112 protein-coding genes and 14 pseudogenes (1 of these 126 only partly in view) are annotated in these 111354 nt (G+C 67.8%); 75 read left to right on the top strand and 51 right to left on the bottom strand.

The genetic code is table 11. The features are described 5' to 3' along the window. From ACIQM4_RS28225 to ACIQM4_RS28210, 4 genes and pseudogenes are all read left to right on the top strand, one after another. Window positions 1-48: the final stretch of a hypothetical protein gene (locus tag ACIQM4_RS28225; protein WP_401597166.1), read on the top strand. It extends 444 nt beyond the left edge of the window; the window shows 48 of its 492 coding nt (coding positions 445-492); the start codon falls outside the window, past its left edge; its stop codon occupies window positions 46-48. A gap of 533 nt (window positions 49-581) precedes the next feature. Beyond that, a complete protein-coding gene (locus ACIQM4_RS28220) occupies window positions 582-1046 on the top strand; it encodes an EamA family transporter (protein ID WP_401597163.1) in 465 nt (154 codons plus the stop codon). A gap of 182 nt (window positions 1047-1228) precedes the next feature. Next, window positions 1229-1321 carry a LysR family transcriptional regulator gene (locus tag ACIQM4_RS28215; RefSeq protein WP_401597160.1) on the top strand — a complete coding sequence of 31 codons (93 nt, stop codon included), beginning with the start codon at window positions 1229-1231 and terminating at the stop codon, window positions 1319-1321. Between the two features lie 85 nt (window positions 1322-1406). Next, window positions 1407-2111 (top strand): annotated as a pseudogene (locus ACIQM4_RS28210) (LysR substrate-binding domain-containing protein). On the opposite strand, the gene ACIQM4_RS28205 reads toward ACIQM4_RS28210, so the two are convergent. Further along, complete coding sequence (locus ACIQM4_RS28205; protein WP_401597158.1) at window positions 2104-2571, bottom strand: flavin reductase family protein; 468 nt, start codon at window positions 2569-2571, stop codon at window positions 2104-2106. The pseudogene ACIQM4_RS28210 and the gene ACIQM4_RS28205 sit on opposite strands and share 8 nt — an antisense overlap. Window positions 2572-2591: 20 nt before the next feature. On the opposite strand from ACIQM4_RS28205, the gene ACIQM4_RS28200 reads away from it, so the two are divergent. Genes ACIQM4_RS28200 through ACIQM4_RS28190 form a run of 3 tightly spaced genes read left to right on the top strand, consistent with a single transcriptional unit; the run spans window position 2592 to window position 6562 of the window. After that, window positions 2592-2933, top strand: coding sequence for a Tn3 family transposase (locus ACIQM4_RS28200; protein ID WP_401597484.1), 342 nt, complete (start codon window positions 2592-2594; stop codon window positions 2931-2933). A gap of 54 nt (window positions 2934-2987) precedes the next feature. Then, window positions 2988-3317, top strand: a complete 330-nt coding sequence (locus tag ACIQM4_RS28195) for a trypco2 family protein (protein WP_401597155.1) — start codon at window positions 2988-2990, stop codon at window positions 3315-3317. 50 nt (window positions 3318-3367) lie between these two features. Further along, window positions 3368-6562, top strand: coding sequence for a tetratricopeptide repeat protein (locus ACIQM4_RS28190; RefSeq protein WP_401597152.1), 3195 nt, complete (start codon window positions 3368-3370; stop codon window positions 6560-6562). Between the two features lie 301 nt (window positions 6563-6863). Here the strand turns inward: ACIQM4_RS28190 and ACIQM4_RS28185 are convergent. Then, window positions 6864-7141, bottom strand: a pseudogene (locus ACIQM4_RS28185) (IS481 family transposase); the annotation flags it as partial. Window positions 7142-7594: 453 nt separating this feature from the next. On the opposite strand from ACIQM4_RS28185, the gene ACIQM4_RS28180 reads away from it, so the two are divergent. After that, window positions 7595-7984, top strand: a complete 390-nt coding sequence (locus ACIQM4_RS28180) for a hypothetical protein (protein ID WP_401597149.1) — start codon at window positions 7595-7597, stop codon at window positions 7982-7984. Window positions 7985-8193: 209 nt separating this feature from the next. Here the strand turns inward: ACIQM4_RS28180 and ACIQM4_RS28175 are convergent, their stop codons facing one another. From ACIQM4_RS28175 to ACIQM4_RS28165, 3 genes are all read right to left on the bottom strand, one after another. Next, complete coding sequence (locus ACIQM4_RS28175; protein ID WP_401597146.1) at window positions 8194-8457, bottom strand: helicase associated domain-containing protein; 264 nt, start codon at window positions 8455-8457, stop codon at window positions 8194-8196. A 7-nt stretch (window positions 8458-8464) separates the two neighbouring features. Then, on the bottom strand, window positions 8465-8671 hold the full coding sequence (locus ACIQM4_RS28170; RefSeq protein WP_401597143.1) for a hypothetical protein: 207 nt from the start codon (window positions 8669-8671) through the stop codon (window positions 8465-8467). Window positions 8672-8775: 104 nt separating this feature from the next. Further along, complete coding sequence (locus ACIQM4_RS28165) at window positions 8776-9186, bottom strand: RidA family protein (RefSeq protein ID WP_401597140.1); 411 nt, start codon at window positions 9184-9186, stop codon at window positions 8776-8778. Window positions 9187-9504: 318 nt separating this feature from the next. Here ACIQM4_RS28165 and ACIQM4_RS28160 point away from each other — a divergent pair, with 318 nt between their 5' ends. The 4 genes from ACIQM4_RS28160 (at window position 9505) to ACIQM4_RS28145 (ending at window position 12472) form a co-directional block, all read left to right on the top strand. Beyond that, window positions 9505-10041 carry a VOC family protein gene (locus ACIQM4_RS28160; protein ID WP_401597137.1) on the top strand — a complete coding sequence of 179 codons (537 nt, stop codon included), beginning with the start codon at window positions 9505-9507 and terminating at the stop codon, window positions 10039-10041. Then, window positions 10034-10855 carry a MerR family transcriptional regulator gene (locus ACIQM4_RS28155; RefSeq protein ID WP_401597134.1) on the top strand — a complete coding sequence of 274 codons (822 nt, stop codon included), beginning with the start codon at window positions 10034-10036 and terminating at the stop codon, window positions 10853-10855. Before ACIQM4_RS28160 ends, ACIQM4_RS28155 begins: the two co-directional genes overlap by 8 nt. Before the next feature lie 25 nt (window positions 10856-10880). Further along, a complete protein-coding gene (locus ACIQM4_RS28150; protein ID WP_401597132.1) occupies window positions 10881-11042 on the top strand; it encodes a type II toxin-antitoxin system RelE/ParE family toxin in 162 nt (53 codons plus the stop codon). A 317-nt stretch (window positions 11043-11359) separates the two neighbouring features. Beyond that, window positions 11360-12472 (top strand): protein-L-isoaspartate O-methyltransferase, encoded by a 1113-nt coding sequence (locus ACIQM4_RS28145; RefSeq protein ID WP_401597129.1) that lies wholly within the window; start codon window positions 11360-11362, stop codon window positions 12470-12472. A 171-nt stretch (window positions 12473-12643) separates the two neighbouring features. Here the strand turns inward: ACIQM4_RS28145 and ACIQM4_RS28140 are convergent, their stop codons facing one another. Next, window positions 12644-13231, bottom strand: coding sequence for a CGNR zinc finger domain-containing protein (locus tag ACIQM4_RS28140; protein ID WP_401597126.1), 588 nt, complete (start codon window positions 13229-13231; stop codon window positions 12644-12646). 125 nt (window positions 13232-13356) lie between these two features. Between ACIQM4_RS28140 and ACIQM4_RS28135 the strand changes: the two genes are divergently transcribed. From ACIQM4_RS28135 to ACIQM4_RS28125, 3 genes are all read left to right on the top strand, one after another. Then, window positions 13357-14166, top strand: a complete 810-nt coding sequence (locus tag ACIQM4_RS28135) for an AzlC family ABC transporter permease (protein WP_401597124.1) — start codon at window positions 13357-13359, stop codon at window positions 14164-14166. Beyond that, complete coding sequence (locus ACIQM4_RS28130) at window positions 14163-14474, top strand: AzlD domain-containing protein (RefSeq protein ID WP_401597121.1); 312 nt, start codon at window positions 14163-14165, stop codon at window positions 14472-14474. Before ACIQM4_RS28135 ends, ACIQM4_RS28130 begins: the two co-directional genes overlap by 4 nt. 442 nt (window positions 14475-14916) lie before the next feature. Continuing rightward, a complete protein-coding gene (locus ACIQM4_RS28125; RefSeq protein ID WP_401597118.1) occupies window positions 14917-15660 on the top strand; it encodes a hypothetical protein in 744 nt (247 codons plus the stop codon). A gap of 482 nt (window positions 15661-16142) precedes the next feature. Here the strand turns inward: ACIQM4_RS28125 and ACIQM4_RS28120 are convergent, their stop codons facing one another. Beyond that, window positions 16143-16583, bottom strand: coding sequence for a hypothetical protein (locus ACIQM4_RS28120; RefSeq protein ID WP_401597115.1), 441 nt, complete (start codon window positions 16581-16583; stop codon window positions 16143-16145). 151 nt (window positions 16584-16734) lie between these two features. On the opposite strand from ACIQM4_RS28120, the gene ACIQM4_RS28115 reads away from it, so the two are divergent. The 5 genes from ACIQM4_RS28115 to ACIQM4_RS28095 all read left to right on the top strand — a co-directional run bounded on the left by ACIQM4_RS28115 (window position 16735) and on the right by ACIQM4_RS28095 (window position 21302). After that, window positions 16735-17991: a sensor histidine kinase gene (locus tag ACIQM4_RS28115; RefSeq protein WP_401597112.1), complete on the top strand. Its 1257-nt coding sequence runs from the start codon at window positions 16735-16737 to the stop codon at window positions 17989-17991. After that, a complete protein-coding gene (locus tag ACIQM4_RS28110) occupies window positions 17979-18626 on the top strand; it encodes a LuxR C-terminal-related transcriptional regulator (protein ID WP_401597110.1) in 648 nt (215 codons plus the stop codon). Before ACIQM4_RS28115 ends, ACIQM4_RS28110 begins: the two co-directional genes overlap by 13 nt. Window positions 18627-18932: 306 nt before the next feature. Beyond that, the gene (locus ACIQM4_RS28105) at window positions 18933-19646 is read left to right on the top strand and encodes a recombinase family protein (protein ID WP_401597107.1); all 714 of its coding nucleotides are present in this window, start codon (window positions 18933-18935) and stop codon (window positions 19644-19646) included. A 70-nt stretch (window positions 19647-19716) separates the two neighbouring features. Then, complete coding sequence (locus ACIQM4_RS28100) at window positions 19717-20211, top strand: hypothetical protein (RefSeq protein WP_401597105.1); 495 nt, start codon at window positions 19717-19719, stop codon at window positions 20209-20211. 614 nt (window positions 20212-20825) lie between these two features. Next, window positions 20826-21302: a terpene synthase family protein gene (locus ACIQM4_RS28095; protein WP_401597102.1), complete on the top strand. Its 477-nt coding sequence runs from the start codon at window positions 20826-20828 to the stop codon at window positions 21300-21302. 426 nt (window positions 21303-21728) lie between these two features. On the opposite strand, the gene ACIQM4_RS28090 is transcribed toward ACIQM4_RS28095, so the two are convergent. From ACIQM4_RS28090 to ACIQM4_RS28075, 4 genes are all read right to left on the bottom strand, one after another. Further along, complete coding sequence (locus ACIQM4_RS28090; RefSeq protein ID WP_401597099.1) at window positions 21729-22172, bottom strand: SRPBCC family protein; 444 nt, start codon at window positions 22170-22172, stop codon at window positions 21729-21731. A 16-nt stretch (window positions 22173-22188) separates the two neighbouring features. Then, window positions 22189-23310: a Rieske 2Fe-2S domain-containing protein gene (locus ACIQM4_RS28085; protein ID WP_401597096.1), complete on the bottom strand. Its 1122-nt coding sequence runs from the start codon at window positions 23308-23310 to the stop codon at window positions 22189-22191. Between the two features lie 251 nt (window positions 23311-23561). Continuing rightward, entirely contained in the window at window positions 23562-23945 is a 384-nt protein-coding gene (locus tag ACIQM4_RS28080) for a SpoIIE family protein phosphatase (protein WP_401597094.1), read from the bottom strand. Between the two features lie 99 nt (window positions 23946-24044). Continuing rightward, window positions 24045-24554 (bottom strand): ATP-binding protein, encoded by a 510-nt coding sequence (locus ACIQM4_RS28075; protein WP_401597482.1) that lies wholly within the window; start codon window positions 24552-24554, stop codon window positions 24045-24047. A 1038-nt stretch (window positions 24555-25592) separates the two neighbouring features. Between ACIQM4_RS28075 and ACIQM4_RS28070 the strand changes: the two genes are divergently transcribed. Continuing rightward, window positions 25593-25883: a MerR family transcriptional regulator gene (locus ACIQM4_RS28070; protein WP_401597479.1), complete on the top strand. Its 291-nt coding sequence runs from the start codon at window positions 25593-25595 to the stop codon at window positions 25881-25883. Between the two features lie 90 nt (window positions 25884-25973). Here ACIQM4_RS28070 and ACIQM4_RS28065 read toward each other — a convergent pair whose 3' ends face one another. Together ACIQM4_RS28065 and ACIQM4_RS28060 are read right to left on the bottom strand one after the other, a co-directional pair. After that, on the bottom strand, window positions 25974-27206 hold the full coding sequence (locus ACIQM4_RS28065) for a PP2C family protein-serine/threonine phosphatase (protein ID WP_401597091.1): 1233 nt from the start codon (window positions 27204-27206) through the stop codon (window positions 25974-25976). Window positions 27207-28046: 840 nt separating this feature from the next. Next, window positions 28047-29276: an amidohydrolase family protein gene (locus ACIQM4_RS28060; protein ID WP_401597088.1), complete on the bottom strand. Its 1230-nt coding sequence runs from the start codon at window positions 29274-29276 to the stop codon at window positions 28047-28049. A 125-nt stretch (window positions 29277-29401) separates the two neighbouring features. Between ACIQM4_RS28060 and ACIQM4_RS28055 the strand changes: the two genes are divergently transcribed. Continuing rightward, the gene (locus tag ACIQM4_RS28055; RefSeq protein ID WP_401597085.1) at window positions 29402-29878 is read left to right on the top strand and encodes a MarR family winged helix-turn-helix transcriptional regulator; all 477 of its coding nucleotides are present in this window, start codon (window positions 29402-29404) and stop codon (window positions 29876-29878) included. Window positions 29879-29998: 120 nt separating this feature from the next. On the opposite strand, the gene ACIQM4_RS28050 is transcribed toward ACIQM4_RS28055, so the two are convergent. Continuing rightward, window positions 29999-30469 (bottom strand): MarR family winged helix-turn-helix transcriptional regulator, encoded by a 471-nt coding sequence (locus ACIQM4_RS28050; protein WP_401597082.1) that lies wholly within the window; start codon window positions 30467-30469, stop codon window positions 29999-30001. A 79-nt stretch (window positions 30470-30548) separates the two neighbouring features. On the opposite strand from ACIQM4_RS28050, the gene ACIQM4_RS28045 reads away from it, so the two are divergent. Beyond that, entirely contained in the window at window positions 30549-31844 is a 1296-nt protein-coding gene (locus ACIQM4_RS28045) for an amidohydrolase family protein (protein ID WP_401597079.1), read from the top strand. 463 nt (window positions 31845-32307) lie between these two features. On the opposite strand, the gene ACIQM4_RS28040 is transcribed toward ACIQM4_RS28045, so the two are convergent. Continuing rightward, entirely contained in the window at window positions 32308-32688 is a 381-nt protein-coding gene (locus ACIQM4_RS28040; RefSeq protein ID WP_401597076.1) for a hypothetical protein, read from the bottom strand. A 552-nt stretch (window positions 32689-33240) separates the two neighbouring features. Between ACIQM4_RS28040 and ACIQM4_RS28035 the strand changes: the two genes are divergently transcribed. The 9 genes and pseudogenes from ACIQM4_RS28035 (at window position 33241) to ACIQM4_RS27995 (ending at window position 41755) form a co-directional block, all read left to right on the top strand. Then, window positions 33241-34041: a MerR family transcriptional regulator gene (locus ACIQM4_RS28035; RefSeq protein ID WP_401597073.1), complete on the top strand. Its 801-nt coding sequence runs from the start codon at window positions 33241-33243 to the stop codon at window positions 34039-34041. Then, window positions 34038-35252 (top strand): glycosyltransferase, encoded by a 1215-nt coding sequence (locus ACIQM4_RS28030; protein ID WP_401597071.1) that lies wholly within the window; start codon window positions 34038-34040, stop codon window positions 35250-35252. The genes ACIQM4_RS28035 and ACIQM4_RS28030 overlap by 4 nt, the downstream gene beginning before the upstream one ends. Window positions 35253-35396: 144 nt before the next feature. Further along, window positions 35397-35730: pseudogene (locus tag ACIQM4_RS28025) on the top strand (transposase family protein); the annotation flags it as partial. Window positions 35731-35747: 17 nt separating this feature from the next. Then, window positions 35748-35882 (top strand): annotated as a pseudogene (locus ACIQM4_RS28020) (transposase); the annotation flags it as partial. A 101-nt stretch (window positions 35883-35983) separates the two neighbouring features. Continuing rightward, window positions 35984-36754 carry a transposase family protein gene (locus ACIQM4_RS28015; RefSeq protein WP_401597069.1) on the top strand — a complete coding sequence of 257 codons (771 nt, stop codon included), beginning with the start codon at window positions 35984-35986 and terminating at the stop codon, window positions 36752-36754. A gap of 466 nt (window positions 36755-37220) precedes the next feature. Next, window positions 37221-38180 carry an NAD-dependent epimerase/dehydratase family protein gene (locus tag ACIQM4_RS28010; RefSeq protein WP_401597066.1) on the top strand — a complete coding sequence of 320 codons (960 nt, stop codon included), beginning with the start codon at window positions 37221-37223 and terminating at the stop codon, window positions 38178-38180. 142 nt (window positions 38181-38322) lie between these two features. After that, window positions 38323-39027: a TetR/AcrR family transcriptional regulator gene (locus tag ACIQM4_RS28005; protein WP_401597064.1), complete on the top strand. Its 705-nt coding sequence runs from the start codon at window positions 38323-38325 to the stop codon at window positions 39025-39027. A 238-nt stretch (window positions 39028-39265) separates the two neighbouring features. Next, a complete protein-coding gene (locus ACIQM4_RS28000; protein ID WP_401597061.1) occupies window positions 39266-40171 on the top strand; it encodes an alpha/beta fold hydrolase in 906 nt (301 codons plus the stop codon). Window positions 40172-40264: 93 nt separating this feature from the next. Continuing rightward, window positions 40265-41755, top strand: a complete 1491-nt coding sequence (locus tag ACIQM4_RS27995; RefSeq protein WP_401597059.1) for an MFS transporter — start codon at window positions 40265-40267, stop codon at window positions 41753-41755. A 76-nt stretch (window positions 41756-41831) separates the two neighbouring features. Here ACIQM4_RS27995 and ACIQM4_RS27990 read toward each other — a convergent pair whose 3' ends face one another. Further along, entirely contained in the window at window positions 41832-42335 is a 504-nt protein-coding gene (locus ACIQM4_RS27990) for a MarR family winged helix-turn-helix transcriptional regulator (RefSeq protein WP_401597056.1), read from the bottom strand. Window positions 42336-42421: 86 nt separating this feature from the next. On the opposite strand from ACIQM4_RS27990, the gene ACIQM4_RS27985 reads away from it, so the two are divergent. Next, complete coding sequence (locus tag ACIQM4_RS27985) at window positions 42422-43324, top strand: NAD-dependent epimerase/dehydratase family protein (RefSeq protein WP_401597054.1); 903 nt, start codon at window positions 42422-42424, stop codon at window positions 43322-43324. A gap of 446 nt (window positions 43325-43770) precedes the next feature. Here ACIQM4_RS27985 and ACIQM4_RS27980 read toward each other — a convergent pair whose 3' ends face one another. The 3 genes and pseudogenes from ACIQM4_RS27980 to ACIQM4_RS27970 form a co-directional block, all read right to left on the bottom strand. Next, complete coding sequence (locus ACIQM4_RS27980) at window positions 43771-44313, bottom strand: NmrA family NAD(P)-binding protein (protein WP_401597051.1); 543 nt, start codon at window positions 44311-44313, stop codon at window positions 43771-43773. An 85-nt stretch (window positions 44314-44398) separates the two neighbouring features. Then, a pseudogene (locus ACIQM4_RS27975) lies at window positions 44399-44758 on the bottom strand (nitroreductase/quinone reductase family protein); the annotation flags it as partial. Window positions 44759-44909: 151 nt separating this feature from the next. Continuing rightward, window positions 44910-45587: a TetR/AcrR family transcriptional regulator C-terminal ligand-binding domain-containing protein gene (locus ACIQM4_RS27970; protein WP_401597048.1), complete on the bottom strand. Its 678-nt coding sequence runs from the start codon at window positions 45585-45587 to the stop codon at window positions 44910-44912. Window positions 45588-45751: 164 nt separating this feature from the next. On the opposite strand from ACIQM4_RS27970, the gene ACIQM4_RS27965 reads away from it, so the two are divergent. Continuing rightward, on the top strand, window positions 45752-46825 hold the full coding sequence (locus ACIQM4_RS27965) for an alkene reductase (protein ID WP_401597045.1): 1074 nt from the start codon (window positions 45752-45754) through the stop codon (window positions 46823-46825). Window positions 46826-46991: 166 nt separating this feature from the next. Here the strand turns inward: ACIQM4_RS27965 and ACIQM4_RS27960 are convergent, their stop codons facing one another. Continuing rightward, window positions 46992-47591 (bottom strand): TetR/AcrR family transcriptional regulator, encoded by a 600-nt coding sequence (locus tag ACIQM4_RS27960; protein ID WP_401597042.1) that lies wholly within the window; start codon window positions 47589-47591, stop codon window positions 46992-46994. Next, entirely contained in the window at window positions 47588-48550 is a 963-nt protein-coding gene (locus ACIQM4_RS27955) for a quinone oxidoreductase family protein (protein ID WP_401597039.1), read from the bottom strand. Before ACIQM4_RS27955 ends, ACIQM4_RS27960 begins: the two co-directional genes overlap by 4 nt. A 776-nt stretch (window positions 48551-49326) precedes the next feature. Here ACIQM4_RS27955 and ACIQM4_RS27950 point away from each other — a divergent pair. Next, complete coding sequence (locus ACIQM4_RS27950; RefSeq protein ID WP_401597038.1) at window positions 49327-49965, top strand: hypothetical protein; 639 nt, start codon at window positions 49327-49329, stop codon at window positions 49963-49965. 305 nt (window positions 49966-50270) lie between these two features. Here the strand turns inward: ACIQM4_RS27950 and ACIQM4_RS27945 are convergent, their stop codons facing one another. From ACIQM4_RS27945 to ACIQM4_RS27925, 5 genes and pseudogenes are all read right to left on the bottom strand, one after another. Continuing rightward, the gene (locus ACIQM4_RS27945) at window positions 50271-50474 is read right to left on the bottom strand and encodes a hypothetical protein (protein WP_401597035.1); all 204 of its coding nucleotides are present in this window, start codon (window positions 50472-50474) and stop codon (window positions 50271-50273) included. A 113-nt stretch (window positions 50475-50587) separates the two neighbouring features. Next, window positions 50588-50893, bottom strand: coding sequence for a hypothetical protein (locus ACIQM4_RS27940; RefSeq protein WP_401597032.1), 306 nt, complete (start codon window positions 50891-50893; stop codon window positions 50588-50590). Next, complete coding sequence (locus ACIQM4_RS27935) at window positions 50890-51303, bottom strand: hypothetical protein (RefSeq protein ID WP_401597030.1); 414 nt, start codon at window positions 51301-51303, stop codon at window positions 50890-50892. Before ACIQM4_RS27935 ends, ACIQM4_RS27940 begins: the two co-directional genes overlap by 4 nt. 489 nt (window positions 51304-51792) lie before the next feature. Next, window positions 51793-52177: pseudogene (locus tag ACIQM4_RS27930) on the bottom strand (MFS transporter); the annotation flags it as partial. Between the two features lie 68 nt (window positions 52178-52245). Next, window positions 52246-53610, bottom strand: a complete 1365-nt coding sequence (locus ACIQM4_RS27925) for an NAD(P)-binding domain-containing protein (protein WP_401597027.1) — start codon at window positions 53608-53610, stop codon at window positions 52246-52248. Window positions 53611-53730: 120 nt separating this feature from the next. On the opposite strand from ACIQM4_RS27925, the gene ACIQM4_RS27920 reads away from it, so the two are divergent. The 4 genes and pseudogenes from ACIQM4_RS27920 to ACIQM4_RS27905 all read left to right on the top strand — a co-directional run. After that, a complete protein-coding gene (locus ACIQM4_RS27920; RefSeq protein ID WP_401597025.1) occupies window positions 53731-54462 on the top strand; it encodes a hypothetical protein in 732 nt (243 codons plus the stop codon). 79 nt (window positions 54463-54541) lie between these two features. After that, window positions 54542-54901, top strand: a complete 360-nt coding sequence (locus ACIQM4_RS27915) for an ArsR/SmtB family transcription factor (RefSeq protein ID WP_401597023.1) — start codon at window positions 54542-54544, stop codon at window positions 54899-54901. 23 nt (window positions 54902-54924) lie between these two features. Further along, window positions 54925-55458, top strand: coding sequence for a GNAT family N-acetyltransferase (locus ACIQM4_RS27910; RefSeq protein WP_401597021.1), 534 nt, complete (start codon window positions 54925-54927; stop codon window positions 55456-55458). A gap of 181 nt (window positions 55459-55639) precedes the next feature. Beyond that, window positions 55640-55987: pseudogene (locus ACIQM4_RS27905) on the top strand (TIGR02391 family protein); the annotation flags it as partial. Here the strand turns inward: ACIQM4_RS27905 and ACIQM4_RS27900 are convergent. The 4 genes and pseudogenes from ACIQM4_RS27900 to istA all read right to left on the bottom strand — a co-directional run bounded on the left by ACIQM4_RS27900 (window position 55959) and on the right by istA (window position 60291). Beyond that, entirely contained in the window at window positions 55959-57122 is a 1164-nt protein-coding gene (locus tag ACIQM4_RS27900) for an ISL3 family transposase (protein WP_401597477.1), read from the bottom strand. The pseudogene ACIQM4_RS27905 and the gene ACIQM4_RS27900 sit on opposite strands and share 29 nt — an antisense overlap. A 159-nt stretch (window positions 57123-57281) precedes the next feature. Then, window positions 57282-57815 (bottom strand): hypothetical protein, encoded by a 534-nt coding sequence (locus ACIQM4_RS27895; RefSeq protein WP_401597019.1) that lies wholly within the window; start codon window positions 57813-57815, stop codon window positions 57282-57284. Window positions 57816-57866: 51 nt separating this feature from the next. Continuing rightward, a complete protein-coding gene (gene istB, locus ACIQM4_RS27890; protein WP_401597017.1) occupies window positions 57867-58661 on the bottom strand; it encodes an IS21-like element helper ATPase IstB in 795 nt (264 codons plus the stop codon). Then, a pseudogene (gene istA, locus ACIQM4_RS27885) lies at window positions 58658-60291 on the bottom strand (IS21 family transposase). The gene istB and the pseudogene istA overlap by 4 nt, the downstream one beginning before the upstream one ends. 178 nt (window positions 60292-60469) lie before the next feature. On the opposite strand from istA, the gene ACIQM4_RS27880 reads away from it, so the two are divergent. After that, the gene (locus ACIQM4_RS27880) at window positions 60470-60967 is read left to right on the top strand and encodes a hypothetical protein (protein WP_401597014.1); all 498 of its coding nucleotides are present in this window, start codon (window positions 60470-60472) and stop codon (window positions 60965-60967) included. An 8-nt stretch (window positions 60968-60975) separates the two neighbouring features. On the opposite strand, the gene ACIQM4_RS27875 is transcribed toward ACIQM4_RS27880, so the two are convergent. The 5 genes from ACIQM4_RS27875 to ACIQM4_RS27855 form a co-directional block, all read right to left on the bottom strand. After that, window positions 60976-62505, bottom strand: a complete 1530-nt coding sequence (locus tag ACIQM4_RS27875) for an ISL3 family transposase (RefSeq protein ID WP_401597475.1) — start codon at window positions 62503-62505, stop codon at window positions 60976-60978. A 553-nt stretch (window positions 62506-63058) separates the two neighbouring features. Next, window positions 63059-63925, bottom strand: coding sequence for a serine hydrolase domain-containing protein (locus ACIQM4_RS27870; RefSeq protein WP_401597012.1), 867 nt, complete (start codon window positions 63923-63925; stop codon window positions 63059-63061). Between the two features lie 11 nt (window positions 63926-63936). After that, window positions 63937-64347 (bottom strand): thiol-disulfide oxidoreductase DCC family protein, encoded by a 411-nt coding sequence (locus ACIQM4_RS27865; RefSeq protein ID WP_401597009.1) that lies wholly within the window; start codon window positions 64345-64347, stop codon window positions 63937-63939. Window positions 64348-64434: 87 nt separating this feature from the next. Then, complete coding sequence (locus ACIQM4_RS27860) at window positions 64435-64974, bottom strand: hypothetical protein (protein WP_401597007.1); 540 nt, start codon at window positions 64972-64974, stop codon at window positions 64435-64437. Between the two features lie 360 nt (window positions 64975-65334). Further along, window positions 65335-65841, bottom strand: coding sequence for an HTTM domain-containing protein (locus tag ACIQM4_RS27855; RefSeq protein ID WP_401597004.1), 507 nt, complete (start codon window positions 65839-65841; stop codon window positions 65335-65337). Window positions 65842-65957: 116 nt separating this feature from the next. Here ACIQM4_RS27855 and ACIQM4_RS27850 point away from each other — a divergent pair, with 116 nt between their 5' ends. Next, window positions 65958-66449 carry a GNAT family N-acetyltransferase gene (locus ACIQM4_RS27850; protein ID WP_401597001.1) on the top strand — a complete coding sequence of 164 codons (492 nt, stop codon included), beginning with the start codon at window positions 65958-65960 and terminating at the stop codon, window positions 66447-66449. Window positions 66450-66807: 358 nt separating this feature from the next. Here ACIQM4_RS27850 and ACIQM4_RS27845 read toward each other — a convergent pair whose 3' ends face one another. The 3 genes from ACIQM4_RS27845 to ACIQM4_RS27835 form a co-directional block, all read right to left on the bottom strand. Further along, complete coding sequence (locus ACIQM4_RS27845; RefSeq protein ID WP_401597504.1) at window positions 66808-66948, bottom strand: hypothetical protein; 141 nt, start codon at window positions 66946-66948, stop codon at window positions 66808-66810. A 79-nt stretch (window positions 66949-67027) separates the two neighbouring features. After that, window positions 67028-67435 (bottom strand): hypothetical protein, encoded by a 408-nt coding sequence (locus ACIQM4_RS27840; protein WP_401596998.1) that lies wholly within the window; start codon window positions 67433-67435, stop codon window positions 67028-67030. 922 nt (window positions 67436-68357) lie between these two features. Further along, a complete protein-coding gene (locus tag ACIQM4_RS27835; protein ID WP_401597502.1) occupies window positions 68358-68849 on the bottom strand; it encodes a hypothetical protein in 492 nt (163 codons plus the stop codon). Between ACIQM4_RS27835 and ACIQM4_RS27830 the strand changes: the two are divergent. Further along, window positions 68815-71782: pseudogene (locus tag ACIQM4_RS27830) on the top strand (RHS repeat-associated core domain-containing protein). The gene ACIQM4_RS27835 and the pseudogene ACIQM4_RS27830 sit on opposite strands and share 35 nt — an antisense overlap. Window positions 71783-72402: 620 nt before the next feature. Continuing rightward, window positions 72403-72576 (top strand): DUF805 domain-containing protein, encoded by a 174-nt coding sequence (locus ACIQM4_RS27825; RefSeq protein WP_401596996.1) that lies wholly within the window; start codon window positions 72403-72405, stop codon window positions 72574-72576. Window positions 72577-72746: 170 nt separating this feature from the next. Here the strand turns inward: ACIQM4_RS27825 and ACIQM4_RS27820 are convergent, their stop codons facing one another. Next, entirely contained in the window at window positions 72747-74822 is a 2076-nt protein-coding gene (locus tag ACIQM4_RS27820; protein WP_401596993.1) for a tetratricopeptide repeat protein, read from the bottom strand. Window positions 74823-74905: 83 nt separating this feature from the next. Between ACIQM4_RS27820 and ACIQM4_RS27815 the strand changes: the two genes are divergently transcribed. The 3 genes from ACIQM4_RS27815 to ACIQM4_RS27805 all read left to right on the top strand — a co-directional run bounded on the left by ACIQM4_RS27815 (window position 74906) and on the right by ACIQM4_RS27805 (window position 76900). Then, window positions 74906-75970 (top strand): hypothetical protein, encoded by a 1065-nt coding sequence (locus tag ACIQM4_RS27815; RefSeq protein ID WP_401596991.1) that lies wholly within the window; start codon window positions 74906-74908, stop codon window positions 75968-75970. 172 nt (window positions 75971-76142) lie between these two features. Next, window positions 76143-76412, top strand: coding sequence for a hypothetical protein (locus tag ACIQM4_RS27810; RefSeq protein WP_401596988.1), 270 nt, complete (start codon window positions 76143-76145; stop codon window positions 76410-76412). Then, complete coding sequence (locus ACIQM4_RS27805) at window positions 76409-76900, top strand: kinase (protein ID WP_401596985.1); 492 nt, start codon at window positions 76409-76411, stop codon at window positions 76898-76900. Before ACIQM4_RS27810 ends, ACIQM4_RS27805 begins: the two co-directional genes overlap by 4 nt. A gap of 58 nt (window positions 76901-76958) precedes the next feature. On the opposite strand, the gene ACIQM4_RS27800 is transcribed toward ACIQM4_RS27805, so the two are convergent. After that, window positions 76959-78332, bottom strand: coding sequence for a hypothetical protein (locus ACIQM4_RS27800; protein WP_401596982.1), 1374 nt, complete (start codon window positions 78330-78332; stop codon window positions 76959-76961). 198 nt (window positions 78333-78530) lie between these two features. On the opposite strand from ACIQM4_RS27800, the gene ACIQM4_RS27795 reads away from it, so the two are divergent. The 3 genes from ACIQM4_RS27795 (at window position 78531) to ACIQM4_RS27785 (ending at window position 81086) form a co-directional block, all read left to right on the top strand. Next, window positions 78531-78662, top strand: coding sequence for a hypothetical protein (locus tag ACIQM4_RS27795; protein WP_401596979.1), 132 nt, complete (start codon window positions 78531-78533; stop codon window positions 78660-78662). An 82-nt stretch (window positions 78663-78744) separates the two neighbouring features. Next, a complete protein-coding gene (locus ACIQM4_RS27790) occupies window positions 78745-80217 on the top strand; it encodes an MBL fold metallo-hydrolase (protein ID WP_401596976.1) in 1473 nt (490 codons plus the stop codon). Beyond that, a complete protein-coding gene (locus ACIQM4_RS27785; RefSeq protein ID WP_401596973.1) occupies window positions 80214-81086 on the top strand; it encodes a hypothetical protein in 873 nt (290 codons plus the stop codon). The genes ACIQM4_RS27790 and ACIQM4_RS27785 overlap by 4 nt, the downstream gene beginning before the upstream one ends. A 59-nt stretch (window positions 81087-81145) precedes the next feature. Here ACIQM4_RS27785 and ACIQM4_RS27780 read toward each other — a convergent pair whose 3' ends face one another. After that, entirely contained in the window at window positions 81146-81508 is a 363-nt protein-coding gene (locus tag ACIQM4_RS27780) for a VOC family protein (protein WP_401596971.1), read from the bottom strand. A gap of 111 nt (window positions 81509-81619) precedes the next feature. Here ACIQM4_RS27780 and ACIQM4_RS27775 point away from each other — a divergent pair, with 111 nt between their 5' ends. From ACIQM4_RS27775 to ACIQM4_RS27755, 5 genes and pseudogenes are all read left to right on the top strand, one after another. Next, entirely contained in the window at window positions 81620-82108 is a 489-nt protein-coding gene (locus tag ACIQM4_RS27775; protein WP_401596968.1) for a GNAT family N-acetyltransferase, read from the top strand. Between the two features lie 243 nt (window positions 82109-82351). Continuing rightward, complete coding sequence (locus tag ACIQM4_RS27770) at window positions 82352-82861, top strand: PLAT/LH2 domain-containing protein (protein WP_401597473.1); 510 nt, start codon at window positions 82352-82354, stop codon at window positions 82859-82861. A 220-nt stretch (window positions 82862-83081) separates the two neighbouring features. Further along, window positions 83082-83402, top strand: a pseudogene (locus ACIQM4_RS27765) (transposase); the annotation flags it as partial. Between the two features lie 316 nt (window positions 83403-83718). After that, entirely contained in the window at window positions 83719-83988 is a 270-nt protein-coding gene (locus ACIQM4_RS27760) for a hypothetical protein (protein ID WP_401596965.1), read from the top strand. Window positions 83989-84399: 411 nt separating this feature from the next. Next, window positions 84400-85695, top strand: a complete 1296-nt coding sequence (locus ACIQM4_RS27755) for a DUF4241 domain-containing protein (protein WP_401596964.1) — start codon at window positions 84400-84402, stop codon at window positions 85693-85695. Between the two features lie 282 nt (window positions 85696-85977). Here ACIQM4_RS27755 and ACIQM4_RS27750 read toward each other — a convergent pair whose 3' ends face one another. Continuing rightward, window positions 85978-86913: a hypothetical protein gene (locus ACIQM4_RS27750; RefSeq protein ID WP_401596962.1), complete on the bottom strand. Its 936-nt coding sequence runs from the start codon at window positions 86911-86913 to the stop codon at window positions 85978-85980. Window positions 86914-87158: 245 nt separating this feature from the next. Between ACIQM4_RS27750 and ACIQM4_RS27745 the strand changes: the two genes are divergently transcribed. The 5 genes from ACIQM4_RS27745 to ACIQM4_RS27725 all read left to right on the top strand — a co-directional run bounded on the left by ACIQM4_RS27745 (window position 87159) and on the right by ACIQM4_RS27725 (window position 91234). Continuing rightward, the gene (locus tag ACIQM4_RS27745) at window positions 87159-88229 is read left to right on the top strand and encodes a tyrosine-type recombinase/integrase (RefSeq protein ID WP_401596959.1); all 1071 of its coding nucleotides are present in this window, start codon (window positions 87159-87161) and stop codon (window positions 88227-88229) included. Beyond that, window positions 88226-88804, top strand: coding sequence for a hypothetical protein (locus ACIQM4_RS27740; RefSeq protein WP_401596956.1), 579 nt, complete (start codon window positions 88226-88228; stop codon window positions 88802-88804). The genes ACIQM4_RS27745 and ACIQM4_RS27740 overlap by 4 nt, the downstream gene beginning before the upstream one ends. 227 nt (window positions 88805-89031) lie before the next feature. Continuing rightward, entirely contained in the window at window positions 89032-89949 is a 918-nt protein-coding gene (locus tag ACIQM4_RS27735) for a DUF6192 family protein (RefSeq protein ID WP_401596953.1), read from the top strand. Window positions 89950-89951: 2 nt separating this feature from the next. Further along, window positions 89952-90362: a RacP protein gene (locus ACIQM4_RS27730; RefSeq protein ID WP_401596950.1), complete on the top strand. Its 411-nt coding sequence runs from the start codon at window positions 89952-89954 to the stop codon at window positions 90360-90362. A gap of 14 nt (window positions 90363-90376) precedes the next feature. Then, on the top strand, window positions 90377-91234 hold the full coding sequence (locus tag ACIQM4_RS27725; RefSeq protein WP_401596947.1) for an IS5 family transposase: 858 nt from the start codon (window positions 90377-90379) through the stop codon (window positions 91232-91234). 1190 nt (window positions 91235-92424) lie between these two features. On the opposite strand, the gene ACIQM4_RS27720 is transcribed toward ACIQM4_RS27725, so the two are convergent. The 4 genes from ACIQM4_RS27720 to ACIQM4_RS27705 form a co-directional block, all read right to left on the bottom strand. Further along, entirely contained in the window at window positions 92425-92838 is a 414-nt protein-coding gene (locus tag ACIQM4_RS27720; protein WP_401596944.1) for a peptidase inhibitor family I36 protein, read from the bottom strand. A 56-nt stretch (window positions 92839-92894) separates the two neighbouring features. Further along, window positions 92895-93281, bottom strand: coding sequence for a peptidase inhibitor family I36 protein (locus ACIQM4_RS27715; protein WP_401596941.1), 387 nt, complete (start codon window positions 93279-93281; stop codon window positions 92895-92897). A 201-nt stretch (window positions 93282-93482) separates the two neighbouring features. Continuing rightward, the gene (locus ACIQM4_RS27710; protein ID WP_401596938.1) at window positions 93483-94361 is read right to left on the bottom strand and encodes a hypothetical protein; all 879 of its coding nucleotides are present in this window, start codon (window positions 94359-94361) and stop codon (window positions 93483-93485) included. Between the two features lie 356 nt (window positions 94362-94717). Next, on the bottom strand, window positions 94718-94957 hold the full coding sequence (locus ACIQM4_RS27705; RefSeq protein WP_401596937.1) for a hypothetical protein: 240 nt from the start codon (window positions 94955-94957) through the stop codon (window positions 94718-94720). A gap of 58 nt (window positions 94958-95015) precedes the next feature. On the opposite strand from ACIQM4_RS27705, the gene ACIQM4_RS27700 reads away from it, so the two are divergent. Further along, entirely contained in the window at window positions 95016-95723 is a 708-nt protein-coding gene (locus tag ACIQM4_RS27700; protein ID WP_401596934.1) for a hypothetical protein, read from the top strand. Continuing rightward, entirely contained in the window at window positions 95639-96634 is a 996-nt protein-coding gene (locus tag ACIQM4_RS27695; RefSeq protein WP_401596932.1) for a tyrosine-type recombinase/integrase, read from the top strand. Before ACIQM4_RS27700 ends, ACIQM4_RS27695 begins: the two co-directional genes overlap by 85 nt. Here ACIQM4_RS27695 and ACIQM4_RS27690 read toward each other — a convergent pair. After that, a pseudogene (locus ACIQM4_RS27690) lies at window positions 96586-97513 on the bottom strand (transposase family protein). The gene ACIQM4_RS27695 and the pseudogene ACIQM4_RS27690 sit on opposite strands and share 49 nt — an antisense overlap. A gap of 80 nt (window positions 97514-97593) precedes the next feature. Continuing rightward, complete coding sequence (locus ACIQM4_RS27685; protein WP_401596929.1) at window positions 97594-97992, bottom strand: hypothetical protein; 399 nt, start codon at window positions 97990-97992, stop codon at window positions 97594-97596. Between the two features lie 435 nt (window positions 97993-98427). On the opposite strand from ACIQM4_RS27685, the gene ACIQM4_RS27680 reads away from it, so the two are divergent. The 3 genes from ACIQM4_RS27680 to ACIQM4_RS27670 are packed head-to-tail and all read left to right on the top strand — an operon-like array spanning window position 98428 to window position 99502. Further along, window positions 98428-98631, top strand: a complete 204-nt coding sequence (locus ACIQM4_RS27680; protein WP_401596927.1) for a hypothetical protein — start codon at window positions 98428-98430, stop codon at window positions 98629-98631. 44 nt (window positions 98632-98675) lie between these two features. Then, window positions 98676-99167 (top strand): hypothetical protein, encoded by a 492-nt coding sequence (locus ACIQM4_RS27675; protein ID WP_401596925.1) that lies wholly within the window; start codon window positions 98676-98678, stop codon window positions 99165-99167. Continuing rightward, window positions 99164-99502, top strand: a complete 339-nt coding sequence (locus ACIQM4_RS27670; protein WP_401596923.1) for a hypothetical protein — start codon at window positions 99164-99166, stop codon at window positions 99500-99502. Before ACIQM4_RS27675 ends, ACIQM4_RS27670 begins: the two co-directional genes overlap by 4 nt. A gap of 14 nt (window positions 99503-99516) precedes the next feature. Here the strand turns inward: ACIQM4_RS27670 and ACIQM4_RS27665 are convergent. Both ACIQM4_RS27665 and ACIQM4_RS27660 read right to left on the bottom strand, forming a co-directional pair. Next, window positions 99517-100095, bottom strand: a pseudogene (locus ACIQM4_RS27665) (hypothetical protein); the annotation flags it as partial. Further along, entirely contained in the window at window positions 99984-100682 is a 699-nt protein-coding gene (locus tag ACIQM4_RS27660) for a transposase family protein (protein WP_401596920.1), read from the bottom strand. The gene ACIQM4_RS27660 and the pseudogene ACIQM4_RS27665, both read right to left, overlap by 112 nt. A gap of 1273 nt (window positions 100683-101955) precedes the next feature. Here ACIQM4_RS27660 and ACIQM4_RS27655 point away from each other — a divergent pair. From ACIQM4_RS27655 to ACIQM4_RS27620, 8 genes are all read left to right on the top strand, one after another. Then, window positions 101956-103473, top strand: coding sequence for a hypothetical protein (locus ACIQM4_RS27655; RefSeq protein ID WP_401596918.1), 1518 nt, complete (start codon window positions 101956-101958; stop codon window positions 103471-103473). A 106-nt stretch (window positions 103474-103579) separates the two neighbouring features. After that, a complete protein-coding gene (locus tag ACIQM4_RS27650; RefSeq protein WP_401596915.1) occupies window positions 103580-103831 on the top strand; it encodes a hypothetical protein in 252 nt (83 codons plus the stop codon). 303 nt (window positions 103832-104134) lie between these two features. Beyond that, on the top strand, window positions 104135-104788 hold the full coding sequence (locus ACIQM4_RS27645) for a DNA alkylation repair protein (protein WP_401597471.1): 654 nt from the start codon (window positions 104135-104137) through the stop codon (window positions 104786-104788). A 658-nt stretch (window positions 104789-105446) separates the two neighbouring features. Continuing rightward, complete coding sequence (locus ACIQM4_RS27640; protein ID WP_401597499.1) at window positions 105447-105749, top strand: hypothetical protein; 303 nt, start codon at window positions 105447-105449, stop codon at window positions 105747-105749. Beyond that, the gene (locus ACIQM4_RS27635) at window positions 105632-105961 is read left to right on the top strand and encodes a GNAT family N-acetyltransferase (RefSeq protein WP_401596913.1); all 330 of its coding nucleotides are present in this window, start codon (window positions 105632-105634) and stop codon (window positions 105959-105961) included. Before ACIQM4_RS27640 ends, ACIQM4_RS27635 begins: the two co-directional genes overlap by 118 nt. Before the next feature lie 113 nt (window positions 105962-106074). After that, window positions 106075-106236, top strand: a complete 162-nt coding sequence (locus tag ACIQM4_RS27630; protein WP_401596910.1) for a hypothetical protein — start codon at window positions 106075-106077, stop codon at window positions 106234-106236. Window positions 106237-106271: 35 nt separating this feature from the next. Continuing rightward, window positions 106272-106550: a hypothetical protein gene (locus tag ACIQM4_RS27625; protein ID WP_401596908.1), complete on the top strand. Its 279-nt coding sequence runs from the start codon at window positions 106272-106274 to the stop codon at window positions 106548-106550. 574 nt (window positions 106551-107124) lie between these two features. Further along, entirely contained in the window at window positions 107125-107946 is an 822-nt protein-coding gene (locus ACIQM4_RS27620; RefSeq protein ID WP_401596905.1) for a MerR family transcriptional regulator, read from the top strand. A gap of 51 nt (window positions 107947-107997) precedes the next feature. On the opposite strand, the pseudogene ACIQM4_RS27615 reads toward ACIQM4_RS27620, so the two are convergent. Continuing rightward, window positions 107998-108210, bottom strand: a pseudogene (locus ACIQM4_RS27615) (transposase); the annotation flags it as partial. A 315-nt stretch (window positions 108211-108525) separates the two neighbouring features. Between ACIQM4_RS27615 and ACIQM4_RS27610 the strand changes: the two are divergent. The 3 genes and pseudogenes from ACIQM4_RS27610 to ACIQM4_RS27600 all read left to right on the top strand — a co-directional run bounded on the left by ACIQM4_RS27610 (window position 108526) and on the right by ACIQM4_RS27600 (window position 111308). After that, on the top strand, window positions 108526-108867 hold the full coding sequence (locus ACIQM4_RS27610; RefSeq protein WP_401596902.1) for a hypothetical protein: 342 nt from the start codon (window positions 108526-108528) through the stop codon (window positions 108865-108867). Between the two features lie 220 nt (window positions 108868-109087). Then, window positions 109088-110442, top strand: a pseudogene (locus tag ACIQM4_RS27605) (transposase). A gap of 470 nt (window positions 110443-110912) precedes the next feature. Then, complete coding sequence (locus tag ACIQM4_RS27600; protein WP_401596900.1) at window positions 110913-111308, top strand: hypothetical protein; 396 nt, start codon at window positions 110913-110915, stop codon at window positions 111306-111308. Window positions 111309-111354 lie beyond the last annotated feature (46 nt).

Below are 111354 nucleotides of genomic sequence, written 5' to 3'. Positions count from 1 at the left end.
CACCGTGATCGGCACTACCTCGACGTGATTCACAAGCACACGGCTTGACACTGCTGATTCCACAGAATGATGCGGTTGACGTGTCCTTCGACGACGCCGGAGTTCCATGGTTGCGTGAGGCTCGCGGTGACGGCGTCGAGGTCTCGTTCGAGGTGCTGGGCGAACCTGCTCGTTGTTCGGGGCCGTCGGCGCATCCGGCGCGGTCACTTTGGGGCTGGTCTTGGCGGCCGCCGTGCTCCTGGTTCTGTGGAGGCCCCGGCTCCCGCGCAGCTGGCGGTAGCGCGGCCTGATCATGGCCCTGGGGACGACGGCATCGCGGGGATGAACGTGGTCTACCTGGCTCTGGAGCGGCTTCCTGTGGGGGTGTCGACCACGCTGCAGCTGCTGGGACCTCTGGTGCTGGTGCTGGCGGGATCTCGCCGGCTGCTGGACCTGGTGTGGGCGGCGCTGGCATGGGCCGGGGTGTTGTTGTTCTGGAATCCGCTCGGCTCGGGCGGGGATCTGTCGGTCACAGGGGTGGTGCTGGGGCTGATCTCGGGGGTGGCGATGGCCGTGTACGTACTTCTCAATAAGAGGCGGGTGTGGTCAGTACGGACGGCACGTTCCTCGCTTACGCGGTGCTGTGGGCGGCGGTGCTGTCACTGCCTTTCGGTGTCGCGCAGGCCGGTGGGCGGCTGCTTGAGCCGAGGGTCCTTGCGGCCGGGTTCGGCATCGCGCTGTTGTCCGCCGTGCTTCCCTACACCCTCGACATGGCTGCCCTGCGGCGTCTGCCGTCGCGAATCGTGGCGGTGCTGGAGAGCCTGGAGCCGGCGGTGGGTGGCTTGGCCGCTGTGGCCCTTCTCGAGGAACTCCTCACCGGGCTGCAGTGGGGCGGGGTCGCCTGTGTCGTCATTGCGTCCATCGGAACGTTCCTGGTGCCCGCACGGTCTGCAAAGGGCAAGGCACATAGCGCACCGCACCGTCGGCAGGAACCGGAACCAAAACCGGATCGAGGCGAGGGAATCGTCCACGCCGCAGAGTCCGGAGCACGCGCCGTGCGCCGCTGAGACGACTGCCTGGTGTTTTCCCCGGCGAATCCGTACCACGACCTGTGCCCCTGCCAAAGCCGGCAGGGGCACAGGTCGTGGCTAGGGTGAGGTACTTCGCCCGACCTCCGAGCGGGGCCGGGCAGGCTGAGGAGCAAGGACAGAGAACAACGATCGATGATCGGCGTCTGCGAATCCTTCAGATGGTGCACCAGCACGGTTCGATGTCCGCCGCGGCCGAGGCACTTCACCTCACCCCGGCAGCGGTCTCAGCAAGTCCATTCCCTGGCACGTGACCTGGACGTGAACCTGGTCGAACGACGAGGACGGGGAGCGCAACTTACCTCGGCAGCCTATGCGTTGTTGCGCCATGCGGACGTGATGTACGCCCAGTGGGAGAGCGCCCGCGCGGAGCTGGCGGCCTTCCAGAGTGACGCCGCCGGCCTCCTGAGGATCACTGCCTTTCCGACAGCCCTGGTGGGCCTGGTGGTCCCCGCAGCCCAGGAACTGCGGCACACAGCCCCCGATCTGCGCCTGGAGCTGGCCGAGGCGGAAGCCTCGGACTCCTTCGACCTGCTCGCCGCCGGCGCCACCGACGTCGCGGTCGTCGTGCCGCTACCGGCCAACCCCTCGGCGTCGGACCACCGCTTCTACCAACAGCCACTGGCCGATGACCGTCAGGAACTCCTTGTCCCGAGCGGTCATCGGTTGGCTGTCGCCCAGCGAGTGTCGCTCGCCGAGGCCGCAGCGGAGGTTTTCGTCGCCGCGCCGGACAGCATCGACCAGCACCAGCTCATCCTTGCTGCCTGCCAGGCTGCCGGCTTCGTCCCGCGCATCGAGCACCGGGCCCAGTAGTGGAACGCCATCATCACCCTGGTCGGTGGCGGCTTCGGTGTCAGTCTCATCCCTCGTTGGGCGCCTCTGCCCCCAGGGGCACCGGTGGCCCGGATTCCCTTGGTGGGAGATCCTGCCCCCCGGCGCCGCCTCTTGACGTGCGTACGCCGCGGCAGCGACGCCCAGCCCGCAATCGCTCAAGGGCTGGCGGCGCTGCGCGCGGCTGCCGCCCGCAGTGAGGTCTTCAACTGACGGCCCCGTCCGCGGCCGGGACGGGGTGCTGGTGGTGGCGGTGGTAGATGACGGGAGTCTGTTCGGGGGTGTGCGTGGACTCCACGACTTGCCCCACGAGCAGCACGTGGTCGCCTTCCTCATGGACCGACTTTACGGAGCAGACGACGTCGGCGCTGGTTCCTGGCAGGACGGGCTGACCGCGTTTGGAGTTGTAGGGGACCCCGTCGAAGCGCTGGTGCGGCTCACCAACGGCGAAGTGCCGCATGAGGTCGCGCTGTTCCCAGCTCAGCACATTCACGGCGAAGGCCTGTTGGTGCTGAATGCCGCGGGCCGTGCGGCTGGTGCGGGACAGGGAGACGACCCGTGTGGGCGTCTCGGCGGACAGGTTCTTGAGTGTCGTCCCGTCCAGGTCGGCGTTCGTGAGTGTCGCCTCGACCAGGTCGGCGTGAGTGAGTGTCACCGTCTCGGACGTCGTCATGCAGAACACGTTAGGAGCGGCTGCTGTGGCACACCCGCTACCTCGACGCCGTGGTCACCGTTCTGCACGAGGCCGGCACGGAGGTGCAGGACGAGTACCTGGCCCGGCTGTCCCCGCTGAAGGCCAGACACCTCAACGTCCTGGGCCGGTACAGCTTCCTGCCGGCCCTCCCCAACGGTGGGATGTTGAGCCCCCCCTGCGCGACCCGGCCGCCGCCGCGGCGGAGACGGAGAACACCGTGTAGGAACAGATGCTCGCCCCCTGGGCCTCGGCGGCGTCGGGCCGGGAGCGTGTCAGGTTTTCGGAAGTTACGACGATCTAGGGATGGCTTCCGCTGGTTCGTGCCGGGAGGATTGACGTAGCTGGATACGCCTGTTGCCGTACGGCAGGAGGCATGGGAGATGAGGGGGATTGTGGTGGGTAACGCAAGCGGTTCGGAGCAGGAGTGGATGGATCTGGCGGACGCGATCACGCTGCTGCGGGATCAGGTCGCCGAGGCACAGGACCGGATTGCTCGTCCTTCGGGTTCAGGCCACCGGGGGGTGTTGTTCACGATGGGGGAGATCACTCTGGACCTCGGGCTGGAGCTGACCGGTACCAAGGGTGTCAACGGCGGGCTGCGGTGGAGCGTGATCAGCCTGGGCGGGAAGAAGGAGAGCGGCAGCAAAGCAACCCACACGGTGAGCGTGAAGCTGACCCCGCACCGGCCCGGTGGTGGCGACATCGACGTCAGCGACGAGGAGTAGACCCTCCAGGCACGTGCCGAAGGCGGCGGCAAGGAAGCGGGGGAGCACTGGTGGAGTTCGACCGGCGGGTGCAGATCCGGGTGGACCGGCTGAAGGACGGGGAGAGGAAGAAGGGGTTCGGCTCGGGGTACCTGGTGGGGCCGCGGCTGGTGCTGACCGCCGCCCACGTCCTCGACCAAGTGGACCCCGGCTCCGACAGCCCGGTGACGGTAAGTCTGCCCGACACCGGCGAACGGGAGTTCCCTGCGGTGGTGCGATGGCAGCGCACGGACGACACCGTGGACGCCGCGTTGATCGAGATTACCGACGGCCACGGTTGGAAGGTGCCGCAGTCCCTCGGCGACCTGCTCACCCGGCCGCCCCAGCGTTACGGCCTCATCATCGGGACGCAACCCCACCCAGTCACCGCGAGCGGCTTTCCCCGCTTGCAGAAGGACGTCACAGACGGCCGACGGTTGGATGAGCAGTTCACGGGACGTATCGCCCCGGGTACCGGATCCCTGGCAGGCCGCTACGAACTCACCAGTACCGATCCCACCCCCGCCGCCGCAACAGACACTCCCGGTGGGAGCCGCTGGTCGGGCATGTCCGGCGCCGCCGTACTCACCGACGACGGCTACGGCTCAGACCTGCTGTGCGGAATCATGCGTCGCGACCGCAAGGCCGACGACGGCACCCGCCTGACCGCCACCCCCGCCACCCATCTCCTCGCCGACGGCGCCCTCCGCGCCCTCATCACCGAACACACCGGCTGGGAACCCGTCCTTGAACCGGTCGAACCCGCCGCCCTGCTCACCCCAGCCGCCGTCGACCGCAACCTCCGCTCCCCGGCCGCTCTCCTGCGCGCCGACGCCGAAGCCGTCGCCTTCCACGGCCGCGAAAGCGAACTCGCCGACCTGCACGCATGGTGCGAGAACGGCCCGCCCGCCATTCAGGTGCGCGTGCTGACCGGCCCAGGAGGACAGGGAAAGACCCGCCTCGCCCGCCGGCTCACCGATTCCCTCGGCTGGCGCGGCTGGGTCACCGGACACCTGAACTCGGACCTCACCGACGACCCCGCCCCGCCCGACCTCACCACTCTGACCACCTCTCTGCCCCTGCTGCTGGTCGTCGACTACGCCGAGACCCGTCCCCGCCTGCTCCGCCGTCTCCTCACCCACCTGCACCGCTCCCGTCACCGGGTGCGCGTGCTGCTGCTCGCCCGCTCCGACGGGCAATGGCGCACCGGCTCCCTCCAGGCCATCGCCGGTGTACGAGACCTCCTCGAAGAAGCCCCGGTCACCCCACTCGCCCCGCTCATCCCCACCAGCCAGGCCGTCCAGGGTCGGTGCGACGCCTTCCACCGCGCCGCCCGTGACCTCGCCCTCCTGCTGCCGTTGCTTCCCGGCCTGCCCGCACACGAGTGGACATCCCTGGCAGCCTCGCTCCGGCCCCCCGCAGATCTCCACGAAAACCGCTACGGCAACGTCCTCACCCTGCAGATGACCGCCCTGGTCGGTCTCCTGCAGCACGGACCGCGACCCGTCGACGCGGACCCGAGTACCCCACCAGAGAGCACCCTCCTCAAACACGAGGACCGTTTCTGGGAAGCCAGTGCGAGATCGCCCACCTACAGACTCGACCTGTCCGCCGCCACCTTGGGCGCCGCTGTGGCGGTGGCCGCCCTGTGCGGCGCCGGCACGAAGGACGAGGCCCTACGGGTCATTACGACCCTGCCCAGCTTGCCTGCTCACCAGAGGGCACCCGCCGCCGCGTGGCTGGCCTCCCTGTACCCGGCCGACGGCGACCACTACTGGGGCTCCCTTCAACCCGACCGCATCGCCGAATACCACAGCTCCCGCACCCTCATCGAAGGCGACATCCCGCTGAGCTCCCTGCTCGGCGTGGCAGCGCCTGCACAGCAGGCCCAGCTCATCACCGTCCTGGCCCGTGCCGCCGTCGCTCACTACAACACCGGGCGCACCACCGCCAGCGAACACATCCTCCACACCATGAGCGCGGCCCTGGACACCGCCCCCCTGACCTACCAAGGCGCCCAGACCGCAACCAACGCACTCCCCTACCCATCCCGCGTCATCGCCCCCCTCGCTCTCCGCCTCACCACCGCCCTCACCCACGCCCACCGGCAATTCGCCGTGAGCAACCCGGCCGCTTACAAACCCGCCCTCGCGCATTCGCTGTCCAACCTCGGCATCCAGTTGGCGGAGGCAGGCCGGCGGGGCGAGGCCCTGACTGTTGCGGCGGAGGCGGTGGAGATCTATCGGCGGCTGGTCGCGGGCAACCCGGCCGCCTACGAACCCGACCTCGCGGGCTCGCTGTCCAACCTCGGCATCCGGCTGGCGGAGGCCGGTCGATGGGGCGAGGCCCTGACCATTTCCGCGGAGGCGGTGGAGATTTACCGGCGGCTGGGCACGGGGAACCTGGCTGCCTTCGAGCCCGCCCTTGCTGACTCGCTGTCCAACCTCGGCGTCCGGCTGGCGCAGGCTGGCCGGTGGGGCGAGGCCCTGACCGCCGAGCAGGAGGCGGTGGGAATCCGGCGGCGGCTGGCCGTGGGCAACCCGGCCGCCTACGAACCCGACCTTGCTGACTCGCTGTCCAACCTCGGCATCCAGCTGGCGGAGGCTGGCCGGTGGGGCGAGGCCCTGACCGCCGAGCAGGAGGCGGTGGGAATCCGGCGGCGGTTGGCCGTGGGCAACCCGGCCGCTTACGAACCCCCTCTCGCGCGCTCGCTGTCCAACCTCGGCGTCCGGCTGGCGCAGGCGGGTCGGCGGGGCGAGGCCCTGACCGTTGCCGCGGAGGCGGTGGATATCTCTCGGCGGCTGGCGGCGGGCAACCCGGCCGCCTTCGAACCCGCCCTCGCCGCCTCGCTGTTCAACTTCGGCATCCAGCTGACGGAGGCGGGTCGGCGGGGCGAGGCCCTGACCGTTGCCGCGGAGGCGGTGGAGGTCTATCGGCGGCTGGCCGCGGGCAACCCGGCCGCCTACGAACCCGACCTTGCCGACTCACTCGCCACCATCGCGATGATCCTGGCAGCGGAAGATGACCTGTCTGCCGGGCTACGCGCCACAAGGGAGGCTGTGGAGCTCTACCGCAGGCACGTTGCCAAGGCGCCCTACGTGCTTGCCCGACTCCACACCGCGCTGGAACTACAGGCGAATCTATGTGAAGGGCTCGGGCGCGAGGAAGAGGCGGAGGCAGTCCGTCGTCGGATCAAGCGGAATCCGCTGTCGCCCGGATTCTCATAATTGACCCTTTGCACGAGCAGGATCAAAAACAGTCGGGCGCAGACCCCGGCCTCAACCAGACGGGCGACCCCGACTGTCGCTACCGGGTCGGCTCACCCCTCGAAGCAGTTGACCCTGCCACCATCAAGCTGGCGGCCCAGGACGTAAGGCACCCCGCTCGCAAGCCGCCCCGACAGGCAGCGAGATGGTGGCATAACTACCGGTCGTTGCAAGGCGGAGGGCTCTCACCTCCTCCATCCCGTGCGTGACCGCGGTCGAAGGCGAACATCGGTCACTGCGGCTGACGGGACGGCTGAACGCCCCGCCTGTGGTGGTCAATGGCGGAATGGACGTAGTCGAAACCATGCGGCTGCGGGTGGCCCGGCCGGCCTGGCGGCCCAGGGTCCTGTGCCCGCCGCCGTCGGGGATCCGGCCGAGCTTCTTCACGTCGACGTGGATCAGTTCGCCGGGGCGTTCACGCTCGTGGCGGCGGATCACGGCGCCGGTCGGACGATCGAGCCAGGACAGGCGGTTGAGCCCGTGCCGGGTCAGAACGCAGTGAACGGTCGAGGCGGGCAGCCCCAGGACCCGCCCGGATCGGCCCCGATGCGCCCGACCGGGCACACTGCTGGTCGCCGGAGCAGTGCTGGGTGATACCCATGAACCGTGGCTTCCCCGCCGCGCGGAGACGTGCGGGCATCCCTCGCAGGGCGGTGTCTCCGTCACACCGTGCGGACGCTGTGCGCGATGACGGCCTGCCTGCTGGCCGTCACGTCCTGCGGGCCATGGGGACCCGGGGGCGCCGGACCGTCCCGGGCGCCCCGGCCGCAGCCGTTGACCGAGGCTGACCTGCGGTCCGTCCTGCCGACTGGCGAGTCCCTCCCGGGTTACGTCGCCGAACCGCAGGTACCGTCCACGACGGAAAGCCCCACGGCCGGTGGCGCGTCCGCGAGCTCACCGCTTTACCCCGACAGCCCCAAGGCCTGCAGGCCCCTCGTCGACTTCGAGATGGACGGGGTATTGCACCGACCCGTCGCGCACGTCTGGGCAAGAATGACGCCGAGAGACCGCAAGGGCCAGAAGATCGACTTCTCAAAGCTCAACTCGGTCAGGCTGAAAAGCTACTCCGTCGAAGAGGCCTCGGCGGTGATGGACTCGCTGAAGCAGGCCCTGCCGGCGTGCGGCGGGTTCCTCGTCTACACGCTGAACTACGGCGATCAGGACGCTCAGATCGACATCGGGCCGTGGTCCGCCCCGGATGCCGGGGACGATGCGGTTGCCTTCACCTGGACGGTGCCGCACATCGCGATGAACCAGACCGTGCCCATCACCGTCGTACGCACCGGCGGCGTCCTCACCACCTACTTGGGAGCAGTCCCCGCCGACATCCCCCAGCAGCAGCACGAGAAGATACGGACCCTCCTCACCGGCAGCACGGGATGACACCGCCCACGCCAACGGCCCTCGGCGACGCGCGTCATGCTTCTTGCACCGGGGTGCGCCACCTGTTTGCACTGCTGTGCGCCCGTGGCAGGCAGGGTTGTTGACGAGAGGGGCATCGATGCGTCGGTGAAAAGTGCTGTTGTTTCCCGGGTAAAACCGGTGGCACGCGTGTAGGCACGGCGCGGACGGTGGCCCCGGCGGACGCCGAGTCACGTCGTGGCCCTCTTCGCTGTCTTCCATCGCATCCCCAACGCGTCCAGCTCAGCCCGGCGTTCCTCGGGGAGCTTGTCGGCGCGTTTGCGGATGTTGTCCAGGACCATCCCCAGTTTCACGTCCACCACCTGGGGGCCGTCAGCGTCGCTCCGAGCGCCTCCCGACCCGTCGTGTGGCTCCACGGACTCCACATGCTTCCTCGGCACCGTCAGGTGTCCCTCGCGGGCATGGAACGCCTTCGCGGCCGCGAGGTTGAGCATCCACTTGTCATCCTGGGTGCGCTTTTACCGGCCGCTCCGACTCCTCCGCCGGTTCGATACCCAAGGCGTTCTCCAGGAGCCACTGCTGCGCGGGCAACAAGGCGTCCCATTCGAAACGGCAGCCCTGCACCCACCCTCCGAGGTTTTCGCCCCGGACGACGACCCCACCGGCCACCATCGGCAGGCTGCCGCCGTTCTCCAAGTGGTTCTGCACCAGTCGCAGGCGCGCTGCCGTCCGGCGTCCCGTGCCGGGCACCAGCCGGGATCGATCCAGTCCAGGTCCTCCCGGCGCCTCCAGGACAGCTCCGGAAAAAGGTCTCAGGAATCGAGCACGGCGGCGACGGCCTCGATCTCGACGAGTTGGTCCTTGTATCCGAGCACGGTGACACCCATCAACGTGCTGGGGACGTCATGGTCGGCGAACGCGTCCCGCACTACCTGCCAGGCGGCCACCAGGTCCTCCTGCCGGGCCGACGCGACGAGAACCCGTGTGCTGATGACGTCCTGGAGTGACGCGCCTGATGCAGTAAGGGCGGCCTGCATGTTCTCGATGGCTTTCGCTGCCTGGCCCGCGTAGTCCCCGATCGCTGCCGTGGAGCCGTCATCGTTCAGCGGACACGCCCCTGCGAGGAAGATGAGGCGTGACTCGGCGGGTGCCGTTGCCGCGTAGGCGTACTCAGCGACGTCGGACAGGGCGGTGGAGCGGATCAAAGTGATGGCACGAGACACGATCGTGGGGTCCTTTCCCCTCGGGTGTGCAGCGCGGACATCCTGCCAACGGCCAGTCGGCTTCCGCCTCCCCTTTTCTCGCCGCCCCGCAAGAACGCCGTCAATTCTGCTCGACATTCACGAACCGCATGACCACCGACTGACTCCGGAACCGCTCGCCAACTGCTGTGCCTAGCTAGGTGTACCCGGCCCCCACTCGACAACCGCGGTGCCTAGCTAGGTGTACCCGGCCGCCACGTTGGTCGCATCGTTGGGGTAGGGCGCGATTCACGGAGCCGGCTTGACCCTCACGTTGCGTGAGGCTGGAGGGTGGGGTGCATGAGTGACTACTACGACGCGTTTGAGATGAGTCCCGTGCCGGCTCCCGGCCCGGATGCGGTTCCGCCGGAGCCGTTCCGTGGCATCTATGGAATGCCCGCGTTCGTGACGATCCCCACGAGTGATTTGGCGGCGTCGGTGGACTTCTGGATTCGTGGGCTCGGGTTCTTCGAGCTGTTCAGCGTCCCCGGCACGCTTGTGCATCTGCGCCGGTGGGCGTTCCAGGACGTACTCCTCGTCTCGGCGGCGAGCGTTCCGGAGCAGCCACCAGCGATGAGCTTCAGTTTCGCGGGCGTGCTCAGCCAGGTCGATTCCCTTGCCGAGGCCTGTCTTGCGTTGCGCCCCAACTCGGTCGACGGTCCACGGGACACTCCCTGGAACACCCGCGATGTGGAGGTGATCACCCCCGAGAACGCACGGATCGTCTTCACTGCGGCGAAGCCCTTTGATCCGGCCAGTCAGGAGGCACGGAACCTTGAAGCCATCGGGATCACCCCGCCGGACGTCGGCCGCGGCGACAATGGGGAGCATGCCTGACGCCACTGACGCCACTGACGCCACTGATGCCGATGGTCTGACTGTCGGTCAGGTCTCGACCCGTCTGGGCGTGACAGTCCGCGCGCTGCACCACTGGGATGAGATCGGTCTGGCGCGACCGTCGCTGCGCACGGCCGCCGGATACCGGCTCTACACCGCCGGTGATCTGGAACGCCTACACCGCATCGTCGTCTACCGTGAGCTCGGTCTCGGCCTGGACAGGATTCAGGCCATCTTGGACGGCTCGACCGCAGACGTACCCGGCGCATTGCGCGCGCAGCGCAAACAGGTTGCTGAACGAATCGACCGCCTCCAGCAGCTCAGCGCCGGACTGGATCGGATGGTCGACGCCCACGAGCGCGGCCTGCTGCTGACCAGCGAGCAGCAGGCTGCGGTCTTCGGCCCCCAGTGGAACCCGGACTGGCCCGCCCAAGCCCGTCAGCGCTACGGAGACACGACGCAATGGCTGCAGTACGCCGAAGGCTCAGCCTCTCGCGGTCCGGAGGAATGGCAGGACATCTCCGACGCCGTTGCCGACTTCGACCGCGCCCTCGGGGATGCGATCGACACCGGCGTCACACCTGGTAGCCCAGAAGCGAATCAACTCGTCGAGAGGCACCGTGAAGTTTTTGCTTCGTACTTTCCCCTCACCAGGCAGATGCAGGTCTGTCTCGGCCGCAAGTATGAGGCCGATCCGGGATTTGCTGCCCACTACGACGGCATCCGCGCCGGCCTTGCCACGTGGTTCCGTCGAATCATCGACGCCAGCGCGCGCGCCCACGGCATCGACCCCGACACCGCGACCTGGCAGTAGAGCGCGGGCCCGGAAGCCTGCACCCGTGGGGGCGTCCGACGACACTCGTACGGGATTGCGGCCAGGCCGCTCCTTCCCCTACGGGGTCAACATCCGCCGCATCCACGCGGGGCGCTACCGGGTGATGTACGAGATCGAGGACGGCCGCCTGACGATCATCGTGTTCCACCTCGGACGCACCCGGTAGGAGCGCTGGGGACGGCGACCGTACTCCCGGCGCCGAACCCGCGGGTCCTCCGCCGGGTGGGGGCGCCGTGCTCAGCCGCCGTGCCACCTCAGCGGCACGGGCGAGAGGGCCCGCGAGGCGTACTGGTGCAACTGACCACCGGGCGTGCACCATTCAAGGGGAAGGGCACGCCCGCCAGAGAGGGAGGCCACTGTGGGGGAGCACCGCAAGCCCGATCCGGATCCCGGGCAGGGCAAGCCGCCGCCCGGGAACGCGGACGGGAAGGCCCCGGACCCGCCTCCTCCGTCGGGCACCCGCAGAAAGTAGGCATCCGTCCCATGCCTCTCGACGACCGCCGCCGCGCCCTGGCCCACGCACTCGACGTACAGGGCTGGCCCGCCGATTCCCCGTGGCTGCGCGAGGCCGTCCTCCAAGCCGTCCCGCGCCACCTCTTCGCTCCGGACCGGCTGTGGGAGTGGGACGGCCACCACCACGTTCCCGTCGACCGCGCCCAGCACCCGGACCGGTGGGCATCACTGGCCTACGCGGGCCCCGATGAGCCGACCCTGACGCAAATCACCGACGGGCTGCCCTCCTCCAGCCTGTCGGCGCCCTCGATCGTCATCGACATGCTCGACTCCCTCATGCCCGAGCCAGACCACCACGTCCTGGAACTGGGCACCGGCTACGGCTGGAACGCAGCCCTGCTCACCCACCGCGCAGGCGCCGGCAAGGTGGTGAGCGTGGAGACGGACCCCCACCTGGCCGCCGCCGCCCACCACCGGCTCACCGAGCACGGCTTCAACGCCGAGGTACTCACCGGGGACGGAGAGCTCGGCGCCCCCGGCCGTCGACCGTTCGACCGGGTGATTTCCACCTATGCGGTCGATGAGGTGCCCTGGGCGTGGGTTCAGCAGTGCGCATCCGGTGCCCGCATCGTCACCCCCTGGGGACGGCTGGGCCACGTCGCCCTGACCGTCGCCGACGACTCCCGCACGGCGACGGGCTGGATCCAGGGGCTCGCCACCTTCATGCCCCGCCGCGGCACCGACCAAGGACACGACTTCCACGACCTCCGCACCACCATCCCCACCGCCGGCACGTCCACAGCCCCCGCACTGGGCGTGCGCGCGCTGCGGGACGCGAGCCTCATCTTCAGCCTGCGCGTCACCCACCCCGACATCCGCATCACCACCACCCTCACCTCCGACGGCCAGGTCACCGCCCACGCCCACGACGGACATACCTCCTGGGCCGCCGCCACCACCCGATCCGACGGTCAGGCCATGGTCGTCCAGGGCGGCCCCCGCTCCTTGATGGCCGAGATCAGCCAGGGGCGCCAGCATTGGCAGGACCGTGGGGCGCCGTCCCTGTGGGACTTCGGTATGACTGTCGAAGCCAATCGCCAGTACATCTGGTGCAAGAACCCACAGGAACCGTGGAGTTCCTGACAGAGCACGGAGGCGGCGGCACAGGGTCCACAAAGCTTGATTTTCGGACGGCTCACCGGACTTCGGCGCCTGGCCGTCTCGCTCCTCGCTGGCGCCCGCGTGGGCTCGGCCGAGGCGCTCCGCGGAGGTAGGGACTGGAGCGACGGTTGTCCGGCGGTGGATGCTCTCGGGTTATCCGTGTTGGCGGGTGCGGGTGTAGTGGCGTTTGGCGCGGTCCCGGTTGCCGCAGTCCGTCGAGCTGCACCAGCGTCGGGTCCCGCTCCGGGAGCGGTCGAGGAAGAACCAGCCGCATCCGGGGCCTGCGCAGCGCCGGATGCGGCTCAAGCGGTCGTCGCTCAGCAGGTCCTCCGTGCGTAGTGCGAGCGCGTGGCGGAGGTCGTCCAGGCGGTCCGTGCCGGGTTGCCATTGCAGGGGGAAACCCGGCGGCAGTGTGGCGTCCGCGCGTGCCAGCACCAGAGCCTGGCGCAGTGCCTCCCACGCGCCGGCGGGAGGCTTTTCATCGTCGACGAGGGCGTCCAGAACTGACGAGAGGGTAGCGCGCAGGCCCACGAGTGCTTCGGTCGCGGCCTCGGTCGTGGAGTCCGCCGTTTCGGCCCGGAGCAGCGCCTCGGCGCGGTCGGCGGTGAGCATTCCGGTGGCGGCCGCCCAGTGCACCCATTCCTGGGGGCCCTGGACGCGGTCGGCTGTGCGGGCGGGGTCCAGGCGCCAGGCGACGGTGTTGACGAAGTCAAGTACCGGGTGACCGCCCACGAATGGCATGCCGGCGTCGTGAGGAGGTCCCGATGCGGCAGGGACTCGGAGAACCGGTTGCTTGCTCGTCATGCCTTCATCGTACGCACCCTTCTAACAACCATAGAGGCTTTTGACTGTTAGACTCTTGGGGCATGGACAGTCTCCGATCAGCGAAAGCCGCCGTCTCCCCGCGAGCGAGCTTCTTCTCCGGAATCAGGACCGGGTCCGGACTGGCGGCCGCTTCCTTCCTCCTCGCCGTGAGCTTCGGCGCGATCAGCACCTCACAGGGCTGGGGGTACCTCGCGCCCGTGATCTGTTCCATGGCCGTGTTCTCGGGCTCGGCCCAGTTCGCCCTGCTGGCGACACTGGGCTCCGGTGGCGGCCTCGTCGGCGCCGTCACCTCCGCGGCACTGATCAACAGCCGTTTCATACCCATGGGCATCGCCGTCGCCTCGGACCTGCGCGGCGGCCGGTTCCGCCGCGCACTCGAAGGCCAGGCAGTGGTCGACGGATCATGGGCGGCCGCCCATCTCGGCGGCGGAAGGTTCGACCGGTACCTGCTCTTCGGCGCCACCGCGGTCCAGTGGCCCGCCTGGGTCGCGGGCACCGTCCTGGGAGTCATGGCATCCCCCCACCCCGACCTCCTGCACCGGCTCGGCCTGGACGTCCTCACCCCCGCGCTCTTCGTCGCGCTCCTCTTCGACGAGGTCCGCCAGGAACGGATCACCCGGCTGCCGGCCCTGCTCGGTGCCGTCCTCGCAGCCGGCCTCATCCTCTTCCTGCCCGCCGGACCCGCCCTCGTGGGCGCGGCGCTCGCCGCACTCATCGCCCTCTTCAGGGCACCCGCCCCGCCGACCACCCGAACCGAAGAGACCGAAAGGACAGACAAGGACGAAGAGGAAGACAGGGCCGAAAAACCTGACGGACAGTCCGCCCACCATGACGAAGAGGCCACACGATGACTCTCTGGCTCGCCATCGGCGCCCTCGCCGTCCTCAGCTTCACCTGCAAGGCCCTCGGCCCCGCCCTGTTCGGCGGACGCACCATGCCCCCACGAACCCAGGCCGTCATCGCCCTCACCGCACCCGCCCTACTCGCCGGCTTCGTCACCGTGGACGTACTGGGCCCCCACTGGAACACCCTGGACCTCACCGCGACCGCCGGACTCGCAGCCGTACCGCTACTCCTCTGGTGCCGTGCCCCGCTCCCTGTCGCGTTGATCGCCGCGGTCGCTGTCACGGCCCTCCTGCGCCTCGTCCTGAGCCGCTGATTCGCACGTAGTAGGCTGCGGCACTTTGCGAAGCTGGCGGCGGCGCTGCGGCGCGAAGGCGCCGAGCACGCGCGGCGCGGCCGGCCCTGGGAAGCTGCCTCCGGAGACCGGGTACTGCTTCGCGCTTAAGACCCAGTACCGTCAGTGCAGGTGTGCGGAGGGAATGTGGGTGCCATGCCCACCAGCGCTCCGGCACATCGCCCGCCCACGCCCTCCAGGGGGCTCCACGGGCAGCGACGTAGCAGCCTTGCCGCGCGAGGCAGTCAACCTCGCTCGAAGAGCCTGAGGCTCGAAGCCGTTCCCCCCTGAAGGGACGCCGCCTCCACCTCTGCCCTCCCGTAGGGGTGGGGCCGGGGCGGAGGTGTCTGTGCTGCGCGCTGTGTATGAGTAGCATCCGGCTAACCACGCGCCCCCCTTTTTCTGAGAGCGAGCGACGATGTCGTTGAGTACCACCCCCATCCAGGACCAGTACATGCAGCAGCTGGCGGACGACCTGGCAAGGAACGCTGAGGAGCAGGAGAAGGCCCGCGCGCAGGTGGAGCAGGCGCAGAAACGTCTCGCCGTCCTGGCACAGGAGTACACCTGGCTCGAGACCATGCGCGCCCAGGCCGCAGCCGCCCACGCCACCCCGGCCGGTGGAGTTCCGGCCGCCGACAACGCCCCCGCGGCTCCCGCCACCGAGCAGGCCACGGCCCCGACACCGGTGAAGGCCAGGCGGGCCCGGAGGAAGACCTCGCAGCCGCAGACCCGTACCGCCGCTACGGAGGTAGCGGCATCTGCGGATGCCCCCGCGGAGAACTCCGGGCCGAACGCCGCCGAGGCGACCGAGACGGCATCCGCGGACGCGCCCAAGCAGCGGGCCGTAAGGAAGCCGGCGGCGAAAAGGGTTCCCGGCCAGCGGGCCACCACAGCGAAAACAGCTCCCGCCGGGCGGACCAAGCGGGGCCCGTCGCTGACCGACCTGGTCGCCCCGCTGCTCAGCGCGGACACCCCGCGCTCGACGAAGGAAGTCCTCGCCGCGCTCAGGGAGCACCACCCCGAGCGCGCCACCAGCGACCAGCTGGTCCGCAACGCCCTCAACACCCTGATCAGCCGGGGCAAGGCACAGCGGCTCCAGCAGCAGAACTCGGTTTTCTACACCACTACCCCGCCTCAGGACGCGGGCGTGCAGCCGGCCGCACGGTAAAAGGACAACCGGCCCGGCACCGCGGCTGAGCGGAGAAGTTGTCAGCTGCGAGTGTGCTCTTCCTCGGCGAGGATTTCCCTGTGCACGCGCAGTGCCGCCCTCGCGCACTCCAACCACTTCTCCCCGCCTTGAAGTCCCCCCGGCCCCTCAGGCAGCGCCAGCAGCCGTTCATCGCCAGTGGTGAGCTCGCCCGGCAGGAGCGTCGCGGTCAGGCCGTGGGCACGGTCCCGCGTTTTCCGGCAGTCCTCGGCTCCTCACCGCCCGCGCGGCAGCAGCTGCACTCGGTCAGGCTGCGGGGGCTTCTGGACCGTCAGCGCGATCTCGGTCACGACGTCCTGACCCGCCTGCAGATGAAGAACGAACCTGCCTTCCTCTGCCCCCCGGAGTGCAGTGCGGGCAGCACCACCGTGCCGTCCGCTCCGGTGGGGAGAAGAGCCACTTGGTGCAGTTCGAGCTCAGGAAGCACGCAGAAGCTGAGGGGGTCAGCGTGACTTGGGGAAGGAGGCGCGCAGTGCGGAGCCGCGGGTGATGAACGCGACTCGGATGACGGGCAGCATGCAGATGGCCTGCATCACGGCGTACCACGGCGGGCAGACACCCGGGATCAGGTCGACGCCGATGATCGCGATCGGCATGATGACGGCGAGGGCGCTCACGCGCTCGCAGGTCCGCCGAGATCCCCGGGACGCGGAGACGGTCATCCGGTAGATCAGCACGGCGACTACAGGCAGCAGGGCTGCCCGGACCCACATGAACGTGTTCACCATATGACCGCTGCTCGACACCGCGATGACCGCCAGGAGGGCGACGGCGCTGAGTGCGCCATAGACCCTGACGCTGTTCTTCGCCGTGTCGAAAGCTTCTTGGGCGCGGGAGCTGTTGAGGAGTGCCGGCTCGGTCGTGGTGTGCTTGTTGGTTTCCATGCTCACCGACGCTACGAGGCGCTCGGACGACACGGTATCCGTCTGGACGCACGTGTGGGTGGGGCTAGCCCCACTCCTCGGCTGACCAGGACGGTAGCGGGTTCCGCGCGGTGCACAGTGGGAGCACCGAACGGAGGGCGAAGGAAGAATCATGAGACAGCTGGGTTCGTGGCTGGCGCGCGCCGGCGTGGGGTTCGTACGGGCATGCGTCGTGGCGGTCATCAGCATGCTGGTCCCGGCCGTGTGGGCCGCAGCCGTGGCGCTGGGGATCAGGTGGGGGGCGGGAAACCCTTGGTCGTGGGTTGCGCCGGTCGTGCTGGTGTGCGGGGGCACGCTCGCCCTGTCCCGCCCGGTCTGCCGGATGGTCCGCTTCCTCGTCGCGAAGTGGACGGCCACCGTCATCCCCGCCGGGTACCGGCAGGCCGGGCCGGTGACGCGGATGTCCACCGGGTACTGGTGGAACGGCTTCAGCTACGAACGCACCCGCCGCGACGCCCTCTTGGATCAGAAGTGGCGGGTCCGGTGGAGCGACCCCGCCAACTGGCGCGACCTAAGGTTCACGGCGATCGCGCCACTCACCGCGGGCGTGGTCGCGTCCCTCCCGTCGGCCGGGGTGGCCGTGGCGATCCTCGGGCTCGGCCAGCCGGAGCCCGCCGCGCGCGTCGTCGGGACGCTCGGCCTGGTCGTGGCCGTCGCTAGCGCCCCGTACGCCTGGCGGTGTGTCGAACCAGTGGCCGTCCATTTCCTACGCCCGTCACCCGCCATGGCGCTGGCGGACCGTGTGGACGAACTGACCGCCCAGCGCGCGGATGCGACGGTCGCCCAGGCCGCCGAGATCCGCCGGATCGAGCGGGACCTGCACGACGGGGCGCAGGCCCGCCTGGTCGGGCTCGGGCTCTCTTTGGCGACTGCGGAGAAGCTAATGGAAACCGACCCTGACCAGGCCAGGACGCTGATGCGGGAAGCGCGGGCCGGTGCCACCGCGTCACTGACCGAACTCCGCGAACTGGTCCAGGGAATCAACCCGCCCGTGCTGAACGACCGCGGGCTCATCGATGCCGTCCGCGCTCTTGCCCTGGACAGCCCGCTCGAAGCGGCTGTCAGCGCAGACCTTCAACTCAGCCTGGACCCGCCGATCGAGACCGCCCTGTACTTCGCCATCGCCGAACTGCTGACCAACTCGGTCAAGCATGCCCGTGCGACCCAGGCCCGGATCTCCGTCACCCAGGACGACACCGGCATCGTCATCGATGTCGAGGACAACGGCCGCGGCGGAGCCGGCTTGCGAGCCGACGGCGGACTTGCGGGGCTGCGTCGCCGCCTCGCGGTCTTCGACGGCACCCTGGAGATCACCAGCCCGGCAGGCGGCCCGACCCGGGTGAGGATGATGGTGCCATGCGAATCGTAGTAGCCGAAGACCTCTACCTCCTGCGTGACGGAATGGTCCGCCTCATCGAGGCGTGCGGGCACCAGGTGGTGGCGACGGCAGCAACCGGACCCGAGACGCTCGATGCACTGCTGACGTGGCGGCCGGACGTTGCCGTCATCGACGTCCGCATGCCGCCGGCCCAGTCGGATGAGGGCCTGCGTGCCGCTCTTGCCGCCCGCAGCGAACTGCCCGGACTGCCGGTCCTCATCCTTTCCCAGTACGTCGAGCAGCTGTACGCCCGCGAACTCCTGGCCGACGGCGCCGGTGGCATCGGCTACTTCCTCAAAGAGAGCGTCTTCGACGCCGATCAGTTCATCGATGCCCTGGAACGCGTCGCCGGTGGCGGGACCGCCATGGACCCAGCCGTCATCGCCAAATTGCTGTCCAGCGGGTCCTCGAACCGGCGACTCGAACGGCTCACCGAACGCGAACACTCCGTGCTCAGCCTCATGGCCGAAGGATTGTCCAATCAGGCCATCGGCCAGCGGCTCTTCCTCAGCGTGAGCGCCATCAGCAAATACACGACCTCCTTGTTCGGCAAACTCGGCATCACCAATGACGACAACAACAACCGCCGCGTCCTCGCCGTCCTCACCTACCTGAACAAACCCTGATGAGCCTCGGCCCCCCCCTCGCAGTCGACGTTTCATAAGTGGTCGCTCGTGAAACACCCTGACGCCCGGAGGTCCACCTGGGGCGATCATGTTTCATGAGTTGTTGCAAACGACTGGACGTCTGAAACACCCTCATGAAACGGTCTGGGGCGTGAGCGACGACTTCAAGCGCGTGGAATCGCACGCCTGCCCGATGTCCACCTGCGCCGTCCCCGCGGGCTCGCCGTGCCGGACCGGGAAGGGCAAGGTGGCCATCCAGTACCACACCGCGCGCCTCGTGCCCCAACTCGCCAAGGCGCGCTCAGCGTGCCGACCCCCGCCGTGCGCAAGCCCGGCTCGGTCTGGACCGAACTGCCCCGGCCCGCGAGCGTCGACACCGAGCCGGTCGGACACGTCCGTTTCAGGTACGCCCGTGCCTCGACCGCCCGGCAGTCCCTCGACGCGCAGCGCGATTCCCTCGCCGATGCCGGGGTCACCCGCATCTTCTCGGAGAAGATCTCCACCCGTGCCACCAAGCGCCCCGAGTTGGAGGCCGCCGTCAAACTCGCCGGGGAGATCCGCTCCTCCGGCGTGCGCGTCACCCTCGTCGTCCACGAACACAAGCGGCTCGGCCGCGGCATCGAACTCACCATGCTCGCCGAGGAGCTGAAAGCCGGCGACGTCGGCCTGGAGTTCCTCACCGGGGAGCTGAAGGGCTCGCACGATCCCTCCGGCATCGTGTTCACCGTGCTGGCGGCCATGTCCGGCATGGAACGCGAGTACATCCGCGTCCGCACCCTCGAAGGCCACGAATCCGCCCGCAAACGCGGCAAGACCATCGGCGGCGCCGGCGTCACCGAAGAGGACATGCTGTCCATGGCCCTCCACCTGCGCGACCAAGAACTGAGCCTGCGCGACATCGCCAAGAAGCTCGTCACCACCACCGGCACGAAGAAGCGCCAACACACCTCACCTGCGACCGTCATGCGCATGCTGCGCGAACACGACGAGCAGACGGCCTTGACGGAACCCGTACGCTGACCTGCGACTCAGCCCTTGGCGTTGTTTTTTCGGACGTGACCGCGTGACCCCGCCGCCGCTTGGAGGGACCGTGCCCGCACGACTGATCTGGGCCACCAACCGCGAGAACCCGGCAGGCGTCACGCTCGTCGGGACCGGCTACTCGGATCCCCTTGACCTGAGCGAGGTGGACACGCTCTTCTTCTCCGTCGTCGTCGGCGACCCGCCCGAGGACATGCAGCCGGACCACAACACGCCGATGGCCGCCAAACTGATCGTGAGCCTCCAGGTACAGGACGCCGGCGGCACCTGGCTCCCCGTCGCCTTCCTGCACCCCTACTACCGCCAGGTACTCCTGCCCGAGGACCAGCGGGAAACAGCCCTGCCCAGCAGCCACGTGTCCGTAGGACTGTTCCTGCCAGCCGTCGGCCAGAACATTCAGTTTCCCACCGTGCCGATGGTCCTCCCCCCAACCGCGCGAATCCGCTGGGACGCCCATCGCCCCGGCCCCGGTCCCCCTCGCGGTAGAAGTAGCTGGCAACCCGCTTCGTTCGGCCGGACCGTGATCTCCCTGTTCGGGCGCTGAACCATCGCCATACCTGTCCGCGCACCACGCAGACAGCGCAGGACTGCTCAGAGGCTGGGTCACCTCGACGTGCTGCCCGGAAACGTTGTCCTGATCCGGGCGCCCCCCCCCGCAGGTCCCAAACCACGACCGGCGCTGAGCACGCGTGGCTCAGAGTTCACTCGCCAGGGCGATGACCACAGGTGTTGCAATGGCAAGGCTTCCTTCCAGCGTCGCTGAGCTGCATCGCCCGAACTGGTCGTCCCCGCGACAGCCTCCGACCCCCAGAGAACATGGAGCCTCCACGGCAAGGTCCCCGAAGGCGGGGGAGGGTGACGATCCGGCCGGACCGTGCCTGGCAGATCACGCTGTCCGCCGTACGGAAAGGACCAGCCGGTGGCCGACGTTCTCCGGACTTCGCGGTGTCTCATGAGACACCGCAGATCTACGGGGAACCGATCATGGGGTCGTCCTGAGGAAGTGCTTCCGGTGATTCTGCTGGCCTTCGGGTCTCGGAACCGGGTCGGTTGACGGTGTCGCCAGCGTGTGTTTGTGGAGTGGTGCAGGGGTAGTGCCAGTGCGTGTTGGGCGGCCGGGACGCACAACGAGCGCCGGTCGCGCGCCCCGTGTGGGGGGTGCGCGGCGGGGGGACCATCCGGTGTACGTCCATCCGAGCATGTTGGCCCTGCATCATCATCAACGACCTCGTCAGCCTCGCCAAGGAGAAACTCCAGGGCCAGGCCGCACTCAACATCGTCGGCACCGTCGCCCACCAGGAACACCTGAACCCCGTCGAAGCACTCGCCCACGTCTGGGAACTCTACGAGCGCACCATCTGCCTCATGCAACGCCTCCAGAGGCAACTCCTCGACGACCCCCGCCCAGCCGTCGCCCGCTACGCGTCCGAACTCCCCTACTGGCTCCCCTCCACCATCAACTTCACCGCCACCAGCACCCGCTACCTCCAACTCCCCGCTGCCGAGGGACGGCCACCGCAACGCATCACCGCCCCGACCATCTCCACGACGGACACCCCCGTCCTGTGGGACCCCGACGACCTGACCCCACCACCCCACCCCGCCATCGCATGGTGGTGGGACCAGCTCACCTGAGCCGGACGCAGACACCATGTCGGTCGGCCACCACCCGGCCGGATGCCGACACCGTCCGCTGAGCGGCCGCCCGCGCCACCACGACGAGGCCGTCCCCACGGGTGCTCGTGGCGCGTACGAACCTCTGGTGGATCATGGTGTGCCGCTCGGGCCGATCCTCGCGCGCGCCGACCGGCGGCGGCAGTCCAGTACCTGCTGGAGGTTCCGCCCGGCACGCGCCCGTCCACGCGGACAGAGCCACCGTCCTGATCTCTGACCTGCCGGGCCGGCGAGGGGTGGCACGGACGCGCGGGCGGAGCAGCTGGAGCCGGTCTGCCCTGATCAAGGCCATCGACCGCTTCGACCTGTCCCGCGAGGTCGAGTTCACCTCCTTCGCCGATGCCGTTCTGCCGGACGGCATCGCGTGCGTCGGCGTCGACCGCGGATCTACCGCGCTTCTTCCGTCCATTTCGCGAGCTTGGTCAGCGTCTTTTCGATGTTCCGGAGGTTCCTTTGGGGTACGCGGGCGGCCGCGAAGAGGTTGGGGGTCAGGGTGGTGGAGTAGTCGAACGTCTCGGTAACCAGGCAGCTTTCCGGGCCACGAGGGTCGAGTGTCCACCGCCAGGTGTGCCCGGCGTAGTGTTTCCAGGCGATCGCGTGGTTCTCCTCGAAATGGACCACCTCGTTGGTGATCCAGTAGGGGATCACCATGTGGACACGCATGCGGAAGACCGCCCCGTGGGACAGTCGCTCCGGATTTCCGGGGTGTGCGTCCCTCACCGACCCGTCGCCGCTGAGGCGAGCATGATTCCTCGGGTCGGCGAGTACGTCGAAGATGCGGGGTGCGGGGGCTTGCAGGAGTTTCTGGGCGTACACCTTGCGTTCCGGCATGTCAGATTCCTCCCGGTCAGATTTCTGCAGCACCCGGAGGGGACCCGTACCGAAGACTGCGCATGAGGGAGTTCTCCGGGTAGAGATGGGCCTTTTCGCTCTGGTACTGGGCGAACATTCCTCGCATGGCCATGACTGTCGGCTCGAACCTCGTCTCCTTCAGTTCGTCGTCCTCCAGATGGACGGCCTCCGCCAGGAGCAGTCCGTCTTCGACGCCGAGGTGCTGTTCCGCGAAATCTGCGACTGTCTTCCTGAGGAATTTCCGCCGGCCGATCCCTCGCTTCTCGGCCTGCACGGCGGCTCCCCAGAAGTAGTCCAGCTCCCCGCCGCCCGTGGGGTTGATGGAGGTCCAGCCGGTGACCTTGACCCCCAGTGCCCCCAGCGAGATATGGCTCACTTGGCACACGGGAGTCGCCAGGTCGGCCACCACCTCCAGATGGAACGGATCCTTCCGGCCGAAAGGCTTGCGTGCCTTGCGCAGCGCCAAGGACGTTGCGGACATCAGCCCCATCTTCCAGTCGTACGAGACAGGCCGCTGCTTCTCGGCCCGGAAGACCATGTCGACGGCTCCGGTAACCGGGAAAAGACTTTGCGGGGTGATGCGGATATTCATCGACTCAAGTTCTGCCGCCTGCTCAGGATTTCCCCAGTAGGCGGTCTCCGCGTGCGTCCAGAGGCAGTGGGGGATGTCTAGGAAATGGTCCATCCAGATCCGGATATCACCTTCTACCTTGAATTGTCCGCATGCGTAGAAGTCGCCACCCTCCAGATGGCGCTGATCGACGGGGAAGGGTGCGTCCGGGTCATTCTCAACAGATATCCAGACGAGTCCGAGTACTTCCCGCGTGTAGTAACTGCGAACAGTGCAACGGGCCTTGAACTCCTCATTCGCTCCGAACTCTTTGGGGATGTCGACACAACGGCCCGCACCGTCGAACCGGAAGTGATGGAAGTCGCATCGCAGGGTGTCGCCTTTTACGGTTCCACGCGACAACGGGATACCACGGTGACTGCACTTATCCTCTAATGCGCGGACCTGTCCGTTGGCATCACGGAAAACAGCCACGGGTGATCCCCAGTAGAATACGCGCTCGGGAGTCTTCCCGAGATCCTCTGACTTCAGAACAGGAACCCACACAATGACTCCTCACCTCAGCCCGCAGGATCGAAGGGTGAATTTTCGCACCCTTCTTGTTGCATAGGCTAGAAATTCCCTCCCGGGGTGCACTAAAACCCTGTATCCACGAGTACCTCGGTACTCGGTATCGAGCTTTCGGCACTCTGGTGCAATTTATTCCCATCTCAAGAGGGCGCCCAGGCGGCGTGTTGGCGAGGCGTGCGGAACTGGACCAAGGAGAAGTTAACTGCCAGAAGCCGGCGCCGGTGTTTTCACCACAGGCCCCTGGCCACGGTGACTGAGGCGTCGTCGTGGTATTTGCCTGCGCTGTGCAGGAGGTGTGCGGCGATCACCGTGGGGGAGTGGCGCAGGAGTGCGGGAAGAGTGTCGGAGGTCCACCGTGTGGAGATGCCGTCGGAGTGGAGGACCAGGGCGCTGCCGGGCGGCAGCGGGTAGGTGAAGGTGCGCAGCCTGTACATCTTGTGTCCGGCGGTCCCGGGCATGGAAAGCAGGCTGTTCTTGGTGGTGGCGGTCGCGATCGCGGCACTCTTGTTGCCGACCCCGCAGAACAGCACCCGGTGCATGTCGGGTTCGATACGCGCCACGGCCACCGCGGCACCCCTCGTGTCGCGCAGGGCCTGGTGGATCTCCTGCACGATCTCCTCGGGCGTGCGGCCGCCACCCGTCCGCAAGGCGTGCAGCGGCCTGACTTGCCTTGCGTGCCAGGGACCCGTGACCGAGACCGTCGCACAGCATCACCAGCAGCGCCCGTCCTTCGTCCGTCGAGGATGCTGCCGTCCGGGTGGTGGGTCCGGCGTCGTCCCAGCGGGCTGCCATCCGTCCCCGCATTCACGCTCTGTGCCGATGGGCCGGGTTACTCCGCCGCCCGCCGGCTGCGCGTCAACGCCGTCCGGTGCTGCGGGCCGGCCGGGAACGGTCCGTGGCCAGAACTGTGCCATCAGCACTGTTCCGTGCCCGGGAGCGGTGTGGAGGTCAAAGGTATCGGCGAGCCGGGCGATCATTCTCCGGCCTATGCCAAAGGTTCCGGTGGTCGAGAGGCCGTCGCGCATCGAGGCGGCGGTGTCCGCGATGCCCGGTCCGCGGTCGACGGCGAGGAACTCGACGCCGGCATGTTCGGCGGTCCGCACGATGCGCAGCAGGAGCGCCCCGTCGACGGCGTGCTTCTGCAGGTTCGAGGCGGCTTCGGCGAGCGCCGCACGGACTTCTCCGGCGCGGTGCTCACTGAGCCCGACCCGCCGGGCCAGCCGGGAGGCGGCCCCGGGGGCGGCGGTGAAATCGTCACGGAACCCACGCCACGTCCTCGTATGCCCGCCCGCCGTACTGATGGCATCAGGGTGCCCTCGACTCCGGCGTTCACCCTGCCACCGGGTACCTCAGGAGGTGGTTGCCAGGCTCAGGGCACCAATGGAGACGGGCACAGTTTGCCTCCCTTCCGGACAAGCGGAAATCTCTCCTCACGGCAGTAGACATTGTGGGTTGGGTGTGGTTATGGTTTCTCTCGTAGCCCAGAGAGACAGCAGGGCCTGGCAGAGACGAACTGCCGGGCAGCAGTACCGCAGTTGAAGTACGCATGACGGTGCGGTGGTGGAGTTGCGAAGCCGGTCAGTGGCAGATGGCGACGGAACTGACCACCGGACCCGGTGGCCCGCAGTGATCAGGGGCCACCACCCGGTAGAGCCCGCGGTGCACGCGGGAGCAGTACCCGCAGGTGCAGTACCCAGCAGTGCAAGTGCAGTACCCCTGGTGAAGGCGCCGACTGCGGGCGCGCGCACCAGGAAGTCCGGCAGTGGGGTTCTGAGCCAGAGCAGACGCAGGACGGGCGACGGGGCTGGCTGCCGGAGATGAGGTGACGCTTGCCCAGGTCACCGGCGCGGTGCTTTTCCAGGCCGCGAGCAGTACGCAACACCGCATCACCCGCAGTGCGCAGTACCAGCAGTTCAGTTGAGTGATCCCAGAGGGATGAACGGAGGAGTGCACGCATCATCAGGATCGCCCGGACGTGTGTGCGTTGAGTCCGGGTACCGCAGGACATCGAGAAATTGAGGTGGTCTGAGGTCAAGCAGCCGCGATCCCCGCAACCCCGACCGTCACACGGTCGGACAGGCGGAAACAGAGGGCCGGTGCAGTACCAGGGCCGGCAGATGGTGTAGCAGTTCCTTCGGGGCCCGGTGCCACATGGCACCGGGCCCCTCCGACATACCCCGAGCCCCGAAGAGGTGGCAGTGACAGCAGAGACGACCGTGCACGACAGATTCAAGGACGAGGACTACCCCGCCTACACCATGGGCCGCGCCGCCGAGATGATCGGCGTCACCCAGAACTTCCTGCGCGCCCTGGGTGAGACCCGCCTGATCACCCCGCTGCGCTCCGCAGGCGGCCACCGCCGCTACTCCCGCTGCCAGTTGCGTATCGCCGCGCGTGCCCGTGAGCTCGTCGACCAGGGCACCCCTCTTGAGGCCGCCTGCCGGATCGTGACCCTTGAGGATCAGCTCGACGAGGCGCAGCGGATCAACACGGAGTACCTCCGCATCACCGGCCCCGACGACACTCTTGGTGAGACGACCGCGGCCTGAACGACCGGCCGGGGGCCGGAGCGGGAGAGCCAGGAGGGCGCAGGCCACGCCCGTTTCACCCTGCCACGGCCGCCCGAGGAGCGTTGCTTCTCATTGTCCGCGTTCGGTGGGTTTCGTGGCGGCGGAGGCGTTGGTGAGGTTGGCGCCGGTGTCGGCGTCCCGGCGGGAGTCGCCGATGCCGTGCCAGTCGAGGCACATGACGGTCGCGTCGTCCTGGAGGTGACCCCCGTTGACGTCGACGACGGCCGCGATCAGGGTGCGGGCGGCTTCCCGGGGGTGCAGTGCACGGGTACGGATGATCAGGCCCGCGAGGTCGAGGCGGTCCGCGTGGCACTCCAGCATGCCGTCGGTGAGCATCACGAGCCGGTCACCCGCTCGCAGGTCCAGCGACTGCACCCGGTAGGAGTGGGTGACGTCGAGGCCGAACGGCAGGTCGACCTGCGGGGTGACCTCCCGGACCTCGCCGTCGCGCATCAACAGGGGCCAGGGGTGTCCGGCGTTGATGAACTCGCTCGTGCCGTCGATCAGACTGATGCGCAGGAGCTGACCGCTCACGTAGCTCTGACGGCCGTGCTTGCGCACGGCCTCGTCGGCCTGGCGGGCCTGTTCGGCGAGGTCGGCACCGGCCCGCCGGGCCCGGCGCAGCGCCCCGACCAGAAGCGTGGCCAGCAGTGCTGCGTCGACGTCGTGCCCCATGGCATCGGTGACGGAGAGCTGCACGGTGTTCCGGTCGATGACGTAGTCGAAGGTGTCGCCCCCGACGTGGTCGGCCGGCTCCAGCGACCCGGCGACGGCGAACTGCGCGGCCTCGCACGCCAGTGACGCCGGGAGCAGCCGGTGCTGGATCTCCGCTGCCAGGGTCAGCGGGGAGGTACGGCGCCCCCACTGGTAGACGTCGGTGAAGGACCGGTTCGCGATGACGATGTAGGCGAGGGCGTGCGCGGCCTCGCCGATCTCCCGCATCACGTTCTCGGAAGGGGCCTCGGGCAGGGACAGCTCCAGGAGCCCGATGGCGTCCCCGCGGTTGGTCACCGGGGCGACGACCCACACCCCCTGGCCCTGCCTGAGTTCCACCACGCTCGGCCGCTGAGTGCGGATCACGTCGTCGTACACGGTGCCCGCCAGGCGGATGCGCCGAACCGGCTCACCGGTTTCGACGCTGCCCGCAGCCCCGAGCCGCACAACGGAACTGCCGGTGAAGTCGGTGATCAGAAACGACACCGATGCCGCCCCGAGATGCTCTCGGAGCATGCGCGCGACCACATCGAGCGATTCCACCGGCGCCGCGCTCTCGGCCGCAGCCAGCGCTCCTGCCAGCGTCAACGCCGTGCCAGTGCTGCCCCCGCGCTCACTGCCTGCACGGCGCGACCCACGTTCATGTCGGGCCCCGTCGCCGTCACGGGCTCTTCTTGCTGGCCGCTGCTGATGGGGGGCTCCGTCCCAGGGTAGGAAAGGGAAAGCATAGGAGCCCTCACCTACCCGGACGAATCCGCGGCGTGTTGTGCAGCGCCGTGGGATCACCGTTCCCCACGACCTGGATTTCTTCGCTCCCACGCGTGGGAGCCGGCCTCGCACGCCCACCTGCGAGGGCCGACAGCGGGTCCGCGAGCGGGTCGAGGATGAGCTGGTGTTCGGCCGCAGCCGTGGCTGGGCCGTTGACCGAGGAGGCCCGCGCCGCGCCCACCGGGCCCGTGGTTGGGATGGGGCCGGGCCGTCGACCTGATGAAGGGTCGGAGCCCGGAGGTCTGCCGGGCCCGGTACGACCCGGACGTGCTGGCTCAGGCCTCGTTGGGCAGACGGATCGAGGCGAGTTTCGGGGTTGACGAGGGTGTGGATGGTGGTGATCCGGCCTTCGGCGACGCTGAAGGCGATGAGGGACAGAGAGGTCCCGTGTGCCCTGAAACCACTCGTGAGGCAGAGCGGCTTCGACGAGTTTGCGTGCAGGAGTTCGTGCGGTTGGTCCCGGTCCTGGTGTTCCGCTGCAAGAGCGACACGCAAGGTCCGGTGGCCGGACTTCTCCACCATTTGGTTCTACCCGGTGGTTGCTGTCGATGGTCACTACGTCGAGGTAGCAGATTCCGTGGGTGAAACAGGGCAGACAGGGGCTTTCGTCAGGAGACTGCGCTCGTGACGGGATCGGTGTCGCCCGAGGGCACTTCGGGGTCAGCCATCGAGCCGGGCGCCGCGGCGCCATACGGCCCGGGTGTTGAGGGTGTCGCTGATGGTGGTGGTGGGGTCGCCGTCGACCAGGAGCAGGTCGGCGCGCAGGCCTTCGGCGATACGGCCGCGGTCGGTCAGGCCGAAGCGCCGGGCGGTGGTGGAGGTGGCCGCGCGCAGGGCCTGTACGGGGGTGAGACCGGCCCGTACGAGGTACTGAAGCTCGTGGTGGACGCTGGCGCCGTGGGCGAGTCCGCCCAGGAACGGCATCGCCATGGACACATCGGTACCGGCCAGGATGTCGACACCGGCGTCGTGCAGCGCGCGCACGGACCCCAGCACGTCGGTGATCTTCCCCTGCGGGTAGTGGTTGAAGCTGCTGCGCAGCGTCTTCGTCCAGGCCTCGTCCAGCCGGGACGCCACCCGCGGGTCGTCGGCCAGCTCGTCACCGCTGATGCCCATCATCGAGGCGTCCAGCACGACGCAGGGCACGACGAAGGCGCCCGAGTCCCGGATCAGCGTGATGATCTCGTCGGTGTGCGGGCCGTCCATGAACAAGTGGACCAAACCGTCGATGCCGGCCTCGATCGCCATGCGGGTGGCGTCGATCGTCAGTGTGTGGGCGACGGTGAGCATGCCGAGCCGTTTGGCCTCGGCTACCCCTGCGTTAAGGGTGGCCCGGTCGAGCATCGGCAGGCCGGGGTGGCCTTCGACCGAGCCGTCGTCGACCATGAACTTGATGTAGTCCGAGCCGCGTTCGATCAGCTGCGGAATGAACCCGACGGCCTGCTTGGGGGTGGTCGAGAACGGCATCAGCGGCGCCGGCCCGGCGGGCCGGGCCGTACCCGGCGGTGGGCCGGGGCGGAAACCCTCGGGGAACAGCTCGCTGGGGTGGCCGCCGGGCGGGGTGATGCCGAACCCGGAGGAGCGCACGTCCGCCACGGCATCGTTGCCGGTGATGTGCGCACGGTTGTCGGCGGTGTTCGTCCCCTGCATCTCCAGCTCGGTCGTCACCCCGAACCGCAATGCCAGCGCGAGGGACTCCGCATTGGTGTGCACGTGGGCGTCGACCAGGCCTGGCAGCAGCGTTCCGCCCTGCGCGTCCACGATCTCTGCTCCCGCGGGTGCCAGCCCGCCGACCGCGAGGATCCCGGTGTCGTCGAGGACGACGGTAGTCGCCTGAAGTGTCCGGTCGCCGTCGAAGACGCGTGCGTTGACGATGGCCGTTGTGCGCATGGCTGTTTCCTGTCGTTGTCGTTCCGGAGCGGTCGCCGGTTTCCGGCCCCACCAGTCCTCTGCGAAATGCAGATGTGTGCATTGTTGCACGTAATTGTATTTCGCAGCGATCTGGAGCTACGCTGTTGGGTGTGACCAGAGGAGACGAGACCCAGGACGACGCACTGCTGGACGCGGTCGGCGCCGCGTTCGCCCGCATGCGCCGCCGCACTGCCCTGGTGGACGTCGATCCACCCGTCACGCGCAAGGACTTGGCCCGCAATCAGGTCATCAACATCGTCGACGAGGCCGACGGTGAGATGACCGTCGGCGGCATCGCCTACCAGCTCACCGTCGACTCCTCCGTGGCCAGCCGGATGGTGAGTGACTGCATCGACGCAGGACTTCTCGTCCGAGCCGCCTCCCAGCGCGACGGCCGCCGCACCGTGCTCCTCCTCACCCCTGCCGGCGCCGCCCTGCGCGACCGCTTCAGCAGCCAGCACCGCCAGGCCTTCGAGCACATCACCCGCGACTGGCCACAGGCCAAACGCCTCGAATTCGCCAGGCTGCTCGTCGAATACGCCCACGCCGCCGCCGAGCTCGGTACCCGCACTGCACCCTGACCGGCGACGGACGGGCCTGCGGGAGTCCCCCCTCAGGTCCAGCCGTGGGCACCGTCACCTCCGCGCGGCCCGCCGTGACGGTCCCGCCCGAGCCTGCGGCAACGAGAGCGGGGGATGAGGTCAGGCGTCCCCGTCGTCCTCTCCCGTGTCACCGGCGAGGTCTGCCTCCAGGTTCGCGAGCAGTCTGTCCAACAGGCCCTGCAGGGCGTCGACCTCTTGCTCGCTGAAGCCCCTCAGCGCACGGCTGTTGGTCTCGAACAGTGCCGACCGCACCCGGGGGAGCGCCGCCCTTCCGGTCGCGGTCAGGGAGACCATGCTGACCCGTCGGTCCTGTTCGGACGGCGTGCGCAGGACCAGGCCGTCACGTTCCATGCGGGCGAGCAGTTGCGCCATCGATGGCTGCTCGATCCTGGCCAGCTTCACGAGCTCCTTCTGCGGGAGCGCTTCCGCCTGGCCGAGTGCGGCGAGGACGGGGACCTGCCCGAAGGCCAGGCCCAACGGCCGTAGCCGGCGGTCGTTCAGCCGGGCCAGCACGCGCGAGGCGATGTTGATCGAGGCGGCAGGCGTGGCGTGGGTGGGAGGGTGCTTCATATCCGTAAGCGTATAGGACCCTATGGAAAAATTGCATAGGGTCCTATACGGTTTTTGTATCCGCTCTGAGAGGCAGCAAATGATCATTCGCAATGTCACCGTCATCGACGGCACCGGAGCCGCCCCGATCACCGGTGCGGAGGTGGTCGTGACCGACGGACGGTTCAGCGCCGTCCGCCGCGCTACATCAGGAGTGCGGGCGGACGGCGACGGCCCCGTGATCGACGGGCGTGGCGGCCACCTGATCCCGGGCCTGTGGGAGAGCCACACCCACCTGAGCGGTCCTGCCCTCAGCAAGCCCGAGCACGAGCGCGTCGGGCACATCACGCAGCTGCTGGAGGACTTCCTGGCCGTTGGGGTGACCAGCGTCGTCAACCTCGGCGGCCCGCTCGACCTCGAGATCCAGGCGCGCGACCACCGCGAGAAGATCTCCCGCCCGACGGCCGAGCTGTTCTTCGCGGGTCCGGTCTTCACCGGGATCAAGGGCTGGCCGGTATTGGACAGCGTGGAGCGCGCCTCCCTCGGCTACCAGATCGACAACGCCGACGACGCCTACCGCCAGGCCCTGGAGCTGGCCGACAAGGTCGACTTCATCAAGTGCATCTACGACGGAGAGCCCGGCGCACCCGACAAGCTGCCCTTCGACGCACTGAAGGCCATCGTGGCGGCCGCGCACGACAAGGGGAAGAAGGTACTTGCGCACATCCACCACCGCTCCGAGCTGGAGGAGGCCGTGGAGGCCGGTGCGGACGGCATCGAGCACGCGTTCCTGCCCGACGACGCCCGAAGCAGTGCGGAGGCACTCGACGTGGCGGCGATGTTGGCGCAGACGAACACCTACTACTGTCCGACGCTGGTCACCTGGGAGCAGCTCGCGCGCAACGGCGAGGAGGGCTACCTCCGCGAGCTGGCCGATGACGGCATCATCACCGACGCCGACATCCCGCAGATCACCGCCCGGCCGATTTACGGGCGGCCGTTTCCCCGCCACTCCGCGGAGGGCTCCCGCGCCCGGTTCGACTACGCGATGGAGACGCTCGGGGTTATGCACGACGCCGGAGTGAAGATCGCCGCCGGAAGTGACGTCGCCCTGTTGATGCCCTCGCCGCCGATGGCCCTGGTGCGGGAGTTGCAACTGCTCGCCAGGGCGGGTGTGCCGATGTCGGGCGTACTGACAGCCGGCACCCGACACGCGGCCGAGAAGATCGGCCAGGACGCGACGGCCGGGACGATCACCGAGAACGCGGTCGCTGACGCCGTCCTCCTTGACGCCGACCCGCTCGCCGACATCGCCCACCTTGTCGACCGCTCCCACCACGTCGGGACGCTGCGCCGTGGAGAGCCGCTCTGGAACCGAAGCCTGCCCGGTGCTTGATCCGCAGACGCGGACCGCGGCGGATGTCATTGCCGCTCGGGGTATGAACTACCCCTCTGGCCCTGGCCGCGACCGCGGCCGGCTTCGCGGGCCAGAGGGAGGGGCAGGCGCATGGTGTTCGTCCTTCGCAGATCACGGTGGGGCGTGATCTGCGTAGCGTAGGACGGTGCCCCAAGTGCCGGAAACGGCCAGGAGGTTCACCCGCCGGTAGAGGTTGATGACGTACAAGTGAACGTGCACCACGACGGAGCACACAGGCAGGCGGCCGGCGCGCACCCGTTGCGCCCGCACCGCGCGTCTGTTCCGCCGAAGCGGGACCAAGGAGAGTGCCTGAGAAGCCTCTCCCCACTCACGGCCTGCACCGGGGCGCACCCGGTACTTGTTCACCTCAGTGCCGGTTTCGTCGGCCATGGCCAGCACGGAGCCGAGTGCGTCGGTGAGGCAGTAGTACGGGCGGAAACGGCTACTGAACCGGCAGCAGCGCGGTCGCGGCTACCACCATGAGGATCACGACAACAACGCTGAATACAACATGCTGGCGCGGGATGACGGTTGCTGCTGCGCCCTCGTTCTCACGGGCAGAGGCCGTGAACAACTTGCGGGAGGGGAACAACCCGATCGTGAGCCCGATCAAGGAGAACGAGTAGTACACGAGGGTGGTGGCCGGGGGCCAGCCCTGTGCCCACCCAGTGATGCCAAGGCCAGCACCGTACGCGATCCAGATGAACGGGTTCACCAGACGGAACCTACGGGTGGGCACCCAGATGGCCATGGCGGAACAGAGCAGCACGAGGGCAGCTGCGGCCAGCAACCACAGCCATCCCACGCCAACGGAAGCCAGCACGAAAGCGGCCTCCTTGCCGGGCAGTGCCCGCTGTTGCCAGAGAAGGCAGCGGTGCAACACCCGATCTGCCGAACTCAATGAATGGACGCAGACCGCCGCTCCTTTCGGGAGCAGCAACCACGACGTGGGCATCATCCGCTTCGGTCGTGCCGCACTTCACTGCTTAGGTCCGGCAACCTTCGCATCCCTGGGCTGCCGCACCCAGCCCCCACCTCGACCTGTTTCTTCTGGGCAGGGCAGGGCAGGGCAGGGCAGGGCAGGGCAGGGCTTCATGTCGTTCTCCACAAAGGCGGGGGCGGCGTGCCCGCCGTACTGATGGCATCAGGGTGCCCTCGACTCTGGCGTGCACCCTCCCTCAACCATCCAGCTGCCGCACCGGATCCTTGCCTCTTGCCGGGACACCGCAGCGCGGTGGCCTCCCTCAAAGCTCAATGGGCCGTAGCTCGCGGACCGGTGAGCATTCCCCGTCTTCAACCCCGAGGCGCAGCGAGCGCGAGTTGACACTCCCCTTACGTCAGGCTTGAGGCTGTGTACCGACGAAAGGGCAGGTGGATGAGTTACTCCGTGGGGCAGGTCTCGGCCTTCGCCGGGGTGACGGTGCGGACACTGCATCATTACGACAAGGCGGGGCTACTCTCGCCCAGTGACCGCAGCCATGCCGGATACCGGCTCTACAGTGAGGCTGACCTGGTCCGTCTCCAGCAGATCCTCTTTTACCGTGAGCTCGGCTTCCCCCTCGACGAGATCACCGCAATCTTCAAGGATCCGCAGGTAGACCCCTTGGAACGGCTCCGGGCCCGGCAGCGGCAGCTGAGTGAGGAGATCGCCAGGCTGCAGCGGCTGGCCGAGGTGGCGGAACGGGCGATAGAGGTCCAGAAGGCCGGGGTGTCCCTGACTCCTCAGGAACGCTTCGAGGTCTTCGGTGAAATCACCTTCGACCTGAGCTATGCCACCGAGGCAGAACTGAAGTGGGCGCACTCGGAGGGACAGCGCGAGGCGATGGCGCGCGCGGCTGCTCACACCAAAGAGGATTGGCGTCAGCTCATGGGCGAGGCTGCCGCCTGGCGCGCGGAGCTACTCGCGGCCTTCGACGAGGGGGAGCTGAGCAACGGTGAGCGGGCCGTGGACCTTGCCGAGGAGCACCGCTTGCACATCTCACGATGGTTCACCTCCTGCCCGCCCGACATGCACCGGCGCATCGCGGACGACTTCGTCGCCGATCCCCGCGCATTCGCTCTGGTCATACCGCCGTCGCAGCAACGCCCGGGCCTGGCCGCTTACACGCGCAAGGCGGTTCACGCCAACGCGGCCCGCCACGCAGGTGGCCGTACCGATTCCGAGGAGAATCAATGAGGATCCTGATCGCCGCGGCCGGATCGCGCGGCGACGTCGCGCCCTACACGGGTCTGGGCGCCGAACTGTGCCGGGCCGGATACGACGTTGCCCTCGCCACCACAGACACCTTCGCACCCCTCGTACGCGATGCAGGGCTGAAATTTCGCAGCCTCCCCGCCGACACACGGGTGCGTGGCGGCGTCACAGGGAAACGTGAACTTATGCGCACCGCTGCCGCGTTCATTACCGAACTCGGTCAGGGCTTCGCCGACGTGATGGACGATGGTGCGGACCTGCTCCTGCTGTCGACCACCACGGCACCGCTCGGCTGGCACCTCACCGAGGCCACGGGCACACCGAGCCTCGGCGTGTACCTCCAACCCACCGCACCGACCAGCGACTTCCCGCCCGTCGTCACAGGCTCCCGCTCACTGGGCCGTCTCGCCAACCGAGCAACCGGACGCTTCGCGCTGCGGATGGCCGACCGCGTCTACGAACAGGCTGTCGCAAAGCTGCGCCACCGCCTCCAGCTCCCCCCGGCCTCACCCTGCGAGATGCGTCAACGACAGGAACAGGCGAATTGGCCCATCTTGCACGGCTTCAGCACGGCCCTGGTGCCTCGCCCCTCCGACTGGCGCTCCGGCCTGGAGGTCGTGGGCAACTGGTGGCCCCGTCACGACGCGGCCGAACGGCTGCCTACTGAGCTGGAGGACTTCCTGCGTGCCGGACCCCGACCCGTCCTCATCGGCTTCGGCAGCATGGCGTCCGGCGACGGGGAACGGTTGAGCGAGATCGCTGTGCAAGCCCTGCGCCGCGCCGGGCTGCGCGGCATCCTCCAAGCCGGCAGCGCCGGGCTCGCCGCCGACGGGGACGACGTGCTCACCATCGGGGACGTACCGCACGCCTTGCTGTTCCCACGGCTGGCCGCGGTGGTCCACCATGGCGGGGCCGGCACCTCGGCCGCCGCCTTGCGCGCTGGAGTGCCCGCGGTCACCGTACCGGTGACAGCGGACCAGCCGTTCTGGGCAGGGCGACTTGCCGCCATAGGCGCCGCCACCGACCCAATCCCCTTCCGATCCCTCACCGCCGAACGGCTTGCCGACTCACTTCACCAAGTAGTGAAGCAGCAGGCACACAGTCGAGCCGCCGCAAAAGCGGCGCAACATCTGGTGACCGAGAACGGAGCTGGTCAGGCCCTCAAGGCCATCCGACAGCTGACCGATGGTTGACGCCAATCCGTTCCTCGTCCTGGTCACTGCGCTTCTTCAGTCTGGGCACCGATCGGGTGACGGCTGAGGGCACGTAACAGGCGAGGCCCCCAGGTTGTTGATGGAGTTGTCTGACGTCTCAACCAAGCGGCCCTGGAGGCCTCGTTGGTCATCAATCCTGCCGCACTCGACGTGCCCGCATGCGCTCGTGGAGTGGGTCACCATGCTCATCGTCACCCGCGAGGGAGACCGGCGCTGCAAGCTGCGACCGTCTGAACGCGCGATGTTGGTGCTCATGTACTTACGTGAGCACATCACGTTGGCACAGATCGCCGCAGGTTTCGGGATCAGCGAGTCCACCGTCCACGCCTACACCACCGCGGTCACCGATCTGCTAGCCGAGCGCGCTCCGGGCCTGCTCAAGACACTGCGTGAAGCCGACCCGGACTTCGTCCTGCTGGACGGCACTCTCGCCGAGTGCGACCGCGTCGGTGACGGGCTAATCCCCATCCTGGCCGACCTCGTGTCGAGCACGTCTTCGCCCGCATGAAGACCTGGAAGATCCTCCGCGACTGTCACCTCAAGGGCAACGGCGTCCACCACGCCATGCTCGGCGTCGCCCGCCTGCACAACCTCAACCTCTCCAGATAGATCGGCCGCCTCGCCACAACGGGCCCCCACTCGCCCGAGATCAAAGCGGGACAAGCCCTAAAAGTTGTTGCACAAGCTCTTGTGGTGGGCATCTCCCTTGTATGCGTGGGGTGTTGCGGGCTGAGACGTTGTGGGTGGAGACCTTCACCGGGCTGCGGATGGACCGGTTCGTGAAGCTGGTGAAGGTGGTGCGTGAACGTGGTGGCAACGGTCCCGGCGGAGGCCGGCCGTGGGCCCTGCCGTTGGCCGAGCGGGTGCTGTTGGTGGCCGTCTATTACCGGACCAACCTCACGATGCGCCAGCTCGCTCCGCTCTTCGGGGTCTGCCCGGCGACCGTCTGCCGGGTCATTCACCGGCTGCGCCCGCTGCTGGCGCTGGAGCCGGCCCCGCGGCCACTCACCGACACCGACCGGCTGTGGATCGTGGACGGCACCTTAATCCCGGTCCGCGACCGGGGCGTGGGCGCCTCGTCGCGCAACTACCGGTTCTCGGCGAACGTGCAGGTCATCATCGACGCCGACACCCGCCTGGTGATTGCTACCGCCCGCCCGGTGCCGGGCAACAAGGCCGACGCCCACGCCTGGCGCGAGTCCGACCTGCCCGCGAAAAGTGCGGGCGTCACGGTGTTGGCAGACGGCGCGTACTGGGGCACCGGCCTGGTGGTCCCGCACCGCAAACGGGCCAACCGCCCGCTGCTGCGCGGCCAGGAGGAGGACAACGCCGCACACCGCAAGGTCCGGGCCCGGGTCGAGCACACCTTCGCCCGGATGAAGAACTGGAAGATCCTCCGCGACTGCCGCCAGAAAGGACCCGGCCTCCACCACGCCGTCCAGGCCGTCGCCACCATGCACAACCTTGCCCTCGCCGGATGAATCCGCAGGCCAGAGCCGCCCACCGGCCTGCCCGCACCCACCCTTGTGCAACAACTTTTAGTCGTGCCCCCGGACCCCGAGCCGGCAGTCTCGCAAGGCCCGGGCATCTTCTCCGGCGAGGGCGACCGTACGACTCGCGGGGCCCGGCCCGGGACGCCGGGCCGGACCCCGCGGTTTTCACACACCGCTCCAACCGGGTGCCGGCGCCTATCGGGCGAGGGTGACCTTGATGGGGGTGTTGGGGCAGGTCACCGCGGTCTGTGCGAGTGCGTTCGCCTCGTCGGCGTCGACCGCCAGCTGCCACCGCATCTTGACCGCCGTCCAGTTCGCGACGTACGTGCACTGTGCGCCTTCGAACGGCGGCTGCGTAGGATTGCGACACTTCGAAGCACGAGTTACGGTGTATAACGTAAGTGTTCGCCAGTAAGGCGAATGTGTTCCGTCGCCGTCTCGAAAGGGCTGGATCATGGCTGCAGCACCGGGTTCACTTCACACTGTTCTGGGGGCCGGCCCTGCGGGCACCTCCGTCGCGCTGGAGCTCGCGCGGCGTGGGCACTCGGTCCGGCTCGTGGACCGCGGCGGTTCCGGTGAGCCGCTGGAGGGCATCGAGCGAGTCGCGGGGGACGTCGGCACGCTGGAGGGGGCGCTCGCGGCGATCGAGGGGGCGGACGTGGTGTACCACTGCGTCAATGTCGCCTACCACCTGCAGGTCGACGTCATGCCGGGCATTCAGGAGGCGGTCCTGGGCGCTGTGGAGCGGACCGGCGCGCGTCTGGTCGTCCTGGACACGCTGTACCCCTACGGCGAGACGCACGGCGAGGCCATGACGGAGGACACCCCGTGGCGGGCGACGACGGCCAAGGGCAAGATGCGTGCCACGCTGGACGAGAACTACCTCACCGCGCACAAGGAGGGCCGCGCGAGGGTCGTCCTGGGACGCTCGGCGGACTTCGTGGGCCCCCGGGTGCTGAACTCCACACTGGGCGGGGCGGTCTTCCCTGCCGCGCTCATGGGCGGCGAGGTCCTGGCGCTCGGCGACATCGACCTCAAGCACAGCTACACCAGCATCCTGGACGTGGCCCGGGGCCTGGCCACCCTCGGCGAGAACCCGGAAGGCGACGGCCGCGTGTGGCACCTGCCCACCGCCCCCGCCCGTACGACCCGGGAGATCTTCGGCGTGCTGGGCGGCCTGGTGGGCCACCCGCTGGAGAGCGTCGCGATGGACGAGCCCCGCCCGTTCGGTCCGTTCGACGAGACGTTCATGAACTCCTACGCCGAGCTGTTCTACCAGCACACCGAGCCGCAGACCATGGACTCCACCGCTATCCAGCAGAAGTTCGGCATCGAGCCCACCGCGATCGAGACGACCCTGACGGAGACCCTGGAGTGGTACCGGGGCTTCCTCGCCGCCCAGGCCAAGGGCTGAAACCCACACGTGCGCGCACAGGGCATGCCCTCGCCCGGCGGTGGACCCTAGGAGGGCGTCGACCTGTAGCGACAGCGATACATTGACGCAATTGGGATACCACCGAGCCGGGCGATCCGGTGCCAGCAGCAGGAGGTGTGGAATGGCGGCCCGCGTCAGCAGTCCGCGTGAGCGCTATCGCGAGCAGACCCGTGCGGAGATCAAGGAGGTTGCCGTCAGGCAGCTGGCCGCCGGCGGTGTCGAGGGCGTGGCACTCCTGCGGATCGCGAAGGAGATCGGGACGTCCGGTCCGGCGCTGTACCGCTACTTCGCCAGCCGCGACGAGCTCCTCGCGGAGCTGGTGCTCGACGCCTACCAGGGCGCGGCCGACGCCGTCCACGCGGTAGACACCCGAGAGGGCGGGCGGGCCGTGCTCCACGCCCTGACCGGCGCCTACCGGGCGTGGGCCGTGGCGCAGCCGCACCTCTACCTGCTCATCCAGGGCACCCCGGTGGCGGGTTTCACCGCGCCGGCCGAGACCGTGCTGAAGGCGCGCTCGGTCCTGGGACCGTTCCTGTCCGTCTTCGCCGAGGGGCGGCCGCCGGCCGCCGTGGACCCACTCCTTGAACAGCTGCGGACATGGCTGGACGAGGAGCCCGAGGTGGCGTCCTGGGTCCGGCAGTGGACGGACCGGCCCGCCGGACCAGCGGCGGCCGTCGCGCTCGCCGGTGCGGTGATGATCTGGCCGCAGATGCATGGCGCGGTCAGCCTGGAGATCGCGGGCCAGTTCACCGGCATGGGACACGACCCTGCCACCCTGCTCGACGTACAGACGGACCTCCTGGCCGGCACCTTCCAGCTCCCCTGACCGCCGGAGCCCCCTCGCCGATCAACGGAGCACCGCACCTCAGGCAGCCCCGCCGACACCCGTCGGCGGGGCTTTCCGCGCTGCGCGCGCGCTCCTCCGCGGCCACTCTGCCAGCGGGAAGGCACCACACGACGACATTTGCTTGCTTTGGCAAGTAGGTGCACACTGGTTATTGCTTAGGCAAGTAAGTTGTAGGTGCCGGCCCATGGGACGGCACTGCCAAATCTGTGAGGGATCTATGTCCAGTCAGTCGATCTCGCCCGTCCCGCCTGCCGAGGGGCATGCGGTCGAGGGGCTTCCGGGCTTCGCCCACCGTTATGCCGACGTGAACGGAGTCCGTCTGCATTACGTGGACGGCGGCAGCGGGGAGCCGGTGGTGCTGCTGCACGGCTGGCCTTTCACCTGGTTGGAGTTCCGTGCGACCATGCCGCTGCTGGCGGCAGCCGGGTACCGGGTCATCGCGCCGGACCTGCGCGGGTTCGGATTCTCCGACAAGCCCGAGTCCGGGTACCGGAAGGTGGATGTCGCCAGGGACGTTGCCGAGCTGATCGAGCAGCTCGGACTTCCGCCCGTGAACCTGGTGGGCCAGGACATCGGGATGATGGTCGCCTTCGCGCTGGCCGCCGCCCGCCCCGATCTGGTGAAGAAGGCCGTCCTCAACGAGGCTCTGATCCCCGGCTACGGTCTGGAGGACTACATGGACCCCGCCCGCGGCGGCTACCCCCACTTCGCATTCCACATGCAGGTCGACCTGGCGAGCATGCTGACCGAGGGCAAGGAGGCCGAGTACCTCCTGCCGCTGTGGGACGTGATGTCGGTGAGCCAGGACAAGTCCTGGACCCGGGAGCTGCTGGCCTCGTACCAGGCCCCGGGCGGCATGCGCGGCGGATTCCAGCACTACGGGACCCTGGTCCAGGACATCGATGACGCCCGTACCCTCCTCGGGGACGGCAAGCTCGCCATGCCGGTGCTCACTGTCAACGGCGAGCACGGCATCCCCGCCGCCCAGACCGCCGCCAGCGTGGCACGCGTGGCCGAGCCCTCCCGCTTCGAGCAGGACATCGCCCCCTCCAGCGCGCACACCCTGGGCGAGGACAACCCCGCCTGGTACGCCGCCCGCCTGGACCGCTTCTTCCGCAGCTGACTCGCTGTGCCGTGAGGGCGGAGAGCACGCGCCCGTCCGCGTGCGACTCCGCCCCTGCAGGAGCACCGCCCCTGCACATCTGGAGAGACTTTCATGAGTACCCCCCGTCCTCCTCGCGTCGCCGACGCGGGGCACGCCTCGCGCTGGAAAGCGCTTTTCTTCATCGCCCTGGCCCAGCTGATGGTCGTCCTGGACGCCACCATCGTGAACATCGCCCTGCCCTCCGCCCAGCAGGACCTGGGGCTCAGCGACAGCAACCGCCAGTGGGTCATCACCGCCTACGCCCTTGCCTTCGGCGGCCTGCTCCTGCTGGGTGGCCGGATATCGTCGATCTGGGGCCTGCGCAAGACGTTCTCCGTCGGACTGACCGGCTTCGCCCTGGCGTCCGCGCTCGGCGGCGTGGCGACCAATGAGGCCATGCTGCTGAGCGCCCGCGCTCTGCAAGGCGCGTTCGGGGCCCTGCTGGCGCCGGCCGCCATGGGCCTGCTCTCGGTCACCTTCAGCGACGCGCGTGAGCGGGCGAAGGCGTTCGGGATCTTCGGAGCGATCGCCGGCGGTGGAGGGGCGGTCGGCCTGATCCTGGGCGGCCTCCTCACGCAGTACCTGGACTGGCGCTGGACGTTCTTCGTCAACATCCCCTTCGCCGTCATCGCCGTGGCCGGCGCGGTGACCGTGATCCGGGACAACACCGACCGCTCCGAACACACCGCGCTCGACGTCCCGGGTGCCCTGCTCTCGACGCTCGGTATCGGCTTCCTCGTGTACGGCTTCACCGCGGCGGAGACCGACGGCTGGCTCAGCGTGGTGACCCTCGGATCGTTCGCAGCCGCCGTGGTGCTGCTCATCGCCTTCGTCGTCCGCCAGCGCACGACCCACTCGCCGCTGCTGCCCCTGCGTGTCGTCCTCGACCGCAACCGCGGCGGGGCCTACCTCTCGCTGGGCATGTCGCTGGCAGGAGTCTTCGCCGTCTTCCTGTTCCTGACCTACTACCTCCAGGTCGTCCGCGGCTACACCCCCGTCACCACCGGACTGGCCTTCATCCCGCTCATCGCCGGGATGATCGTCGGCAACACGCAGATCGGCGGGCGCCTGATGACCCGCGTCCGGCCCAGGCTGCTGATGTCCGGCGGTTTCCTGGCCGCGGCCCTGGGACTGTTCCTGCTGTCCACCATCGTCCTGGACACGTCCTACGCGGCCGTCATCCTCCCCGGCCAGCTGATCATGGGCCTCGGCCTGGGAGCGGCGTTCTCCCCTGCGATGAACCTCGCCACCCAGGGCCTGCGGCCCGAGGACGCCGGAGCGGCCTCCGCGATGGTGAACACCTCGCAGCAGATCGGCGGCGCCGTCGGCACCGCCCTGCTCAACACCATCGCCGCCTCGGCGACCGTCGCCTACCTCGACCAGCACACCTCCGGCGCCGCCCGTCAGAACCAGGCGCTGACCGAGGGATACAGCCAGGCGCTCCTCGTCGGTGCGGGAATCCTGCTCCTGTCGACGCTCGCCGCCGCCCTCTTCATCAACGCCGATGTCGTCCGCCAGCAGCCCCAGGAAGACCAGGAAGCCGTTCCCGCCCTGGCGCACTGACCCGCCAACCCGGAACGCGCGTTGTGGCCTGTCCCGCCGGAAACCGGCGGGGCAGGCCACATCGCGCTGCGGGCGGTCAGCCGCTCCCCTCGCCGGCGGTGCACGAGCCGTCGGGGATGAGATGGGCGGTCACGGCCCGCAGAGCGTCGGCGAGAGCCGGTGCCGAGCCCTCGGGCAGGTGGTCGAGGAAACGCCGGCGCGCACTCGCCTGGTGGGCGGAGCGGGCACCCTCCCAGCACGCCAAACCCTCCTTCGTGAGAACGGTGACGTTGCCACGCCCGTCGGAGCCGTCCCGCACCTTGGCCACCAGTGACTTGGATGCCAGCGCGGTGACGAGTCGGGTGATCCGGCTGGGTGTCAGTCCGGTGCGCACGGCGATCTCCGACATGCGCAGTCGGCGCCCCGGTGCCTCGTTCAGGACGCTGAGGACGGAGAACTCCGTCAATGGCAGGCGTGTCGCCTGCAGCATGTCCTCCTCCAGCAAGCGCGGCAGCGCATGGACCAGACGACCCAGCTCACGCCACACCTCCGCCTCCTGCGCCGACAGCACCGGATTCTTCTCCTCTGCGGACTCCGTCATCCCCCCAGTTTGCCATGTCCTTGCCTGAGCAAGTTACTGTTGTCTTTGCCTAGACAAATACACCCCCCCGAAGAGGGACTCCCTCCATGAAAATCCTTGTCCTCGGTGCCACCGGCTACGCCGGCTTCCACATCTCCCGCGCCCTGCGCCAGGAAGGCCATTCCGTCCTCGGCCTCACCCGCGACGCCACCAGCGCCCGCTCCAGGGAACTCCTCGTCGAGGAGGTCCGCCCCGTCGAAGGGCTGATGTCCGACCCCGACACCTACCGGGCGGCCCTGGAGGAGGCCGACGCCGTCGTGTGCGCCGCCCTCGACATGAACGACCCCCTCGGCAGCGACCGGCTCCTCTTCCGCACACTCCGCGAAGCCCAGGAGCGCACGGGGCGAAGCCGCCACCTGGTCTTCACCACCGGCATCACCTTCCTCGCCACCACCGGCGAGGTCTGGGACGAGAAGACCCCCGCCGACCCCGCCAACCCGCTCCACCTGCGCGCCCAGGCCGAACAGGACCTCGCCGACAGCGGCCTGCCCCACACCGTGCTGCGCCCTTCCTTCATCTACGGCGGCAGCGGACGCAGTTCGAAGACCGCCCAGTGGTTCGCCGCCGCCCGCAAGGGCGAGCCGGTCTTCTACGGCGACACCATCAAGCGCTACTCCTGGGTCCACATCGACGATCTCGCTGCTGCCTACGTCGCCGTCCTGCGGCGACCCGAAGCGTTCGACGGTCAGGTCTTCATGCTCGGCGACGAGCACCAGCCCGCTCTCCTCGATGTTCAGCGGGCATGCCTGAACGCTGCCGGCTACACCGGCAACATCGCCTTCCAGAGCGCGGAGGCAGGCGGCATGCTGGAGAGCTGCGCCGACCGTGACGAACTCGTCGACAGCACCAAGGCGCGCACCGTGCTCGGGTGGCAGCCGCGCCACCCGGGCATCCTGGAGGACACCCTCACCTACTACGCCGCGTGGGACCGAGCGCAGCCACAGAACTGATCCACACGCCACGATGGTTCAGAAGTCGCGTGCGGGACCCAGCCGGCCGGGCACCGGCCGTGAGGCGCGTCCCACGTGTTGAGCGGGCGGGGGCGGTGCTGTCCGGGTGGTCAGTTGAAGGACTGGCGTACTTGGTCCTGCAGGGTCGTTAGTTGATGTCGCGGTACCGGCCGTTTTCCGCGGCGCTGAAGGTCGGGGTGGTGGCGACGACGAGCTGATACCAGAGGCCGATCGCCGCTGCCGGGTCGTGCTCTCTACTGATCGCTTCGCGTAGTTCGTCGAGGGTGCCGCGGCTCTCGACGGTAAGGGGCAGCCGGTGACGCTGCTGATCTCTTCGGCGATCTGCTGGGGAGTGGCCTCGGTGGCGGCGAAGGTGCGCACGCCCGCGGGTGCGGTGTCGTCCAGGGCCAGGCGGGCGGTCAGGCGTGCGGTGTCCTCGACAGTGGTCATGTTCGAGGGTTCGTCGCCGGTACCCCAGCAGGCGACGGTCTGGTTGCCGTGGTCCACGATGCCGCCTGTAGGACTGACCATTTGTCAAGGAAGCCGCCCGTCAGAACGTGCAGCACCTCCAGGCCCAGGGTGTCGATGATCGCATCGGCCCGGCGCCTGGCGGCGAACATGGGAGCGCCCGGATCGGCTGCGAAGATGTCGATCGCGAAGTCCGAGGGGATCAACCGCCGCACCCCGCTGTGCTCAGCGGCCCGCGCCGGCTTCACCTGCCCGTCGGTGACGACGCTGTCGCCTCCCTGGACGGCGCTGACGACCACGTCCACGCCGGAGGTGGCCTCCGCGAGGGCGCCGTGATCTTGGAGGTCCCCGGGAACCACGACGGCCCCTTGCGCCACCAGATCGTCGATCCCGGCCTTCTTGGCAGGGTCGCCGAGGGACCCGTCCCGCACCAGGAGACCCAGTCTTCCGCCCTGCGCGACGGCGGGTTCGTTGAGCAGGGGCTTGCGTACGTTTTCCGGCGGTGCATGCCGAGCGTGCACCGCTCAGGGGGTGTCGGCGCGGCGGATGAGCCGGACGACCAGGATGACCCGATCGGTGACGGTGTCCTCTTAAGGTGCTGAAGGCGGGTGACTGCCGCGCGAAACGGGCGAAGGCCCTGTCGCGTTCAGCTCCGGGGAGTTCCTCGGCCGTGGCAGGAACCTTGCGCACGCCGCCGGGAGCCGGTACCTCGATGTCGATGTCGGGGTAGGCGCGGAGATTGCGGACCCACGCCGGGTCCTTCTGAGCGCCTCGGGCGGCCGCGACGACGAACCACGCTTCTCCGGCGGACAGGGACATGGCGGGCCTCACGCGTTCCTGGCCGGTCCCTGCTCCGATGGCGCGCATCAGGATCAGATTCGATCCGAATCCGGCAGAGCTCACGTGGCCGTTGTTGGCCCGGAACTCGGCAATGATGCTGTCGTTGAGATCGCGGTACTGGTCCACGAGAGCCTTCTGGGCATGCGGCGACGTCAGCCGTACCGGAGAACGGGTCACCGGCCGGCCTCCTGCGCCCGACCTGCACCCCACATAACTGTACGGACGCGTACAGAATTCCCGTTCCTGCCGATAGGATTCTTGCGGCAACCCGATGGCCCTATCCGGTGGGGCGCGGGGAAGTGCGCCCCGGGCCGCCTTCGGGCTCTCTCTGCGGGTTCTGCAGCAGGGGCAGCAGGACCTGGTCCACGAGGCGCTCCTGCTCGTCGCGGCCCGGCACCCGGCCGGTGAAGAGGGCATCGAAGAGCAGCTGCCCCAGGGTGAGCTTGAGGCAGGCGGGCACGTCGGCACCCGGTCGCAGCTCTCCGCGTCGGCGGGCCTGCTCCGCGATGGCCGCACCGATCTCGCGGCTGGTGCGCTCCATCTGTGACCGGGCCGCATCGCGCAGGCCCTGGTGGTCGCGCACGGCCTCGACCAGGCTCACCAGCGAGACCCCGTTCCTGCCGCGCAGCGCAGCGGCCACTTCGCCCGTCGTGGCGAGCAGGTCCTGGCGCAGGCTGCCGGTGTCGGGGGTGACCACGACGCGCCCCTCCGACTGCCTGCGCAGCGCCTCGGCGACCATCTCGTCCTTGGTCTTCCACTTGCCGTAGATCGTCGCCTTGGACGCGCGGGCGCGGGCTGCCACGGCGTCGACCGTCAGCGCCTCGAAGCCTGCCTCGGCCACCAGCTCCAACGCGACCGTCAGGATCGCGTTCTCGCGGGCGCGGCCCCGCTTCGGTGAGCCGGCAATGGCGGCGCTGTCGGCCGGCGGGGTGGAGGAAGGGCTGGTGGGAGGCACGGGATCACCTTACGGCCGGGCGGTACACGAAGGGGCGGCGCCTCGCAGGAATAGTGAACGGTGTCGTACAGTTTTATCGAGCAAGGTTCTGTACGTCAGCGTACAGAAATGGCACGCCTGCCGTGCAGCGCGCGCTTATCCGTTTCCCCAGGGAAGGCACCACCATGACCACCGCTTTTGATCCGATCAAGGTCGGCCCCTACGAGCTGAAGAACCGCGTCGCGATGGCTCCGATGACTCGCAGCCGCGCCTACGGCCCCGACCGCAGCCCCTCTCCGATGGCCGCCGAGTACTACGCCCAGCGCGCGAGCGCCGGCCTGATCGTCACCGAGGGCACCCAGCCCAACGTGATCGGCCAGGGTTACCCCTTCACCCCCGGCCTCCACAACGACACCCAGGTCCAGGCATGGCGCCGGGTCACCGAGGCCGTCCACGCCAAGGGCGGCGTGATCTTCGCCCAGCTCATGCACACCGGCCGCATCGGCCACCCGGCCAACTACGACACCCCCCTCACCCCCGCCGGCCCCTCCGCCGTCCAGGCCGCCGGGCAGACCTTCACTCCCGAAGGCATGAAGGACTTCGTCGTACCGGTCGAGATGACCGCCGACGACATCCGCCAGACCATCGAGGACTTCGCCACCGCCGCGCGCAACGCGATCGCCGCCGGATTCGACGGCGTCGAGATCCACGGCGCGAACGGCTACCTGCTGCAGCAGTTCCTGTCCACCAACGCCAACACCCGTACCGACGAGTGGGGCGGCAGCTCCCACAACCGGACCCGCTTCACCGCCGAGGTCGTCGAAGCCGTCGCCGCCGCGATCGGCGCAAACCGGACCGGGCTGCGCATCTCCCCGGCCAACCCCTTCAACGACATCGTCGAGGACGACTACACCGAGACCTACCCCCTGCTCCTGGAATCGATAAACCCTCTGGGGCTGGCCTACCTCCACGTCATGGAGACCATGGCCCCCGACTTCACTCCCGTCCTGCGCGAGCAGTGGAACGGCGTCTTCATGCTCAACCCCGCCACCCCCGGCTCGCGCGCCGGCACCGAGCAACTGCCCCTCATCGAGAACGGCGCGGCCGACATCCTCTCCTTCGGCCAGCTCTTCATGGCCAACCCCGACCTCCCCCACCGCCTCGCCACCGGAGCACCCCTCACTGAAGCCGACATGAGCAAGGCATACGGCGGCGACGCCGCCGGCTACACCGACTACCTCACCCTCGAGAACAGCTGAACCCTTCTACAGGTGAAGTCGAATCGAGCCTGAGCCCACCACCAACTGCCTGCCCGCCCGCCGCCCTCAGGCGCGGGCGGGCAGTCCCGGTCAAGTTCGGCTGCATCCGGGGCGCTCACTGCACTGAGACCGTGGCCCCCCGTGACGGCGCGATCGGAGCGGGCGTTCAGCGTCCGGCGGTCTGCAACCGGGCGATCCCCTCGTCCAGGGCGGCCTCCAGGTGGGTGCTGGTGCCAGTGGCCACAAGCAGGACCACCCCGCCCTGGATGCCGGCCAGCAGGGCGGCCGCGCTGCGGTCGGCGTCCAGGGCGCGCGGTACCAGCCCGGCGGCTCGCAGGGCCCGCACCCCGGCGGCCAGCTTCGCCTGCCACTGGGCGGTGAGCTGCGTGACGACGGCCTGAGCGCCGGGGGTGGAGCGGCCGGCGCGGGCGAGGACGGTGTGCAGGGGGCAGTTGGGTCCCTGCTCGGTGTAGCGGGTCACCACCCGGTCGCGCCAGGCGTTCCAGGAGGCCCAGGTGGACAGGTTGTCCAGCTCGGGCTGCTGGTCGGCCAGGACACGCCCGGCCTCGTGCTGTGCGACGGCCAGCAGCAGCTCTTCCTTCCCGCCGGGGAAGTAGTGGAAGAGCTGGCTCTTGCTGGTCGCGGTACGCGTGAGGACGTCGTCCAGGGTGAGGTCGGCGCCGTGCTGACGGAGCTCGGCCGCCGTGCCCTCCACGATCCGCCGCCGCGTCCTGGCCCCGCGGGGGGTGCTGCCCGCCCCGCTCACGGCACCAGAAGGAGTTTGCCCTGGGTGCGGCGGGACTCCAGATCCATGTGGGCCCGGGCGGCTTCGCGCAGCGGGTAGCGGGCTCCGACGGTGACCTTCAGGCGGCCGGCCAGGACGTGGTCGAACAGTTCCGCGCCGCGTCGGCGGAGCGCTTCGGGGGTGCGGACGTGGTCGCCGACCTTCGGTGCGGTCAACAGAATGCTGTTCTGCAGGTCGGTCGTCTTCAGGGTGGGGACGCCCATGTACGGGCCGTAGTAGGCGAGGGTGCCGTGGACACGCAGGCTGGCCAGCGAGGAGCGGAACGTCTCGGAGCCGGCACCGTCGTAGGCCACGTGCACGCCCTGTCCGTCGGTCAGTTCGCGTACGCGGCCCTCGAAGCCGCCGCCGCTGTGGACCAGTACGTGTTCGGCGCCCGCAGCGCGCGCCGCTTCCTCCTTCTCCGGCCGCGACACGATGCCGATGACGTGGCCGCCGCGGGCCCGGATGAGCTGGGCGAGGAGCTGGCCCACGCCGCCGGCGGCGGCGTGGACGAGGGCAGTGTCGCCCGGGCGGACGTCGTAGGTTTCGGTGGTGAAGTGGTTCGCGGTAAGGCCCTGCATGAGCAGGCCTGCGGCGGTGTCGTCGCCGACGCCGTCGGGCACCGGGACCAGGGACGTGGCGGGAACGGCCAGGTACTCGGCGTAGCTGCCGGGGTGGTAGAACCAGGCGACCCGCTGCCCCGGGGTGAATTCCTCGGCGCCGGGTCCGGTTTCCACCACGCGGCCGACGCCCTCGACGCCGATGCCGCCGGGGAAGTTCCAGCCGGGGGTCGGAGTGGTGCGCACACCGGTGTCCATGTAGTTGACGCCGGAGGCGATCAGCTGGACGAGGACATCCCCGGGCCCGGGAACCGGCCGCGGCACTTCACGCCACTGCATGACTTCGGGGCTGCCGTAGTCCTCGACGATGATGGCGTGCATACGAAAACACTCCTTTACAAGCGATGTGCCCAAGTTTGTTACTCGGGCTCATCGAGCCTAGGAAGCTCCGAATTGGACTCGCAAGTCCAATCGGAGACCAGTCAGGCGCCCGGCCCATCAGCCGCCAGGGGCGCCCATCCACGTAGCCGGTCTGGCAAAAGCAGTCGTTGAGCTGACCGATCGCGGCGGCATCCCGGTCCCGCTAGCCTGCCCAACCGTCCCCTCGGCGTCATGAACGCCGCCACCGCTGGAACTCCAGTACGTCTGATTCCGTCGGACAAGGGCGCCCCGTCCCCGAGATCGCGAAGAAGCTGACTATCGAGGTCGGCAAGAACGCGGGCAAGTCCCCGTCGGTCGCCTCGTTCTACCGGGCGCTCGCCGAAGCCGAGGCCACCGCGGCCGACGACGGCCTGCCCCTGCGGTCCAAGCCCGTATGCATCCGCCGGCCCGAGGACCCGCTCACACCCGAAGAGATCAACCTCCGCGAACGGCTCCAATCCCGGCCCCACCCGAACGCCGAGATGCGGTAGGCCTGCCCACGACCTGCCCCGATCCCATGATCACCGCCTTAGCGTTAACCGCTGTACCGCTGTTCCTACCGACGCCAATTGCATCAGATGCGAATAGGCGACATCCGTCCTGGAGATTGGCCATGAAGCGCATGGACCTGGTCTCACCAGGGGCGTTGCCCTCGGAGTCACGGTAGCGGTCTCCTCGGCGGACATCTGCACCAGGAAACACCCTGGCGAACTGTCGTCCACCTGCGTGACCTTTTGATGGACAGCGGCGTCCTGCCGCGTGTCGACCGGCAGCTCATGCTCTATCAGCGTTGGCTGACTGAACGGCTCGCCACCGTTGAGGACCCCGAACAACGTCGCCATCTGCAGCACTTCGCCGTCTGGCACCAGATGCGGCGCCTGCGGAGCAAGGCGGAGAAAGGGCCGTTGGGACGCTCCCAGACGAGCCAGACGAAGCAGGAGATCACCCAGGCTAGTGCGTTCCTCATCTGGCTTGCCGACCGAGGCCGCACCATCGAACACTGCCAGCAGGCCGACCTCGACGCCTGGCACACGGAGAAGCTGGCCACCCGGCGCCCGGCCCAGACGTTACTGCGCTGGTGCATGAAGACGAACCGGATGTCCCGCCTCACCCTGCCACCCCAGGTCATCAACCAGGACCAAGCGCCGCTGCACCAGCATCGCCGACTCGCCATTCTCCGGCAGGCACTCAACGACGCTCTGTCCCTGCGGGCCCGGGTCGCCGCCGCGCTCGTTCTCCTCTACGCGCAACCCGTCACCAGCATCGTCCGCCTCACGGTGGACGACGTCCTCGACTACGGGGCCACCGTCGCCGTCCGGCTGGGAGATTCGCCGTCCCCGCTTCCGGAGCCCGTCGCTGACCTCATGCGGACCTAGATCCAGTCTCGCCAGCACCTGCCCTACGCCAGCAGCAGAAGCTCACAGTGGCTCTTCCCCGGCCGCCAGCCCGGACAGCCCATGAAACCGGTCAGCCTCCTAGTCCACCTGCGAGAGATCGGCGTCCCGCCGCAACGCGGCAGGACCTCCGCGATCCGACAACTCGTCCTCCCGGCCCCTGCACCCGTCATCGCGAAGGCACTCGGCTACCACGATAAGACAGCCACCCGCCTGGTCACCGAAGCCGGAGGCACCTGGAGCCGATACGCCCCTGGCGACCACTCACGGTGACGTCAGGATTGACCTCACTGAGTCCAATTGTGGAAGCGCGCCCGCTTGGGACCGCACGCGCCGTCGGCGAGGGCTTTGTCGTGAGACCGCTGCACGGCGGCGTCGGGTTCGGCCTTCGGTGCATTCATGGGGATGTAGGCCCCGGAGTAGACGACGCACGACGAGTCGTAGACCGGCCACAGCGCCCATGACGCGAACGCGACGACGGCGGCGATCACTGTGAGAGGGCGGCGTCTCTCGTCTGCTGATGTGGCCGAAACCTGGCTGGACCTCCTGCGAGGGGTAGGCGAAACATTCCCCTGCTCGTGATGGCTAAGGGGGTAGCCGTGGGCTACGAGTCGTCTTCGGGGCTCGGTTCGTCCTGGAGGGCTGGCCCGGGACCAAAATCGTTGGGGAGTTCGCTTTCGACGGAGTGGAAGGTGATCCCGGCAGGCAAGCGGGGATCGCGGCGGGTGTCCTCGCTCTCGGGATCCAGGAGGCTCTGGGGATCCAGGAGGAAGGCGCCATCGGTATCCAGGGCGACGGAGCCGTCGGCGTACTGAACCTCCTCGACGCCGGTGACGGCGTCGAGGCCGGCGGCCAGCGTGCCACTGCCCGAGGTGCCCCACCTCACCTCGGTGATGGCGACGGTAATCATGGATTCCCGGTCGGGTCGATGACGGGCACGTCCAGGTCGACGGTGGTGGCGCCTGGGTCGATCTGGACGGTGTAGGAAGCGGACTTACTGTTGGCAGGGTTCCCGACGTCGGAGAATGTCGCCTTGATATCCGCGAGGACCTGCCCGTCCAGGGATCCGCCGGAGACCACCAGTACCTGCTTCTCAGGGACCTGATGGTAGGTATCACCTGCCTCATATCCTGCGACGTGTACCCGCGCGCGGTGAGCGCCCAAGGTCTTGCGCTGCATGCCTTCACGGGCCACCGTGGCCGTCACCGTCGGGACCGGCTCGTCGGGGGTGCCTTCGGCGAACTTCTCCCTGACCGACACGACGGTGACATCGCTGTAGGAGACGGAATAGATGTTGCCGAGCGTGTCCTGCTCCTGCACGAACTCTCCCTGGAATGGGGGGGACATGGATCGGCCTGGGTGTAAAGACACGGGAAACTGCCGCAGCCAGTGCCGGCATAGATTCTCCCCAGAGTTCTGGCGCATTGTGCAAGATCGACAAACCCCGTGCCGCTGAGGCCGCCGTGCACGACATGATCGACGGCCCTCTCTCGGAAACTGCGAGGTAAGTCCGGACAGATCCGGCCGCCACCGTTCGGATCTACTTCGTAGCGCACACGTCGAAGTGGTCCGGTCCTGTGATCTTCAACCGGACAGGCAGGGGAGATCACGAATGCCCGGTCGAGCACCTCCGGAGAGGTTACTGAGAGTGGTCAACTAACTGGCCGTACGTGGGGAATTTCCACTCGCCGCTGTCACTTGTGCCAGCAGACGATGGCACCTTCGACGACCACACACGGTGACACCACGACTGACCTCACCGAGGAATACACGACACCTCAACAGGTGGGCCTACCAGTCCCAAGGCCGGGTGAGGGCGCGGACGTGGTCGGGCGTCCACCAGCGGGTGAGGGCGGCGAACGCCGGCTGGTAGAAGGTGGCCGTCATGGCGATACCGGTGAGGAGCCAGCCGGCGGTGAACACGGGCAGGTTGGGCGCGTGGGCGACGATGAGGATGCTCAGGACGCCGAGGGCGGATCCGCCGGTCATGACAGTGCGGGGGCCGCGGTGGTCGATGATGCGGCCGACGCGGATACCGGCGAAGGCGGAGACGAGCAGGGCGGCGGAGAATGCCGCGGTGGTCGCCCCGGCGGGCCAGCCGGTTGCCGCGGTGGTCTGCGGGTTCAGGACGGGGAAGGCGTAGAAGACCATTTCCCCAGCTGGTGATCTGTGTGGCGCACAGGGCGGGCAGCACGGCGCGGGGCCGCGACCGGTCCCCTGTTCAGGTCGCGACCCCGGCCGTATCGAGGCGGGTCACGGGTGTCAGCAGCCGCCGGTGGTGGGGGCGGTGCCGATCTGCACGGTGGCCGGTGCGGCGCAGCAGCCGTCCCCGTCCTCAGCCCCGGGTGCCGGGGCAGCTTGCGGGTCGTCGAAGAGTCCGGCGCCGCCGCACACCCCGGTCTCCGGGAGGGTCAGCTCGACGCGGTCGGCGGCTTCCTGGTCTCCGGCGAGGGCGGCAGCGATCGAGCGGACCTGCTCGTAGCCGGTCATGGCGAGAAAGGTGGGGGCGCGGCCGTAGGACTTCATGCCGGCGAGGTAGAGGCCCTGTTCGGGGTGGGAGAGCTCGCCGGCGCCGTGCGGGTAGATGGTGCCGCAGGAGTGCTGGTTGGGGTCGATCAGCGGGGCCAGCGCGGTGGGTGCCTGGAGGCGTTCGTCGAGGCCGAGGCGCAGTTCGTCCAGGAAGGAGAGGTCCGGGCGCAGGCCGGTCAGGACGATGACTTCGTCGACCGTGTCGAGGCGGCGGCCGTCCTCGGCGACGAGGATGATCTGCTCGCCGTCGGGTTCCAGAGCGGTGGTGCGGAATCCGGTGACGGCGGTGGCGTGTCCGTCGTCGACGGCCGCTTTCGCGGCCAGGCCGAGGGCGCCGCGGGCGGGGAGCTGGTCGGCGCTGCCGCCGCCGAAGGTGGACCCGCTGATCCCGCGCCGCAGGACCCACACCGAGTGCGTGCCTTCGGTGTCCTTGGCCAGGCGGGCCAGGGCAGCGAGTGCGGTGAACGCGGAGGCGCCGGAGCCGATGACCGCGGTGCGCTTACCGGTGTAGCGGGCCTTGACCGCAGGGTCGTTGAGGTCGGGGATGCGGTAGGAGACGCGGTCGGCGGCGGCGCGCTCTCCTAGGGCGGGCAGGCCGTCGGCGCCGATGGGGCTGGGGGTGGCCCAGGTGCCGGAGGCGTCGATGACCGCGGTGGCCAGCAGGCGCTCCTCGCGGCCGTCTGCGTGGGTGACGTGGACGGTGAAGGGCTGGGTGTCCCGGTCGGCGTCGACGATGCGGTCGCGGCCGAGCCGGGAGACGCCGGTCACCTTCGCGCCGTACCGAACACGGTCGCCGAGGGCGTCGGCGAGCGGCTGGAGGTACAGCGTCACCCAGTCGCCGCCGGTCGGGTACGTTCCGCCGTCGGGCTTGACCCAGCCGGTGGGGGCGAGCAGCTTCTCCGCTGCGGTGTCGACGAGTTCGGCCCAGGTGGAGAACAGCCGCACATACCCCCACTCCCGCACGGCGGCGCCCGCCGCCGTTCCTGCTTCCAGGACGAGGGGAGTGAGGCCGCGTGCGGTGAGGTGGGCGGCGGCGGCCAGGCCGACGGGGCCGGCTCCGATCACCACGGTGGGAAGGGTGGTGGTGGACGCGTTCATGAGGACTCCCCCAAGTCTTTAAGTCTTTGCATCGATGTCTGTCGATGGCTTGCGCCGTCAGCATCGCACCTGATTCGATGTTGGTCAACATAGATGTTTGCCGAATCAGCGGGGTTTTTCATGGCGTTTCCCGATGTCGCAATCATCGGGGGCAGCCAGTCCGGCCTGGCTGCCGCCCGGAGCCTGCGGCTGCTCGGGCTCGCGCCGGTGGTCCTGGAAGCATCCGGCAGTCCCGCGGGGTCATGGCACCCCCGGAAGTTCGAGGGCCAGCGTGTCGTGGTGGTCGGCGGCGGGAACTCTGCCGTGCAGATCGCGCACGAACTTGCCGCCACCTCCCGCGTCACCCTCGCCTCCCGGGCGCCGCTGTCCTTCCTCGACCAGGTCCGCGACGCCCGCGACGTCCACCACTGGCTCACCTCCACCGGGTTCGACGAGCTGCCCGCCCCCTGGCTCGCCCCCCACGTGAGCGGCACGCTCGTCCTGGACGACGGCCGCTACCGCACGGCCCTGAAGAACGGGCGCTTCGAGCGCCGGGAAATGTTTGCCGCACTGGACGGCCCGCACGTTGTGTGGAGCGAAGCCGAACGCGAGCGGGTGGACGTGGTGCTGCTGGCCACCGGCTGCCGCCCGCACCTGGACTACCTGACCGCCCTCGGCGCCCTGGACGGCGACGGAATGCCCTTGCAGGCCGGAGGGCTTTCCCTCACCCACCCCGGACTGGCCTACCTGGGCCTGGAGTTCCAGTGGTCCTTCTCCTCCAACACCCTGCGCGGCTTGGCCCGCGACGCCGCGTACGTAAGCGGCCCGCTCGCCGCGCACGTCCGCAGGGCGCCCGCCGCCGTGGGGCTCTGAGACCGGTGAGCGGGCAGTCGGCACGGGGCGACGGGTCCGGCCTCTGCCGCTGTGATTCGACATGTGTCAACATAGACACATGTCGAATGATCGCGCGTTGCCCCTGCTGGAGCCGGACGTGCAGCCCTGCTGCCCGCCCCTGAACGAGCGCCCGCTGACCGCTGAGGAAGCGGTCCGTACGGCGGCGATGTTCAAGGCGCTGGGTGACCCGGTGCGGCTGCGCCTGTTCTCCGCTGTCGCTTCCCATGAGGGCGGAGAAGCATGCGTGTGCGATATCTCTGACGTGGGGGTGTCGCAGCCGACGGTCTCCCACCACCTCAAGAAGCTCAAGGTCGCGGGTCTGCTGACCTCCGAGCGGCGCGGGACGTGGGTCTACTACCGGGTCGAGCCCAGCGTGCTGGCCGCCATGGGTCAGTTGCTGACCTCCGCCGCCCGCTGAACCGTGCCCCTGTCCGCCCCCGGATGAGTCCCCTGAAGGAGCCTTTCGTGTCCTACCCCGCCGTGTCGGTGACCGTTGTGCCGCTGGAGCCTGCGCACGCCGCACAGGTGCGGGAGATCTACCAGGCAGGAATTGACGAGGGCCACGCCACCTTCGAGACCATCGCCCCCACCTGGGACGTCTTCGATGCCGGCAAGCTGCCCGAGCACCGCTTCGCCGCCCTCGACGAGGACGGAAACCTCCTGGGGTGGGCCGCGGTGAGCCGGGTCTCCGAGCGGAGCGCGTACGCCGGGGTGGTCGAGCACTCGGTGTACGTCCACCCGCGCGCACGCGGTCGCGGCGTGGCATCCGTCCTGCTCACGACGCTGATCAACTCTACGGAGGCGGCCGGGATCTGGACGCTCCAGGCCGGCATCTTCCCGGAGAACAGTGCCAGCCTCGCCCTCCACCGGCGGGCAGGTTTCCGTGTCATCGGCACCCGCGAGCGTATCGGACGCCACCACGGGGCCTGGCGTGACGTGATGCTGCTGGAGCGTCGCAGCCCGGCAGTGACCTGACCCCTCCTCACCGCTGAACCGGCCAAAGAGCGCGGCGAGTTGTCAATGGGGGCGGGGATGATGTCCGAGTGAGCATCAACATCGCCTGGGCCCGCGCCGAGCTGGCCGAATTCTGAGGATCACCGAGTACTTCCTGCCTCCACCCCCGGCGGAGCCACTGACGCTCATATCGAGCAGCGATATGCAGGCCCGGGAAACGGCGGACGCGGCCGTCGCCAGTGCGCAGGTTGTGGAGCAGATCCTGAAGCTGGTTCTTCCGCGCTGGCGCACCGAGCTCGCCCGGCCGCAGAATTTGGGGGCAGAGCGCTGGTCCCAGCACCGGGAGGCCGCCCAACGGGCCGACGCGATGCTGGCTCGGGATGCGGAAATCCGCACGAATCTCGGCGACAACGCACCCCGGCTCAGCGCGTCCGCCCTCCACCCGTGGGTGTGGGACGGGGCCCGCTCCCTGTGGGCCAGCAAGCACTACCGCGAAGCGGTGACCTCGGCCGCGAAGAAGGTCAACGCGGAAACCCAGAACAAGGCGGGCCGCCGGGATGCGGGCGAGACACCCCTGTTCCAGAGCCTGTTCGCCAAGGAGCCGCCGAAGGCGGGGCAGCCGCGGCTGCGGCTGCGCCCCGATGACGGCAGCGATACTTTCCGCAGCGTGCACCGCCTTGGTTCCAGCGGTCATCCAGGTAGGGCTTGAAGGCGTCGAGTTTGGATGGCCGGCCTTGCCACTGCCCGTGGAACAGTTCCTCCGGGGTTGTTGCGTCGGCGAGAAGCTTGACGGTGCGGGAGGTCATATGGAGTTGGCGGCCGATCGCCCTCCGGCTGAGCTCGGCTGCCAGTAGTTCGTGGACGGTCGCGTGCTTGTCGCGGGTGCGGTCAGCGAAGCGATGTCCCCTTGGCCAGGGCGAGTCGGAGGGGTCTTCGAGCTTCTTCGGCTCGGGGGCCGGCTCGGCTGGATCCGGCGCCAGGACCTGCAGGCATCCGCGGTGGTCTGCAACGCACCGCTCGGCGGCCTCGCTCAGGTTGTGCCAAAGATGCCACCGGTCCGCGACCGGCACCGCTTGTGGTGCCCCGGCCGTGGCACCTTCGGCGAAGAACGGTGCACGATCGCGGCAGACCACCTCCACCCCGGGCCGTTTCGCGAGGCAAGCCGCGAGGCTGGACGCCTCCCGGTCGGGCGGCAGGTCCGCTGGACGCCGGCTTTCGACGTCGACCAGGACAGTCCCGTAGTGGCGGCCTTTGCGGGTCGCGTACTCATCGACGCCGATCACCCGCGGGGCCGGAACTTCGGGGTCGGGTAACGCTTCGACCAGCCGCAGCACCGTGCTGCGGCTTACGGACAGGCCGATCACGCGCGCCAGGCGGGCACCGGCCCGGCCGGCGAGCGCGAGGCCGACCGCGGCCAGCGTCGACCGCAGGCGCTCGGTCCGCCGGCCGTACCGACGCGTCAACCCTGGCAGCTGTTCAGCGAAGGTCCGCTGCCCGCACGAGATGACCGGGCAGAGGAACCTGCGGACTCGCAAACAGAGAGCGACCTGTCTGCCTCCGCTGGGCACATCAGCGGGAAAGCGCAGGTACGAGCTGTGAACCCGCCGTGACCAGCTCCCGCATCCGGGACAGACAGCCCCGGCCAGCGTGCTTCGGGCCTCTATCCGTACCGCCTCGTCGTTCACGTCGACCGCCAGCACCACCACGTCCGCGATCGACGGGAACAGCAACTCCTCCAGCCGGAGCACCACTTCTTCCACGGGCCGAACTGTCAGCCACACCCCACCCGGTACGGGTCAATTCCGGGCAACTTCCCCACGGCCCGCTCACCCAACAACCGTCACTCAGCGTGCAAGCTCCACGGAAAGTGAGCCAGAACCCGAGTTTTGACGGCGCTTCACGTTGCAGTCGTGTCCGTCGCCGGGCAGGCCCATGACGTTCAGCACCGGTTCCTGGCCCTCAGGGATCTCGAAGGTGAAGTTTGCTGCTGTCGGGATCACCACGAGCGAGCACTGGTCGGCGAAGGTAAGCGGCGCATACGGCTCCCAGGAACAGCCAGCCTTGTCCAAGGCGGAAATGACGTCCCCGTGGCTGAGTCCTGCTGGGAAGGTTCCCGTCCCATCGACCACTGACGGGGGGAGTTCGACGACGTCACGCCAGGTCTGGACGCAGATGAGAGACACCTTGCGGCAGCGGCAGACACTCAGCTCAAGATCTCCGTAGGCGAAGAGCCTCGGCCACTTTCTGTTCCGACCCATCGTTCCGATCTCCCACGGCTCGCCGAGAGCTGCGGTCACGTCGCTCCAATCGGCTCCGCTGAACACCGGGCCCAGTCGGCCCGTCTTCGCCATGCTGGTCAGGACTTCGAGAATCTCCACGAGGCGGAGCGTGACAGGTGTCCTGACCAGCAGTCCAGCGGTTTCAGGGGGTCAGCCCGCTGTGGTTTGTTCGGCTCGGGCCCGGGTGCTGGCGAGGCGGTAGAAGTCGGTGCCGGTCTCGATGATGGTGCCGTTGAAGGTCAGGCGGTCGACGATGGCCGCGCAGAGGCGGGGGTCGGTGAAGGTCTTCGTCCAGCCGCCGAAGGACTCGTTGGAGGCGATGGCGACGCTGTTCTTCTCCTCGCGTTCGGTCAGCACCTGGAAGAGGAGCTCGGCGCCGTGCCGGTCGAGTTCCATGTAGCCGAGCTCGTCGATACAGAGGAGATCGACGCGCCCGTATCGGGCGATGGTCTTGTTCACCTGCTTCTCGTCGGCGGCCTCGACCAGCTCGTTCACCAGCTTCGTGGCCAGCGTGTAACGGACCCGGTAGCCCTTCATCGCGGCCTCGGTGCCCAGTGCGATGAGCATGTGGGACTTGCCGGTTCCGGAGTCCCCGATCAGACAGAGCGGCTGGCTCTTCTTGATCCACTCGCAGCTGGCGAGAGTGTGGACGGTGGCGGCGTCGATGTTCGAGTTGGCGTCGAAGTCAAAGGACCGTAGAGACTTCTCCCGTGGGAAGCCCGCGGCCTTGATCCGTCGTTCCGAACGACGCCTGGCCCGGTCGTCGCACTCGGTCATCAGTAGCTCGGCGAGGAAGCCGCGGTAGGTCATCTGGTCCTTGATCGCCCGGTCGGCGATCTCGGTGAACTCGTTGCGGATCGACGGAAGCCGCAGCAGGCGGCAGGCGGTGTCGATCGCCGCGTCGGCGGCCTGCTCGGTCAAGCCTCGCTGGCGGGGCAGGGTCACTGGGCTTCTCCCTCAAGGTGGCCGCCGCCGCTGGTGCGACGGCGTCGTAGCAGTTGGTCGTAGGGGGTCACCGACGGGAGCGGCCGGGTGTCCGGCGGAAGGTGAGCAAGCCGCCACTCGTGCAGCGACGTGACAGTCGCCGACGTCTCACCAGGCATCTGGGGAATGGATGTGCCGGTGACCGGCGCGTCTTCCGCCTGGGCGGCCATGCGAGCCTCCAGGGCGACAGCGTCGGCGGTCAGGGCCCCGGCCCGCAGGGCGGTGGCCAGCCCCGCGACGACATGCTCGTGGGCGAGGTGGCGATTCAGCAGCAGGACCTCGATCAGCGCTCGGGTGCCGTCCCGCTCGCCGTGGACCTTGCGGGCCCGAACCCACCAGGCGTCGTGGACCGGGGTGAACTTGCCCGCCGACCTGGCCTGCTCCAGGGCCGTGGCGCCGGGGAAAGCGCCGGGCTTGCGGATGAGGGCTTCGAGGTAGTGGTCCAGGCCCAGGCGCAACCCGCCCTTCGCGATCAGTCTTTCGTGTCGGGCCACCTCGACGTTCCTGTCGTAAACCACCAGGTGAGAGGCGTGCAGCATGACGCGGACCCGTTTCCCGATGAACCGGGTCGGGACCGAGTAGCGGTTGGTCCGGACGTTGATCTGGCTGTAGCGGTCGACCCGTGGTGTGAACAGTCGGCCCGTCTCGAAGGGCTCCTCAGGCAGTGGCATCAGCAGCTGCTTTTCGTCGGCGAAGTACTCGTCCACGGTCCGAGGCCGCGAGCCGATCCGGCGGTGCCCGTCGTGCAGGTCCCACTGGTCGACCATCTCGTTGAGCTCGGCGAGGGAGTCGACTTCCGGGACCGGGATGAAGTGGTTGCGGCGGAAGTAGCCGATCATGCCCTCGACGCCGCCCTTCTCGTGGGCGCCTTCGATGCCGGGGCGGCAGTAGAAGCTTTTGATGTTGAAGTGCGAGCGGAAAGCGATCCACCGGTCGGTCTCCACCCTCGCCCGGCTCAGCCCCAGCACCTGGGCGACGGCCGACTTCAAGTTGTCGTAGCGGATCTTGGTCCGGGGAACACCGCCCAGCGTCCGAAGCGCGTGCACGTGCCCCTCGAAGAACGCTTCCTGGCCGCATGAGGCGAACACCCGGTGAACGGCCTTGCCCGAGTAGGACAGGCGAAGCGAGAATAGGTAGCAGGTCACCAGCTCGCCAGACGCACCGTCACGTCGCCGAAGTCGACCTCCGCCTCGTGACCAGGCAGATGGGACTGGGGCACGAACGCTTCCACCGGGGCCTTGCCCGAGGCCGCGAGGATCTCCGGCTTCCGGTCGGAGACGTAGCGCCGGACCATCTGATAGGAGACGTCGGCGCTGTGCTCCTCGCCCAGCCGGTGGAAGATCCGGGTGATCGTGTGCCGTTGCTTGCGCGGCGCGTCGAGGTCCGTCTGAAGCATGTCGTCGATCACTCACTTGTACGGATCCAGTGCCGTTCGCCGCGGCGGAAGCTTCCTGCGGGGCTCCGGCCAGACCGAGTCCACGGCCTTCTTCACGGTCCGCCAGGACACGTTGTACTTGCGCTCAAGCTCGCGCATCTTCATACCGGCACGGTGATCACGCCGGATCGCCGCGTACAGCTCGACCTTGGACATCTGCGGCATGACCAGGACCTTTCACCAGGAGCACCTCGATGCTGCCCTGGCAAGTACCCCAGTGCTGTCGAAACTCGGGTTCTGGTCCAACTTCTGTGGAGCTCTCACACTCTGTAACCTGCCGGGATTGGAAGGCCCTTCGTCACTCGCTGACAGACCTGTTTGGGATCATGCCCGCATGGACTTCGACCTCGCCCCACCAAACGGCGTTGGCCCGTTGCGGATCGGTATGACTCGACACGCGGCCAACACCGCGTTGGACTCGCTCCGTGATCCTTCTGCGATCTCGGAGTCCGACCGGCCGGGACAACACGTGTTCCGTCCCAGCGGGCTTATGATCAGCATCCACTGCATGCGTGACATGCTCGAAGCCGTCGAGCTGGCAAGGCCCTTGTCCCAGACGGATCGAGTGTTGTTCCAGGGTGTGGACGTGTTCGCGCTTCCGGCCCGCGAGGTTGTCCGGCGCGTCGGTGAGCTCACCTCGATCGAGGCAGATCCTGACGACGATGCTTCATTCATCGCCCCGGACTTGCTGCTGAGCTTCTGGCGTCCGTTCGCAGCCGACGATGAGCCGGAAGAGGAACAGGGCTACTACTTCAGCTCGGTCGTGCTGGCACGGCCTGGCTACTACGACACCCCTGCTCAGGCTGCGGAGCGACTCCAGCAGAGCTCGTGACTGTCCCGTCAGGATGCCAGCAGGACTCGTTTCCGCAGGAGACCGAAGCCAGCCCGGCCGTACATCTGGCGCTTGATCATTTTGATCCGGTTGACGTGGCCTTCGACGATGCCGGAGCTCCACGGCAGTGTGAGACCAGCGGTGACGGCGGCGAGATCGCGTTCGACGCCGTTGACGAAGGTGTGGAGGCTGGGCAGGTCGTCAGCGCGGACCGCCTTGATCCATTGTGGGAGCTGGTCGCCCTGGAGCTGGGTGAGCATCTTCCCGAACGCGCGGACGTGCCTGGTGAGGGCATCCAGTTCGGGGCAGCAGGCAAGGACGGATTTGAGCTTCAGGCGCTCGCTCTCCGGCAGGGTGTCGGGGTGAGTCAGGATCCAGCCGGTGACCGTGCGCGGGGACGGAGGACGGGCCGCAGGTGCAGTCGGGGATGTGCGAAACGGTTGGAGGTAGGCGCGGACGGCGCCGTAGCCGCCGGTATAGCCCTGCGATTTGATCTCTTCCCAGAGGGTCCAGGCGTTCGTGCAGCCCCGGGCCCAGCGCTCGTGCAAGTACGGCTTGAAGTTGTTGAGCTTGGTCTGGCGGTTCTGCCACTGCCCCTGGAACAGGTCTTCCGGCCTCGCGGCGTCGGCCAGCCGTTGGACGGTGCGGTAGGTCATGCCGAGCTGTCGCTGGATCGCGCGTCGGCTGTGGCCGGCGGCCAGCAGCGCGTGGACGGTGGCGTACTTGGCTCGGGTGCGGTCGGCGAACCGGTGCCCGGTGGGCCATGGCGACCCGTTTTCGGCCGGCCACGGAGCCGGAACCTGCTCCGGCGCCGACTCGGTGAAGGTCGCGCGGAGGCACGAGCGGTGGCGGGAGACGCACCGCTCGGCCGCTTCGCCGAGGTTGCGCCACAGGTGGAACCGGTCGGCGACCTGGACCGCGGCGGGCGCCCCGATGCTGGCGCCCTCGGCGAAGAATGGAGCACGGTCGCGGCAGACGACCTCGATCCCCGGGCGCTCGGCCATCCATGCCGCGACCGTGCCCGCCTCTCGATCCGACATCAGGTCCACCGGCCTGCGGGTCTCGACGTCAACCAGCACGGTCCCGTAGACACGCCCCCTGCGCATCGCGTACTCGTCGACGCCGACCACACGCGGGACCTGTGGCTTGGGCTCCGGGAGGGCATTAACCAGCCGCAGGACCGTATTCCGGCTGACCCTCGCACCGAAGACGTCGGCCAGTCGGGCACCGGCACGACCGGCCAACGCGAGGCCGACCTCGGCCAGCACTGACCGCATTCGTTCGGTTCGCTGGCTGTACCGCCGGGTCAGGCCCGCGACCTGCTCGACGAACGTCCGCCGCCCACAGGAGAGGTCTTCGCACATGAAACGCCGGACACGAAGACACAACACCACCCGCCGTCCCACCACCGGGAGGTCGGCGGGGAACCGCAGGTAGGACCCGTGCACCCGTCCCGACCAGTTCCCGCAGCCCGGACACCGAGCCCTGGCCGTCCGACATCGGACGCCGACTCGTACCACCTCTCCGTCGTCCTGCACCGACACCACCCTGATCCCCGGAGCCGACAGGAAGAGCAGCTCTTCCAGCCGGAGCAGTAGCTCGCGCACAGCCCAGAACCATCAGCCCAGACGAGGTCGGTACCGGCGGTTTCCAGACGACCTCGCGGAAGGGGCCAGCAAGATCAACGCTCACAGGGAGTAGGCACACCACAGAAGTTGGACCAGAACCGAAACTCGTGAACATCACCCGACCGTGGATCTGGGTGCCTCCCAAACCCGTGAACAACTGACGGCACTACTGGTGAATAAAGCCACGGGGCCTTTGCTGGCGCTGTCCGCCCAAGAGGGTTATGAAGAACTGCGGTGAATTACCTGATCGAGGAGTGCGCGCTGTGCGAGACGGCAATGATCAAACAAGGCTCATCATCGCTATCGTTCTGCTATTAGCTTCAGGTCCATTTGTGATCTCCGCAGTACAATGGGGGACGCTGGAGATATTGTGGCCTGTGGTGTGGGCGGTAGTAGTGGGGCTTGTCGCATACTCGCTTGCCTCGATATGGCAGCGCGCAAATGAAAAGTAAGCACGAGGATCTCATCGCTGCGCACCGTCCGATGGCTGCCCGCTGGATGGACCCAACGCGGACTGCTTCAGGAGAGCGATAGCAAGTTCGTCGGTATGGCTCACCTGGCCGTTGAGGCGGTGCACCAGCACCCAACTGCCGTCAGGAAGAGCTCCGGTGAAGACGGATGCGTCGCCGGTGGCGCCGTTGTGCCAGAGCAAGCGCCCTGTCCTCTGCCAGGAGAGTGCAGGATCCCCCAGTCTCCGGTCCACGAGAAGCGCGGGTACCAGGCGGGCGAGGGCCCTTGGGGTGGCCCAGAGCCCGCCGGCGGGCAGGATGGGACCGGTCATGGTCCAGGGGCGGCGCGGCCGTCCGAAGAGCCCACGGCTGTAGAGGCTTTTGCTCGGCGGAGGGGCGGTCGTCACTTCCGTGAGTTCCAACGGTGCGAGAACGTATCGGGTGAGAAGTTCCTGGTACGGCATCCCCGCGGCAGCAACAAGCGTCGCTCCGAGAACGGCGTACCCAAGGTTGGAGTATTCCTCGGTGGCGCCCGGTTCGGTGGTGGTGAGGGAGCCCAGCCTTCCGGGCAGGGCCTGCATGGCGGCCTCGTCGAATGCCATGTAGGGGTCGCGCCGTCGCAGACCTGGAGGCACCCGGGGCAGCCCGGAGGTGTGCAGGGCGAGATGCCGCAACGTGATGCCGGTGTTCGGGGGGACCCGTAGGAACTCGTCCAGGGGGGCATCCAAGTTGACTGTCCCTGCCGCCGCCAGCTGAGCCAGCACCGTGCCGGTGAGTGCTTTGCTCAGTGAACCGATCTGGACATACAGGTCAATAGCATGGCCGTGAAGGACTTGGGGAGGCTGGTTGTTACTGAAGATGCAAGTAGGAACCGCGGACATTGAGGGAGCTCTCAGTGTGGGGGACGGGGGAGCGCGCAGGCGGCCGTTCCAGCGGGCATCCGGTGCCGGTTTGTAGCAACCCACCGGTAGGCCAGGCGGGCGATCAGCCTGACGCCGGGAATCCGCAGGCAGAAGCCCACGGCCCGGTAGCGGCGGGTCGGAGAGGACCCGAGGAGGCGGGCGAGAGCGTCTGCACCTCCCCACCGTGGGTTACCGCCGACGAATAGCAGGACTTCCCGGTCCAAGCGCAGGAGATGTGGTTGCGTCAGGTGTTCGGGGAGCGATCGCCAAGTCACGGCGGATATCCGGGGATTGGCGCGGTCGCGGATCTCTTGGACGGCGGCCTGGCAGAAGCCGCAGTCGCCGTCGAAGGCCAGTACGACATACGGTCTGGTGGCGCTGTCGATTATTACCTTGTCCATGGTGGGAGTTCCCCTCTCGTCAATGATGGGCAGGGCCAGGACTCAGGGGACTCGCCAGGCTCGGCCGTGTGGACGAGAGGTGGCGTTTCACCCTGCGGACAGCCATTCCTCCAGGAGGCTCACGCGGTGCCGCGACCGCAGCACTTCGTCGGGCTGCGTCTTCTCCCACCAGTCGGACATGGCCGACGGGGAGAATTCGCCTCGCACCATGCGTGCCAGCAGCCCGAGCGAAAGATCGACCTCGCGTTGGGTGTATGCCGACGAGGCACCGGAATAAACCGGCGTCTTGATCTCGTCGCTTCCGGAGCTGAGTACCACGGTCATTTCCGTCGGGCTGCCGGGAACCCATGCGTCCAATGCTGCCATGGCAAGGGTCGCAGCGCGGGTTGCCCACCGGGTGGCTGCTGACCGGACCGGTGCTTCGGTCACTCGTAGGTCCATGACCTCGGGCCAACTCCATTGCCGTGGTGCGGGACCGACAATCTGGGGGCCCGCCGGCGACAGGAGCACGCCTGGATTCGGCTCGACGGGCGGCATGCCCACGTACGTGCCGTGCGCACCGATCCAGAAGAGGCCGACCATGCTGCCCGGATTCTGCTGGGGGCCATGGGGCGGTGTTGATTCCACTGTCAGCTCCTTGCTCCTGGCCGGCCCCGTGATGGGGCTGGCGCTACCGAAACATAGGCGGGCGTCAGAACAGCACTGCCGCATTTGAGCCATGCAGGTCAGAGGGGTGCGCCCATAGTTTCGATCCCCGGACCGCTCCCGCGCGCGTTGGCGCTTCAACGCCCGGCGGGGCATCCGGTGTCGGCGTTCGCGTGAGTACGCAGCCCCGTACACGGCGTACGTGCATAGCAAGCTGACGCCGCAGCGCAGGGGCCTGTCCCGCACCAGGACGACGCGGGACCCCCGCACTTCGCTTGAAGCCGCCTCACGCTATGCACGTTGATTCGTACCTGGTTGTACGCCGGCACCTGGTCCCGTGCGCTAAGAGACCTTCTCCGGTATCGGGGGACTGGCAGGTTCACTCGTTACTCCCGCGGTCTTGCCGGAGCCGAACCGGGAACGCAGCCTGTCGGCCAGGACGGTGCCGCGGGAGAGGGCCACGCTCAGGCCCCCGCTCAGAAACACCAGGTCGCAAGCCACCATCGTCAGCGCGAAACCGGTCAGGTTCATGAGCAGCGCGATTCCGAGGTGGAATCCGATCGACATCAGTGCGACCCATGGTCGGAGTGCCGGGACAAGAATTCCCAGAGGGAAGTAAACGAGGAAGATTACGGTGGCGTACGTGCCGGAGATGACCAGGAAGTCATTCTCGTAGATCAGGTGTGACAGGCTGGGGAACGTGAATTCAGGGACCCGCAGCACGTAGAAGAGAGCGGTGCCGTCCTGCCACATCGGGCCTTGGATTTTGTAGAGCCCACTGACGATGTAGACAAGGCAGATCTGCAGGGCGATGGCGAGAATACCGATGTTGTGCAGTGGCGTCGCCAAGGACCGCAGCACCCCGGGGGTGCGCTGGGCGAGCTTGTTCCGCAAGCCTGTGGGGCACGAGAAGCGGTCGTAATAACCGGTGGTAGTGGCACATACCGTTGGTTAATCTCAGGCAGATGGAGATCCGAACGTTTGAGGAGCCTGATTGGCCGCAGGTCTGGCCGATCGTCGAGCAGATCATCCGGAAGGGGGACACCTTCTGCTATGACCCGCTACAAACTGAAGTGCAGGCGCACGACTTGTGGGTGGTACCGCCGCCAGGGCACGTCGTAGTGGCCGTGGAGGACCAGCGCATACTCGGCACTTCCAACATGTACGCCAACCGGCCAGGCCCGGGTTCGCACATCGCTAGTGGAAACTTCATGGTCTCGCCGGAAGCTCGCGGTCGGGGTGTCGGCCACGCATTGGGCGAGTATCTGCTGGACTGGGCGCAAAGCAGCGGATTCGTCGGCGTGCAGTTCAACGCTGTCGCGGCCTCCAATGCACCAGCGGTCAGGCTGTATGAGCGTCTCGGGTTCGCCATGGTCGGCACCGTTCCCGACGCGTTCCGGCATCCAACGCTGGGTCCGGTCGGCCTGCATGTCATGTACCACAACCTGGGCCCGTGACTACCGCCAGTCCGAGTCGTCCGCAGGTGCCGGCGTCGGCATCGGAGCGCCGGAGGCGGCTTGGCCGCAGGCCAACTCCGAAAACGATTCTGGGCCGTGCTTTGTAGGGGTTCCACGCCTACGGCGTCGGCGACCAGGTAGTGAGTGAATCCCGCGAACCATCCCGGCTCCCCGGGCACCACCTGGGAGTTGGCGTTGTGATCGGCCCATGCGTTCAGTCTGTCGAACACCTTCCAACCGGCCCAGGTAGCGAAGGCCGCCACGGCGGCAGTCTTCGTGCCGCGGACGAGATAGGGGCGCATGCCCACGATGGTTCTTCCTGCGGTACGTGGCGCGCCATCCGTAGAGGTACTCAAGTTCAGCAGCGGGTGAGCATGTCCTTCAGCGCCGTCTTCTCCAGCCCAGTGATCGTCAACTTGTAGTGATGCTTCACCGTGATCCAGTCCGTGGAGTAGTCGCACCAGTTCGACTGCAGCGGCGGACGCCATGCATCGACCACATGGTCCCGCTGGCAAACTCGTGGGTCAGTGGCGCCAGCAAGTGGACCACGGCCCAGCGGAACACATTCGCCAACGACCTCACCCATACTTGTCACGGCTGTAGCCGTCCATCGACCCCTTGGGCGCCACCGTGAGGTCCTCAAGTTGCTGTCCTGGATCTGCTGCGGCCCCAAGCGAAGCTCGAAGAGATGTCGTCGGTATGCCGCCGACGTTCTGACCTTTGAGTTCTTCCCGCTGCAGTTTCGGAGCTGCAGATACCATGTGGTCGATGTCCAAGCCGCCGGGGGCGCTGACGGTGACGCCGTCGTAGTAGGAGAACCAGCTCCCGGACAGGACCTTGCAGCCGGGGCCGACGTCAGCGGGGGAGCGGGACTCGCTGAGGAGGACTTCTTCCCTTGTGTCGCACGCGTTGTGGTCGACGTCGACCCAGTGCCTGAAGGCGGTGCGCTGATAACCGTCGCGGACCTCCGCAGCCAGGGGGAGCACGCTGATTCCCTCCGTGAGAGGACTCGCGGGCCGGCGGCCTGCGCGGGAGCGGCGGCGAGCAGCGGGGTGACGGCGAGAGCGGTCGAAGCCAGGGCGTAGGCAAGCTTTGTGAACATGAGGACTGGATAGCGCTCACGCCGCCCCAACCTGCTCCGCTTGAGGTGTGTTTCATCCCTGCGGGTGGATCAGTCGTACCGGGAAACCGATCCTGCACGCATTCGCTTGTTGTGCCCGTGGCCCGGCGGCAGCATCGGCTTCGTGAGGGCACCGCCGGGCCGTCACTGAGGATGCCAGGCGCCACCGAACGTACGCAGGGCGCGCCTGCCTGTCGCCTCATTGTGCCGAGTTCCTGCCCCACGCCGACGCGATGTCCGAACCCACGCGGGACCCCCTAGGTTACGTCTCCGTGCGTGACGCGCATGCCGCTGCTCGCGACAGGCACCTCAACACGGTCTACACCGCACACGACAACCTCGCCCGCACCGCCCATCAGGTCCCGGGCCCGGCGCCGCGTCACCGCGGCGTCGAGGCGTTGCGCCCCCCGGGGGTCTGGCGCCGACCTTGCGCGACCCTCGCGCCGTGGTGTTCTGCCCTCCCCACTTCCCTGCTCATAAGCAAATCGCTATGTGAGCACTAGGTGGTCTGGAACCCGCCGGACCAAGACGGGGCATCAACAAGCTCGTGGCGTTTTGGGCTTTCTGGCGTCTCGTTCTGCTACTGCCTTGCCGTGAGGGGGCGCCGCCCGTTATGACGTAATGGCATATGCCGGTGTTCTCTTCGGCAAAGAATCTTGCTTCTGTGAACGGTGAGGACAAGCCAGATTCACTGGTGTCGATCCTTCCGATTCACGGCGGAACCCAGGGTTCCTTCAGGAGATGTCATGGCATGTCTCCCTGAAGCGGAGGGGCTTGTTTCTGTGCGCCTACGTTCGATGTTTAGGGGCACCGCCTGCACAACCATGGGGGATCTGTGTGAACGTGTGCGCCTCCGGTGACCAACGGGGCCACCGGTAAGTGACTTTCCGTGGGGGGAAGTTGATGCAGAAGCATGCCCATGTACGGGCGAGACGCTCGCTGATCGTGGCACTGTCGGTGTTGGCGCTGGGTGCGGGCGCGTTGCCGGCCGCGATGGCTGATCCGGTGAAGCCGCCGCCGGTGCCCGCGTCCTCGGTGTGGGGGAAGGACGCGGCGAAGCTGCCGATCCCGCCGGTGAAGGTCGGCACGAACAAGGCCCCGGCGCCGGTCGCGGAGGCGGCCCCGTCGAAGGACCGCGCCGCGTGGCGCGCCGCGCAGAAGCAGCGCGCCCACTCCTCGCAGAAGGCCCGCCTGGCGGCCCCCGCCGCTCCGGCTGCCGCGGAGGTTCCGAAGGGCCAGGGCGCGGTGCCGTGGCACCAGATCTCGGACTTCCGGATCACCGACTCCCTGGTCGCGCGGGTGAACTACTCGACCGGCAACCTGATGCTCGCCGGCACCGACTTCGACGTCGCGGGTGTGGGCCAGAGCCTGCAGCTGTCACGGACGTACAACTCGATGGACGCCCCGTGGGGCAAGGTCTCCCAGCGCTGGTGGCAGGGTTACGAGCGCTACGCGCAGGTCAGCGACACCGAGTTCGTCTGGTTCGACGCGACCGGCGCGTCGGTGCGCTTCGTGAAGAAGGCCGACGGGACGTACACGACCCCGGCCGGGTACTCGAAGGACCTGACGAAGAACGCGGACGGCACGTACACCCTCACCGACCGCAAGTCCGGCTCCAAGGACACGTACAACGCGGGCGGCACCCTCACCAAGGTGACCGACCGCAACAACGGCACCATCACGGTCACCCAGCACGACGAAGGCGCGGAGCACAAGGGCTTCAAGCTCACCGAAACCCGCTCGGGCCGCTTCGTCGACCTGGTCAAGACGGACGCCTCGCAGTGGCAGGCCAAGGACCACACCGGCCGCACCGCCGTCTTCGACCTCAACCCGGCCGGCGATCTGACGAAGACCACCGACACCGCCGGCAAGGCCACGCTCTTCGACTACGACTCCTCGCGCCGCCTGACGAGGATCACCACCCCGGACGGCCGGGTGACGAACTTCGGCTACGACGCCCAGAACCGCCTCACCTCCATGCAACGCGCCACCGCCTTCAACGGCAACGCCCACACCGGCCCGACCCACACCTACGTCTACGAGACGAACAAGACCAAGGTCACCGACCCCGAACAGCACACCACCACCTACGAGCTGAACAAGGACGGCGGCGTCACCAAGACCACCGACCCGCTCGGCCACTCCCGCTCGAAGTCCTACGACACGAACCACAACGTCAAGACAGCGACGGACGCGATGGGGGTCGGCACCACCCCGGGCAACGAGACCGTCTACGGGTGGGACGCCCGCAACAACCCCACCTCCTCCAAACTCCCCTCCGGCGCAACCGCGCTGGCGGGCGGCTACACCACGAAGTCGGGCATCGACGTCCCCGGCAACCAGGAGACCCCCGACGGCGAGAAGACCAACTACACCTACGACGCGGCGGGCAACACCGAGTCGGTGGCGGTCACGGGCGCGGGTGGTGGCACGGAGAAGTTCTCGTACAACAAGGCGACCCCGACCTGCGGCGGCTTCGAGGGCCAGCGCTGCACGGTCACCGACGCCCGCGGCAAGGTCACCAAGTTCAAGTACGACGGCGAGGGCAACCTCGTCGAGGTCACCCCGCCCGCCCCGCTCGGCAAGACCACCTACACCTACGACGCGGCCGGCCGCATCGAGACGATGACCGACGGACGCGGCGTCAACGCGGTCTACACCTACGACAACCGCGACCGCATCACCGAGGTCTCCTCCTCGACCACCACGGTCACCTACGTCTACGACGCCGACGGCAAACCTCTCGCAGCGCACCGACGACGGCGGAGTCATCAACTACCGCTTCGACCCGCTCTCCCGCGAGACGATCCGCATCCTCCAGGACGGCTCCCAGACCGAGCTGACCTACACCCCCGCGGGCAACGTCGACACCTACAAGGACCCGGCCGGCCTGACCGACTACACCTACGACGCCGCCAACCGTCTCACCGCCCTGAAGGACCCCGCGGGCAAGTCGACGACGTACGCCTACAACGCCAACGACAAGCGTACAAAGACCACTTACCCGGGCGGCACGGTCCAGGAGGTCACCCCGGACAAGTCCGGCCGGCCGACCCAGATCAAGGCCACATCACCCAAGGGCCTGCTGACGAACACCGGGTACAACTACGAGTACACGGCCGGGGGCGTGAAGAAGGACGGCACCAAGATCCGCACCGCCACCGACGGCGCCAAGGGGCTGGTGAAGTCCTACCAGTACGACAGCGCGGGCCGCTTCTCCTACTCGGAGGAGAGGACCGGGATCATCGTCAAGGACTCCTACCAGTACTGCTACGACGCGGCAGGCAACCTCACCTCCCAGGGCTCAGCGAAGGGCTGCCCGTCCGGCATCGCCCTGACCTACAACGACGCCTCCCAGCTCGTCTCCCGCGCCGGCTCCACGGTCGGCTGGGGCTACGACAAGGCAGGCAACGAAACCGCAGGCGCCAGCGGTGTCATCCAGGCCCGCACCGGCGGCGTCTGGTCCGACCACTCCCAGCAGACGGCGGTGACCGTCGGCGGGAAGAAGTACGACGGCCTGTACGGCTCCACCGACCAGTCCGAGCGCCTCTTCTACGGCGACACCACCCTGCACAACGGCCCGTTGGGCCTGGCCGGCAAGACCGACCCGGCCGGCGACATGGGATTCAACCGGGAACCCACGGGCACCCTCAACTCCATGACGACCGGGGGCAAGTCGTACTACTACCTCACCGACGCACTCGGCTCCGTGCTGGCCATGGCCGACGAGACCGGCGCGAAGGTGAACGAGTACCGCTACAGCCCCCGCGGCGTCGACGGCACCTTCACCGAACAAGCCCCCCAGCCGTACCGCTTCACCGGCGGCTACCAGGACCCGACCGGCCTCTACCACCTCAAGGCCCGCTACTACGACCCGCGCATCGGCCGCTTCACCAGCCCCGACCCGTCAGGTCAAGAGAAGAACCCCTACCTCTACGCAGAGGGTGACCCCATCAACCGCATCGACCCGAGCGGAACCATCTCGTTGGGGTGCATCGGAACGATAGTCGGGGCAAGCGCTGCAGCCGTCGGATTGGCCGTTGCCGCGCCCGCTGCCCTGACGGCACTCGGAATCGGAGCCGGTGCAGCCGCAACCGCGGGAACAGGTGTTGCAGCTTCCACCGCTGGCGCGACAGCCATAGGCGGAGCTGTAACCTCCGCCGGGGGCCTGGTCGGCTCCGCAATCGGCATGTTCGCCACGTGTGGTGACTAGAAGAATATTGCCCTCGTAGACCCCCAGCCCAGGAGGCCTAGAATGCGAAAACTGATTGCGATTTACCTGGCTGTCCTGGTAGCCATTGCTGTTTTCCTCACCCTGGGGGGTGCTCCGTGGTGGGCTACTGTCATCGTCTCCGGCGCCTTCGCCGTAGCCGCCACACTGGTGACGGTGCGACAATCACGGAACCAAGCGCGCAGTTGAGGGCCTTGCCGCCTATAGGGATGTTTGGCTCCTATACGCGGAACGGAAACGATCGAGGTGCACACCGCGGTCCTCTTGGAGATCGAGGCCATCGCGTCCGAGGCACCTCACCTGCTCGACCGTGAGCGAGGGAAAATAGGAGCCAGCGGTCGTGTACCCACGGATCTGTGGGTACACGACCGCTGGCGCTTTCGCTGACGTGATTTCTATCGTCTGACTGCTGCTGTGGCGCCAGGTGCGGGGCGGGGGGCATTTTCCGAACCGTTTCTGGCACGCCCCAGTACTGCAACTGGGGCTCGGCAATTGCCAGCACGCAGATTGGGGCTACCGGGGTGCGGCCACGGGCGGGTTCCCTGGTTGCGCGACCGGAGTGCATGGGCCTTCCATAAGGGCATGATGGCCGCACCGCTTACTTGGCAGCTTTCCAAGTTCTCTCTCGATTGACGAACTTTCCTGACTCGACCCTCGTATGGGCCGGAATCATCGTCTTTCCTGCGTATGCGGCGATGGCGCGCCGTCTTCGCGATACCGGGCGTTCGGCGTGGAACATTCTCCTTATTTTCATCCCGCTTGTGGGGGTGCTGTGATTCTGCTCGTTTACTTGGCGGGTGCGAGCAAGAGCCGCAACGGAGCAGCCCGCCGCACTGGCATGAGGCAGCATTCGTGAATGGCTAAGTGGCTGTCACCTTGACCAGTTGGCCAGTTTGTCGAAGGAAGGGCGCGGGTGGCGGCCGCCCCTTGTCTTCCATTGCGTTATCTACAGTTCGATTCCCAACTGGGTGCGCCGGGCAGTGACCAAGCTGCGCCATCGGCGCCGGGTGTGCTCTGCGCCGTCGATCCAGCGGGCCGGTGATGCCGCTTCGCGAGGCAGGTCGGCCATGAAAGCAGTGATGTCGCGGTAGTAGGCATAGTCGCCGTCACGAGTTTGCTCGCGCAGTCGGGCGATGGTCGCAGCGACCTGGTCCTGATCGTTGAGGACGGCGTGGTGGAACGCCAGCGCGAGCTCCAGGGCAAGCTCGGTGTACGTCACGCCCGCTGCGGTGATCTCGGCGCGCAGCGCCTGGCCGCGGTTGTCGATGTGGGAGTCGGTGCGGCCCGCGTCACGGGTGAGTGCCGCGATGTGCGTGATCAGCGTGGTGGCGCGCAGATCCAGGCCAGCCAGGAGCTGCTCGGTGAGGTCGAGTTCGCTGTCGGCGGTGGCCGGGTCGGTGAAGGCCAGGGCGAAGGCGCGGTGGGCCTGGCTGTTGCCGCGTTCACCGGTGATGCCGTGGGTGTCGGCTTCGTCGCGTGCGGCGGCGTATGCGTCGGCGGCGCGGTTCATGTCGCCGTGGGGCCACCAGATGTCGCCCTGGACGCGGTGGTGGCGGCCTTCCCAGCCCAGGGAGTGGGCGGTGGTGAGGGCGGTGGGGAAGTCCCCGGCCATGCGGGCGAGATGGGCCAGTCCGCGTCGGGCGGCGGGGGCGAGGCGGCCCTGGCCGTCGGCGACGGCCTGCATGCCGGTGCGGGAGGCCTGGCTGTTTCCGAGGTCGCGGTGGGCTTTGGCCCGGTAGTACAGGGCCATGTCCTGCAGGTCGTCGGGGAGCAGGTGGCTGTCGATGACCGATGTGAGGCGGGCGGCGGTGTGGGAGCGGTGCTGGTGCTGGCGGCGGGCGATAGCGCTGAGGAGTTCGACCAGGGCGTCGGCGGCCGTACCAAGCCGGGGGCCGCTGTCTTCATGTCTGGCGGGTGGGGCGAGTGGTTCCCACACGGAGTCGCTGACGTAGGTCCACGCGGCGTCGGTGAGCCAGCCGAGGTCAAGGTCGAAGTCGCGGGCGAGGGTGAGGCCTTGGCGCAGGACGCCGATCAGGAGGTGGCGGCCGGGGCTGCGGTGTCCCCGCCACTGGGTGCCGAGTGCGTCCAGTGCGCGGCCGGCTGCCTGTGTCCAGTCGGTGGGGCTCCAGCGGTCGTCGGTGGAGTCGGCGGTGGTGCGCAGGGTGGTGCGGATCAGGGCGTGCAGGTAGTACGGCCACAGGCCGAAGGGGTTGTCGTGGACGAAGGGCCGCTCGATGAGGCGGCGGGCGGCGCTCTCGTGGGCGAGGGCGGCGGTCTTCATGACCAGGGCGGTGTCGAAGGCGTCGAAGAGGGATGCGGCGCGCAGGACATGCCGCTCCTGCGGGGTGAGGTCCTGGAGGGTGCGGGTGATCAGGGCGGGGAAGCCGCCGTCGAAGTCGGACGGGGCGGGGATGCGTCCGGTGCGGCGGATCTCCAGGACCCGCATCACCGCCAGGTCGAGATACAGGGGCAGCCCGTGCGAGCGGACGGCGATCTCGTTGCGCAGGCCTGCCGGAAGTAGGGGCTGCCCGGTGGGGGTGGTGAGGCGGCGGGCGAGGTAGTCCTCGCAGTCCTCGGGGCTGAAGTCACCGATCAGGACCTGCCGCCCCCGCACGGTGCCGGGCGCGGGGCGGGGGAGGGGGATGTCGTGGGTGGCGAGGCCGGGCCATGCGTGGGGGCCGGTGAAGTCGAGCTGCCCTTCGAGGCCGGGGTCGGCCCACTGGAGCCGGTTGCGGCCGGTCACGAGGAAGAACGCGTTCGGCATCATCCACACGATTCGCTGCAGCAGGCGCTCCAGGTCGCGGTGCGTGCGGTCGCCGGTGTCCTCGAAGGTGTCGAGTAGGATGACCGGCATCACCTTCTCCCGGGCCGCTTCCACGTCGTCCAGCAGGACACCACCCGCGAAACGCAGGCGGTCCTGATGACCGACGCCGACGTCGTCACCTGGCTCGCCGACCCGCAGGACACGGAGAGCTGACTGCCGGACAGCTGAGAAGGGGGTGCCTGCATGAGTGGTGGGCACCCCCTTGGCGTCCCGGTGGAAGGCACCTCCGTTGTCGGACCCTGTCCGTAGCCTTGGCTGAAGTACCTGAGACAGGAGCGCACGTGGCCCGCAGCGGAATCAACAAGCGTGAGATCGACAGGTGGGCGAAAGGCGTGGTCAAAGAGACCAACAAGAGCCTGGAGCGGGCGCAGCGACGGAACCCGCCCCGCGTATCCGCCCAGATCGATGTCACCACCGGCGCGGTCCCGGGCAGTGGGGTGACCGAGAGCAACGGCTATCTTGCCCGGCTGCTGCTGTGGCTGGACGGCCGTGAGAAGGACAACCCGTCGGGCTACATCAACGTCGCGGCTTTCCCCGAAGAGCTCCGGCTGGAGGACGAAGACCCGGTCATCCTGGCCCTTCAGCTGGACCAGCACGGCCTGGTGGAGCTCCTCCGCGCCATGGGGGTCACTGCCCGGCCCCATGTCCGTCTCACTGATGCCGGCCGCGTCGCCGCGCGCCAGCTGAAGGACCTGCAGAAGGACCGCGCCGCCCGGATCCGCCACACGATCGACGCCCTGCTGCGGTGGCTCTTCGACGCCGGCAGCGACCAGACACCCGTCAACCCGGCCCTGTTCCTTGCGACCCCCAGCTCCTACTTCGCCGGAACAGAGATCAGCGGAACAGATCTGCAGCAGGCCCTCGTCTACCTGGCAGAACACCGCCTCATCGACTACATCGACACCGACCCGGCCACGGCCGCCATCACATCTCAGGGCACGAGCTGCGCCCTGGCAGGAGGAAGCGTGCAGGACCACATCAACCAACCCCGCCCCGGCACCACGTACAACACCTACCTGCCGAACGCCAAGGGCGTCATCATCGGCGAGCAGCAGCACTTCACGCAGAACAACACCGACGGCGTCGACCCGGCCTTGTTCATCCAGGCCGCCGGGTACATCGGCCAGGTCAGCACCATCCTGGGGATGCCCGACGAGGACCGGGTGGAACTGGAGCGCGTCGCCCAGGACCTCCACGACGAGGCGACCTCCGACAGCCCCGAGCCCGGCCGTCTGCGCCAGTTCGCCACCCAGCTCAAGAACAAGCTTTTGGAAGGCACCTCCACCATGGCTGCGACGCAGGGCGTCCAGCTCATTGAGCAGGCCCTCGCCGCGCTCACGCAGTAGCCGCGTACGACCCGATTACGGGCCCCGGGGGAATCAGCCATGACAGCCCCGGGGCCCGGCTCTGTGGAGTCACCCGGTCCAACGATCCCCACCCTGCAACGTCACCCTGCCAAGCACTGGTTGAACAGGAGCAGGGGGGAACAGAGGCATGGAACTGCGGTAGACCAGAACCATGAACAGCCAAGAAGTGCTCTGCGTCCGCTGCGGCAGCGCAGACACCCGAATCACCCGCATCGACCAGACCAGCGCGGACGGCGACTGCTTCCGCTGCGACAAACCCTTCCAGGCCACGCCCTGCCAGAACTGCGGCGGCTACCGCATCGACGGGTCCTTCGGGGTCTCCGGCAGCAGGTTCGAGACCCTTCCCGAAACCGTGACGTGCGGGGACTGCGGCCACGCCAACCCGCTGCGCGATCCCGGCCCGGAGAGCGTGACCGCGTGACGCCCACCCCACCCGACACCGTAGGTACCGAGGACACGCGCCTGATCGTGGTCCGGGGCAACAGCGCCTCGGGAAAATCATCCGTCGCGACCGGCCTGCGCGAGCAGTTCGGCCGCAACCTCGCCATCATCGGCCAGGACAACCTGCGCCGGACCGTGCTGCGCGAGCGCGACCGGCCCGGCGGCGCCAACATCGGCCTGATCGACCTCACCGCCCGCTACGCCCTGGTGCATGCCCATCGTGGTGTCTCGCGCTGCTACTACCTCGATGTGCCGTACGCAGAGACGGTGCGTCGGCACGCGACGAAGCCGGATGCCGAATACCTCACACACGTCACCCCCGCTCACCTCAGCGACTGGTACCGGGAGGAGGATCTCCTGCCCGACGAGTTCGAGAGCGTCATCGGCGCGAGCAGCACCCTGGACGACACCATCCAGCAGATCCTGCGCGAGAGCGGTCTGGACCGAGTGCCCCCCGTCGATCGCTGACATCGTCGCCATTGCCAGGCCGCTCAGTCCTTCCTGGGTGCCGCCGTCGCACTGTGGGTCAGACAGCAAGTGCGATGAGGAAGTCGCGGGCGCGGACGTCCAGTGCGCTCGCGGCTCGTACGTTGCGGGCGCGGTAGGGAGCGAGGTCACGGCGCATCCGGGCGACGGCTTTACGGGTACGTACCGACCGGACACCGTCCATGTGGTCCATGGCGCGCCCCCAGGTGGCACACGCCTGCTCGATGCTGCCTCGTTTCAGTTGCATCTCCGCAGCGGCGTCGAGGTCCAGGGCGACGATCCGCGCGTAGGTGCCGGCGGGCCGCACGGCGGCCGCGCGGGCGTACTCGGTGGCGGCGGACCGGTGGTCGTCCAATGTCTCGAACACCTTGGCGGCGCGGGAGTGGACGGAGGCGGTGGGCGGCCCCCAGGTGAGGGCCCAATAGGGGACTTCGTCACCTCGGTCGGCGGCCAGGAGTTCGTGGGCGCGTTTCATTTCGGCAAGGGCAGCCGGGGCGGGGCCGGCTTTCGCGAGGGTGTGTGCGTGGACGATCCGGAACAGGGCTTCGGTCTGTACGTCGACGCGGCCTTTCGCGCGGTTAAGGCCGGTCTCGGCGAGGGCGAGGCAGTGTTCGGGCCGGTGGATCTTGAGGCCCTGCATGGCCATGGTCCGCATGACGAATCCGTCGTGGCCGGTGATGCCGGATTCGGCGGCGAGGGCGTAGGACTGAAGGTAGTAGCGCTGGGCGAGGCCCTGTTGTCCGGCGTCGTAGGACTTCCAGCCGAGCAGGTGCACGCCGCGGCTTGCGGCTGACAGCATCTGCCGGCGGATGTCGTCAGTGGCGAAGCGGCCCCGCACGAGGGGGGCGACGTCGTCACGCAGGTAGGTGATGAGGGCGCTGCGGCCGTGCTGGCCACCGTGGCGTTCGTCCATCTCGGAGAACATGCTCACCATGTCGCGGACGGCGTGGACTTCGGCCATGCCGATGAGGCGGCCGGTGCGGGCGGTGCTGGTCCGGTCGGCAATCTCCTGGACGTGCGCGAGGGGCAGCGCGGCGGCGGCGACGGAGTAGGCCGACGTGGACAGGAACTGGCGCCGGTCGAGTTCGTGCCGCCACATCGGCAGGAGGGAGGTCATCGGGTCGTCTCCCCACGTGAGTCCGAGGCTTTCATCCTCTCCCAGGTCGGGCAGTCCGAGATCGGTGGGGGTCAGGAGCCGGCCCAGGCGCCGGGACAGCGCGGTGATGAGGTAGCGGACGGTGGGCGCGGCGGGCCGGGTCCCGGCCGTCCAGTGCTCGACGGCGGACTTGTTCGTCCGGACGGTGGCGCCGCACTCGGCGGCGACGGCCCGGACCTGGCGGGCGAGGGCGTCGTAGGTGAGTCCCGCTTCGGCGATGAGCTCTTTGAGCTGGTGGTTCGGCGTCCGTGTGGCCATGTGTCCCTGCCCCGTATACCCGATATACCGCTTACCCCGTACCTCACCGTACCGCCGTTGCAGGCACGGCGGTTGACTGAATGTCAGACCCAGGAACAGCACCCCGGACGGTGACGGCCGGGTGATGTCGCACTGGGTTGCACCCGTCCGACAGTGCCCATCAGGGGGCGGGACGGCGCGTTCAAGGAGGCAGTGCAGATGAAGACCACCACCACCCCGAAGCCTGCGGTCAAGGTCGACCCGAAGGCGGTTGCGACGCTCCAGGCGAAGATCGCCCGGTTCGTCGGCACCGGCGCGCTGACCGCGGCTCCGCACACGTACCACCACTGACCGGATCCGCCAGGAGGCGGGGGTTGGCCTGCCCCGCCCCCTGGCGGGCTCCCGGACCATGGACTTGCAGAGGAGAGCAGCAGTGGACACACGCTTAGACCTGACGTTCCTTGGCCACCAGACCTGGCTCGTCCAGGGGGCCGGCCGCAGCATCCTGATTGATCCTGTCCTGAAGCCTGCGTTCGGCCTGTCGGGCCGTGCTGAGTGCCGGGTGTGGCCGCCGCGCGAGGTCGACACCGCGGCGATGCCCGCACCGGACGCGGTGATCCTGACCCACGAGCACCTCGACCACTTCCATCTGCCGTCGCTGGACCTGCTGGACCGCTCCACGCCGGTCTTCAGCGGGCCGATGCTGCCCGCGCCGGTCAGTGAGGCGATCGAGCGCCTGGGGTTCTCGGTGCACCGGCTCGACCACACGCAACCGATCGAGCTGGGGGACCTGCGGGTGACGCTGTACCCGGCGGGCGCCAAGACGCTGTTCTGGGAGGACCGTGTGGTCCAGCCCTGCATCCGCGTCCAGGACGGGCCGTCCGTGTTCGTCGCAGTCGACGCGGACGTCTCGGACCTGTACCTCCAAGCCGTGCAGGAGGGCACCGCACCGGTGCCGCGCATGGCGGTGGTGTCGAACAACTCCCAGATCGTGCCGAACGGAATGCCGGCGTCGTCGGTGAATCTGCTGCCGGGCGTGGCGGGCACCCGGCACAAGACCGGGCTCAGCGTCCTCAACCAGCTGCTGCTGGAGGTGCTGGAGCCACTGGACGGAGTCAGGGACGTCGCGCTGTGCGGGAACGGGTTCCTTCCGCCCGCCTCACCGCACGGACCGTTCCTGTACTCGGACCACCCGGCGATGGCCGATGCGGCGAACAGCCTCCAGGGCCTGTTCCATGTGCACGGCCCCCGGCCGGGCGACCGGCTGAGCGTGCCCGCATCGACCGACGCGCGGGTGACGGTGCGCACGGTGGCCTGGGTGCGGCCCGACGACACGTTCGAGGCACAGGCTCTGGTCCAGCACGCGGCGTTCCTCGCCGACCCGGGCCCGGTAGAACTGTCGCCGCTCTCCGACCGGCCGGCCGATGGTGATGCCGCGATGGAGACGGTCCTTGCGGAACTGCCGCGCCTGGGGCGCGAGCTCCTGGCCACAGGGACGGGAATGCTGGCGTGTTCCGTCCACGAGTACCTATCCGGTCCACTGGGCGCGCACCGTGCGGTGCTGCGGCTCAAGGACGGCCCGTGCGGGGAACTGCTGCAATTCGCGTGGGACGTGACGACGGCCTCGTTCGTACAGGTCAAGGCGACCGGACGGGAAGAGGCCATGGCCGTGTACCCCTTCGGTGCGGAGGTGTTCTTCCAGGACTTCGTGGCACTGCTGCAGGGTCGGTTGCAGGTGTGGGACGTCGCGGGCGGGGCGATGGAGTGCTGGGGCGTAGGAGCGCCTCTGGACAGCCTGGTGTACGCGTTCTTCGGGATCTACGGCGAGCACCAGCGCCCGGACCTCGCGGCACAGTCGTACGCGCACATGGCCAGCAGCATCGGTGTCACAGCGGGATCGTCATGACGACGACGGCACCGGCAACAGCCGCGGAATCCCTGGCCGGCCTGGCACGGGTCCGCCCCGCCGGGTGGCTCGCGAACCCGATGCCGCGGGACCAGGACGCGGTACTGGCACGGGCGCGGGAGGTGCTGGAGCGCGATCACCCGGGTATCGACGGGCGGTTGACGCTGCTCGCGGCCCGGTACACGGCGGCCGTCGTCGCAGTGCACACGCCAGCCGGAACGGCGGCCCTCAAACTCCACGCCGACCCGGCCGCGTACGCGGGAGAGTCGCTGGCGTACACACTGCTGGACCAGACAGCGCCGGTCGCCCTCCTGCACGACGAGTCGCCCCGGTCCCTGTCGATGGTGATCGAGTACCTGCCGAAGCCCTTCGCCCCGCGCCCGGCTTTCCCGGAGGTCCTGGTGGACCGGGTGGCGGCGGTGCACACGGCATCGCTGCGGCTGGCGCCGGACGCCGCAACGGCGATGGCACCCTTCCGGCTGGGCGAGGCAGCAGGGCCGCTCTGGATCGTGGACCGTTCCGCGTGGGCGGACGTGATCTGCGCGCACCGCGAGGCGTACGGGCCAAACCTCGTGCCGTTCGGCCACCTTGACCTGAAGCCCGAGCATCTGCGGGTGCGGGCGGACGGCACGGCGGTCCTGCTGGACGTGGAGACGCTGAGGCCGGACGTGACGGGACTGATCGATCTCGTGACGCTGCCAGCGGTGCTTCGGCAGGCTGGGCACGAGATCGCGCCGACCCGGGTTGCAGCGATGTACCGCAGTGCGACGGCCGTGTACGGCGGCGGGTGGTCGGCGGCCGGGCTGCGGACGGCGTTGCGGGCGTTCGCCGCGGCGACAGGGCTGGAGAGTCTGCACGGCCTGATATGAGAACGCGCGGATGCCCGGCCCCCTTGCCGAGGGGGGCCGGGCATCCGGGCGTTCGGGGGTCAGGGGCCGTCGATGCCGATGATCGTGCCGAACGGGTCTCGCAGTTGGGCGATGCGGCGCCCGGGCTCGATGTCCAAGGGCCCGCGGTGGTGTTCGCAGCCGGCGGCGAGGAGCCGTTCTCGGGCCTGGTCAACGTCGTCGACGTGCCAATACACGACGGGGCTGCCACCGCGGGGGTTGTGCTGGTCGTCGGCGGGGTGGAATCCCAGCTCGATGCCGGCGGCGTCGACCCACGCGTACACGTCACCCGTAGGACTGATGTCGGTTTTCACAGGAGCGTCGAGGAGCTCACCCCACCAGGCCGCTGATACTGACGGGTCATCAGCGAAGACCATGACGGTCCGCACGTGGTGGAACAGCATGGGGATACCTCCGATGGGGCGTCTCATCTTAGGTGCGCCGGGGTAGTCACGTCTGAACATTCGCCGCCTTTTTTCTGCAGCCCGGCCCACGGGGAAGGAGCTGACCTCCGCATGGTGACCCTGCGTGCACTGCGCCCCGACGACGCAGCCGCCCTCACCCGCATCTACAGCGGGGCCTCCATCCGGCACACCACTGGCAGGCCGCTCACCCTTGACCAGGCACACGACAAGATCCGCACGGCTCTCGCCCGAGCCGCTGAAATCCCCCGCTCACAGTGGAGCTGGAGCATCCTCCACGAGAGCGATCTGATCGGCCTGATCTCCCTGCGCCGGCGCACCCCGACCATGGGCACCCTCAGCTACATCCTCCGGGAGGACAGTTGGGGCCACGGCCACGCCTCCCACGCCGCCCGCCAGGTCGTCGCCACCGCCTTCACCACCGCGGGTCTCACTCGGCTGGAGGCCATGCACCACCCCGACAACCCCGCCTCCGGCCGCGTCCTGGCCAAAGTCGGGTTCACCCGCATCGGCACCGCCGACCGGGACACCGAGACCGGAACCGTCCCCTACGAACTGTACGGACTGGAGAGCGGTACCTGACATGAAGCTCAACGACCTCGGCCCGCTGATGGCCCGCCGCCGGGACGGCTGCCTCAGCTTCGGCTTTGACCGCTTCCTCGCCGACCCGGCACTGGCCACCCTGCACTGGCCGGACGAGCATCGGCGTCTCCTCCACACGAGGGAAGACATCGCCGACATCGTTTCCTCGCAGGGCCCACGGCCGTTCGACGTTTCGACGCCGTATGTCGAAGCGGCGTGTTCCGAACGAAGTGGAAATACAAGATGCACCTCCCCACACGGGCGCTGGCTGCAGCAACAGCGAGCTGCGCAGCGGCTGTCCTGCTGGCTACGTCTGCCGGTCCAGCGCAGGCCGCTGATCTTCAGTGGACCCTCAAGATCGCCACAGGTACCGACACGGGCGCTGGGACGGACGCCGACGTGTTCGCTCAGGTCTACTGCTACGGCCCCAAGGGCGAGATCGTTACCGCTGACCGCACGTCTGCGCTCGAAGGGCACGGAAACGATTTTGAGAACGGTGACGAGGACGAGTACACCGTCACCGTCCCGAACACCTGCGTCACACCGTATGACGTGAGCCTCAGCGTAGCCACGGTCGAGGGCGTGGTCACCGACAAGTGGCAGTTCCGTAAGCTCACCCTCATCACCGACAAGGGCGAGAAGTACTACGGCGGCGAGGGTGACCACGACAACGGCCACGGCAGCTTCTGGCTCGACCCGCACGGCGACTTCACGGACAGGACCAATAGGGCTCCCTTGCGGGACACGTTCTGAGGCACGCCAAGCAAGGCCCCACCCGTCCGGTCTCAACCAGGCCCGGACGGGTGGGGGCGGATCTTGAGATGCCGTCCAGCGGTGTCGGACCGCCGGACGCTGCGGCGGCCTCGGCGCCGTCCGCCGGCACGGACTGCGGCGGCTGTCACCAAGCCAACGGCCCGCCACAGAACACCCGCGCTCCCTTCGGCTACCAACCGGTCGATGACAGCCCGCTCGACGGCCTCGCACCCGGCCTGACCGTGTCCTGGCGGACAAGGCGTACACGTCGCGCAGAAACCGCCGCTACCTGCGACGGCGCGGCATCCCGCACACGATTCCCGAACGCCTTGACCAGCAAAGACACCGCAAGAACCGAGGCTCCCGAGGCGGTCGCCCCACCGGCTTCGACAGCGAGCGCTACAAGAAGCGCAACACCGTCGAACGCACCATCAACCGCCGCAAGGGCTTCCGGGCCGTCGCCACCCGCTACGAGAAACGCGCCTACATCTACCTCGGTACCGTCACGCTCGCAGCACTCGTCATCTGGCTCAGAACATGATCCGAGAAACAGTGCCTAGGCCGTCGGTACCCACGACGAGCAAGATGGCGGGTTCTGGCAGGCTGACCAAATGAGCGGGAATGTAGAGGCGTTCGGCGACCGGTTTCGAGACCGACGCGAACGCAAGTACGGATATGACTTCCGTGATGAGGTTCTGGTGCGCTGTCCTCGGTGTGATGGGTGTGCCACTGTCACGCCCCACCCCGAGATCCCGGCAGATGAGAAGGCTGCCGGCTACGGGAGCCTGGATCTCCATCGGCGGCTGCGGTGCACGGGGTGCGGCTCCTTCAAGGATCGGAAGGTCGACTCTGCTGTCATGGGCAGCCCTGTCGATCCTTACTTCCAGCAACCGGTGTGGTTGCAGACGAGCTGCTGTGGACACGTCCTGTGGGCCTATAACGTGCGTCATCTCGATCTGCTGGAGGCCTACGTGGGGGCCAAACTTCGTGAGCGCGGAGAGCTTGTGCCTTGGGCCCCGACAAGTCTGGTCGAACGGCTTCCCACCTGGTTGAAAGTCGCGAAGAACCGGACCGAGGTTTTGCGGACGATCAAGCGCTTGCGTTCCACACTGCCTGCTGGTGGGTGATCGAACGGGCGGTGGCCACGGCTCAGGTACGGCCGACGCGCGTTCATCCGGCCAGTATGCAGGGGCCAGTCTCACCCGTTCGAGGACGAGCCAGCGCACGTGAAGCGGTCTGGACACCCTCCGTGACCGCTCCCCAAGATCTTTGCCAGAACCGAGAACGGGAGTCGTTTGTCGACGGCTTCGGGAGTCACCACGTCACCCTGTTGCTTGATCAATGTCGATGAGGTGCCGGCGGCTCAACGGATCGCGCTGGCAAGCCACTCGCTGAGCGGGCCATGGACCGGATCACCGGCACGACCGTCTGGGCGCCGGAGCTGGCCCGCCGCCCGCCCAGTAGGGCCGTTGTCACAGGCAGCGGCTACCTTGCACCTCAGCACAGAAGCAAGGCAGGTTGCAGGAAGAGGAGCGGCAATGGTCGTCGAGGTGGGGTACGCGCAGGCGTGGGACCTGGAGGCTTGTGCGCCCTGGCGGCCGATATCCGCCGAGGAGGCCCGGGAGCGGGATGCCGCCGGGCTTCCGTACGTGGTGGTGTACCGGGAGCCGGGCCGGGAGGCTCCGCTGGAAGTCCGGCTCGTCTCCTGGCGAGACCACTACGTCGGGTTGTGGGTCTACGACGCCCAGGGCCGCCGCACCTACGACCTGGACATGCGGCTGCTGGACGACCCGTCGCGGCTGCTGCGCCGGTACTCCGTCGGCTGGTACTACACAGGCCCAGAGATGGCGGAGTTCGACAAGGCGTGCCCACGCATCACCATGGACCTCTTCCCGGACGGGAGGGGCCGACGGACGGAGGAGCGGCAGGGGCAGGGCGGGGGCTCCTACACCACCTCGCCCGGACTCCGGGACGACGAGCGCTGGATGGACCGCCCCGCCTTCGAGGAGTTGTCGCTGCTCTCGGCCCGGGTACACGGGCTCACTGAGCCGCCGGCCTTCGAGGTGGCTGAGGTGGCCGAGGCAAGTGACGGAGACGCCCCCGACACCTGCTGGCATCCGCCGCGCCCCGCGCAGCCCGGGCCGATCAACGAGTTGTTCCGGCCCGGGGTGCGCGTGACCGACGGGTACCACCCCGAGATGACCGTCGTGGAGCCGCGCCGGGTAGGCACCCTGCACGTTCCCAGCGGGCTGCCGGCCGTCTCCGGCCCAGACATCGACCACGGCGACGGGCCGCGCATCACGATCCCCGTCCCGCCCGGGGAGTACGTACTTGACGAGGCGCTGGTCCGCTTCAGCTACCACTGCGAGTGGCGGGACGCCGAGGTCACGACCACAAAACCCACGGCCGTCCGCCTGCTCGTAAGCGAGACCACTGCCGCCACCTGGGAGATGGCACTCGGTCCGGACGACGATCCCCGGCTGTTCATTGAGCAGCAGATAGCCGGCTTCGACACCGACGGTGCCGCCGGCTGCTTCGCCGACGCCGGGGCCTGGGAGCCGCTGATCGCGCTCTTCGAGCGGGGGCTGATCCGGGGGGAGTCGGACCTGGACGGGTACGAGGACATCGACGACGGTTCCATGTTCATGCAGCGCACCTGGGACGAGGCTTCCGGCGGCGAGCTCATGTCCTTCGCGACGACCGGGGACGGTACCTACCCGGTGTGGGTCGGCCGTTCCGAGGCCGGTGAGGTAATCGGCGTAGTGGTGCTGGTGGAGGGGATGCCCGAGCTGCTCCCGGAGCGGGACGCAACCCCCACCGATGCGGCTGTGTAGGCAGGGTCCTGCCTGCGGCCGCAGTTGCCAGTCTGGTTGCAGCTGGTGATGATCTCGGCAGTACGGTTCACAACGCTCGGCGCCTGGAGTCCGGGGTACATGTACCCACCAGGTCAGCGGCGGGTGCCTCCCGAACTCGTGAACATCGACTTGGCCGCCTTCGGGTTGCCTCCCGCGCTCATCGACCAACGACTCCCGTTCTCGGGCTCTGGTCCACTTGGTGTGGGGTGATGACGCTCGGTCACGAGCTGTGGTGGATTCTTCAGGTTCAAGGCCGCAGTGTCATCGAGACCGGGTGGCCAGGGGAGGAATAGTCAGTACCCACCATTGCCGGAGTGAGCGGGGAGTCTGCAGGAATATGTCCGGGCCCCGGCAGATGCGGCGGGCGTAACGTCTGACGGGGTCACCGTTCGGGAGGATGAGGCTTTCACGGTCGGTGATGACCGCTCCGTCGGCCGTCAGTTGGAGGTGGTGGACGGTATCCGCCCGAGTAATCCGGCCCCGCTCGCCCCCTGCGAGCAGAAGCAGCCGGTCATCCCGAATTGCCAGGCCGCGTGGTGCCGATACTGGCAGGTCACGGATGCGGAGCACTCCGGTGGAGTCCGTTGCGGCGAGCGGTGCACCGGGCCAGTACATCGCGTGGACTGCGGAGTCGGAGACGTTGACGGTGCTGACCTCCGCCACAAGGTGGTGCGGCTCCGGAGGATGCAGGGACCACGCGGGGTTGCCTCTGGCGTCCCAGCGAACCAGGGCGCCGGCGCTGACGCGGTCGCCGCTGTAGATCCCTTCCTCGGCGTAGCCGGTCCAGAAGCCGGCCCGGCGGCCCGCGACCAGGTGAGTGAGGCGCGTGCCCATCGGGAACCGGCGCCGGGAACGGCCGTCCGGGCCGAAGATCTGGCCGGACCGTGCGTTGGGCCCTCCGCTGCCGGAGAGGACGAAACCGCCGCCCGGCAGGGCATCGAAGGCCGTCGGGTCCACGGCCACTTGGTGAAGGGGATGTTCACGGACTTTGCCGCGATCGCTCATGACGACGACGGCGGTGAAGGGCAGTTTCAGAGGCGCTGGCACGTCCCGGCCGGACCGCCGGAAGGGGAAGCGGGCGTCAGGGCAGATCAGCCAGAGAGCACGGCCCCACGCATCGATCGTGGAGGCCAGCGCTTTCCGTTCGTCGTACTGCCGAGGCAACAGTGCGTATGGACGCAGTGCCACCTTCGTCAAAAGACCACCTCGCGGGCGAAGGAATGCAACTCGTCCATGATCACATGCGCACTCGCGCTGCTGTTCCCGGCCCCGGCTTATGCTCGACGGTTCTGGCTTCGGTGCTCATGACAAGAGGACGCGCTTGCGGAGAAGTTCGAATCCTGCGCGGCCGAACATCTGGCGCTTCAGCATCTTAAAAGTTACGTGGAATCTGACCGGGGTGATCATGTCTCCCCGGTGCAACCACGGATTTGGGAGGTGGCTTGAGCGGCACGACGGTGCTGATGGAGAAGTGGCCGGTGCTGGGCCGGCATGAGCAGGCGGCGGTGTGGCTGCAGATCTGGACTGATCTCGGTCGGGCGCCGAGAACGATCGACGCCTACGCCCGCGGACTGGCCGAGTACCTGGTGATGTGCGAGCGGGAGGACGTCGATCCGGTCATCGCGAACCGCGCCCATATTGCCGTCTACGTAAGGGAGGTGGCGTCACGGCCGCACCGTCGTGGTGCGAACGTGGTGGCGATCGACTCGGGGTCGGGACTGGCGAACGCCACAATCCAGCAGCGCCTGGTGCCGGTCCGCCTGTTCTACGACTTCCTCATTGAGGAGGGTCTGCGCGAGTCGAACCCGGTGGGCCGGGGCCGCTACACCCCTGGGCGCCTGCGGGGCGGGCAGCAGCGCGGACTGGTGCCGCGGCTCACGAAGCTGCCGTGGATTCCCAGCGAACAGCAGTGGCTGGGGATCCCGCAGGTCGCGCGGGTGGAGCCGGTTCGCAACCGGGTGATGCTGGCTCTGGCCTACGATTCCGCGCTGCGGCGAGAGGAGCTGTGCTCCCTGCGGACCGACGACCTCGATCCGGCTCACCGGACGCTGAGGGTACGGGCGGAGACGACGAAGAACCGGCTGGAGCGGGTGGTGCCGTACTCGGCGTCGACCGGCATGCTGATGTCGGCCTACCTCGCCCACCGAGCCACGATCAGCCGGGCCAGGGGGCCGCTGTTCCTGTCGGAGTCCCGGCGCAACCACGGACAGCCGCTGACCCTGTGGACCTGGTCGAAGGTTGTCCGCCGGATCGCCTTGGAGGCCGGTGTCCCGCGATTCTCGACCCACGCCACCCGGCATCTGTGTCTGACCGATCTGGCCCGGATGGGATGGGAGTTGCACGCGATCGCGACCTTCGCCGGCCACCGCGCCACCGATTCCACGCTCCAGTACATCCACCTGTCGGGCCGGGATCTGGCCGACAAGCTGGCCCGCGGTATGGAGCACATCCATGCCTGGCGAATACAGATGCTCACCTCCGCGGACGCCACGACGCGGGAGGTGTCGCGGTGACCGCACCACTGCCGGCCATCGCCGCCGAGGACGGGGCCGGACGCTGGTCCTGGCCGATTTCCCCACCCCGCGACAGCACCTCGGTGGCGGTGCGGCCCGCCGAGGCGAGGGCCGTGGCCGACCTGGGCGTGCAAAATCTGCGGCGGCTGCAGCACCACGACCCGTCCGCGCCGGGCTGGCGCGTGATCGAGCGACTGCTGGGCCCGCTGGAGGCGGTCAACGCCGCACTGGACTCCCCGCCCACCCCGCATCGCCGACGGGCCATGCTCGACGTGGTCGCGGTGCTGCTGACGCGGTGCGCGGAGACCGGCAGGACCTTCTGGGGCTGGACCGAAGAGGAATGGTTCCACCTACTCGGCCGCACTCAGGCCGAGTTCCGCCAGCACGCGCCCGCCTGGGCGGGCGACGAGGTCCGCCCCTATCTCGCGGCGCACGCCTATCTGCTCGGTGGCTTCAACGAGTTCCACCGGCTCGGCAGCTTCCAGCGGCTCACCCTGGCCTGGCGGATCTTCGGACGCGACCGCGTCAACGGCGAGGTCGCACGACTTCGCGCGATCCTGAGAACCCATCTTTGAACCCTGAACGATCTCGTACACGCACCTCGTACCGCTTGGTGCCCTCCTGCCCCTCCGGACGTCATCGGCCAGGCAGGGGCTTTACGGAGAGCTTTCGGGTGCTCCCTGGGCCACCGTGATGCGCCTTTCCGGCCCAGGCTGGCGGGCGGACGCTGCCGGTACCAGGCGGACCGGAGTTCCCTTCACGGCCATCCGGTCGTGCTCCGTCCTGGCAGGGGGTGGGCACGGTGCCCGGTACGGAGAAGGTCGGCAGCGTCAGCACAGAGCGGTACGAGCAGCTCGTGGAGCAGTTGCGTGAGGCCGTCGAGAAGTTGTCGAGGAGCCAGTTCATCATCGGCGACGGCGCGCTGGAGATCGCCCCGATGCAGGAGCACGGCGGGCGATCCGTGGGGGATGACTTGTTCGGTGTGGCGGCGTGGCTGCACCGGCTGTCGGAGGACATCAACGTCCCCTACAACACGGTCAGGGAGTACCGGTGGGTGTCCAGTAGGTTCCCCGAACGGCACCGGTGCCCCGGGGTGGCCTTCAGCACGCACCAGATCCTCGCGGCGATCTCGGATCCCGCCGAGCGGTGGGAGGCGATCAGGAATCCGCCGCTGGACGAACGGACCGGCAAGCAGCGGTGGACCCCGGAGACGAGCCGGCAGCGGGTCGGCTATCACGGCCCCAAGCCTGAGACGGTGCAGGAGAAGATCGAGGCCGTGCACGACCTGGTCGCCGACGAGCAGGTCGCCAGCCAGGTGGCGAGGGATCTGCTGCGCCGTCCGTCGGTGGCGTTCAAGGCCATGACCGACGACACGGCCCGTCATCAGGTCAATCATGCGCAGGTTGAGCAGTCCCGCCAGCTGCGCGAGGCGCATGAACAGCAGTCCACGGGTGCCCAGGAGCCGTTCGAGCCGACGGTGCGTAGGATCAATCATGCTCTGGAGTTCCTGGACCTGGTCGGTGCCTGCCAGCGGTTCGTCGCGGCCACGGGGCGGATCGTGCCCTCAGTGCGCGAGCGGCCCTTCTCCGAGGACGAACGCGAGACCGTGCACCGCAATGTCGACAGGGTGCGGGCCACCTGCGAATGGATCCTCACCGCCGTCGACACAGGCGAGGTCGACGTACATGAGGAACTCGCCAAACTCCTGCGGGGCGAGTAGACGTGCCCCGGTCACGGCGCCGGGGCGACGCGGCACGAGAGCACGCGGAGGCGATCTGCCGGGCGCTCCGGCAGGCCCGCCCGGCCGGGCTGCACATGCCGCAGCTGACACGGGCGACCGAGCTCACCTGCGGCCAGGCGCGTTCCGGACTCGCGATGATGCGCGACATCATCACGACGAAGGGATGGTCACCGGTGATCTACACCCGCGCGGACGGCTACCAGTTCACCGTCGACCCCGATGAATTGGAGGCCTACGAAACCGCCCGGGTCCACGTGCTGCTGACCGAGGTCCGCCGCCTGATCACCGGCACCATCGCCCCGCACGCCGCGGTGGATCCGCAGGACAAGCGCGTCCGCCACATCGTGGCCCAGCTCAACTCCGTCGAGTCCACCCTCGACCTGATCGCCTGAACGACGGGACGCACATGCGCCGACGCCGTTATCCCTCGGACACCACCGACCTTGAATGGTTCCTCGTCGAGCCGCTGCTGCCGGTCCCGGCCTGCGAGACGCCGCGCGGCGGCCGGCCGGAGGCGCACCCGCGGCGCGAGATCGTCGATGCCCTGCGCTACCTCGTGGACACGGGCTGCAAGTGGAGTGCCCTGCCGCAGGACTACCCGCCGTTCAAAACAGTGTTCGGGTTCTTCACCCGCTGGTCCGCGGCCGGGGTGTTCAACCTCATCCGCGACCAGCTGCGGCGCCGGATCCGTCGAACGATGGGCACCTCTCCGCACCCCGTGGCGGCGGTGATCGACTCGCAGTCAGTGAAGGTCGCTGCCACTGTCCCGCGTGCCACGTCGGGGTACGACGCGGGGAAGAAGACGCCCGGCAGGAAAAGACACATAGTCGTGGACTTGAAAGGGCTTGTGCTGTTCGTGATGGTCACCCCAGCCGACATGCACGACAGCGTCGCAGCCCGCGAAGTCCTCTTCCGGCTCCGGCTGATGCACCCGGAAATCACCATCGTCTGGGCTGACTCGGCCTACGCCGGCAAGCTCGTCGACTGGGCCAAGACCTTCCTCCGCCTGACGATCAAGACCGTGAGCAGGCCCAAGGGCGCAAAGGGATTCGTGATCCTGCCGCGCCGCTGGGTAGTGGAGCGGAGTCTGGCGTGGTTGTTGCACGCACGACGGAACGTCCGGGACTACGAAACGCTGCCGGAACACAGTGAGGCCATGCTGACTCTCGCGGCCATCACGCTGATGACCAGGCGCCTCACCCGGCACCCCGTCCATCCCAACGCTGCCGCCCCCCGCCCGGTGGAAGCAACCCAGTCTGCGTGATCAACGGGCCCATGATGGCTGAGTTCTGCTCGTTCTTGTTGGTGTCCGCGCTCGCGGTGCCGCAACGGCCAAGGCAACGACATGATCATGAACGGCCCGTCACCCACGCACACTGAACATCGTTGGCAGAGCGTGACCACTCATACAACCTTCACAACGCTCGCCCTGACCAGCGGCCATCGGCACCGGCCTCGCCACCGCCGCACCCGCAGCAGCAGGCGGAATCATCGTCATCGGATCCCCCAGCTACGACAACTCGTACGGCAACCACGGCACCCGCGCCCAACCAGGAGGACAGACAACAAACGGAAGCGGAGGAGTCCAGGGACTGCTGGCACAAGTCCCCGTCGCCAGCGCCCTCAATCACTGCGGCGGCGCCGACCTGCCAGTGGCAGACCCCCAGGAAATCATCGACCATAACCTGAAGGAGACGGCCGGCCCCAACGGGATTATCGGCGGCCGGGGCGCCGCCTCTGACTTGGTGTTCTGAACAGCGGCCACCCCGGTGGGGCGGGCCGCACAAGGCACCGCTGCTGTCACACACGGTGACCTGGACGGCTCCGTCCTCGACCTCCAGGGTCAGCAGACACAACCCCGGCGCGTACTTGCGGGCGTTGGTCACCAGCTCGCTCACCGCGAGCTGGGTCATGTCCATCGCCCGCCCCGACACCGGCAGCCCAGACTCGGCCTGCACGGACGTCAGGAAGGCGCAGACCAGGTCCCTGGCCTCACAACGAACCCAGAACACACCAGGCCAGCAACCGCCCCGCACACCAACGAGCCCCCTCCAGCATCATCGGGGGACAGGGCAATGACGTGGAGGCCCTGGGTGGTGGCGTACTGGAGGGCGAAGCGGCCTATGACGCCTGGCTCCTTCGGCGGTACCTGGCCACCTACCCGAGCGTCACCAACTGCCTCACCGTCACCGCGCGGCTCGGGGACGGCCAGCCTTCGCCGAGAGGCCGTGACCAGCACCGGCACTTGAGGTCCTACCAGCCGATCCCGTTTGCCTCCCGGGGGCGATGCACTCGATCACTCCTCAGCTGCGCCCACGAAACGACACCAGCACCGGAAAGCCACCATCCTGCATAAACAAAGTCCCCGTCAGCGAACCGACGGGGACTCATGAACGATCGAGGTCAGAAGCGCAAGCCCGCTACGCAGTCACTGCGCTGTTGGTTTCCCGAGGCTCACGGCTTCGCGCTGCCTGTACATATTTGGTCCGCGCTTCTCCATTCGTAACCGCTGTTGTCGGGGTTCACAGCCTGTGTGTTGCTAGTGAACCCGCCCGGCCGAATGGTTCCTGTAGACCAAGCGGTGTCCGGGTGCTCAGTCCGCCAGATCGTCGCCTTGACAGAGAGATTGTTTACATAGGAGTTGATTCCGTTCGTTCCGTAGCCCATGCCATATTGCTTAAGCGAGAAGCAAGCACTGGTGCTGGTGGACGTGAAGGCCAGGGTCCGGTACTCGGTGCTGCGGTAGAGACAGAGCTTGCCAGAGGGGCAGCCGCCGACAGCTGCGGCCGGGGTAGCGGCAATCAGAGTGCTTCCGGAGAACAATGCGGTAGTTGCCGCGATGGCGGCGCCCATCTTTTTCAGTTTCATGATGCTGACTCCTTGATCGGTGCAGAGAGGTGCTTACTGGGCTGGTTTTCAGGGATTTACGGCTTGACGCCGCCCATGCAGACGGCTCCGCTTTTACCGAAGTATCCGCCGGTCATGCTGCTGAACCCTTGAGGGCGGATTGTTCCGTCCACGATGTACGAGCTGCCGGACCTGTGGTAGACAACGGCATTTACCGGAAGGTCATTGATGTATGATCCGATACCGTCTTTAAATTTGTAGTCTCCGAATTTAAAGAGATAGATGCAGGCTTTCGTACTAGTTGACGTCACATCCAGGTGAATGTAGCCAACCCCCTCGTACAGGCAGAGCTTTCCCTTGGGACAGGGGCCCATGGCGGCTGCCGGCGCTGCTGTGGCAGCTGAGAGCCCGATGGTGAGCGTCATCAGTGCGGCGCCTGTTACAACCTTGTATTTCCAGTTCACTATTTTCTCCATTCACTTTCGTCATGCTGAATAGCGTCATGGTGTGAGTGCAGCTGATGTGGTTCTTGGCTGACGGCACGAGCCTCGTTCTGGCCCGGTTGGACTGCAGCAGGCAGTGCGGCGGACCTCTCCGAGGAGGTCCGTTCTGGCGCGGAGAGAAAACCCGCCCTCCTGACACGGAGTTCTCGGTGGGTGTGCCCGTCAGCTGGTGAAGGCAAGTCCGTGGGTGGCGGCGATCTGGCCGGGGGCGTGGCCGGCATGGAGGTTGAGCGGATTGCCGTCGGTGCTCTGCACCTTGAGGGTGGTGCGGATCTGGGTGCAGCCGCCGAGTTGGGACTTGGTGAGGTGCAGGACGTTGGTGGCGCTCTGGTGGTGCTTGGCGGTGGTGATGTTCCACTTGCCGGGTGCGGCCTTGATCGGGGGTCCGCACTTCGCCCCGTCGGGGTTCTGCGGCTGGGCCTCGATCCAGGTCTCGGCCTGTGTGCCCGTGTAGGCACTCGAACCACCGGGGCAGATCCGTGAGTCGGGAATGCAGGTGGTCAGGGCGGCGTCCTGGACGACGGTGATGCTGTCGCCGCCGGTGGGGGTGTAGGTGTATCCCAGGGTGGTGTGGGTGCTTCCGCGGGCGATGACGGTGCCGGCGGTGGCGGGCAGCGTCCAGCGGGACGCGGAGGGGTACGGGGCCCGGGCCAGTTCCGCACCGGCCGGGACCTTCATGGTGACGGTGCGGCCGTTCTGGATGATGCTGGAGTAACTGGTCACGGACAGGCGGCAGTTGTAGGTGCCTGCGGTCGGCGCGGTGAAGACCCAGCGCAGCGCGGGTGCTACCGACTTCTCACCCGGGGGGACCTGGTTTGTCGCCCAGTAAGCGCCCGCCTCGGTGTCGCCCGGCAGGGCTGTGCCGTTGGGGTAGGAACAGCGGACCGCCGCGGTGGATCCGATGTTGTCGCCGCTGCCCAGGCCGGTGACGTTGGCGATGCTGAAGTTCCGTGACCAGAGGTAGGACTTCTCCCCCGCGGCGGCGGTGAACACCACGCCAGTGCCAGGGATGTCCCGGTAGGCCTCGGCCTTCCGTGTCACTTCGTACTCGAACGTCGGCGACGCCGCGGAAGCCGGAGGCGCGGACGTCAAGGCGCCTGCGGCAGCCAGGGCAAGGGCCGCGATGAGTACCGGTTTTTTTCGTTGGGCCTTCATTGCATCCCCCGTCGCAGGCTACTGGTGATCATCTAAAGTCGGAGCGACCGTAGCAGAGATCGCACATCCGTGCGTATGTAGTTACGAAGTACCATCCCCCGTGCAACGCGTGTGCAGCTCCCGCCCCTTGGCGCCCTCCGGCTGGACCATCCGGGCAGGGCGCTATCCCCGCCGCAGCGGCAGCAAGACGGACTGGTTGACGAAGACCTCACATAAGCAGGCACTGACGTGTGCTTGTGCTCTCAGCGGGGCGGCGGGTCGAGCTGCTGCCTGTCCGGAAGGCGCCGAGGCTCCCGCGCCCGCATGTGCTCGCACAGGTGAGCTTCCCAGGGAAACGCCACGCCCGTCGCCTCGGTGAGGACCGGGAAGAACGCCTGGGCGTCCTGCGACTGCGGCGCCGTGGTCCAGCGGTATCCGTCACGGCCGCGCAGGGCGTGGGTGCGGTGCGTGAGCAGCGCGGCCAGGCTCTGATCAACGAGCACGTCACGGTGTGTAGCTGAATCTACAACAGTCCCCTCCCCTTCCAATGTGGCGGGGGCGGTGAGCACCCGTCTCGGAACCCTCGAAGCGAGTTCCGAGACGGGTTCTGAGCGCCTGGGGCTACCGGCTCGGGCGGACGAGGACACCCTGCTGCCGATGGTGGCCTGGCAGCTGTTCCTGCTCAACCGCTGCCCGCATCTTGCGGATATGGAAACCGCACTCTTCGACCGGGTCCGCCGTGACGGGCTGTTGGAGGGCAGTCGGCTGAACACCATGCACGCGATGCAGCGGGCGGTCGCCGAGCTCGGATTCTGTGATCCTCCGCGTCCCGGCACCGGCCACCACTCGGCCCGGGCCGGCGGCGCGCCGATCTGGGAACAGTGGGCGGATCGCTGGCACACCACCTCGACGCTGACCCCGCGCGTTCGCGGCAGCGTCCGCTCGAACCTGCTCAAGGTCGGCCGGTGGATCGCCGCCGAACAGCCCGACGCCGCCGATCCGGCCGACTGGACCCGGCAGACCTGCGCTTCGTGGATCGCTGCGCTGGACCGGATGAAGGTCGGCGACTACGTCCAGCGCACGATCGGGCTGGGCGCCCGTCTAGGCAAGCCGCTGGAAGCGCCCAGCGAGGCCGGGCAGATCACCGCGCTACGGACGTTCTTCCGGGACTGCCAGGAATGGGAGTGGCTGCCCCGCCGCTCGACCCCCTTCGCGCGTTGGCGATCCCCCGCAGCGTCACCGCCCTCCTCGGACCCGACCCTCGGGTGATCGCCGACGAGGTCTGGGCGAAACTGTTGTGGGCGGGCCTGAACCTGGAACCCGCCGACCTCCCCCAGACCCGCTCCGGGCACTTCTACCCTTTCGAACTGGTCCGCGCGGTCACGCTGACCTGGCTGTTCTCCGGACGACGCAGCAACGAGATCGCCCGGCTGAAGGTGGGCTGCATCCGCTGGCAGCACGACGGGACACCGATCGCCGGCGACTCGCAGCAGGTCCTGGCACGCGACGCGATCTGCCTGCTCGACGTCCCCACCCACAAGACCGGCACCGCTTTCACCAAACCAGTCGACCCGATCCTCGGCCAGGCCGTCGACGCCTGGCAGGCAGCCCGCCCCGACCAGCCGAAGTTCACCGATCGCCGCACCGGCGAGCTGGTCGACCCGCTGTTCGCCGTCCGGGCTCGCCGCGTCTCCACCAGCTACATCAACAACACCATCATCCCGATGCTCTGCCGCAAGGCCGGAGTCCCGGCCGCCGACGTCCGCGGCAATATCACCAGCCACCGCGCCCGGTCCACGATCGCCAGCCAGCTCTACAACGCCAAGGAGCCGATGACCCTGTTCGAACTGCAGACCTGGCTCGGACACCGCTCCCCACAATCCACCCAGTACTACGCGAAGATCACACCGAGCACCCTGTCGAAGGCCTACTCCGAGGCTGGCTACTTCGAGCGGAACGTTCGCACGATCGAGGTATTGATCGACCGCGACGCGGTCGCCTCCGGCGCCGCCGCAGGCGGTGAGCCCTGGCAGCACTACGACCTCGGACACGGCTACTGCAGCTACACCTTACGGTGTGGTGCACGACTGAGGCCGCAATGTGCCGGCCTGGCGGTTCGGTTGTTGGGCGATCACCGCATGGCTGTGCGGTCAGAGACCAGGCCGGCGATCGCGAGATGAGTATCGTCGTAGTACTCGCGACGTCCGATGTACCGCTGAAGGGTTCGCCACTGCTTGTGCTCGGCATTGGCATGCTCCACGCAGATCCGCTCTGAAGACTGCTGCTTGCGGGCCTGTTCCCACGCGGTGACGTCCGCGGCAAGGGCGTCCTTGCCGGGTTTCTTCGGCGGTGCCTGGACCTGATCGGGAAACTGTTTGGCCAGGCCCCGGTATCCGGCGTCGACTTTCGCCTTGACCGTGGGATACCGCTCAAACAGGTCGCCGATCCCCTCGGTATTCACCGCCGTCTGATCGTGCATACGGCCCGGCCGAATCGCCCCCGTCCACAAAGTGCGACCCCTCTCGTCGGTGATGACGGTGGCCTTCTTTGTGTTCTGCCGCATCTTGCCGGAGACGAAGGCCCGGCGGCCTGCCTGGCTTGCCGGCCCTCGGGCGCCGTACCCGCACCTCGGTGCCGTCGAGCCGCAGCTCAACGCCCCGCGCGTCGGCATAGGCGAAGACATCGGCCATCGTACGCAGGCGCAATCCGGGCTCGCAGGGGACCGCGAAGCCGCGCACGGCCAGGAGCGGGCGGATCTCATGGACAGCGCGGGTGATGGTGGAACGGTCGACGCCGTAGAGGACGGCCAGAGCCGCATGCGGGAGCTGGAACCGCAGGACCACCAGGGTGGCAATCACCCGGTCGGTGAATACCAGTTGATGGCCAGGCCCGCCCCCTTCGGCCCGCAGGCGGTCGTGACCTCGGCGTTCACGCAGCCGGGAGTCCTGCCGTGCCAACCACGGGGCAGCCAACTCGGCGATGAGCGAACCGAGCTGCTTCCTCGGGATGCCGGTGCAGATGCGATGCGAAAGAGCCGTACGGGCCAAGACGGACGTCACAATCCCCTCAACCTATACGGCTCCCCTCGTGCCATGACCGGCACGGCATTTCTGGAGAAGTTAGGACCGGTTGCAGCCCTTCACCACCGGAATTCACCGTCGTAGAGGCGTCGGTGCCACCATTCGCCATGCCACCGCAGGTGCCGGTAGGCGTGTGGGTCGGGCAGGGTCCGGCGGCGAAGCTCTGCGTCCAAACGCGCCACCACCCGCCCAAGTTCGGCGCGGGACGGCTGCGGAAGCGAACGCAACGCTTCTTGCAGAATGTCCCGGGCGTTCGCCACGTCGACAAGCGAGGACTCCGGATGGGGAGAGGCTGGGAAGCACAGTTCCAGGTATCGGCCGGGCTGTCGCAGGAACGCCCGGTAGTGCCTGAGCGCGGCTTCCACCGCCCCATCCCACAAGCCGTCCCACAGCCCGGCCCAGGAGTCACCGTGATCACGCTCCGTGCGCTGGATCTCGGCGCAGGTGCGCTCGGACAATCCGGGAATCCGATAGGTCCAAGGGCTCCAGACGGCCGGGGCCGGATCTTCGGCGCGAAGCGCGCCAGGCCGTCTACGCGGCATGGGCCTTTCGGTTGGTCATCATGCTCGCGATCATGCCGGACGGCCTGACAGCCCACAAGGGCCCGCAGCCCTCAACGTCTCCCGGCAAACTCGCAGCATCCGATCATCCCGGATTGCGCTCACCGAAATCCCACTTGTCGGACAGAACCGCCATGGACAACAGCACACACCCCGCCCTATCGCGGACCTCCGACGTCAGCGATGCAGCGTAGAGAGCCGCCGCCGCTGTCGTGCACGCCGCAGTTATTCGAGCAGTGCCAGCACCGCATGGCCAGCGCACGCTGCGACTTTTACACCCCAAAGCAATCCACGAGATCCCAACTCCTGGAAGCGAAAAGCAACTTGCAGAAGATGACCGTGTCCATCCCGCTGACCGACGACGAGCAGGCAGCCGTCGAGGACGGCCAGGCAGCCCTGGACCGACTACTCGACTGCCTTGCTGACAGACCCACTCCGGCCGGCCCGACACCACGCGAACTGGACGTGCCGGTGACGGCCCGCCTGCTGCCGGTCGTCGACGTCCGACAGGGCGGAACGGGCTCCGCACCGCGCTGATATCGGAGTGCACACAGGCCCAGGGGAATGACACAGTCACTGCCGTGACCTTGATGAACGTGCTCGTCGACTTCGCCCGAACCGGCCGGATCGGCCCGCTTCACTGCGGAATGCTCCTGGCCGAGGCGCAGAACCTCCTCGGCCCGGGGCGGCCGCACCCCGCCCACGTCATGAAGGGGCCCGACATCGACGGCTACCCGTACTCCTGGGGCGGACTCAAGCTGGACGTCACCCAGCGGGCGGTCAGCGGCATCTGGATCCACCTCTGGCCCGGTTCGACGGCGAAGCTCCCCACTCTCGTCCTGCCCGAATCAGAGTCGTTCGAGGCCACTGTCCTCCGCGAGGAACTGATCACGGCCCTGGACACCGCAGACTGTGAGCATCACGTCAACAACACCCTCACCTTCGGTCAGCAGTCCAGCATCCTCACCCGGCCCGCTGATGTCTACGCGGTCTTCAGCCTCCCGGGCCGGGACAACCACGTGCCTCACCGAGACCGTCACTATCTTGACGTGATGCACAAGTACACGGCTTGACATTGCTGATTCCACAGAATGATTCGGTTGACGTGTCCTTCGATCACGCCCGAGCTCCAGGGCAGGGTGAGGCCGGCGATCACGGCGGCGCGGTCGCGGTCGATGTTTGCGGCGAGGGTGTGGAGGCCGGGGAGGTCGTCGCGCCGGACGGCATCGAACCACTGCGGCAACCGTTCGCCCTGGCGCTGCGTGAGCATCTGGCCGAAGGAACGGACGTGACCGGTGAGAGCGTCCAGCTCAGGGCAGTGGACCAGAACGGCCTTGAGTCGAAGGTGCTCTGTCTCGGTGAGGGTTTCCGGTCGGCGCAGGATCCATCCGGCGACGACGCGGGGTGACGGAGGCCGAGTCGTTAAGGGGCCAGGCGAGAGTCGCTTCTCCCGGAAATAGGCGCGAACCCGCTGGTAGCTGCCCTGATAGCCAAGCGGTACGACCTCCTCCCACACCCTCCAGGCGTTCGTGCAGCCCTGGTTCCAGCGGTCATCCAGGTAGGGCTTGAAGGCGTCGAGTTTGGATGGTCGGCCCTGCCACTGCCCGCGGAACAGGTCCTCCGGGGTGGCTGGTCGGCGAGGAGCTTGACGGTGCGGGAGGTCATCCGGAGGTGGCGGCCGATCGCCCTCCGGCTGAGCCCGGTGGCTAGCAGTTCGTGGACGGTCGCGTGGTTCACACGGGTGCGGTCAGCGAAGCGGTGTCCCCTTGGCCAGGGCGAGCCGGAGGGATCTTCGAGCTTCTCTGGCTCGGGGGCAGGCTGGGCTGGATCTGGCGCCAGGACCTGTAGGCATCCTCGGTGGTCTGCGACGCACCGTTCCGCGGCCTCGCTCAGGTTGTGCCAAAGATGCCACCTGTCCGCGACCTGCACCGCCTGTGGTGCCCCGGCCGTGGCACCTTCGGCGAAGAACGGTGCACGATCGCGGCAGACCACCTCCACCCCGGGCCGTTTCGCGAGGCAAGCCGCGAGGCTGGACGCCGGCTTTCGACGTCGACCAGGACAGTCCCGTAGTGACGCCCTTTGCGGGTCGCGTACTCATCGACGCCGACCACCCGCGGGGCTGGAACTTCGGGGTCGGGCAGTGCTTCGACCAGTCGCAGCACCGTGCTGCGACTCACAGAGACGCCGAAGACGCGCGCCATGCGGGCGCCGGCCCGACCGGCGAGCGCGAGCCCGACCGCGGCCAGCGTCGACCGCAGCCGCTCGGTCCGCCGACCGTACCGACGCGTCAGCCCTGGCAGCTGTTCCGCGAAAGTCCGCCTCCCGCACGAGATGACCGGGCAGAGGAACCTGCGGACTCGCAAACAGAGAGCGACCTGTCTGCCTCCGCTGGGCACATCAGTGGGAAACCGCAGGTAGGAGCTGTGAATCCGCTGTGACCAGATCGCGCATCCGGGACAGATGGCCCCAGCCGCTGTGCTTCGGGCCTCTACGCGTACCGCCTCGTTGTTCACGGCGACCGGCAGCACCGCCACGTCGGCAATCGACGGGAACAGCAACTCCTCCAGCCGGAGCACCACTTCTTCCATGGGCCGCACTGGCGGCCACACCGCACCCGGTACGGCCAATTCCGGGCAACTTCCCCAAAGGCCGATTCGCCCGAGCCCCGTCACTCAGCGTGCATGCTCCACGGAAAGTGAGCCAGAACCCAAACCCGTGAACAACTGACGGCACTACTGGTGAATAAAGCCATCCCACTCTACGGGCGGCGACCGTGTCCACCGCACACCCGCTATGAGTGCATGTGCAGTGGGTCGTTCGTTGGTGAGGTCAGGAGGTTGGCCAGCAGACGGGTGTTCTCCTCGACGCGACGGATCAGCTTTCGCCAGTACCTCAACACTTGGAGGCTCTGGGCCGGGGCGCCGGCGCACGGCGGACGAGGATTTCTGCGGGCCGGCCGTGGTCCGCCAGCCAGGAGGAACTGCAGTCGTACAGGGGCTCGAAGGCCCCACCATGGGGGAGGAGCAGCCAGCCTCGGCCGAGGTCTCGACCAGCAACCTGGCGGACCTCGCCCGTATCGTGGTCACGCTCTGCTCCTCCCACTGAGACGGCGCCTCGCGGGTCGCAGTGCTCCAGGCCGCCGCGTCCGGCCGCCCGCAGCTGTCGTCGAGGCGGCGACAGGTACGCTGACCTGTTGAGTGTGTGAGGAAGAGCAGTAGTGCCGGAAACGGCCGTAGCCCCCCTCTCGTGCCGGCGGTCGTCGGAGTCGGTTGCCTGCGGGTACATCGTCCGGTGATTCTCCAGGAGCGCGAACCCTCGGATTCACCCCGCGGCTGCGGTCCCGCCGCGTTTACCGGCTATCGGTCGCTCTGCCTAGTCTTGCGAAGGACAAATCGATGCCCGGAGTCGCCGGGGGCGTCACCCCGTCCGAGCAGCTGACCGCGCGGGCCTCGGCCTTGGCCTGCACGAACCAGGTCGCCCGGCGCGGCGGCATGAGTGCCGCTCACATAGGTAGGAAGCCGCGGCTCAGTGCCCAGCCGGCGCCAGTGAGCAGCACCGCGGACAGTATGGCCAGTACCCGGACCGGGCGCCGGTGCAGCACCAGGTGGAGGTCCCCGACTCGCAACTCAAGGTAGGGGACGGTGGCCTTTCCATGTTTCGTGTTGCCGGAGTTCACGGACCCTCACTTCGTTGGCAGGGCGGGGCGCCGCCGCAACGCGGCGTGCCCTCACTGGTCGGGGGTTTCGCCAGGTTTCTGTCACGGCGGAGCTTTCCCTTGGCCGATGCTCGGACCGGGCACATGGCTGTCGCTAGTGCGCAATAGTTGCCACCTGCTGGCAACTCGCCCCGCACAATGGCCACATGACTGCTGACGCCGACCCGACACCCGAGCTGAAGGCTCTGCTCAAAGCTCTCCTGAGAGACACTGGACTGACGCAGCAGAGTTATGCGCGACGCTGTGGTCTCAACCCCACCCAGCTCTCCAGGCTCATGAACTTGCACCAGGTCCCGCAGACCGCGTTTCTGCACGAACTGATCGTCGCAGCAGATCGCGGCCCTGGGGGACCTGTGGCGCAGCGGATCCAGCAGCGGGCCGACCAGCTCCTGCTGGCCCTCGTGGCCCGGCGGCACCCGGAACGCCGCTATGAGGAGGAGACACGGCGCCGCGACCTTGCCGAGATCCGGCGCCGGGGCGAAGAACTCCAGAGTCAACTGGACGCCTGCGCCACAGACCTTGCTGCGGCCAAGAAACAGGTCGAGCAATTGATCACGGAGAGACGGCAGTTACGTGCAGACCGTACGCGGTTCCAGCAGAAGCTCGACGTCAGCCATACGACGGTCCGCAAGCTGAACCAGCAGTTGGACGCTGCGCTCGCTTTCCCGCGCTCCCATCAGGAGGTCGAGAACGCGGTGCGCCGCCGATGGAAGGCGGATGCGTCCGACCGGTGCGGCGACCTCCTGACGTCCTCGGCAATCACCTTGCGCCCTCTGGCAGCCCTGCACCTCCTGGTCTGGCTGTGCACCCCGCCGCAGACCAGCCCTGAGGTAACGACGGCCGGCCTGACGTTCCTGGATGACTTCATGCGATGCCGGAGCGCGGCGGACGTCAGCGACATCGGAACGGCCCTGCTCGTCGACGCCGTGCCTGGCCGCCCCCGCCAGTGGGCCGAGCACATGCTCACCGCGCTGGGACGTCGACGGCCGCTGCCTGAACTGCTCGCCCAGCGGCAGGACTGGATCACCGACAGATCGGTACGGTGGACACGCTTCTACGACTCCTGCTGGCTGGCCGGGTGGATGAACGGCGACCGGCCCCTCAGGGAGCGTCTGGCGATCTTTGAACCGGCTGTGGAGGAGACCGTGCCCGGTGTCGTGCGTATGGCTGCCGGAGCACTGCACACCGATGCACGTCCAGCCGACGCTGCGGCAATGCTCCTGGCGCTCGCTCACGACGGGCACCCATACGCGGAGCCTGTTGCTAAGGCATACTTCGACCCTGACCGCGACCCGTTCGCACAACCAGTGCCGGTGACACCGGAGTTCTGGCGACACCTCTGCGACTCGAACCAACCCGCGGCGGCCCAGAAGTCGATCATGCAGGCGGCCTGTCAGGTACTCGGCACGCACGAGATGGCTGCCATCCTTCCCTGGTTGCACCGCTGGTTCTGGGAGACGCGCTCGGACGAAACCGTGCTTGATACCTTCCTGGAGGCCGTGTGCACCGACCCCCGCACCGCCCTCGCGATCCAGGAACAACTTTGCGACGGCATCGACCCGGGACGGCCCCTCATCGCCGAAAGGCTCAGGGAACTACTCTCGGACCCGTCGAGCGTCGGCAGACCGGAAGCACCGGAGCATTGCTCCATACCTCACGAGTGAACCGTCACCTTTGCCAGGGTGTAAACCGCCTCGGGAAGGCAACAGGCAGAGCTGGCGGCTCGTGTTTGCGGGTCGCTGTGATCTGATCCGGTGAACGAGTTGTGGCATGGCCGCCGAGAATACCTACCAGCTGAACCTGACTACTGGGTCCGACGGAATCCCGGTCCTGCGAACCACCGGCGACCCCACACTGCCGTCCTCCTTCGCCGTCCGCGACCCTGACGGCAATGTCCTCGCCGTCTACACAGCCCAGCCGACTGCCCCCGCAACGGAACTGTCACTGGACTACTTCTCACACATGTACTTGCCCAAGGACCCCAGCATCACCAATCAGGTCTTGTCTCCCCAGCAGAGCTGACCACCCAGCCTCCCGCCGCGGCCGGACAGCCACCTGGCATCCATGCCTTCCACGGCTGGTACCGCTTACCGCCGGCGATCACCGTGCGGACCGTGAAGAGCACACAGAGGTCCTCAAACGGGCACCTTCACGGGCCGTGGACGAGGCGGCGTCCGCGCGGGTACCCGCCGTACGCTGAGATCCGCAGACGGCGTACACGAAGGGCGGGAAAGACCAGTGGTCAAGGCATCGGGTTCCGGGACGACTGGTTCAGGGCCCCCGGCGACCGGAGCAGCGGCGACCGGCACCACGGTCGCCGAGGTGATGGCCGAGCTGGCCGGTCTCGACGACCCGAGGGTGCGGACGGTCAACGAGAAGCACGGTGACGACCACGGTGTGAACCTCGGCAAGCTGCGCGCGCTCGCGAAGCGCCTGAAGTCCGAGCAGGAACTCGCCACCGGACTCTGGAACACGGGCGACACCGCGGCGCAGCTCCTGGCGATCCTGATCTTCCGCCCGAGGGGGCTCGGGCGCGACGAGCTGGACTCCATGCTGCGTGAAGCGCGCGTACCCAAGGTGCACGACTGGCTCGTGAGCTACGTGGTGAAGAACAATCCGCACGCCGAGGAACTGCGCCTCGTCTGGTGCGCCGACCCGGATCCCGTGGTCGCGAGCGCCGGCTGGGCGCTGACCACCGAACGCGTGGCGAAGAAGCCCGAGGGCCTCGAACTCACGGAGCTGCTCGACGTCATCGAGGCCGAGATGAAGGACGCCCCGGACCGCCTGCAATGGGCGATGAACCACTGTCTGGCCCAGATCGGCATCGAGCACCCCGAGTACCGAGCCCTTGCCCTCGCCGTCGGCGAGCGCCTGGAGGTACTCAAGGACTACCCGACACCACGGGGTTGCACCTCGCCGTACGCGCCTGAATGGATCGGCGAGATGGTACGCCGCCGGACGGACGAGGGCAGGGCATAGAGGGCGGCGCGCGGGCAGACCACCCACCTCGATGACGTCGAGCAGCCACGCGGCACGGAACGGGACCACGAGACCGCGCGGCGCGCCGCCCAGGCACGGATGGTGAGCGCCACCACCCACAGCGGATCGCTATGGCGAGCACACACGGGCTTCCGAGCTGCCGAAGCACGGGCGCGCGCTGCCGAGCACCCGCGGACGGTGTCGGACGCGGACGCCTTCCGTCGCGTCGAGCCTCACGAACGACGCGGACACGGACTCCGGGCGGGCGTATGACCAGGTCCACCCCGACCGTGTGATGCTGCGCGGGCACCTTATCGCCCGCCTCGGGTCAGCTGTTGAGGCTCCCTGGTGCTGTGACCGGGAAGATTCACCGGGCTGTGTCGCGCGCATCCCGCCGCAACATCTTCAGTACTTCGGGATAAGCCGCGAGTTCGGCGGACCCAGCCGGGCCCACGAACGCGGCACCGTCAGCGCAGTGGAAGAACCTTGAAGCCGCAGGTCAAAGGGCTGGTGTGCCTCGTGCTCGGGGGACTCACGCAGCTCATGAGCGACCGTCTGCGTAGTAGGTCGTTCGTCAGGAGTTGCTCTCGTTGGAGGAGGCACCGATGGCGGGGTAAAGGAGTTCGTCCTGAGGCACCTGTGCGATTACGGTGGCGCGATGGTGCACGTGCAGGAGATGGATGCGGCCGATGTCGAGGCCGTTTCGACGATCCGAGTCCGGGGATGGCAGGCGGCGTACGCCGGCATCGTTCCCCAGACGTATTTGGATGCCATGACGGTGGAGGTGATGCCAGTCAACGGCGGCAGTGGGTTTCCCAACCCGGACGACAGTCACGAGATCTTGTGGCACTCGGTGACCGTGACCCGGTGGGGTGGATCTGCTTCGGGCCGTGGCGAGGTGAAGTGCCTGATCTGGGACGGGTCGGTGAGGTTTACGCCCTGTACGTCTCACCGGATCTGATCGGACAGGGCATCGGCCGGAGGCTCCTGGAGGAGGCCCATGCGCAGATGAAGAGTCAGGGCTTCGAAGTGTCGGCCTTGTGGGTTCTCTCCGACAACGAACGAGGCCGGCGCTTTTACGAGCGGTCTGGCTATCAAGCCGACGGTGCTACTCAGGACGACCCCTATGACGAGATCACGCTCACTGAGCTTCGCTACCAGCGTGTGCTCTGAGTTCAGCGGCAACGGGTGATCCTGGTCAGCTCGAAGACCGCAGTCACCCGTTCCAATGGTCAGCTTGCTGATTCTCACTCGCAGCAGTTCGGCAGCCTTCTACGATCCGGTGCATGCTGGATCCCGAGCTGCTGGAACGAATCACCGCGCGGCGCGCGGAACTGGACGAACTCGAAGATCAGCTGGCCAAACAGCTGACGGAAGTGCGGGCCGAGCGGGACGAACTCGCCGTCGCTGAACGTGTCCTTGAACGGACCTTGTGCAACAACGTTTAGGCCGTGCTTGGCGCGAGCGCTACGCTGGCGGCGTCATGGAAGACCACCAGCCGCCGGACGGATGGACGCTCCAACAGATTCAGGACGTCTCCGGGGATGCCCGAGCCGAGGTGCTCAACCCGGATCGAGCCGCCGTGTACTACGACGCTGCTGACGAAACTCTTCACCCCACGCTCGTCCTTGGGTTCGGCGTTCTCTGCATCGTGAAGGTCTCCGAGAACGACTACTGGTACATAGGCAGCCTGAACGACGACGGCAGCGTCATCTGCTGGAGCATCTACGACGAACTGTATGAGGCGCTGCGCGGTTTGTAGTCCCCCAGCGGGGGCCGTCCCTGGGCCGTGCGGAGCGGGTCGCGCTGGAGACGACGACGTGGGAACACAAGGCGAAGGTGTTCTACGCGCCGCCCGGAACTCAATCCCCTTCGGACACGCGCACAAACCTGCCCGACGAGTGGGTCCCGATAGCGACCGCGGCTGATTTCTCGCCCGGCGTCCGCGCACACCGAGCTTCCAGGCGGTTGGCACCGTTCGGGACGCCGTTCGACCCGTCTGCGGCAGGGCCTATGCGAAGTCGGTGTATGCGAGGTGGGCTGCGCAGACCCGGCACCGGAAGAGATACGCCCTCGCCTCACAGTCGTTGTCCAGCGAGGCACGGAATTGCCCAACCTGCTCCGTCGGTCGGCCCCGGCCACTCGCCTCCCGCCGCAACATCTTCAGTACTTCGGGATAAGAGAATGTCTCACGTGGCGATGTCTCGTCACGGACGGCTCGCTTGCGGGCGCCCCCGTGTAGCTGCGTCGATGAGGCCCGGAGTTTTCCCTGTCCCCCGGCCGTCAAGTAGCTTCTTGACCCTCACACCGTGTCAGGCGGTCAGCTCGGAGACATCATGTTCTCCATCGGAGACTTCGCCCGGCATGGCCGCGTCTCGGTCCGGATGCTGCGTCACTACGACGCGATCGGACTGCTGCGACCGGCTCACGTCGACCCCGTCAGCAGCTATCGCTACTACACCGCTGCTCAGCTCGCCCGCCTCAACCGGATCATCGCGCTCAAGGACCTCGGATTCACTCTCCAGCAGGTCCAGGACATCGTGGACGATAAGGTCAGCATCGAGGAACTGCGCGGCATGCTGCGGCTGCGGCGGGCCGAACTGGAGACCGCAATGGCTGCCGCAGGAGCACGGCTGGTCCAGGTCGAGGCTAGGCTCCGAGCGATCGAGAGCGAGGGGCACATGCCCACGAACGACGTTGTCATCAAGAGCGTCCCTTCCATCCGAGTGGCGCAGCTGACCGCAACCGCCGCGAGTTTCGAGCCCAAGGACATCGGCCCGGTCATCGGGCCGCTCTACGACGAGCTGTTCCGGTGCCTGGGGTCGGCGGGTATCACCCCCACAGGCCCCGGCGTCGCGTACTACGAGGACGCCCCGGAGGGCCCAGGCAGGATCAGCGTCCACGCCGCCGTCCAGGTCTCCGCCCCTCTCCAGGACGACACCTTCCGAATCCTCGACCTGCCGTCCCTCGACCAGGCAGCGGCCATCATGCACCGCGGTTCGATGGACACCGCGCTCCCCACCGCCCAGGCTCTGGCCCGTTGGATCGACGCCAACGACTACCAGTCGACCGGATACCCCCGCGAGATCAACCTGGAGTGCCCGGAAAATCGTGACGACTGGGTGACGGAACTGCAGGCACCGGTGACCCGGGCCTGATCAATCGCGCCCCTGCCTTGCCAGTGATCCCGTGCGGGCAGCGGGAGACCGCTACGGTCTCCCGCTGCCCGACTTCAGTCTTGAGAGCTTCTTGTAGCAGGTCAGAGCGGCAGCGAGGCCGAGGAAGGCGAGGAAGTGTGAGCCGGTTCGCTCGTATCGGACGGTCAGGCGGCGGAAGCCGAACAGCCAGGCGATCGTCCGCTCGATCTTCCAACGGTGCCGGCCGAGCCGTTCGCCCGATTCGATCCCCGGGCGCGCGATGCGCGGGATGAGCCCGCGTTCGCGCCGACGACGGCGCCCTCGTCCCCAGAAGCTGGCACATCGCCGAATGCGGCGACGCGGGCATGCCGGTCCGCCTGGCCCCGGCCAACCTGACCCGCATTATCGGCGGGTTGAGCGCTGCACAAGCTCATGCCCCTGGGGCCAGGTCCACCGGAGCTCGCCGAGAGTTGGTTCCATCACACTGTCGTGATCAAGGATGGCAAGATCTACGATCAGTGAGCTCCTAACGGCATTGCGATCTCTGATTTCAAGAAACGTTTCCTCTACTGGGGAAGATATGGACTTCGGGTTCTGAAAATGACTCCATCGCTTTGGAAGTTCCTGCCCGAACTGAAGAAGCATCATGGCATCTATGTCATGATGCGAACATACGAGGGAACCTGCGCTTTCCTCTCAGGGTATGAAATGGGATCAGGGAATTTCTCTCTCAAGGCGTTTCACGGCTGGCTCGTGCAACGCAATAAGGGGCGCCCTGAGTTGTTCTGGCCGCAGCTCGTTCTCTGCGAGGTATATGAGGATGGGGCGCTGCCTGATATCAGGTACCTGACAGCCGAACAGGATCAAAAGATGGTTGCGATTCTCTTCGACTTGCTGGACGAGTTCATTGCGACGGGCAGGCAAGAGTCCCTCGCGGATTGAGCCCTTGTCACCTAGCTTGTCGTTTATCGACCCAGCGTCGAACGGCCCTCGAACTTGAGCCGTGTTTTCACAGTTCAGCGGACATCCGGGCGGCCTTCGCCCGATCCTGTGCTCCGACCAAGGAGCGCCCGTGACCGTAACGAAGGCCGTGGAATCGAGTCTGCTGAACGAGGAAGTCCGCCGATAGGCGTTCGCGGAAGCATCACACTTCCGGTCGGAGTTGTATGCGTGCCTGACCAGACGGGGCGATGAACTGTTCGAGCTCTGCGACGCACTGCTTTGCTCCGATGGGCCCGTGAAGACTCTGGTTGATCTCGCACTCGCGCCCGAACACCGGCGTGGGCACGGCGTGTTGTATGGCGGGCTCAACCGCGGCCGCGTCGACGTCGCACGACTGCGGAGAGCGCTGGCCGGGCTGCCGCTGCCCCGGGCCGCGGACGGGCGCCTGGTGCTCGCGGCGGATGTCAGCCCGTGGCTGCGGCCGGACGCAAACACGTCGCCGGACCGCTTGTTCTGCCACACCGGTGGCCGGGACAAGAACGAGCACCGGATGATCCCGGGCTGGCCGTACTCGATCGTCGCGGCACTGGAGGTTGGACACACCTCCTGGACCGCGCGCCGGACGCGGTCCGGGTGGAGCCGGGTGCCGATGTCGCGGCGGTCACCGCCGTCCAGGTCCGCGAGGTTGCCGAGCGCCTGGTCGCCGCCGGCCAGTGGAAGCCCAGAGACCTGGCTATTCTCCTGGTCCTGGACGCCGGTTACGACGTTCAGCGCCTGTCGTTCCTGCTGGCGGACTTGCCGGTCGAGCTGCTGGGCAGGCTGCGGTCGGACCGGGTGATGCGCCCGCCCACACCAACGAGGATCTACGACCCGAAGGGCGGACGGCCACCCAAGCACGGCGGCGAGTTCGTCTTCGGCCAGCCGGACACCTGGGGCGAGCCCGACGTCCGGACAGTCACGGAGACGGAGCGGTACGGCACCGCGGTGGCCACCTCCTTCGACCGACTCCATCCGCGGCTGACCCGACGTGCGGCCTGGCTCACCCACCGGGACGAACTGCCGATCATCGAGGGCACCGTGATCCGGCTCAAGGTCGACCGCCTGCCCAACGGAGCGGACCCCAAGCCAGTCTGGCTGTGGTGGTCGGGCACCGGCGCGAGCGAGACGGATGTCGACCGGCTCCGGCACGCGTTCCTGCGCAGATTCGATCTTGAGCACACCTTCAGAATGATCAAGCAGACGCTCGGGCGGACCCGCCCCAAGCTCAGTGATCCCGAGGTCGCTGACCGGTGGATTTGGCTGATCGTGCCGCTCACACCCAACTGCGTCTCGTCCGTGCCCTGGCCACCGATCTCCGTCCCGTCGGTCTGGTCCTCAAGACCGGAGAAGCGCATTCGCGCCCCGGTGTTCCCGGATCAGGCGCGGAGCAGTGAGGCGTGGATGCGGGCGATGGCCTGCAGCACCTCGTCGCGGTTCTTGGCCTGCTGCAGCCACGCGGGGCCACCACGGTCATCTTCCGGCCGTGGTCGTGCCAGGAGATCCCCTCACGCAGCGGCGTCTGCACGAATCGCCTGATCAGGTCCAGGTGTTCCAGGCTGTAGGCCCATACCCACTCGTGACGGGTCGCGGTCTGCAGCCACAGACGGACGCTGAAGTACGGGTCCGTGGCCGGCGCGTCCCGGTCCCGGTGCAGGGCCACACCTCCACGGCTCCATTCCACCCCGCAGGTCCGGCAGACGAGACGCCTTGGTGCAAAGAGGTCCGGATCGTGCACCCCGGCCGGCTCCGGTCCTGCCACGACGTGAGCGACCTTCTCGCAGCCGGGACAGCACACGAGGACCGGCGCGAGGAAGTCGTACTTCATGTTGCGCGGGTCCCGAAACCGACGGTGTGCGGAGATCGAACTCATCAGACCAGGGAGCGTTTTCCAACCTCAATTCGGGCAGGTCAGATGCAGTGTGATCCAGCGCCGCGCAGGTTGAGAGGTTCACTGTGGGTACCTCGGCGAGCGAGAGGCTGTTCCCGTCGGGATCCAGCACGACGACGTGGCGGACGCCGCTGCTGTAGGTCTCGACCGGCTCGTGGTCGATCCCGTGTGCGGCGAGTCGGGCCAGGATGTCGTCGAGGTCATGCACGCCGAGCGTGATCATGGCTCCGCCTACTCGCTCAGCGCGCACGTCTCGATCGTCAATGACGACCCACGCGTTCTCACCGACCTGCCACAGGTACTCCTCACCGATGATCTCGTCCGCTGGCCGCCCGAAGAACGTCTCGAACTACTTCACTGCCCTGGTCCGGTCACTCACGCACATGATGCTGTACAGGTCCACTCGGACCCCTCCTCAGAATCGTTTCAGAAGTTGGACCACTCCTGCGAACGAAAATCATCGGATGATGCTCGGCGTTGGTTTTTTAGTGGTTCGGTGTTCTGTTTTCAGTGATGGTTCAGCGTGTGTGGCTTGAGGTTTGTCTGGTGTGCTGAACTCG

This window comes from Streptomyces sp. NPDC091272, assembly GCF_044757485.1.
GTDB lineage: Bacteria > Actinomycetota > Actinomycetes > Streptomycetales > Streptomycetaceae > Streptomyces.
This window is presented reverse-complemented; position numbering and strand designations above follow the sequence as displayed.

Coding starts and splice junctions, on each gene's coding strand:
- ACIQM4_RS27660 (WP_401596920.1), bottom strand. CDS start 100,682: ATGGAAGAAGTGGTGCTCCGGCTGGAGGAGTTGCTGTTCCCGTCGATT.
- ACIQM4_RS27785 (WP_401596973.1), top strand. CDS start 80,214: ATGACGACGACGGCACCGGCAACAGCCGCGGAATCCCTGGCCGGCCTG.
- ACIQM4_RS28000 (WP_401597061.1), top strand. CDS start 39,266: ATGTCCAGTCAGTCGATCTCGCCCGTCCCGCCTGCCGAGGGGCATGCG.
- ACIQM4_RS28155 (WP_401597134.1), top strand. CDS start 10,034: ATGCCTGACGCCACTGACGCCACTGACGCCACTGATGCCGATGGTCTG.
- ACIQM4_RS27640 (WP_401597499.1), top strand. CDS start 105,447: ATGGTGCACGTGCAGGAGATGGATGCGGCCGATGTCGAGGCCGTTTCG.
- ACIQM4_RS28205 (WP_401597158.1), bottom strand. CDS start 2,571: ATGACGACGTCCGAGACGGTGACACTCACTCACGCCGACCTGGTCGAG.
- ACIQM4_RS28030 (WP_401597071.1), top strand. CDS start 34,038: ATGAGGATCCTGATCGCCGCGGCCGGATCGCGCGGCGACGTCGCGCCC.
- ACIQM4_RS27985 (WP_401597054.1), top strand. CDS start 42,422: ATGAAAATCCTTGTCCTCGGTGCCACCGGCTACGCCGGCTTCCACATC.
- ACIQM4_RS27865 (WP_401597009.1), bottom strand. CDS start 64,347: ATGGACAAGGTAATAATCGACAGCGCCACCAGACCGTATGTCGTACTG.
- ACIQM4_RS27955 (WP_401597039.1), bottom strand. CDS start 48,550: ATGCACGCCATCATCGTCGAGGACTACGGCAGCCCCGAAGTCATGCAG.
- ACIQM4_RS28115 (WP_401597112.1), top strand. CDS start 16,735: ATGAGACAGCTGGGTTCGTGGCTGGCGCGCGCCGGCGTGGGGTTCGTA.
- ACIQM4_RS28010 (WP_401597066.1), top strand. CDS start 37,221: ATGGCTGCAGCACCGGGTTCACTTCACACTGTTCTGGGGGCCGGCCCT.
- ACIQM4_RS27950 (WP_401597038.1), top strand. CDS start 49,327: ATGGACAGCGGCGTCCTGCCGCGTGTCGACCGGCAGCTCATGCTCTAT.
- ACIQM4_RS28140 (WP_401597126.1), bottom strand. CDS start 13,231: ATGCCATTCGTGGGCGGTCACCCGGTACTTGACTTCGTCAACACCGTC.
- ACIQM4_RS27770 (WP_401597473.1), top strand. CDS start 82,352: ATGCACCTCCCCACACGGGCGCTGGCTGCAGCAACAGCGAGCTGCGCA.
- ACIQM4_RS28015 (WP_401597069.1), top strand. CDS start 35,984: ATGCGTGGGGTGTTGCGGGCTGAGACGTTGTGGGTGGAGACCTTCACC.
- ACIQM4_RS27995 (WP_401597059.1), top strand. CDS start 40,265: ATGAGTACCCCCCGTCCTCCTCGCGTCGCCGACGCGGGGCACGCCTCG.
- ACIQM4_RS27800 (WP_401596982.1), bottom strand. CDS start 78,332: ATGGCCACACGGACGCCGAACCACCAGCTCAAAGAGCTCATCGCCGAA.
- ACIQM4_RS27925 (WP_401597027.1), bottom strand. CDS start 53,610: ATGAACGCGTCCACCACCACCCTTCCCACCGTGGTGATCGGAGCCGGC.
- ACIQM4_RS27620 (WP_401596905.1), top strand. CDS start 107,125: ATGTTCTCCATCGGAGACTTCGCCCGGCATGGCCGCGTCTCGGTCCGG.
- ACIQM4_RS27910 (WP_401597021.1), top strand. CDS start 54,925: ATGAGTCCCCTGAAGGAGCCTTTCGTGTCCTACCCCGCCGTGTCGGTG.
- ACIQM4_RS27870 (WP_401597012.1), bottom strand. CDS start 63,925: ATGTCCGCGGTTCCTACTTGCATCTTCAGTAACAACCAGCCTCCCCAA.
- ACIQM4_RS28005 (WP_401597064.1), top strand. CDS start 38,323: ATGGCGGCCCGCGTCAGCAGTCCGCGTGAGCGCTATCGCGAGCAGACC.
- ACIQM4_RS27850 (WP_401597001.1), top strand. CDS start 65,958: ATGGAGATCCGAACGTTTGAGGAGCCTGATTGGCCGCAGGTCTGGCCG.
- ACIQM4_RS27755 (WP_401596964.1), top strand. CDS start 84,400: ATGGTCGTCGAGGTGGGGTACGCGCAGGCGTGGGACCTGGAGGCTTGT.
- ACIQM4_RS27655 (WP_401596918.1), top strand. CDS start 101,956: ATGACTGCTGACGCCGACCCGACACCCGAGCTGAAGGCTCTGCTCAAA.
- ACIQM4_RS27940 (WP_401597032.1), bottom strand. CDS start 50,893: ATGATTACCGTCGCCATCACCGAGGTGAGGTGGGGCACCTCGGGCAGT.
- ACIQM4_RS28145 (WP_401597129.1), top strand. CDS start 11,360: ATGCCTCTCGACGACCGCCGCCGCGCCCTGGCCCACGCACTCGACGTA.
- ACIQM4_RS27795 (WP_401596979.1), top strand. CDS start 78,531: ATGAAGACCACCACCACCCCGAAGCCTGCGGTCAAGGTCGACCCGAAG.
- ACIQM4_RS28130 (WP_401597121.1), top strand. CDS start 14,163: ATGACTCTCTGGCTCGCCATCGGCGCCCTCGCCGTCCTCAGCTTCACC.
- ACIQM4_RS28035 (WP_401597073.1), top strand. CDS start 33,241: ATGAGTTACTCCGTGGGGCAGGTCTCGGCCTTCGCCGGGGTGACGGTG.
- ACIQM4_RS27610 (WP_401596902.1), top strand. CDS start 108,526: ATGACTCCATCGCTTTGGAAGTTCCTGCCCGAACTGAAGAAGCATCAT.
- ACIQM4_RS27725 (WP_401596947.1), top strand. CDS start 90,377: ATGCGCCGACGCCGTTATCCCTCGGACACCACCGACCTTGAATGGTTC.
- ACIQM4_RS27775 (WP_401596968.1), top strand. CDS start 81,620: ATGGTGACCCTGCGTGCACTGCGCCCCGACGACGCAGCCGCCCTCACC.
- ACIQM4_RS27915 (WP_401597023.1), top strand. CDS start 54,542: ATGTCGAATGATCGCGCGTTGCCCCTGCTGGAGCCGGACGTGCAGCCC.
- ACIQM4_RS28060 (WP_401597088.1), bottom strand. CDS start 29,276: ATGCGCACAACGGCCATCGTCAACGCACGCGTCTTCGACGGCGACCGG.
- ACIQM4_RS28070 (WP_401597479.1), top strand. CDS start 25,593: ATGGGCCGCGCCGCCGAGATGATCGGCGTCACCCAGAACTTCCTGCGC.
- ACIQM4_RS28050 (WP_401597082.1), bottom strand. CDS start 30,469: ATGAAGCACCCTCCCACCCACGCCACGCCTGCCGCCTCGATCAACATC.
- ACIQM4_RS27965 (WP_401597045.1), top strand. CDS start 45,752: ATGACCACCGCTTTTGATCCGATCAAGGTCGGCCCCTACGAGCTGAAG.
- ACIQM4_RS28110 (WP_401597110.1), top strand. CDS start 17,979: ATGCGAATCGTAGTAGCCGAAGACCTCTACCTCCTGCGTGACGGAATG.
- ACIQM4_RS28160 (WP_401597137.1), top strand. CDS start 9,505: ATGAGTGACTACTACGACGCGTTTGAGATGAGTCCCGTGCCGGCTCCC.
- ACIQM4_RS27680 (WP_401596927.1), top strand. CDS start 98,428: ATGACCGTGTCCATCCCGCTGACCGACGACGAGCAGGCAGCCGTCGAG.
- ACIQM4_RS27625 (WP_401596908.1), top strand. CDS start 106,272: ATGGAAGACCACCAGCCGCCGGACGGATGGACGCTCCAACAGATTCAG.
- ACIQM4_RS27650 (WP_401596915.1), top strand. CDS start 103,580: ATGGCCGCCGAGAATACCTACCAGCTGAACCTGACTACTGGGTCCGAC.
- ACIQM4_RS27760 (WP_401596965.1), top strand. CDS start 83,719: ATGGGCAGCCCTGTCGATCCTTACTTCCAGCAACCGGTGTGGTTGCAG.
- ACIQM4_RS27920 (WP_401597025.1), top strand. CDS start 53,731: ATGGCGTTTCCCGATGTCGCAATCATCGGGGGCAGCCAGTCCGGCCTG.
- ACIQM4_RS27990 (WP_401597056.1), bottom strand. CDS start 42,335: ATGACGGAGTCCGCAGAGGAGAAGAATCCGGTGCTGTCGGCGCAGGAG.
- ACIQM4_RS27810 (WP_401596988.1), top strand. CDS start 76,143: ATGAACAGCCAAGAAGTGCTCTGCGTCCGCTGCGGCAGCGCAGACACC.
- ACIQM4_RS27630 (WP_401596910.1), top strand. CDS start 106,075: ATGCTGGATCCCGAGCTGCTGGAACGAATCACCGCGCGGCGCGCGGAA.
- ACIQM4_RS27780 (WP_401596971.1), bottom strand. CDS start 81,508: ATGCTGTTCCACCACGTGCGGACCGTCATGGTCTTCGCTGATGACCCG.
- ACIQM4_RS28175 (WP_401597146.1), bottom strand. CDS start 8,457: ATGCTCAACCTCGCGGCCGCGAAGGCGTTCCATGCCCGCGAGGGACAC.
- ACIQM4_RS28135 (WP_401597124.1), top strand. CDS start 13,357: ATGGACAGTCTCCGATCAGCGAAAGCCGCCGTCTCCCCGCGAGCGAGC.
- ACIQM4_RS27645 (WP_401597471.1), top strand. CDS start 104,135: ATGGCCGAGCTGGCCGGTCTCGACGACCCGAGGGTGCGGACGGTCAAC.
- ACIQM4_RS28045 (WP_401597079.1), top strand. CDS start 30,549: ATGATCATTCGCAATGTCACCGTCATCGACGGCACCGGAGCCGCCCCG.
- ACIQM4_RS28215 (WP_401597160.1), top strand. CDS start 1,229: ATGGTGCACCAGCACGGTTCGATGTCCGCCGCGGCCGAGGCACTTCAC.
- ACIQM4_RS28180 (WP_401597149.1), top strand. CDS start 7,595: ATGACGCCGAGAGACCGCAAGGGCCAGAAGATCGACTTCTCAAAGCTC.
- ACIQM4_RS28090 (WP_401597099.1), bottom strand. CDS start 22,172: ATGCCGGAACGCAAGGTGTACGCCCAGAAACTCCTGCAAGCCCCCGCA.
- ACIQM4_RS28120 (WP_401597115.1), bottom strand. CDS start 16,583: ATGGAAACCAACAAGCACACCACGACCGAGCCGGCACTCCTCAACAGC.
- ACIQM4_RS27880 (WP_401597014.1), top strand. CDS start 60,470: ATGGACTTCGACCTCGCCCCACCAAACGGCGTTGGCCCGTTGCGGATC.
- ACIQM4_RS27720 (WP_401596944.1), bottom strand. CDS start 92,838: ATGAAACTGAAAAAGATGGGCGCCGCCATCGCGGCAACTACCGCATTG.